This window comes from Lysinibacillus parviboronicapiens (assembly GCF_003049605.2).
GTDB classification, from domain to species: Bacteria; Bacillota; Bacilli; order Bacillales_A; family Planococcaceae; genus Lysinibacillus; species Lysinibacillus parviboronicapiens.
This window is the reverse complement of sequence record NZ_CP073713.1, coordinates 4,645,073-4,760,415: the sequence shown is the minus strand read 5'-3', so window position 1 is coordinate 4,760,415 and position 115,343 is coordinate 4,645,073. Positions and strand designations below refer to the sequence as shown.

At 39.3% G+C, this 115,343-nt stretch carries 119 protein-coding genes, 3 rRNA genes, 1 pseudogene and 3 other annotated features (1 of these 126 cut by a window edge); of the genes and pseudogenes, 107 read left to right on the top strand and 16 right to left on the bottom strand.

All coding sequences use genetic code 11. The annotated features are described in order from the left end of the window. Nucleotides 1-172: 172 nt before the first annotated feature. Nucleotides 173-1,906, bottom strand: coding sequence for a methyl-accepting chemotaxis protein (locus C9J31_RS23145; protein ID WP_193767115.1), 1,734 nt, complete (start codon nt 1,904-1,906; stop codon nt 173-175). A gap of 202 nt (nt 1,907-2,108) precedes the next feature. After that, nucleotides 2,109-3,092: a GMP reductase gene (guaC, locus tag C9J31_RS23140; protein WP_107925024.1), complete on the bottom strand. Its 984-nt coding sequence runs from the start codon at nt 3,090-3,092 to the stop codon at nt 2,109-2,111. A 308-nt stretch (nt 3,093-3,400) separates the two neighbouring features. Between guaC and C9J31_RS23135 the strand changes: the two genes are divergently transcribed. Next, the gene (locus C9J31_RS23135; RefSeq protein ID WP_107950552.1) at nt 3,401-3,820 is read left to right on the top strand and encodes a VOC family protein; all 420 of its coding nucleotides are present in this window, start codon (nt 3,401-3,403) and stop codon (nt 3,818-3,820) included. A 153-nt stretch (nt 3,821-3,973) separates the two neighbouring features. Here C9J31_RS23135 and C9J31_RS23130 read toward each other — a convergent pair whose 3' ends face one another. Next, a complete protein-coding gene (locus C9J31_RS23130; RefSeq protein WP_107950553.1) occupies nt 3,974-5,923 on the bottom strand; it encodes a methyl-accepting chemotaxis protein in 1,950 nt (649 codons plus the stop codon). A 323-nt stretch (nt 5,924-6,246) separates the two neighbouring features. On the opposite strand from C9J31_RS23130, the gene C9J31_RS23125 reads away from it, so the two are divergent. Continuing rightward, nucleotides 6,247-6,621 (top strand): VOC family protein, encoded by a 375-nt coding sequence (locus C9J31_RS23125; protein ID WP_054767883.1) that lies wholly within the window; start codon nt 6,247-6,249, stop codon nt 6,619-6,621. A gap of 234 nt (nt 6,622-6,855) precedes the next feature. Here the strand turns inward: C9J31_RS23125 and C9J31_RS23120 are convergent, their stop codons facing one another. Continuing rightward, nucleotides 6,856-7,602, bottom strand: coding sequence for a hypothetical protein (locus C9J31_RS23120; RefSeq protein WP_107950554.1), 747 nt, complete (start codon nt 7,600-7,602; stop codon nt 6,856-6,858). Nucleotides 7,603-7,971: 369 nt separating this feature from the next. Between C9J31_RS23120 and C9J31_RS23115 the strand changes: the two genes are divergently transcribed. The 7 genes from C9J31_RS23115 to C9J31_RS23085 all read left to right on the top strand — a co-directional run bounded on the left by C9J31_RS23115 (nt 7,972) and on the right by C9J31_RS23085 (nt 15,512). Further along, nucleotides 7,972-9,141, top strand: a complete 1,170-nt coding sequence (locus C9J31_RS23115) for an acyl-CoA dehydrogenase family protein (RefSeq protein WP_107950555.1) — start codon at nt 7,972-7,974, stop codon at nt 9,139-9,141. Nucleotides 9,142-9,170: 29 nt separating this feature from the next. Continuing rightward, complete coding sequence (locus C9J31_RS23110; RefSeq protein WP_107950556.1) at nt 9,171-10,040, top strand: transporter substrate-binding domain-containing protein; 870 nt, start codon at nt 9,171-9,173, stop codon at nt 10,038-10,040. 99 nt (nt 10,041-10,139) lie between these two features. Then, nucleotides 10,140-10,847: an amino acid ABC transporter permease gene (locus C9J31_RS23105; protein ID WP_107925031.1), complete on the top strand. Its 708-nt coding sequence runs from the start codon at nt 10,140-10,142 to the stop codon at nt 10,845-10,847. Nucleotides 10,848-10,859: 12 nt separating this feature from the next. Further along, the gene (locus tag C9J31_RS23100) at nt 10,860-11,561 is read left to right on the top strand and encodes an amino acid ABC transporter permease (protein WP_107950557.1); all 702 of its coding nucleotides are present in this window, start codon (nt 10,860-10,862) and stop codon (nt 11,559-11,561) included. Nucleotides 11,562-11,575: 14 nt separating this feature from the next. Next, entirely contained in the window at nt 11,576-12,331 is a 756-nt protein-coding gene (locus C9J31_RS23095; RefSeq protein ID WP_107925033.1) for an amino acid ABC transporter ATP-binding protein, read from the top strand. Between the two features lie 545 nt (nt 12,332-12,876). Continuing rightward, nucleotides 12,877-14,289 (top strand): YfcC family protein, encoded by a 1,413-nt coding sequence (locus tag C9J31_RS23090; protein WP_107950558.1) that lies wholly within the window; start codon nt 12,877-12,879, stop codon nt 14,287-14,289. Between the two features lie 53 nt (nt 14,290-14,342). Further along, entirely contained in the window at nt 14,343-15,512 is a 1,170-nt protein-coding gene (locus C9J31_RS23085; protein ID WP_238602152.1) for a M20 metallopeptidase family protein, read from the top strand. A gap of 48 nt (nt 15,513-15,560) precedes the next feature. Here the strand turns inward: C9J31_RS23085 and C9J31_RS23080 are convergent, their stop codons facing one another. Then, nucleotides 15,561-16,751: a coenzyme F420-0:L-glutamate ligase gene (locus tag C9J31_RS23080; RefSeq protein WP_107950560.1), complete on the bottom strand. Its 1,191-nt coding sequence runs from the start codon at nt 16,749-16,751 to the stop codon at nt 15,561-15,563. A gap of 118 nt (nt 16,752-16,869) precedes the next feature. Here C9J31_RS23080 and C9J31_RS23075 point away from each other — a divergent pair, with 118 nt between their 5' ends. Then, entirely contained in the window at nt 16,870-17,784 is a 915-nt protein-coding gene (locus tag C9J31_RS23075; RefSeq protein WP_107950561.1) for a LysR family transcriptional regulator, read from the top strand. Nucleotides 17,785-17,829: 45 nt separating this feature from the next. On the opposite strand, the gene C9J31_RS23070 is transcribed toward C9J31_RS23075, so the two are convergent. After that, nucleotides 17,830-18,711, bottom strand: coding sequence for a LysR family transcriptional regulator (locus C9J31_RS23070; protein ID WP_054767885.1), 882 nt, complete (start codon nt 18,709-18,711; stop codon nt 17,830-17,832). Between the two features lie 116 nt (nt 18,712-18,827). On the opposite strand from C9J31_RS23070, the gene C9J31_RS23065 reads away from it, so the two are divergent. Beyond that, nucleotides 18,828-19,844, top strand: a complete 1,017-nt coding sequence (locus C9J31_RS23065; RefSeq protein ID WP_107950562.1) for a YeiH family protein — start codon at nt 18,828-18,830, stop codon at nt 19,842-19,844. 107 nt (nt 19,845-19,951) lie between these two features. Here C9J31_RS23065 and C9J31_RS23060 read toward each other — a convergent pair whose 3' ends face one another. After that, nucleotides 19,952-20,287 carry a heme oxygenase gene (locus C9J31_RS23060; protein WP_107950563.1) on the bottom strand — a complete coding sequence of 112 codons (336 nt, stop codon included), beginning with the start codon at nt 20,285-20,287 and terminating at the stop codon, nt 19,952-19,954. Between the two features lie 255 nt (nt 20,288-20,542). Here C9J31_RS23060 and C9J31_RS23055 point away from each other — a divergent pair, with 255 nt between their 5' ends. The 7 genes from C9J31_RS23055 (at nt 20,543) to C9J31_RS23025 (ending at nt 27,733) form a co-directional block, all read left to right on the top strand. Next, complete coding sequence (locus C9J31_RS23055; protein WP_107950564.1) at nt 20,543-21,229, top strand: response regulator transcription factor; 687 nt, start codon at nt 20,543-20,545, stop codon at nt 21,227-21,229. Further along, nucleotides 21,213-22,637 (top strand): sensor histidine kinase, encoded by a 1,425-nt coding sequence (locus tag C9J31_RS23050; protein WP_107950565.1) that lies wholly within the window; start codon nt 21,213-21,215, stop codon nt 22,635-22,637. The genes C9J31_RS23055 and C9J31_RS23050 overlap by 17 nt, the downstream gene beginning before the upstream one ends. Nucleotides 22,638-22,816: 179 nt before the next feature. After that, a complete protein-coding gene (locus tag C9J31_RS23045) occupies nt 22,817-23,701 on the top strand; it encodes a peptidyl-prolyl cis-trans isomerase (protein WP_107950566.1) in 885 nt (294 codons plus the stop codon). A 12-nt stretch (nt 23,702-23,713) separates the two neighbouring features. After that, a complete protein-coding gene (locus tag C9J31_RS23040) occupies nt 23,714-24,415 on the top strand; it encodes a polyphosphate polymerase domain-containing protein (RefSeq protein WP_107950567.1) in 702 nt (233 codons plus the stop codon). A 24-nt stretch (nt 24,416-24,439) separates the two neighbouring features. After that, on the top strand, nt 24,440-25,123 hold the full coding sequence (locus tag C9J31_RS23035; protein WP_010860660.1) for a DUF4956 domain-containing protein: 684 nt from the start codon (nt 24,440-24,442) through the stop codon (nt 25,121-25,123). 42 nt (nt 25,124-25,165) lie between these two features. After that, nucleotides 25,166-27,037 carry a CotH kinase family protein gene (locus C9J31_RS23885; protein WP_238602153.1) on the top strand — a complete coding sequence of 624 codons (1,872 nt, stop codon included), beginning with the start codon at nt 25,166-25,168 and terminating at the stop codon, nt 27,035-27,037. Nucleotides 27,038-27,130: 93 nt separating this feature from the next. Then, a complete protein-coding gene (locus C9J31_RS23025; RefSeq protein ID WP_107950568.1) occupies nt 27,131-27,733 on the top strand; it encodes a class I SAM-dependent methyltransferase in 603 nt (200 codons plus the stop codon). A 133-nt stretch (nt 27,734-27,866) separates the two neighbouring features. Here the strand turns inward: C9J31_RS23025 and proS are convergent, their stop codons facing one another. Then, entirely contained in the window at nt 27,867-29,303 is a 1,437-nt protein-coding gene (proS, locus tag C9J31_RS23020; RefSeq protein WP_107950569.1) for a proline--tRNA ligase, read from the bottom strand. A 58-nt stretch (nt 29,304-29,361) separates the two neighbouring features. Beyond that, nucleotides 29,362-29,579 (bottom strand) — a binding site (T-box leader). A gap of 491 nt (nt 29,580-30,070) precedes the next feature. On the opposite strand from proS, the gene C9J31_RS23015 reads away from it, so the two are divergent. From C9J31_RS23015 to C9J31_RS22990, 6 genes are all read left to right on the top strand, one after another. Continuing rightward, nucleotides 30,071-31,294 (top strand): ABC transporter substrate-binding protein, encoded by a 1,224-nt coding sequence (locus tag C9J31_RS23015; RefSeq protein WP_107950570.1) that lies wholly within the window; start codon nt 30,071-30,073, stop codon nt 31,292-31,294. Between the two features lie 205 nt (nt 31,295-31,499). Further along, nucleotides 31,500-32,375, top strand: coding sequence for a branched-chain amino acid ABC transporter permease (locus tag C9J31_RS23010; protein WP_054767888.1), 876 nt, complete (start codon nt 31,500-31,502; stop codon nt 32,373-32,375). Nucleotides 32,376-32,388: 13 nt separating this feature from the next. Next, entirely contained in the window at nt 32,389-33,324 is a 936-nt protein-coding gene (locus C9J31_RS23005; RefSeq protein ID WP_107950571.1) for a branched-chain amino acid ABC transporter permease, read from the top strand. Then, nucleotides 33,324-34,103 carry an ABC transporter ATP-binding protein gene (locus tag C9J31_RS23000; protein WP_107950572.1) on the top strand — a complete coding sequence of 260 codons (780 nt, stop codon included), beginning with the start codon at nt 33,324-33,326 and terminating at the stop codon, nt 34,101-34,103. Before C9J31_RS23005 ends, C9J31_RS23000 begins: the two co-directional genes overlap by 1 nt. Then, nucleotides 34,103-34,810: an ABC transporter ATP-binding protein gene (locus C9J31_RS22995; protein ID WP_107925050.1), complete on the top strand. Its 708-nt coding sequence runs from the start codon at nt 34,103-34,105 to the stop codon at nt 34,808-34,810. Before C9J31_RS23000 ends, C9J31_RS22995 begins: the two co-directional genes overlap by 1 nt. Nucleotides 34,811-34,977: 167 nt before the next feature. Then, entirely contained in the window at nt 34,978-35,475 is a 498-nt protein-coding gene (locus C9J31_RS22990; protein ID WP_107950573.1) for a cupin domain-containing protein, read from the top strand. A 112-nt stretch (nt 35,476-35,587) separates the two neighbouring features. On the opposite strand, the gene C9J31_RS22985 is transcribed toward C9J31_RS22990, so the two are convergent. Together C9J31_RS22985 and rluF are read right to left on the bottom strand one after the other, a co-directional pair. Further along, on the bottom strand, nt 35,588-36,307 hold the full coding sequence (locus C9J31_RS22985; RefSeq protein WP_107950574.1) for a DUF6904 family protein: 720 nt from the start codon (nt 36,305-36,307) through the stop codon (nt 35,588-35,590). A 22-nt stretch (nt 36,308-36,329) separates the two neighbouring features. After that, on the bottom strand, nt 36,330-37,031 hold the full coding sequence (rluF, locus tag C9J31_RS22980) for a 23S rRNA pseudouridine(2604) synthase RluF (RefSeq protein ID WP_107925054.1): 702 nt from the start codon (nt 37,029-37,031) through the stop codon (nt 36,330-36,332). A 243-nt stretch (nt 37,032-37,274) separates the two neighbouring features. On the opposite strand from rluF, the gene adh reads away from it, so the two are divergent. The 5 genes from adh to C9J31_RS22955 all read left to right on the top strand — a co-directional run bounded on the left by adh (nt 37,275) and on the right by C9J31_RS22955 (nt 42,554). Then, on the top strand, nt 37,275-38,795 hold the full coding sequence (gene adh, locus C9J31_RS22975) for an aldehyde dehydrogenase (protein ID WP_107950575.1): 1,521 nt from the start codon (nt 37,275-37,277) through the stop codon (nt 38,793-38,795). A gap of 21 nt (nt 38,796-38,816) precedes the next feature. After that, a complete protein-coding gene (locus tag C9J31_RS22970; protein WP_107950576.1) occupies nt 38,817-39,179 on the top strand; it encodes a DUF779 domain-containing protein in 363 nt (120 codons plus the stop codon). Between the two features lie 389 nt (nt 39,180-39,568). Continuing rightward, the gene (locus C9J31_RS22965) at nt 39,569-40,537 is read left to right on the top strand and encodes a DUF4003 family protein (RefSeq protein WP_107950577.1); all 969 of its coding nucleotides are present in this window, start codon (nt 39,569-39,571) and stop codon (nt 40,535-40,537) included. 42 nt (nt 40,538-40,579) lie between these two features. Beyond that, nucleotides 40,580-42,007 carry an aldehyde dehydrogenase family protein gene (locus C9J31_RS22960; RefSeq protein WP_107925057.1) on the top strand — a complete coding sequence of 476 codons (1,428 nt, stop codon included), beginning with the start codon at nt 40,580-40,582 and terminating at the stop codon, nt 42,005-42,007. A gap of 67 nt (nt 42,008-42,074) precedes the next feature. After that, nucleotides 42,075-42,554 (top strand): acyl-CoA thioesterase, encoded by a 480-nt coding sequence (locus C9J31_RS22955; RefSeq protein ID WP_107925058.1) that lies wholly within the window; start codon nt 42,075-42,077, stop codon nt 42,552-42,554. A 74-nt stretch (nt 42,555-42,628) separates the two neighbouring features. On the opposite strand, the gene C9J31_RS22950 is transcribed toward C9J31_RS22955, so the two are convergent. Beyond that, nucleotides 42,629-43,939, bottom strand: coding sequence for a globin-coupled sensor protein (locus C9J31_RS22950; RefSeq protein WP_107950578.1), 1,311 nt, complete (start codon nt 43,937-43,939; stop codon nt 42,629-42,631). Nucleotides 43,940-44,262: 323 nt separating this feature from the next. Between C9J31_RS22950 and C9J31_RS22945 the strand changes: the two genes are divergently transcribed. After that, entirely contained in the window at nt 44,263-44,472 is a 210-nt protein-coding gene (locus C9J31_RS22945; protein ID WP_054767892.1) for a hypothetical protein, read from the top strand. Nucleotides 44,473-44,508: 36 nt separating this feature from the next. On the opposite strand, the gene corA is transcribed toward C9J31_RS22945, so the two are convergent. Together corA and C9J31_RS22935 are read right to left on the bottom strand one after the other, a co-directional pair. Next, on the bottom strand, nt 44,509-45,474 hold the full coding sequence (gene corA, locus C9J31_RS22940) for a magnesium/cobalt transporter CorA (protein WP_107925060.1): 966 nt from the start codon (nt 45,472-45,474) through the stop codon (nt 44,509-44,511). Nucleotides 45,475-45,686: 212 nt separating this feature from the next. Next, nucleotides 45,687-46,370 (bottom strand): class I SAM-dependent methyltransferase, encoded by a 684-nt coding sequence (locus C9J31_RS22935; RefSeq protein ID WP_107950579.1) that lies wholly within the window; start codon nt 46,368-46,370, stop codon nt 45,687-45,689. 127 nt (nt 46,371-46,497) lie between these two features. Here C9J31_RS22935 and C9J31_RS22930 point away from each other — a divergent pair, with 127 nt between their 5' ends. The 73 genes and pseudogenes from C9J31_RS22930 to C9J31_RS22570 all read left to right on the top strand — a co-directional run bounded on the left by C9J31_RS22930 (nt 46,498) and on the right by C9J31_RS22570 (nt 106,099). Further along, the gene (locus tag C9J31_RS22930; protein WP_107925062.1) at nt 46,498-46,803 is read left to right on the top strand and encodes a DUF4870 domain-containing protein; all 306 of its coding nucleotides are present in this window, start codon (nt 46,498-46,500) and stop codon (nt 46,801-46,803) included. A 273-nt stretch (nt 46,804-47,076) separates the two neighbouring features. Continuing rightward, nucleotides 47,077-47,547 carry a CtsR family transcriptional regulator gene (locus tag C9J31_RS22925; protein WP_054767893.1) on the top strand — a complete coding sequence of 157 codons (471 nt, stop codon included), beginning with the start codon at nt 47,077-47,079 and terminating at the stop codon, nt 47,545-47,547. 13 nt (nt 47,548-47,560) lie between these two features. Further along, nucleotides 47,561-48,106 (top strand): UvrB/UvrC motif-containing protein, encoded by a 546-nt coding sequence (locus C9J31_RS22920; RefSeq protein ID WP_107925063.1) that lies wholly within the window; start codon nt 47,561-47,563, stop codon nt 48,104-48,106. Further along, nucleotides 48,103-49,212 (top strand): protein-arginine kinase McsB, encoded by a 1,110-nt coding sequence (mcsB, locus tag C9J31_RS22915; RefSeq protein ID WP_107925064.1) that lies wholly within the window; start codon nt 48,103-48,105, stop codon nt 49,210-49,212. Before C9J31_RS22920 ends, mcsB begins: the two co-directional genes overlap by 4 nt. Next, on the top strand, nt 49,202-51,646 hold the full coding sequence (locus C9J31_RS22910; RefSeq protein WP_107925065.1) for an ATP-dependent Clp protease ATP-binding subunit: 2,445 nt from the start codon (nt 49,202-49,204) through the stop codon (nt 51,644-51,646). The genes mcsB and C9J31_RS22910 overlap by 11 nt, the downstream gene beginning before the upstream one ends. Before the next feature lie 137 nt (nt 51,647-51,783). Beyond that, entirely contained in the window at nt 51,784-53,160 is a 1,377-nt protein-coding gene (radA, locus tag C9J31_RS22905; protein ID WP_107950580.1) for a DNA repair protein RadA, read from the top strand. A gap of 237 nt (nt 53,161-53,397) precedes the next feature. Next, nucleotides 53,398-54,483, top strand: a complete 1,086-nt coding sequence (locus tag C9J31_RS22900) for a PIN/TRAM domain-containing protein (protein ID WP_107950581.1) — start codon at nt 53,398-53,400, stop codon at nt 54,481-54,483. A 12-nt stretch (nt 54,484-54,495) separates the two neighbouring features. Continuing rightward, nucleotides 54,496-55,188, top strand: coding sequence for a 2-C-methyl-D-erythritol 4-phosphate cytidylyltransferase (ispD, locus tag C9J31_RS22895; RefSeq protein ID WP_107925068.1), 693 nt, complete (start codon nt 54,496-54,498; stop codon nt 55,186-55,188). 227 nt (nt 55,189-55,415) lie between these two features. After that, nucleotides 55,416-55,892, top strand: coding sequence for a 2-C-methyl-D-erythritol 2,4-cyclodiphosphate synthase (gene ispF / locus C9J31_RS22890; RefSeq protein ID WP_107950582.1), 477 nt, complete (start codon nt 55,416-55,418; stop codon nt 55,890-55,892). Nucleotides 55,893-56,015: 123 nt separating this feature from the next. Next, a complete protein-coding gene (gene gltX, locus C9J31_RS22885) occupies nt 56,016-57,479 on the top strand; it encodes a glutamate--tRNA ligase (protein WP_107950583.1) in 1,464 nt (487 codons plus the stop codon). Between the two features lie 88 nt (nt 57,480-57,567). Then, nucleotides 57,568-57,786: a binding site (T-box leader), on the top strand. Between the two features lie 211 nt (nt 57,787-57,997). Next, nucleotides 57,998-58,648: a serine O-acetyltransferase gene (epsC, locus tag C9J31_RS22880; RefSeq protein ID WP_107925072.1), complete on the top strand. Its 651-nt coding sequence runs from the start codon at nt 57,998-58,000 to the stop codon at nt 58,646-58,648. After that, nucleotides 58,645-60,045, top strand: coding sequence for a cysteine--tRNA ligase (gene cysS / locus C9J31_RS22875; protein WP_107950584.1), 1,401 nt, complete (start codon nt 58,645-58,647; stop codon nt 60,043-60,045). Before epsC ends, cysS begins: the two co-directional genes overlap by 4 nt. 5 nt (nt 60,046-60,050) lie before the next feature. Continuing rightward, nucleotides 60,051-60,470 carry a Mini-ribonuclease 3 gene (locus tag C9J31_RS22870; protein ID WP_107925074.1) on the top strand — a complete coding sequence of 140 codons (420 nt, stop codon included), beginning with the start codon at nt 60,051-60,053 and terminating at the stop codon, nt 60,468-60,470. Further along, the gene (gene rlmB / locus C9J31_RS22865) at nt 60,470-61,222 is read left to right on the top strand and encodes a 23S rRNA (guanosine(2251)-2'-O)-methyltransferase RlmB (RefSeq protein WP_107925075.1); all 753 of its coding nucleotides are present in this window, start codon (nt 60,470-60,472) and stop codon (nt 61,220-61,222) included. The genes C9J31_RS22870 and rlmB overlap by 1 nt, the downstream gene beginning before the upstream one ends. A 2-nt stretch (nt 61,223-61,224) precedes the next feature. Continuing rightward, nucleotides 61,225-61,737, top strand: coding sequence for an NYN domain-containing protein (locus C9J31_RS22860; RefSeq protein ID WP_107925076.1), 513 nt, complete (start codon nt 61,225-61,227; stop codon nt 61,735-61,737). Between the two features lie 68 nt (nt 61,738-61,805). Beyond that, the gene (gene sigH, locus C9J31_RS22855; protein WP_107925077.1) at nt 61,806-62,453 is read left to right on the top strand and encodes an RNA polymerase sporulation sigma factor SigH; all 648 of its coding nucleotides are present in this window, start codon (nt 61,806-61,808) and stop codon (nt 62,451-62,453) included. Between the two features lie 76 nt (nt 62,454-62,529). Further along, a complete protein-coding gene (gene rpmG, locus C9J31_RS22850; protein WP_010860623.1) occupies nt 62,530-62,676 on the top strand; it encodes a 50S ribosomal protein L33 in 147 nt (48 codons plus the stop codon). A 47-nt stretch (nt 62,677-62,723) separates the two neighbouring features. Beyond that, nucleotides 62,724-62,909 (top strand): preprotein translocase subunit SecE, encoded by a 186-nt coding sequence (gene secE / locus C9J31_RS22845; protein ID WP_010860622.1) that lies wholly within the window; start codon nt 62,724-62,726, stop codon nt 62,907-62,909. 309 nt (nt 62,910-63,218) lie between these two features. Then, nucleotides 63,219-63,752 carry a transcription termination/antitermination protein NusG gene (nusG, locus tag C9J31_RS22840; RefSeq protein ID WP_054767894.1) on the top strand — a complete coding sequence of 178 codons (534 nt, stop codon included), beginning with the start codon at nt 63,219-63,221 and terminating at the stop codon, nt 63,750-63,752. A 234-nt stretch (nt 63,753-63,986) separates the two neighbouring features. After that, nucleotides 63,987-64,412 carry a 50S ribosomal protein L11 gene (gene rplK / locus C9J31_RS22835; protein ID WP_004233593.1) on the top strand — a complete coding sequence of 142 codons (426 nt, stop codon included), beginning with the start codon at nt 63,987-63,989 and terminating at the stop codon, nt 64,410-64,412. A 119-nt stretch (nt 64,413-64,531) separates the two neighbouring features. After that, the gene (gene rplA / locus C9J31_RS22830; protein ID WP_107925078.1) at nt 64,532-65,230 is read left to right on the top strand and encodes a 50S ribosomal protein L1; all 699 of its coding nucleotides are present in this window, start codon (nt 64,532-64,534) and stop codon (nt 65,228-65,230) included. Between the two features lie 106 nt (nt 65,231-65,336). Beyond that, nucleotides 65,337-65,483: a sequence feature (ribosomal protein L10 leader region), on the top strand. A 32-nt stretch (nt 65,484-65,515) separates the two neighbouring features. Further along, a complete protein-coding gene (gene rplJ, locus C9J31_RS22825) occupies nt 65,516-66,016 on the top strand; it encodes a 50S ribosomal protein L10 (protein ID WP_054767897.1) in 501 nt (166 codons plus the stop codon). A gap of 73 nt (nt 66,017-66,089) precedes the next feature. After that, the gene (gene rplL / locus C9J31_RS22820; RefSeq protein WP_010860618.1) at nt 66,090-66,449 is read left to right on the top strand and encodes a 50S ribosomal protein L7/L12; all 360 of its coding nucleotides are present in this window, start codon (nt 66,090-66,092) and stop codon (nt 66,447-66,449) included. Nucleotides 66,450-66,525: 76 nt separating this feature from the next. Then, nucleotides 66,526-67,128, top strand: a complete 603-nt coding sequence (locus C9J31_RS22815) for a class I SAM-dependent methyltransferase (RefSeq protein WP_107950586.1) — start codon at nt 66,526-66,528, stop codon at nt 67,126-67,128. A gap of 241 nt (nt 67,129-67,369) precedes the next feature. Continuing rightward, nucleotides 67,370-70,945 (top strand): DNA-directed RNA polymerase subunit beta, encoded by a 3,576-nt coding sequence (rpoB, locus tag C9J31_RS22810; protein ID WP_193767116.1) that lies wholly within the window; start codon nt 67,370-67,372, stop codon nt 70,943-70,945. A gap of 168 nt (nt 70,946-71,113) precedes the next feature. Further along, nucleotides 71,114-74,800, top strand: coding sequence for a DNA-directed RNA polymerase subunit beta' (gene rpoC / locus C9J31_RS22805; protein ID WP_107925081.1), 3,687 nt, complete (start codon nt 71,114-71,116; stop codon nt 74,798-74,800). Between the two features lie 138 nt (nt 74,801-74,938). Then, entirely contained in the window at nt 74,939-75,187 is a 249-nt protein-coding gene (locus tag C9J31_RS22800; protein WP_054767898.1) for a ribosomal L7Ae/L30e/S12e/Gadd45 family protein, read from the top strand. 98 nt (nt 75,188-75,285) lie between these two features. Then, complete coding sequence (gene rpsL, locus C9J31_RS22795) at nt 75,286-75,705, top strand: 30S ribosomal protein S12 (protein WP_010860613.1); 420 nt, start codon at nt 75,286-75,288, stop codon at nt 75,703-75,705. Between the two features lie 149 nt (nt 75,706-75,854). After that, complete coding sequence (gene rpsG, locus C9J31_RS22790) at nt 75,855-76,325, top strand: 30S ribosomal protein S7 (protein WP_010860612.1); 471 nt, start codon at nt 75,855-75,857, stop codon at nt 76,323-76,325. An 80-nt stretch (nt 76,326-76,405) separates the two neighbouring features. After that, the gene (fusA, locus tag C9J31_RS22785; protein WP_054767901.1) at nt 76,406-78,484 is read left to right on the top strand and encodes an elongation factor G; all 2,079 of its coding nucleotides are present in this window, start codon (nt 76,406-76,408) and stop codon (nt 78,482-78,484) included. A 135-nt stretch (nt 78,485-78,619) separates the two neighbouring features. Beyond that, nucleotides 78,620-79,807, top strand: coding sequence for an elongation factor Tu (tuf, locus tag C9J31_RS22780; protein ID WP_107925082.1), 1,188 nt, complete (start codon nt 78,620-78,622; stop codon nt 79,805-79,807). Between the two features lie 101 nt (nt 79,808-79,908). Beyond that, nucleotides 79,909-80,592 (top strand): response regulator transcription factor, encoded by a 684-nt coding sequence (locus tag C9J31_RS22775; protein WP_193767117.1) that lies wholly within the window; start codon nt 79,909-79,911, stop codon nt 80,590-80,592. 6 nt (nt 80,593-80,598) lie between these two features. Further along, nucleotides 80,599-81,615 (top strand): sensor histidine kinase, encoded by a 1,017-nt coding sequence (locus tag C9J31_RS22770; protein ID WP_107950599.1) that lies wholly within the window; start codon nt 80,599-80,601, stop codon nt 81,613-81,615. A 96-nt stretch (nt 81,616-81,711) separates the two neighbouring features. Further along, nucleotides 81,712-82,473: an ABC transporter ATP-binding protein gene (locus C9J31_RS22765; RefSeq protein WP_107925084.1), complete on the top strand. Its 762-nt coding sequence runs from the start codon at nt 81,712-81,714 to the stop codon at nt 82,471-82,473. Further along, complete coding sequence (locus C9J31_RS22760; RefSeq protein WP_107950588.1) at nt 82,463-84,442, top strand: FtsX-like permease family protein; 1,980 nt, start codon at nt 82,463-82,465, stop codon at nt 84,440-84,442. The genes C9J31_RS22765 and C9J31_RS22760 overlap by 11 nt, the downstream gene beginning before the upstream one ends. A 521-nt stretch (nt 84,443-84,963) precedes the next feature. Beyond that, nucleotides 84,964-85,272, top strand: coding sequence for a 30S ribosomal protein S10 (gene rpsJ, locus C9J31_RS22755; RefSeq protein WP_004233624.1), 309 nt, complete (start codon nt 84,964-84,966; stop codon nt 85,270-85,272). 46 nt (nt 85,273-85,318) lie between these two features. Beyond that, complete coding sequence (gene rplC / locus C9J31_RS22750; protein WP_010860605.1) at nt 85,319-85,948, top strand: 50S ribosomal protein L3; 630 nt, start codon at nt 85,319-85,321, stop codon at nt 85,946-85,948. Between the two features lie 26 nt (nt 85,949-85,974). Then, entirely contained in the window at nt 85,975-86,598 is a 624-nt protein-coding gene (rplD, locus tag C9J31_RS22745) for a 50S ribosomal protein L4 (protein WP_010860604.1), read from the top strand. After that, entirely contained in the window at nt 86,598-86,882 is a 285-nt protein-coding gene (gene rplW / locus C9J31_RS22740) for a 50S ribosomal protein L23 (protein ID WP_054767903.1), read from the top strand. The genes rplD and rplW overlap by 1 nt, the downstream gene beginning before the upstream one ends. Before the next feature lie 47 nt (nt 86,883-86,929). Further along, entirely contained in the window at nt 86,930-87,760 is an 831-nt protein-coding gene (rplB, locus tag C9J31_RS22735; RefSeq protein ID WP_054767904.1) for a 50S ribosomal protein L2, read from the top strand. Between the two features lie 60 nt (nt 87,761-87,820). Next, entirely contained in the window at nt 87,821-88,099 is a 279-nt protein-coding gene (gene rpsS / locus C9J31_RS22730) for a 30S ribosomal protein S19 (protein ID WP_010860601.1), read from the top strand. Between the two features lie 22 nt (nt 88,100-88,121). Further along, a complete protein-coding gene (rplV, locus tag C9J31_RS22725; protein WP_004233639.1) occupies nt 88,122-88,466 on the top strand; it encodes a 50S ribosomal protein L22 in 345 nt (114 codons plus the stop codon). Nucleotides 88,467-88,469: 3 nt separating this feature from the next. Next, entirely contained in the window at nt 88,470-89,123 is a 654-nt protein-coding gene (gene rpsC / locus C9J31_RS22720) for a 30S ribosomal protein S3 (protein WP_054767905.1), read from the top strand. Nucleotide 89,124: 1 nt separating this feature from the next. Continuing rightward, the gene (gene rplP / locus C9J31_RS22715; RefSeq protein ID WP_054767906.1) at nt 89,125-89,559 is read left to right on the top strand and encodes a 50S ribosomal protein L16; all 435 of its coding nucleotides are present in this window, start codon (nt 89,125-89,127) and stop codon (nt 89,557-89,559) included. Further along, nucleotides 89,549-89,749, top strand: a complete 201-nt coding sequence (gene rpmC / locus C9J31_RS22710) for a 50S ribosomal protein L29 (protein ID WP_010860598.1) — start codon at nt 89,549-89,551, stop codon at nt 89,747-89,749. The genes rplP and rpmC overlap by 11 nt, the downstream gene beginning before the upstream one ends. An 18-nt stretch (nt 89,750-89,767) precedes the next feature. Further along, nucleotides 89,768-90,031 (top strand): 30S ribosomal protein S17, encoded by a 264-nt coding sequence (gene rpsQ, locus C9J31_RS22705; RefSeq protein WP_054767907.1) that lies wholly within the window; start codon nt 89,768-89,770, stop codon nt 90,029-90,031. A 43-nt stretch (nt 90,032-90,074) separates the two neighbouring features. After that, nucleotides 90,075-90,443 (top strand): 50S ribosomal protein L14, encoded by a 369-nt coding sequence (gene rplN / locus C9J31_RS22700; RefSeq protein ID WP_004233650.1) that lies wholly within the window; start codon nt 90,075-90,077, stop codon nt 90,441-90,443. 35 nt (nt 90,444-90,478) lie between these two features. Beyond that, a complete protein-coding gene (gene rplX / locus C9J31_RS22695; protein WP_107925086.1) occupies nt 90,479-90,787 on the top strand; it encodes a 50S ribosomal protein L24 in 309 nt (102 codons plus the stop codon). A 29-nt stretch (nt 90,788-90,816) separates the two neighbouring features. Next, the gene (gene rplE, locus C9J31_RS22690; RefSeq protein WP_008181719.1) at nt 90,817-91,356 is read left to right on the top strand and encodes a 50S ribosomal protein L5; all 540 of its coding nucleotides are present in this window, start codon (nt 90,817-90,819) and stop codon (nt 91,354-91,356) included. A gap of 21 nt (nt 91,357-91,377) precedes the next feature. After that, on the top strand, nt 91,378-91,563 hold the full coding sequence (locus C9J31_RS22685) for a type Z 30S ribosomal protein S14 (protein ID WP_004233656.1): 186 nt from the start codon (nt 91,378-91,380) through the stop codon (nt 91,561-91,563). A 29-nt stretch (nt 91,564-91,592) separates the two neighbouring features. Next, nucleotides 91,593-91,991: a 30S ribosomal protein S8 gene (gene rpsH / locus C9J31_RS22680; RefSeq protein ID WP_008181717.1), complete on the top strand. Its 399-nt coding sequence runs from the start codon at nt 91,593-91,595 to the stop codon at nt 91,989-91,991. A 30-nt stretch (nt 91,992-92,021) separates the two neighbouring features. After that, nucleotides 92,022-92,561 (top strand): 50S ribosomal protein L6, encoded by a 540-nt coding sequence (gene rplF / locus C9J31_RS22675; RefSeq protein WP_054767909.1) that lies wholly within the window; start codon nt 92,022-92,024, stop codon nt 92,559-92,561. A 32-nt stretch (nt 92,562-92,593) separates the two neighbouring features. After that, a complete protein-coding gene (gene rplR / locus C9J31_RS22670) occupies nt 92,594-92,953 on the top strand; it encodes a 50S ribosomal protein L18 (protein ID WP_107925087.1) in 360 nt (119 codons plus the stop codon). A 21-nt stretch (nt 92,954-92,974) separates the two neighbouring features. Beyond that, nucleotides 92,975-93,478, top strand: coding sequence for a 30S ribosomal protein S5 (rpsE, locus tag C9J31_RS22665; protein WP_008181711.1), 504 nt, complete (start codon nt 92,975-92,977; stop codon nt 93,476-93,478). A 13-nt stretch (nt 93,479-93,491) separates the two neighbouring features. Next, entirely contained in the window at nt 93,492-93,674 is a 183-nt protein-coding gene (rpmD, locus tag C9J31_RS22660; protein WP_010860593.1) for a 50S ribosomal protein L30, read from the top strand. 34 nt (nt 93,675-93,708) lie between these two features. Beyond that, nucleotides 93,709-94,149 (top strand): 50S ribosomal protein L15, encoded by a 441-nt coding sequence (gene rplO / locus C9J31_RS22655; protein ID WP_010860592.1) that lies wholly within the window; start codon nt 93,709-93,711, stop codon nt 94,147-94,149. Further along, nucleotides 94,149-95,444 (top strand): preprotein translocase subunit SecY, encoded by a 1,296-nt coding sequence (gene secY, locus C9J31_RS22650; RefSeq protein WP_107950589.1) that lies wholly within the window; start codon nt 94,149-94,151, stop codon nt 95,442-95,444. Before rplO ends, secY begins: the two co-directional genes overlap by 1 nt. A gap of 68 nt (nt 95,445-95,512) precedes the next feature. After that, on the top strand, nt 95,513-96,166 hold the full coding sequence (locus C9J31_RS22645) for an adenylate kinase (RefSeq protein ID WP_054767911.1): 654 nt from the start codon (nt 95,513-95,515) through the stop codon (nt 96,164-96,166). A 249-nt stretch (nt 96,167-96,415) separates the two neighbouring features. Beyond that, nucleotides 96,416-96,493 (top strand): annotated as a pseudogene (locus tag C9J31_RS22640) (type I methionyl aminopeptidase); the annotation flags it as partial. An 88-nt stretch (nt 96,494-96,581) separates the two neighbouring features. Next, nucleotides 96,582-96,800: a translation initiation factor IF-1 gene (infA, locus tag C9J31_RS22635; protein ID WP_004233690.1), complete on the top strand. Its 219-nt coding sequence runs from the start codon at nt 96,582-96,584 to the stop codon at nt 96,798-96,800. A 37-nt stretch (nt 96,801-96,837) separates the two neighbouring features. Further along, nucleotides 96,838-96,951, top strand: a complete 114-nt coding sequence (gene rpmJ, locus C9J31_RS22630) for a 50S ribosomal protein L36 (protein ID WP_000868344.1) — start codon at nt 96,838-96,840, stop codon at nt 96,949-96,951. Nucleotides 96,952-96,975: 24 nt separating this feature from the next. Next, complete coding sequence (gene rpsM / locus C9J31_RS22625) at nt 96,976-97,341, top strand: 30S ribosomal protein S13 (protein ID WP_049662875.1); 366 nt, start codon at nt 96,976-96,978, stop codon at nt 97,339-97,341. A gap of 25 nt (nt 97,342-97,366) precedes the next feature. Beyond that, complete coding sequence (rpsK, locus tag C9J31_RS22620; RefSeq protein ID WP_004233731.1) at nt 97,367-97,756, top strand: 30S ribosomal protein S11; 390 nt, start codon at nt 97,367-97,369, stop codon at nt 97,754-97,756. Nucleotides 97,757-97,895: 139 nt separating this feature from the next. Next, nucleotides 97,896-98,840 (top strand): DNA-directed RNA polymerase subunit alpha, encoded by a 945-nt coding sequence (locus C9J31_RS22615; RefSeq protein WP_004233733.1) that lies wholly within the window; start codon nt 97,896-97,898, stop codon nt 98,838-98,840. Between the two features lie 55 nt (nt 98,841-98,895). Continuing rightward, on the top strand, nt 98,896-99,276 hold the full coding sequence (rplQ, locus tag C9J31_RS22610) for a 50S ribosomal protein L17 (RefSeq protein WP_010860588.1): 381 nt from the start codon (nt 98,896-98,898) through the stop codon (nt 99,274-99,276). Nucleotides 99,277-99,787: 511 nt separating this feature from the next. After that, complete coding sequence (locus C9J31_RS22605) at nt 99,788-100,633, top strand: energy-coupling factor ABC transporter ATP-binding protein (RefSeq protein WP_107950591.1); 846 nt, start codon at nt 99,788-99,790, stop codon at nt 100,631-100,633. Next, complete coding sequence (locus C9J31_RS22600; RefSeq protein WP_107950592.1) at nt 100,609-101,481, top strand: energy-coupling factor ABC transporter ATP-binding protein; 873 nt, start codon at nt 100,609-100,611, stop codon at nt 101,479-101,481. The genes C9J31_RS22605 and C9J31_RS22600 overlap by 25 nt, the downstream gene beginning before the upstream one ends. After that, complete coding sequence (locus C9J31_RS22595; RefSeq protein ID WP_107950593.1) at nt 101,478-102,275, top strand: energy-coupling factor transporter transmembrane component T family protein; 798 nt, start codon at nt 101,478-101,480, stop codon at nt 102,273-102,275. The genes C9J31_RS22600 and C9J31_RS22595 overlap by 4 nt, the downstream gene beginning before the upstream one ends. Before the next feature lie 13 nt (nt 102,276-102,288). Continuing rightward, entirely contained in the window at nt 102,289-103,029 is a 741-nt protein-coding gene (gene truA / locus C9J31_RS22590) for a tRNA pseudouridine(38-40) synthase TruA (RefSeq protein WP_054767913.1), read from the top strand. Nucleotides 103,030-103,286: 257 nt separating this feature from the next. Then, the gene (rplM, locus tag C9J31_RS22585) at nt 103,287-103,724 is read left to right on the top strand and encodes a 50S ribosomal protein L13 (protein ID WP_010860583.1); all 438 of its coding nucleotides are present in this window, start codon (nt 103,287-103,289) and stop codon (nt 103,722-103,724) included. Between the two features lie 25 nt (nt 103,725-103,749). Then, nucleotides 103,750-104,142, top strand: a complete 393-nt coding sequence (gene rpsI / locus C9J31_RS22580; protein ID WP_004233744.1) for a 30S ribosomal protein S9 — start codon at nt 103,750-103,752, stop codon at nt 104,140-104,142. A gap of 115 nt (nt 104,143-104,257) precedes the next feature. After that, nucleotides 104,258-104,971, top strand: coding sequence for an N-acetylmuramoyl-L-alanine amidase (locus C9J31_RS22575; RefSeq protein ID WP_107950594.1), 714 nt, complete (start codon nt 104,258-104,260; stop codon nt 104,969-104,971). A 72-nt stretch (nt 104,972-105,043) separates the two neighbouring features. Next, nucleotides 105,044-106,099, top strand: a complete 1,056-nt coding sequence (locus tag C9J31_RS22570; protein WP_107925093.1) for a P-loop NTPase — start codon at nt 105,044-105,046, stop codon at nt 106,097-106,099. A gap of 55 nt (nt 106,100-106,154) precedes the next feature. Here C9J31_RS22570 and gerD read toward each other — a convergent pair whose 3' ends face one another. Beyond that, nucleotides 106,155-106,766 carry a spore germination lipoprotein GerD gene (gene gerD, locus C9J31_RS22565; RefSeq protein WP_107950595.1) on the bottom strand — a complete coding sequence of 204 codons (612 nt, stop codon included), beginning with the start codon at nt 106,764-106,766 and terminating at the stop codon, nt 106,155-106,157. Between the two features lie 150 nt (nt 106,767-106,916). Here gerD and C9J31_RS22560 point away from each other — a divergent pair, with 150 nt between their 5' ends. Then, nucleotides 106,917-107,591, top strand: a complete 675-nt coding sequence (locus tag C9J31_RS22560) for a KinB-signaling pathway activation protein (protein ID WP_107950596.1) — start codon at nt 106,917-106,919, stop codon at nt 107,589-107,591. Nucleotides 107,592-107,631: 40 nt separating this feature from the next. On the opposite strand, the gene C9J31_RS22555 is transcribed toward C9J31_RS22560, so the two are convergent. After that, the gene (locus C9J31_RS22555; protein WP_238602156.1) at nt 107,632-108,321 is read right to left on the bottom strand and encodes a hypothetical protein; all 690 of its coding nucleotides are present in this window, start codon (nt 108,319-108,321) and stop codon (nt 107,632-107,634) included. Nucleotides 108,322-108,560: 239 nt separating this feature from the next. On the opposite strand from C9J31_RS22555, the gene C9J31_RS22550 reads away from it, so the two are divergent. From C9J31_RS22550 to rrf, 3 genes are all read left to right on the top strand, one after another. Then, nucleotides 108,561-110,112 (top strand): 16S ribosomal RNA (locus C9J31_RS22550). 309 nt (nt 110,113-110,421) lie between these two features. Further along, nucleotides 110,422-113,350: ribosomal RNA gene (locus tag C9J31_RS22545) — 23S ribosomal RNA — on the top strand. A 188-nt stretch (nt 113,351-113,538) separates the two neighbouring features. Beyond that, a 5S ribosomal RNA gene (gene rrf / locus C9J31_RS22540) occupies nt 113,539-113,654 on the top strand. The 16S, 23S and 5S rRNA genes sit together here, the layout of an rRNA operon. Before the next feature lie 159 nt (nt 113,655-113,813). Here rrf and mbcS read toward each other — a convergent pair. Next, nucleotides 113,814-115,343: the 3' portion of an acyl-CoA synthetase MbcS gene (mbcS, locus tag C9J31_RS22535; protein ID WP_054768621.1), read on the bottom strand. The gene runs 45 nt beyond the window's last position; 1,530 of the gene's 1,575 nt are visible here — the last part of the coding sequence; the start codon falls outside the window, past its right edge; it ends in the stop codon at nt 113,814-113,816.

The following is a 115,343-nucleotide window of genomic DNA, read 5'->3' as shown; positions in this document are numbered from 1 at the left end:
GTGCATAAAGAAATGCTACGAATCTTTCGTGGCATTTTTTTACATTCTGAATAAGTATCCCACTTTAGATAAGATAAAGTAAAGCGGTCTCAATACACATCGATCCCCTATAAGAAAGACACTTCAAAGCGCCTTTCTTATAGGGAATAATTTTTGAATAATGTACAGGTTATTAACTAAAACGATCCACTAATTCATGCATTCGTTCTGCTTCTGTATGAAGTTCCACAGAGGAGTGCATAATCGCTGTGATAGCAGATTTTTGTTCATCAATCGAAGCATCAACCTGTTCAGTGGCTGCTGCTGATTGAGTAGCTACACTAGCAATGCCATTAATAGCGTTAACAACGATAAGTCGATTTTCTGCCATTTCATTCATGCCCTGATCGAGGGAAACAAGGTGAGCAGTAATCCCCTCAATGGAATCTGATAAAAAAGTAAAAGCATTTTGCACTTCGCTTATGGATGTAACCTGTCCTTCCGAAAGCTGTAGCGTATGCATCATCTTGGCATCGGAATTTGCTGTATCTAATTCAATGCGAGTCAATAAATTTTTCACACGGTTAGTCGCTTCGTTTGTATCTTCGGATAGATTACGTACCTCTGCAGCTACTACTGCAAACCCTTTACCATGGTCACCTGCACGCGCAGCTTCAATACTTGCATTTAACGCTAATAGATTAGTTTGTTCAGAAATCGACGTGATTGTTTGCACAACATTATGGATTTCCTGCATTTGCCCCATCAAACTAGAAAAGTTTTCTCTTAGTTCTTCAATAACTTGTGTAAATTCTTGTGAATTTTGCTGTAGCAAGTCTACTTTCTGTCGTCCATTTTCCTGTGATTTGTTAATGATGTTCGTTTTTTGTGTGATTTCAGCGTATTTGTCTGTTGCAGTAGAAATAAGGTAGGATAATTTCTCAACTTTACTAATGGCCATTTCTGCTTCCTCAGCCTGAAAAACGGTCCCTTTAGAAATTTCTGTAATGGCTTGGTGAATTTCATCGGCTGAAGCAGTTGTTTCTTCTGTGATAGCACTGAGCATTTCAGAGGAAATTCTCATTTGTTTAGAGCTATCTTTTGTATTGCTCACCATTTCATTCAAACTATGCTTCATATCATTCACGTTTTTTGCAAGAATCCCCAATTCGTCATTTGTAATTATGGGTATATCTTCGCCAGTCAATTTACCTCTAGCAATATCTGAGGTCATCACCATAATACGTTGTATGTATGAAGTCATTCTACCCGAGAAGAACCAATAAAGAGTAACCCCAATAATTGTTGCGAGTAAAGTCATACCAAGTGTGTAATAGAGAACCTTTGTAGCGCCCGCATTGAAATCCATTTCATAGGTACCCGCAGCAATAATCCAACCCCAATGCTCGTCCTTCGCTACATATGTAATCTTAGGTGCAATTACATCAGGGTTTGACGGTAATGCCCAATCATAACGTACGTACCCACCACCTTTGTTTGCCTCAGCTATCTGTTCACGTACAAAATAGCGTCCATCTTTTGTTTGGAGGTCATTAACATTTTCACCTTCAAGTGAAGGGTGCGCTTCCATCATCCCGTCATCTTTTAAGACATAAAAGTAAAAGTTTTCACCGTATTTCACAGGGTTATCAATGGATCTTTTATTATCCTCTGTTTTTTCACCAACAATTTGTGTCCTTGCTCGTTCCTGGGCTTGTTCTAATGTTAAACTACCCTGTTGAACTTGTTCATCTAACGTTGCAATTACTTCCATTAGCCCTAAAGTTCCGTTTTTAAGACTAAGCCGCCCGATGTTATCAATTTCATTTTTCGCTACGAAGTAATTGACAGTGCCTACAAGTACAGTAGGAATTAATATAACAATTATCGCCAAACCGACAAGTTTATTTCGTACTGATTTTATCATGGACATACCCCCTGTTCTTTTTAAAAGAGCCAAAGTATGTATTTATACTTTCATTTCATTATAGTATAAAATATTTTAATAAAAAATAATTTATTGAAAATTCTGAAAAATAAATATATGAAACATTTCTTTTTTGTCATTTAGTATAAAATAAGCCCAAACAAGAGCTAAAAATCTTGTTTGGGCTCATCTTAAATTTTTGTTAGTATACTTTATCACCGTTAAAAATTGAGTTTTTCACAATTACATAATCTACATTTCGAATAGCATCTAGCTTATTGCCGCCTGCATAGGAAATAGATGATTGAAGGTCTTGTTGCATTTCAATTAACGTATCTTTTAGACTACCTTTATGTTCTACGTACATTTTTTTTCCTTCAACGTTTTTCTTTTCACCTTTTTGGAATTCTGAAGCAGAGCCAAAGTATTCTTTCACTAATTTACCATCAATTTCAATTGTTTCACCTGGGGATTCCTCATGACCTGCAAATAGGGAACCGATCATCACCATTGAAGCACCAAAACGCACTGACTTTGCAATATCGCCATTTGTCCGAATACCACCGTCAGCGATGATTGGTTTTGTCGCTGCTTTTGCACACCAACGTAGTGCTGCTAGTTGCCAACCACCTGTACCGAATCCAGTTTTAATTTTTGTAATACATACTTTACCAGGTCCGATGCCCACTTTCGTAGCATCTGCACCAGCGTTTTCAAGTTCTCTTACAGCTTCAGGAGTACCAACGTTCCCTGCGATGACAAAGCTATTCGGTAAAAACTTTTTAATATGCTGGATCATTCGAATAACAGCATTTGAGTGACCATGTGCAATATCGATTGTTATAAATTCAGGTACTAAACCAGCAGATGCTAGCTCTTCAACAAATGTATATTCTTCTTCTTTTACACCAACACTAATAGAAGCGATTAAACCACGGCTTTGTAAATCTTTAATAAAATCTGTGCGCTTTTCTGGGTTGAAGCGATGCATAATATAAAAGTAACCGTTTTCAGCAAGTTTCACAGCAATATTTTCGTCGATGATTGTTTGCATGTTTGCAGGTACAACAGGAAGCTTAAATGTATGGCCACCAAGCGTGACAGATGTATCACATTGTGAACGGCTCTCTACGATACATTTTGCGGGAATTAGTTGAATATCTTCATAGTCAAATACGTTATCCATTATATACACTCCTAAAATACGAATATTTTTAAAGAATTAATTTAAATCGTTCGTCATTTGGTAATTTACATCATTTTTAAGGAAATGTCAAAGTTTTTAACAAAATAACTTAAAAATCTACTTTAGGTACATGAAAAGAACGGTTTACAGTTTATTAAAAAGGCTTTTTATAATAGCAAAATTGAAGATTTATCATAATCAACTCCATTTTTAGAAAGCAATTTAAATGTATATACGTAGGATTTGGCTTATCATTCATCTTCCATGTACAATAGAATTGTTTCTAAAATGACAAAGGAGTGTTGGAAATGGCAGTAGAGGTGTATTTAGTTTTTAATGGAAATTGTCGAGAAGCTGTATCGTTTTATGAGAAAGTTTTTAATACGGACAAGGCAGAAATTATGACATTCGGTGATTCACCGCAGAATCCAAATTATAAATTGCCAGAGGAAGCTATGGATCTTGTTATGCATACGCGACTTTCGATTTTGGGTAGCAATGTTATGTTTTCGGATACTTTCCCAGGCTCGCCGTTTACAGTGGGCAACAATGTAACATTAGCGATTGTCTTGGATGATGAAGCTCAGTTACGATCAGCTTATGAGGGGCTTAAAGAGGGCGGCAAGGTCAATATGGAGCTACAAGAAACTTTTTGGAGTAAATGCTACGGCTCATTGACTGATAAGTTTGGCATTGAATGGCAACTTAGTTACGAAGAAAGAAATTAATCATAATATAAAAAGCACGATGTAGCGGGGAAAGACCCTGAACATCGTGCTTTCTTTAGGTTAAGGAAACGATTTTTGCAAAGATAACATAGGAACAATGTTTAATGTTTGCAAGTAGTTAGTTAGATTTATATTTATATTGTGCATTTGTTTTTAGTATTTAAAGCGTTTTACAAAAGTTTGTAATTCATCGGACATATCTAGAAGTGATTTTGCAGCCATAGCCATTTCTTGCATAGAGGACAATGTTTGCTCAGTGGAAGCAGCAACCTCCTCTGAAGCAGCAGCATTAAGTTTAGCATGGTCTGTTAGCTCTACAGCAGTTGCAGTTACTTCTTCGACTACAGCTGACATTTCCTGTGCAGAAGCAGATATGTCCTCCATTTTCGGTGCAATATTACGTAGACTTTCTAGGATGTTCGCGAATTTTTCGCTCGTATCTTGAGAGAGTTGTAAACCGTCCTGAACATCTGTAGAGGCCTTTATCATTGTTTGCACAGATTTCGCAGTATCTTGCTGAATCCCGGTAATCAATGAAGAAATTTGTTCAGCAGATTGATGTGATTGTTCAGCTAATTTTCGTACTTCATCTGCAACTACAGCAAAGCCTTTACCATGTTCACCTGCTCGAGCGGCTTCAATAGCTGCGTTTAGTGCAAGTAAGTTTGTTTGGTCTGAAATAGCACTAATAATCTCTAAAATAGAACCAATTTCTTTTGTTCTATCGTAGAGAGATTTGATCATGTAGTCGGACTGGGTAACAGATTCATTAATAGAAATCATCTGGTTTACGGTACGTTCTACTGATCTACCACCTTCATCTGCCTGTTGAATGGCATGATTAGAAAGATCGGATACTTGCATAGAACTATCTGCTACTTCAACGATTCCTTTTGCGATTTCTTCAATTGAAATAGCATTTTGATCAATACCCGTTGTTTGCTTTTCTGCACTTATAGCCACTTGTTGCATGGCTTGCGTAACTTGTTCTGAAGAAGCAATATTTTGCTCCGCATTTGCCGATAATCCTTGTGCAGAGATTTGTACATGATTGGCGCTTTGATCAACGTTACGAATGAGTTTTTTTAGGCTAACTTTCATCGCAATAAATGCTTGACTAAGCTGTCCAATTTCATCTTTCGAATGGACATCAATGAACTCGGTGAGATCGCCTTCACTAATTTTTAAGGCACTTTCTTTTAGTCGATTAATTGGTTTGACAATGCTTTGGATCATGTAAAGCATAAAAACAACACCAACAATAATTGAAACGACGATGATGATTAAGTTGATATTAAAGGTTGTAGCTGCAGCCTTCGTCGCCTCTGCAGAAAACATTGTTCCAACAACCTTCCAACCGGTTAGCTTATTAGTCATAAATTGTAGCTGACGATCATTTTCAATGATAGTACCGCTCTCTTTCTCATAAATCTTTGCTATATAGGTTTCGGTTGCCTCCATACCACTTTCTTTATCGGGCTGGGCAATATAAATTTTGTTGCTATCTAAAAGAGATGCAAAACCAGTTTCTCCAATGCGTATATCATTCGTGATGTTGCTCAATGTAGAAATATTGAGATCTAACCCGATTACACCTGAACCGTCCTGTAAAGCCTGTGTAATGGTAATAACAATATCACCTGAAGTCTGTGTGACATAGGGCGCAGTGATAGTGACTTGGCCTTTGTTCTCTAATGCTTGCTTATACCAAGGTCTTGTTCGAGGGTCAAAATCACTAGGGTACTCTTGCGCTGGCTCGTCCAATAGTTTTCCATCAGCTGTGCCTATATAGATGAGTTCAACCTCTGGATGCATATTGGTATATTCGTGTAATAGCGATTTAAGCTCGGACATCCTATTTTCTTGTAAATAAGATTGATTGAGCTTTTTTGTAAAATATTGAACGTCTTCAACTTTCGGTTCAATGGTGTTTGTAATATTCGTGTTGAGCATGCGAATGCTTTCAGCGGTGCTTGCTTGCTGTTCCTTCAAAATTTGCTTTCCAGCACTATGATAAGAAACGATGCCTACAAGTAATGTTGGAATAATAAGCATAGCCAAAAATGAAAAAATGAGCTTTTTCCTTAAACTTAGAAGTTTCACTTGTTTGTTCCTCACTATTATTATGATGTATTGTTCTATACTTTTCCTTAGAAGGAAATAAATATGACTAACTTATTTTATCAAAAATTAATAGAGTAGATACACATTTTGAGAAAGAGCTACATAAATGACAGAAGTCATCCAAAAAACAAGCGGAAATGGTTTTAAAATGATTATTTTAGAAAGAGTGATTCTAAAAGAATGAACATGAAGTAGTGATAAAAAGAATAAATGATGAAAAAAACTGAATGATTTAGCCTTTTTGTGTGAAGGATAACTAGCAGATTGTTGTATACTAATGCTCAAAGGAGGAGGAATTTATTATGATTCAACAAATCGGACAAGTTATGTTATATGTGAATGATCAAGATGCCGCTGTAAAGTTTTGGACAGAGAAAATTGGATTTATCGTAGTAGCTGAACAGGAAGAGGCGGGGATGCGATGGATTGAAATTGCGCCATCTAAGAAAGCGCAAACGAGCTTCGTTCTTCACAATAAAGAAGCCATTGCAAAAATGCAGCCAGAATTAAATTTAGAGACACCTTCTATTATGTTTTACGCAGAGAATCTAACAGAGCTATATCAGGATTTTCAAACAAAGGGAATAATAGTTGGCGATTTAGTAACGATGCCAATGGGTAGAGTTTTTAATTTTGCTGATCACGAAAATAATTATTTTGCATTAGTTGAAAAATAATACGTAAAGGCTGATTTAAAAAGGCCTTCAAATAATAACGACTTTTGCCTATATAGTAAAAATCCGCATCGCTTTCCGCGGGCAAGGCATGAGCCGCATCGCGCGTTAACGCTCCCTGCTGGGACTCATGCTCTTGCTTTTCCGGCAGGAGTCTACGCGGATTTTACCTTTAAATCAAAAAATAACATAACTGAAAAACATCAGCATATTGTTTTTACTTTTGGGACAGTCCATTTACGATAAATCCTCCCCATAAATTGCGGCTGTTTGTCGTTCAACGACAAATTGTTGGCCATTCCATTTTAGAACATTTTCAATATAGCCTAAACCGTCGGCGTGGTATCTGCCTGCTATTGCTTGAAATGCTAAAATCTCGTATGTCCCGTCACGGTCAAAATCAATTGGGTATAATCCGCTAATTGGATCGACCCATCCTTCAATCGGTTGTTTCAATATCCCATCTTTATGATAAATTTCAGCTAAATAATCTTGCCCTTTATAGTGTAAATCGAGAATGTATAGTTTTTTTGGATTCATGCTTCTGACAGAGGCTTTATAGTTATTTTCATAGTTTACAGTATACTTTAGCGTATTATTAAAAGCTTCTGTATCAAAAATAGAGCGTACTTTTCCATTTTGCGATGAAAAAATTTCCCCATTGATAATACCTCCACTACCGCCAGTATCAGATACAACTAAAATATCTTCGATATGATCACCCGTAAAATCACCTAGAAAAATAGTTGGATTATAGCCTACATTCTCTTTCAGCATTATTTGTTCAAATTGTCGTGTTTGGCCGTAAAAAATAGCGAGTGTTAAATTTCGCCAAAGTGGACTATCAGGCGATTTAGTGCCCATTAAAAATATCGTTTCAAAAAACCCATCTCCATTTATATCGCCAAATTTTGTTTGAATAATTTGAGGGGACATCTGTGGAATAGAGGTAATACTTGCTGAGGGATTAATATTATTGGTCATACATACACCTCTTTCTTTAGTTTTAGCATATGTTGTAAATACAGCTTGGTGCATAAAATAGCTAACAAATAATTATTGCGCGGGAAATTGTGTCTGGATTTCGAATTGTAAAAAATCAAGCTTTGCATACTGTTGTCCCGCGGATTCTTTGAAAAGAACGACAGGCCAATTTAAAACCTATAAAACTTACAAAAAAACTTGTAATTAATTATTGACAACTTAACATGTTGAAAGTATTATAATGTCAATGAATCAGAAAATTCAGTACCACACATAATCTCACTATCAAATGTAGTTAGAGGTTTTTTTTACATCATTAATTCTTAGTAAATATATATGTTTTATATATTTTAGGAAGAAGGAGATTTTTTGAAGGATTTATTTATTAAAACAAAGCAACAGCATCATTGGATGGGACAGCTAACATCGATTGCAGAGCAGATTAAAGCTCAGGCTGTAGAGGTCGATGAACAATCTCGTTTTCCTTTTGAAGCACATAAACTGCTTTTGCAAATTGGTTATCCTAAATTGACATTACCGAAAGAATATGGCGGTGAAGGATTATCCGTTTACGATATGGTACTCATTCAAGAAACATTGGCTAGTTATGACGAAAATGCATCACTTTCTTTGGGCTGGACATTAGGTGTTGTTGGTGAAATATATGAAAAGAAATTATGGTCAGATAATTTACTGGAGACGTTCGCGTTGGAAGTAAAAAAAGGTGCCATTGTGAATAGAGCAGTAAGTGAAGCAGCTACTGGCAGTCCAACACGTGGTGGTCGTCCAGGCACAAATGCTGTGGCGACATCAGATGGCTGGCTTTTAAATGGACGTAAAATATTTACGACGGCATCACCGGTACTTGATTACTTCTTAACCTCTGCTTGGATTGAGGAAAAAGAGCAAATAGGTTTCTTCCTCATTCATAAAGATGTGCAAGGAGTTTCTATTGAAGAAAATTGGGAAATGTCTGCAATGCGTGGCACCAGTAGTCATGATTTAGTGTTAAAGGATGTCATTGTTTCTAAGGATTATTTAGTTGAACTGCCGAATCATCCAAGTGGTGGCACAATAAACGGCTGGATTTTACACATTCCTGCAACTTACTTAGGCATTGCGCAAGCGGCTAGGGACTATGCTCTGCATTTTGCAAATCATCATCAACCAAATAGTTTAAATGCGCCAATTAGTACTTTACCAAATGTGCAACAACTGTTAGGTGATATAGAGTTGAAACTCCATCAAGCCCGCTTTGTACTGTATGGAGTGGCAGAAGCTTATGATGATGCTGTTAGACGGAATACTTTAACGAATGAAATGGCTGTTGCAAAGCACACGGTAACGAATTTAGCTATAGATATCGTAGATAAGGCGATGCGTGTTGTAGGTGCAAAAAGCTTACAACTTACTAATCCACTACAACGCTATTATCGAAATGTGCGTGCGGGATTACATAATCCACCGATGGATGACATGACAATTATCAAATTAGCAACAGCTGCTATTGAGCAACAGAAATTAAATGAAAATAAATGATCAAACATTGACAATAAGGGGAAATGCATATGTTTAAGCGAAAGAAAAAAGTACTTCAATTTGCAGCTATCGGGTTAGCATCAATTGCTATTTTAGCAGGATGTAATTCAGGAGAAACTTCGAATAAAGACACAGAAGATGGCGATAAAGTTCGTACAGTTAAGGTTGCGTATGATCAAGCATCCAAGCCTATTAGTTATATTGACGATAATGGCAATCCAACTGGCTATGATGTAGAAGTAATGAAGCTTGTAGATGAGCTATTACCAGAATACGAGTTTGAATATGTAGGGACAACAAGTGATGATTTACTGATTGGTGTCGAGCAAGGCAAATATCAAGTTGGGGTAAAAAATGCATTCTTTACACAAGAGCGCACAGAAAAGTTTATTTTCCCAAAAGAGTTTTTAGGGTTAAGTAGTGCAGGCTTAGTGTTACGTAAAGAAGATGAAGGCCTAAAAACATTGGCAGACTTTGCAACAAAGGGCTATTCATTAGCACCAATCGCTGCAAACAATGCACAGTATACAATTATTGATGAGTACAATAAAGCAAATCCGAATAATGAAGTGAAATTACAAGCTGGAGATGCGTTCACTGTGGATGTCGTGCAGTGGGTAAATGAAGGCCGTGTTGACGGTGGTGTGATGATTGAAGGTCCGTTCAAACAACAAGTATTAGCAGAAGAGGGCCCCTATTATAATTTAAAAGATGAAGTAGTGTACAACGAATTCGCAGTGATTAAAACATGGCCTTTGTTCAATAAAAAAGAACAAGAATTTGCAGATGCATATGATAAAGCTATAGCACAAGTTAAAGAGCAAAAGAAAACAAGTGACTTAAGCACAAAGTTTTATGGCCGTGATTTATTTGAAGTGTTAGAAAACGTAAATCGATAATGATTTAAAGGCTGTTGAGTCAGTGAACTCAGCAGTCTTTCTTAATAACAGGAGCACTTAGGCAATATTGAATAAACATTTATAAAAGTTGGTGAGGAAATGGATAAATACTTTGATGCTTCGTATATATGGAATGCTATTCCCGTATTACTGCCGTTTTTAAAAGTTACCTTTTTAGTTGCAGGGTCCTCCATAGTACTAGGCACACTGTTCGGCTTGCTATTAGCGGCTGCAAAGTTAAGTTCATTAAAAGTACTACAAAAATCAGCAAATTTCTATACAACTATTATGCGGTGTACGCCATCTATCGTCCTATTATTCCTCGTGTATTATGGCGTACCCGCATTAGCAGAAAACTTCGGCCTAAATCTACATTCGATTGAAACAGCCTTCTTTGTCGTAGTTACTTTCACATTGCAGTTCGCAGCCATCATGTCCGAGGTTATTCGCTCTTCCTATTTGGCGATTAATAAAGGGCAATTTGAGGCTGCTGTCAGTGTAGGATTAACACCATTTCAGGCATATCGTCGTATTATCTTTCCGCAGGCTCTTGTTATCGCATTGCCGAACTTTGGAAATGGCATGATCGCATTGCTACAGGAGGGTGCACTTGCTTACACAATTGGTTTAATTGATATTGTAGGGAAGGCAAATTTAATTATTGCCAGCAATATTAATGCACATGCGCTTGAAATATATATCGCACTTGCAATTGTTTATTGGGTGCTATCTATTATTATTGAAAAATTCTTTGCTATGTTAGAAAAGTTTTTCAGCAAGGGTAAAAAAACATTAGAAACAACGTAAGGAGGCGTAATCATGAATTATCAATTTTTGATTGAAACATTTTTTGTAGCATTATCGGGTGTCCCTATCGCGCTCCTTGTGATGATTGTTGCTTTACTCATTGCTATACCACTAGGATTTTTACTAGCCTTAACACGCATTAATAAAATTCCTATTATCCATCATTTTGCGAAAATTTATGTATCCTTTGTACGAGGTACACCAATCATTATTCAGATTTTCATTATTTACAGCAGCGTTCCATTATTGTTGAAAATTATATTTGAAAAATATAATATCGCCTATGATATCTATAAAATCAACCCTATTTGGTATGCTTTTATCGTCTTTGCTTTTAGTACAACAGCGATCTTAATCGAGGTATTCCGTTCTGCATTGGGTACCATTGAAAAAGGCCAATTAGAGGCAGCACATGCAGTTGGTTTAACAACATTCCAAGCATATCGCCGTATCATTATTCCACAAGCGTTAGTAGTGGCTATGCCGAATATTTGTACTGCAACAGTCAATCTCATAAAAGCAACCTCACTAGGTTATGCAATGTCTTTACCAGAGATTACATTGAAGGCCAAAGTTGCAGCGAATGTTGGCTACAATTACGTAGAAGCATACATTGATATTTTTATAGTGTACCTAATTTTGTGTAGTACAGTTGAATACATTTTTAAACGATATGAAAAACATTTAAGTAAATTTAAAATGGCGAGTGCCTAAGGGGTGAATTCAGCATGTTAGAGATAAAAAATATTCACAAATCATTTGGCGACAATGAAATTTTAAAGGGTGTCGACCTATCAATTGATAAGGGCGATGTGGTTGTTATTCTAGGCCCCAGTGGCTCAGGAAAAACAACTTTGCTTCGTTGCATTAACTTTTTAGAAAAAGCCGACCAAGGGCATGCGACGTTTGGTGATATCGATGTAGATTTTCAAAATGTAAAAAAGAAGGATGTACATGCGATTCGTCAACGTGTAGCTTTTGTATTCCAAAATTATAATCTGTTCACCAATAAAACAGCGTTAGAAAACGTCACTGAAGGGCTTATTATCGGCCGTAAGGTAGCAAAGGCTGAAGCTATTGATATTGGGAAAAAGGCGCTAGATAAAGTGGGACTATCAGAAAAATATAATGCTTACCCGAGTCAGCTATCAGGTGGACAGCAACAACGTGTAGGTATTGCACGTGCCGTTGCATTGAACCCAGATATTATTTTATTTGATGAGCCGACTTCTGCCCTTGATCCTGAGCTAGTAGGAGAAGTGCTAACTGTTATGAAAAACATTGCCACAGAAGGGACGACTATGCTTGTGGTCACGCATGAGATGAGCTTTGCTAAAGATGTGGCAAATCGCGTTATCTTTATGGATGGTGGCGTAGTTGTGGAGGAAGGAAGTCCACATGATATATTTGTCAGTCCAAAAGAGGAGCGTACAAAGAAGTTTTTAAAACGTGTTATTCCAGAGGATTATACATTTTATATTTAAAAAAGGGGGTTTAAAACCCCAGCCAAACTGTAGACAAACTCAAACATTGAGTGTGTTTACAGTTTTTTTCTTTTTAAATTAGAAGTATCTAGGGACCGTTGATGTCCGCTATGGCGGACTTTACGGGCATGGCTTCAGGTTACCTCGTACGGTGCCTTCAACTCATGCTAGACCCGCACGAAGTGTAGCAAAGGAGCGAGCAGATGGACGGTCATCGGATAGTGAATTTTGCTGCCCTAGTAGGAGTTTAATAATTTAATTATACAGAATTATCGAAAAATATTGACATATTAGTTTTGTTTTTTTATATTTTTACATATAGTATTTCCGTTTATCGGAATATATTTCCGTCATACGGAAAAACAAGGGGTGTATAAAGTACTCAACAATGAAAGATACTGTTTAGTTGTTAAATAGCAATAGTCAGTTTTTAGGGGTTATGTGAATAGCGAAATTCTACTTGTGAAGAGCATTGAATAAATACTAGATTATTTGAAACAGAGTCACGAGGATACTTTTATTACTACTTGTTAGGGGGAAAGTACATGACAAATCTGCAGAACAATCAAGAAGTAGAAGAGCCAAAAATTAAGGGAATCAATGCATTTGTATTAATGTTTATCATCATTTTGTTAATGACAATATTTACATACATTATTCCAGCTGGTCAGTATGATCGAGTGGAGAGTAATGGACGCATGGTAGTGGACCCAGAATCATTCCACTATATCGATTCAAATCCTGTTGGCTTCCTTGATATGTTTAAAAGTGTTCATTTAGGTATGCTTGAAGGCGCTTCCATTATTCTATTTGTCTTTTTATTTGGTGGAGCACTGGGTGTCATGCAAAAAACAGGAGCCATTGATTCATTTATTAAAGTAATGGCTTCTAAATTTGGGAAACAGGAGTATGTGTTAATTCCTATTCTCATATTAATCTTTGCTAGTTTAGGTACTTTAATTGGTTCAGCCGAGGACACATTGGTGTATATTGCCATCATCATTCCGTTAACGATGGCACTTAGAATGGATGCAATTACCGGTTTTGCAATAGTTATGCTAGGCACATTAGCCACTGGCTTTACATCAGGGATTACAAATCCGTTTAATATCGGGGTCGCTCAAACGATAGCAGAATTACCAATGTATTCAGGCATGTCTTATAGAATTATCGTATTCTTTGTGTTTTATATTCTAACGGTCATATATATATCCAGACACGCTAAAAGAGTAAAAAATGATCCTTCTAAAGGTATATACGGAAAATACAAGCGAGAAGAAATTATTGAAATTGATTTGGATTTTAAAATGAGTGGGCGTCATTTATTAGCGTTGTTTGTCTTATTAGCAAATTTTGTGGCATTAATTGTCGGTGTTATAAAATTCCAGTGGTATATCAGTGAAATTGGTGGGATTTTTCTTTTAAGCAGTATTATTATGTCGGTAATTTGTAAACTTAGCCCGAATAAAATGGCAGAAGGTTTTATTACTGGTGCAAGAGATATGGTAGAGGGTGCTTTAATCATAGGCTTTGCTCAAACAATTTTAGTGATTACTACTACAGGTGGGCTCATTGATACAATCTTGCATTTTGTAGCAAACGCAGTCAGCGTTTTACCGGCTTCAATTAATGCGGTGGGCATGTTTTTATTACAGCTTTGTTTGAATTTCTTAGTGCCATCTGGAAGCGGTCAAGCAGCTTTAACGATGCCAATTATGACACCTTTAGCAGATTTAATTGGTGTGACAAGGCAGACTGCGGTACTGGCTTTCCAATTCGGAGACGGTATTTCAAATATGATTATTCCTACAAGCGGTGTTTTGTTGGCAGGCTTAGCCATAGCGGGTATTCCATTTTCAAAATGGGTTAAATGGGTTTTTCCATACTTCCTTATTCAAACAGGCCTAGCGATTATTTTATTAGTAATTGCACATGTCATGAATTACGGACCATTTTAACTTGATACAGTAGTACAGATAATGTACCCAAGAAGTGATAGGAGGAATTACTGATGAGAGCAATTAATACGTTGGAACAACAGGTGATCGCATGGCGACAACATTTGCATATGCATCCAGAGTTGTCACATCAAGAACATCAAACAGCACAATACATTTATAATCAATTATTAACATTTCCACATTTAGAGGTGAAGCGTTTAACTGAAACGAGTGTCTGTGCATTTTTAAGAGGTACGAAAACGGAGGGGAAAGGTCATACGATTTTATTGCGAGCGGACATCGATGCATTACCGATTGAGGAGGAAACTGAGTTACCCTTTAAATCAAAAAATCAAGGCGTGATGCATGCGTGTGGACATGATGCGCATCCAGCTATGTTACTTGGTGCAGCAAAGGCATTAGCAGAGCGGGGAACAGATTTCACCGGTGAAATACGTTTTGTTTTCCAACATGCTGAGGAGGTAACACCTGGTGGGGCTGCGCAACTTGTTGGTTTAGGTATAGTGGACAATGTAGATTACGCATTTGCACTCCATGTAAGCCCAGATTATGAAGTCGGTCAGTTTGCGATGAAGGATGGAAAGTTTACAGCGGCAGCAGATGATTTTGAGATTAAGATTTTCGGGCGAGGTGGGCATGCCTCGACTCCTGAGGTTGCGATTGATCCGTTATTAATTGGCTCAGAGATTGTCATGGCATTGCAAACAATTGTCTCACGTAAAGTGCCAAGCATCCATGCACCGGTCTTAACAGTAGCAAAATTCCATTGTGGCACGGCTTTAAATATTATTGCTGAAACAGCGGAACTTGGTGGAACAATTCGATCATTAGATGCGAAGGTACGTGTAGATGCTCGCAAACATTTAGAGAAGATTGTTAATGGCATTGCCTCAATGCATGGGGCGACGGCGGACATCAAATGGGAGCTTGGCTGTCCTTCTGTAACAAATGATAAGGAGCTTACGGCGTTATCACGTCGAGTAGCTGGTGACATTGTAGGAGAAGATGGCGTAAGAGAGTTACCTGAGCCGATGTTTGGGACAGAAGATTTTGCAGACTTTTCAGAGGCTGTACCTGCATCGATGCAATTCATAGGCGTGCATAATGTAGATTTTGGTGAGGCTTATCCGTTGCATCATCCACGTTTTAAAATTGATGAGGACGCACTTATCTACGGTGTGCGCTATTTTGAAAATATTGCTCGTACATTATGTCCATAAAAAAAGAACTCTCGCGACCATTGCGAGAGTTCTTTTTGTTATAGGATATTATTTTGTATAGTTATCAAAGTAACCTTGAATATAGATCATTGGTGTACCTTTGTCCCCTGAACCAGAAGTTAAGTCAGATAAAGAACCAATAAGGTCTGTTAGTTTACGAGGTGTTGTACCTTGAGCGGCCATTTGACCAGTTAAATCTTCATCTTTGTTTTGGATATACGCAGAGATAGCTGCCTTTAATTCCTCACCGCGAAGACCAGCAAAATCGTTATCTGCTAAGTATTTAAGTTTTACTTCGTTTGGTGTACCGTCTAAACCCGCTGTGAAGGCAGGAGAGACAACAGGGTCTGCCAGCTCCCAAATCTTCCCTACAGGATCTTTGAATGCACCATCGCCATACACCATTACTTCAACAGTTTTTCCAGTCGCTTCTTTAATTTTTGCTTGGATGCCATCAACGATAGGTTGGCAAGTATGTGGGAATAATTTTACGCTTTCTTCTGTCGCTTTGTTAGAGCCAAGTAAGCCGTATTCGGCATTGAAGCCAGAACCATTGTTTGAAACAGATAAAATATTGTCAAGACTATAAACTTTTTCAGCACCATTTGCCGCTAAAATTCGTTTTGTACGGAAGCGTGTGTGAATATCACAAGCCAATACGCTCTTCGTATAATTTAATATAGTTTTTGGGTTATTCGAAAAGATAACTTCACAAGCAGCGCCTTCAGCTTCAATTAATTCTTTATAGTATTCAATATAATCTACACCAGTAAATGTGTGTTTTTTATAGCCGAAGTGTTCACGAAACTCAGCCTCTGTTAAAGTATCTGTCCAAGGGTTAATGCCTTTTACATCTAGTTCGTCAATATCAACTAGGTGATTACCGACTTCATCAGATGGATAGCTTAGCATTAACACTACTTTTTTAACACCTTTTGCGATACCACGTAGACAGTTAGCAAAACGGTTACGGCTAAGAATTGGGAAGATTACACCGACAGTGTCATCACCAAATTTAGCAGCTACGTCCGCTGCGATGTCTTCAATCGATGCATAGTTACCTTGTGCACGAGCTACAACAGATTCTGTTACTGTTACGATATCACGATCTTCAATTGAATAGCCTTCGATTTTTGCTGCATTCAACACAGTATCAACAACGATTTGTTCAATATTGTCACCTTCGTTAATGATTGGACCACGAAGACCTCTTACGACTGTACCAACTACACGTTCCAAAATAATCTCTCCTCTAAATATATAGGTTTATATAAAAATCAACATGATTTTACTATACGCCCGTTTAATGATATAAGTAAAATTAATAGTTCATATAATAGCTATAAGGAGTGCTTATATGATTGGGAAATTAGATTTATACCGTGTTTTTAGTGTTGTCGCTAAAAATAGTAGCTTTTCTAGGGCTGCCAAGGATTTATATATGACACAGCCAGCAGTTAGCCAGGCAATGATGCAGTTAGAGAAAGAGCTTGGCACACGTCTCTTTAATCGCACGCCTAAAGGTGTCACTCTAACTACAGAAGGAAGTCTTCTTTATGAGTATACGAATTCGGCTTTAGGTCTTTTAGTTGCTGGAGAAGAAAAGCTTTTTGAATTTAAAAATTTAACAACAGGGCAACTGAAGATAGGTGTAGGAGATACTATTTCTCGTTTCTTTTTAATGCCCTATCTTGAGGCATTCCACACAATGTATCCAAATATAAAATTGCAAATGTTTAATGGTACGACTTCAGAAATTTGCAATTTTATTAAATCAGGAGAGGCGGATGTAGGGTTTTGTAATTTTCCAGTAGAAGATCTGACATTACAGTTAACCGTCTGCACAGAGGTCCAAGATATTTTCGTGTGTGGGGAGAAGTACAGAACACTTGAGACAAAGAGCTTAAGTTACGAAGATTTATCAAAGTTTCCGCTTATTTTTCTTGAAAAGAAATCGAATTCACGAAAATATGTGGAAAATTATTTGTTTGCTAAAGGGATTCAAATCGCCCCTGAATTTGAACTCGGCTCACATGATCTTGTCCTTGAATTTGCACGCAGTAATTTAGGGATAGCTTGTGTAACGAAAGAATTTTCAAAGGATTACTTACAGAGAGGATTACTTTATGAACTTACATTACTAGAAAGTATTCCGAAGCGTAGTATTGGTATGTGTTATTTGAAAAGTGTGCCATTATCTCGTGCGGCTACAAAATTTGTAGAGATAATTGAAAATAAGGATGAACGTAAAAGAATCAATCGAAGAACTTAAGAAAAGCCTAGCGACTAGAAATAGCCAGCTAAGCTTTTTTAATGGTCAGCTTTTCTTTGTTATAAATTCAATGAGTGTTTCGACATTCCGATTATTTTTCATGGTAGGTGAGTACAGATAAGAGAAAGTTCGCATAAAATGTTGCCCATCAAATGGCAAAATGGCAATGTCGCCATTTTTAAGTTCACGCTCAATAACACAGCGCGATAGTAAGGATAGACCCAACCCCTGCATAACACTTTCTTTTACGCCTTGATTGCTGCTGATTGTCAGTAAAGAGCGCACTTGGAGGCCATTTGTTCTAAATAGATGGTCTAAATAATTGCGCGTGCCAGAACCCGCCTCACGCGCGACCCAATTTTGCTGCTGTAAATCTGAAACAGTAATGTTAGATTGCTTCATAAGTGTGTGATTTTGTGCACCAACAATAAATAATTCATCTTGCATAAACGGCTCGATGATAAGCTCGTTGTCTAGTGCTTGTCCCTCTATGAGGCCAATATCGACTTGTAATAACTTTGCCAATTGAATGATTTCATTAGTATTGCCAATAATAACTTGTAGTTCAAGTTGGGGGAATTGTTGCTGTAGGCTGGCTAAAATTGGCGGTAGAATATATTCCCCAATGGTGAAACTAGCACCGATTACGAGCGTTCCTTGAATCGCATGGTGAAAGGTTAAAATATCATTCTTTGCTGCTTCTGCAAGTGCCATAATTTGCTTTGCTCGTTTATATAAAATTTCACCAGTAGGTGTTATTTGTACAAACTTTGGTGAACGAATAAATAAAGTCGTTTGAAATTCTTGTTCTAAATTCTTGATGTGTAAACTGACACTTGGCTGAGATATGTGTAGAATTTCTGAGGCTTTCGTAAAATTATTTACTTCCACTAGTGTCATAAATGTTTTTAACGCATCATACTGCATAGTACTTCACCCCTTATAATTAGAAATATTAATGATTGCGATTATATATATGTATTTTACTGATGATTAACTTTTTAATAAAGTAATAATCATAAAGGACGAAAGAAGTGAACAGCATGGACAGACAACAGGGGATTAAGAAGTTTCTAGCACCACCCTTTATTAAAGGCGTATTATTGACTTTCGGTATGGCCTTAAACGCAAAATATATTTCGACCTTTCCTTTCTTTTCTATTTTAGGGCAACTTGTTATTGCGATTATTATCGGTATGGCTTGGAAAGCAACTTTCAATGTAGCAGAGTCATGGCAACCAGGCATTGCCTTCTCAAGTAAAAAGTTATTGCGCTTTGGTATTATCTTGCTGGGGATGCGTTTGAATTTAGCTGATATTTATCATGCTGGGGCAAGTGTCTTTGTCATTGCATTTATAGATTTATTGTTTGCATTAATGGTTGTATATGGGTTAACCAAGATATTTCATGTAGAAAAAAAGCTCGGTATTTTAACAGCGTGTGGAACAGCCATTTGTGGTGCTGCAGCAGTTGTTGCCATCGCACCACAAATTAAAGCAAATGAAAAAGAAACGGCGGTAGGTGCTGCGATTGTAGCATTACTTGGAACAGTATTTACACTTGTTTACACCATGCTGTATTCGTTATTTGGGTTATCACCGACGCAATATGGTATTTTTGCAGGTGGCACATTGCATGAAATTGCCCATGTCATAGCCGCAGCAGCAGCTGGTGGAAATGAAGCCGTTGATATAGCGGTAATTGTTAAGCTTACTCGTGTAGCATTGCTTGTACCAGTTGCAATAATAATTGGTATTTGGTATCAAAGAAGTGAGAACGGACAAGAGAAAAAGGCTTTTTCCCTGTCCATTATTCCATGGTTTATCCTAGGGTTTTTAGCGATGAGTGCCCTTAATTCGCTTGGTATTGTACCACCTGCTATTGCTCAGTCTATCGTGAACTGCGCATATATTTTAATTGCTATGGCGATGGCTGGTTTGGGCTTGAACGTAGAAATAAAAACATTTAAACAATTAGGTCTTAAAGCCTTTATTGCAGGATTGATAGGTTCGGTTTGTTTATCCGTTCTTGGTTATGTATTGGTTATTTTATTTCAATAAGGGAACAATTTTACATTCCCCAATAAAAAGCCTTGCATATTTAGACAAATATGCAAGGCTTTTTTAGATAGAATCAGAAGATGATTTAACAGGATTCGAATAGGTGATTAGTGTGAAGCTTCAATGGAAGATGCAAGCTCAGCAACAACTATTTTACTGCCAATGAGCGGACTATTTTCAGGCTTTGCGCCTTCAGATCCTGGTTCAGGACGATGGTGTGCTGCTGCAAAGGCATCACTATTTCTCCAAGCTTGGAAATGTTCCTTTGTTTCCCAATACATATTGACGCTCATTTCGTCATATGTAGGATCATCTGTCGAAATTAACACCTCTACTTTATGGAAACCTTCGAACTTTTGAAGAGGACCTGGTTTTGTAAAGTTAGGTGCCATTTTCGCTGCAAAGCCGGGTTTTACTTGAATACGATTTGTAACAATAATCATGTTATTACCCCCCTAATCATTTTCTTAAAAGTAGAAAAAATCTACTGATTGAATGAATTATCAGTGATTATCATTCGCAATCAATGATAAGTGGCACAGGAAGTCATTGTCAATAGATAGCCTATAAATTTGAGATATTCTTTATAAGGCGAAAGGGTTCAGCGTTAACCATTATGTCGCTTGACATGGACCTGACATAATTGAATGCTATAATCAACAAAAACTAGAACGAGCTATGAACAAGGTGGAGAATGAATGGCGAAAATTTTAGTAATTGAAGATGAGTTTGCAATTAGCCAAGTACTAAAGGCGTATTTGAAGAAGGTTGGCTATGATGTTGAGCAGTGTTTTAATGGTAGGCAAGCGATGGAATTATATAAGGAGTATCAGCCCGATTTAGTATTATTAGACATTATGTTACCGGAGAAAAATGGCTGGCTTATTTTAAAGGAAATTAGAGCGGTTAGCGCTTGTCCAGTGATTATGTTAACAGCGTTAAGTGATGTGAATTACCGTTTAGATGGTTTTCATCAAGGGGCAGACGATTATATTGCAAAACCTTTTATAGCAGATGAAGTAGTGGCCCGAATTAAAGCTGTACTAAGGAGATCTGAAAGTAAAAATGAAACTACTGTAAAGAAGCAATTTGGACAGCTTGAAATAGATATGCAGGCGCATCAGGTTGTCCTTAATGGGCAAGAAATTGTGTTAACACCGAGGGATTTATCGGTGCTTCTATTTTTAGCAGAGCATCCGAATCAAACATTCACACGTGATCAGCTTATTGAACAAATATGGGGCTGGGAATATGAAGGAAGCGATAGAGCTGTTGATTTAGCAGTAAAACGACTACGTAAAGCACTTGTAAACTGGGATGAATCAGAGGGCGAAATTAAAACATTGCGTGGATTGGGGTATCAATTAAGTGTTCACAAAAAATAAACGAATCTCTTTACTTAACTATTGGACAAGTCGCTATTTACTAACACTCTTTGTTGGTTTGGCTATTATTTCACTTATCTTTGCCTTTTGGATTCGCCATACAGCATTGGAAACACGATTAGAAATGATGGAGTTTCTTGCAGATGAATACGTTTATAGGTTGACTGATACAAGTAGACAAATTGGTTGGGCAGGAGGGCCGACTAATCCGGATTTTATAGGTGATCGTGAGCGTTTCAACATGAGTGATATTGATCCCATACTGTATATCTTAGACACAGAGGGAAACATTATAACGAGCAATCGATTGATTCCCCCAGGAAGTAGTAAAAATATAGGGGACGTACTAGATGGACAAGAAGGTGTGAAAAAGTTTACAGCGGGTGAAGGGAAAGGTGCAACCGTTCAATATGTAGTGCGCAAGAAAATTGAGCAGAATGAACGTGTTGTCGGCTGGGTACTTGTGTTAGAGAAAAAAAATAATCTGACGAAGGTTAATCAAGCGTATGGACAATTAGCTATTTTAATAGTGGGTATGGCTCTGCTTGGCTGGCTGGCGATATATTTTTTAACAAGAAGATTGGCTCGTCCAATTAAGAAAGTCGCAGTTGCAGCAAGGCAAGTCCAAGAAGGTAATTATAAAATTGATTTGCCAATTCATATTAAGGAAGAAGAAGTATATGAACTGGTTGCTTCTTTTAAGGAGATGGCAACAAAACTTGAACAATTAGAAAAAACGCGCACAGAGCTCCTTGCGGGAGTCACGCATGAGCTAAAAACACCTGTTACATCTATTAGTGGCTTGCTGCAAGCTGTTAAGGATGGCATTATCACAGGGAAGGATGCAGATGAGTTTATTAAAATGGCGCTCATAGAGACGACGAAGATGAAAACTATGGTAGGGGATTTACTTGCCTTTAATACTTTTGCAGTTGACGCAATTCCTGTGAAGTTGGTGAAGGCTGATATTAATCGTTTAGTGAAGGATGCTGTAACACAATGGGAAGTGATGCAGGAGGAAGACACTGTACAAGTAGATGCTATATTACTTGATAAGCCTATTTACGTGCATGTAGATATTGTGCGTTTTCAACAAATTTTAACGAATCTTTTGACAAATGCGATACAGGCAATGCAAGAAGGGGTCATTATGATTAGGCTGCAGGAAACAGATTCAGCAGTGAAGGTAACAGTACAGGATACAGGTGTAGGCATTCCGAAAGAGGATCAGGCCTTCATTTTTGAGCGTTTTTACAGAGGGGAAAATAAAAAATATACGGTACGAGGTTTAGGTCTAGGCCTGCCTCTAAGTAAAATGATGGCGCAGTCTGTTGATGGTGACCTGCGTTTAATTGAGAGCAGCGATAATGGTACAACCTTTGAAATAACACTGATGAAAGTACGATAAACGTTATTTGTGGAATCATGATAAGTGAATCTGCAAATAACTTTTTTATTGTAAACCAAAATAGAAAAATCAAAAATTGTAAACAAATTTAAGAAAAGATCGTTTTGACATCTTGCTGACACATTGGCTCCCTATAGTGGGAAATATAAGAAATAGCAATATAAGTGAAGGAGGATGGCATGGAAAACTCAACCATGAAAAGGAAATTCCTAATGTTGGCTCTAGTAGCATTAACCATATTGTCAACAGGCTGTTCAGATAGTAAAAGCGGTAGTAACTATGTTGCAAAAGTGGATGGAATCAAGATTTCACAAAAGGATTTAGATCAGGAGCTACGTATTCAATATGGAGCGGAAGTACTCGAAACTTTAATATCACATAAAATCATTGAACTTGAAGCAGCAAAGCAAAATATAACGGTACCAGATGAAGTGATTCAAAGTGAGTATGAAGAGCTTATTCAATCCTATGGTGATGAAGATACATTTAAAGAAGTATTAAAGTCAAATGGTTTAACAGAGGCCGCTGTAAAAGATAATATCCGCACATATCAGTTGGGAAAAAGGGTTATTTCAGCAAGTATAGAAATTACTGATGAAGAGGTAGAGCAATATTTCAAAGACAACAAGGATAGTTATGGTCAGGAAGAGCAAGTTGAGGTGCGTCATATTTTATTGGAGGATGAGGTCACAGCTCAAGAGGTACTGAAAAAAGTACAAGCCGGCGAGGATTTCACAACACTTGCTAAAGACTATTCTATAGATACTGTAACAAGTGAAGATGGTGGAAATTTAGGCTATATAAGCAAAGGTCAAATGGATGAGGCTTTTGAGGAAGCGGCATTTGTACTTGAAGTGAATGGTGTTAGCGATATTGTGCAATCTGCAGAGGGCTATCACGTGATAAAGGTGACAGCTAAGGTGCCTGCTGAAGAAGCAATATTTGAAAACGTGAAGGATGAAATATTTGCAACCGTGCTTGAATCACGTATTGATGAACAATATTCAACATGGATTGCAGAAAAATTAGAGCAGTATGATATCGAAAACAAATTATTAATGTAAGGAGTGTTAAGCATGTCGGAACAAACTTCCTTTAACCCCAATGGCCGTAAAGAAATTAAGCATGCCATTTCTTATACAGATTACGCAATTTTAAAAAGCAAACTAAAACATGTCATGAAGTTAGATGTCAATGCGGATTTAAATGGTAAATATTTTATTAGGAGTACGTATTTTGATAACTTCATGAACAAAGTCCTTATTGAAAAGAAGGAGGGGTTTTTAAATCGTGATAAATACCGAGTACGTATTTATGGCAAATCATTAGATATAGTGAATCTAGAACGTAAAAGTAAACGCAATAATTTAACATATAAATCGAAATGCTCGGTGACAAGAAATGAGTTTGAAAAAATACGTGTAAATGATGTTGAATGGATGGAAACAGATAATCGAGTTTTAATCCGTGACCTATTCTATGAAATAAAATATAACCATTTAAAGCCCATGACCGTTGTCGATTATGAGCGTGAAGCATATACATTCCCGTATGGCAATGTACGAGTGACATTTGATAGTAAAGTACAGTCGAGCATGCGCAATACAGATATGTTTAATCAAAACCTCCCTATGGTGGATGTACTTGAACCAAACCTCGTTATTTTAGAGGTGAAGTATGATGAATATTTGCCTGACATTATTAAATTTATGCTGCAAGCCGTTGATACACGTGCTGAAGCATATTCAAAATATCAACTTAGCCGTATGTTTGGCTAATTACTGAAAAAGGAGCAAGTGACAATGGACAAAGTAAATTTTAGCGACATATTTAAATCTAGCTTTTTAGAAAAGACCACGTCGTTCTCTTTAACGGATTCTATTATTGGATTAGTGGTAGCTTTCTTTGTAGGATTATTTATTTATGCTGTATACAAAAAAACATTCAATGGGGTTATATATTCTCATTCTTTTAATATCTCACTGTTAATTATGACCATGGCAACTTCACTGGTCATTATGGGAATAAGCTCGAATGTTTTATTATCTCTAGGTATGGTCGGTGCATTATCCATTGTGCGTTTCCGTACACCCATTAAAGATCCTATGGATTTAGTGTATATTTTCTGGGCAATAGTTTCAGGTATTTTATGCGGTGCTGGCTTCATTCCACTTGTTATTGTGGGTGCTATTTTAATCGGTCTAGTATTACTAGTGTTCGTAAACAAAATTACTATTGAAAATCCCTACTTATTAGTTGTGAAATTTGAAGAAGACATTGCTTGTGAAGAAGTAGAACATATTATTTCAACGGAATCTAAAAAATATGCATTAAAATCAAAATCGATTATTCAAGATTATGAAATTGAAACAACATATGAGGTTCGCGTTAAACAAAACGATGCCCAAATGATGGCATTAATTACTAAAGTGCCTGGTGTTAAATCAGCAGTAATGCTTAGCTATGATGGCAACTTTACAGCTTAGTAAGTAAAGTATGTTTAAATAAAGAGAAAGGGGTAACACATTATGATTAAAAACCGAGTTGTTTATTCATGTATGGCAATTCTACTCGCGCTCTTTATCGTGATGTTAGCAATACTCCCGAATATAGGAATAAAAACAAAAAGCAATGAATTTTCCTATGAAACACTTGTTTTTAATAAGAATAAAGTTACAACAGTAGACATTGAAATCGCTGAAGAAGATTGGGAAGATATGCTTGAAAATGCTGAGGAAGAGGAATTTAAGCAAGCAAATATCACTGTGAATGGGAAAAGAGTTGAAAACGTAGCTATTCGTACAAAAGGCAATATCTCACTGAGTTCAGTAGTTAATAGCGATTCAAATCGTTATAGTTTAAAAATTGACTTTGACTACTATGATCATACAAAGAGCCTATTGGGCCTAAAAAAAATGAATTTAAACAATAACTATAGTGATTCAACATTAATGCGTGAATACATTTCATATGAATTAATGGAAAAAATGGGGCTACCAACTCCGGCACATTCGTATATGTACATTACAGTTAATGGTGAGGAACGTGGTTTATATTTAGGTGTAGAAGCAGTGGATGAAACTTTTCTCGCAAATAACTACGGTTCAAATAGTGGTTTCCTCTTCAAGCCAGACGGTGTAGGCAGTGATTTGCAATATATTAGTGACAATATCTCAGATTATAAGGGAATAAACTTAAAAACAAATGAGGGAAATATTGACAAGTCAAAATTAGTTGAAATGCTAGATGCTATTAATAATGACGGTGAAATTGAGAAATATATCGATGTCGATGAAATGCTTCGATATTTTGCTGTCAACACTGCTATTGTAAATTTAGATAGCTATCAAGGGAGATTGAAGCACAATTACTATTTGTATGAGGATAAGGGTGTATTCTCAATTATTCCATGGGATTATAATATGTCATTTGGAGGTCTTGGTGGAGATATAAAAACGGCTGGTGGGGTAAAAATCTCAAACGAATCAATTGATAGTAGTGAAACATTTGAAATGCAGAATATGGATCCAGCTAATTCTATTGTCAACAAGGATACTATTCAACAAAAACAACAATTTCCAGCTAGCGATACACCACCGCCGATAAATGATCAAGACGGTTGGAATATTGGTCAAGATAATCTTAATCAAGATGATGGCACGCCACAGGATGGTTCACAACAAAATGGAGGTCTTCCACAAGGTACTATGAACATGGATATGTCATCCAACTTAATGTCGGATAGTGCTATTAACTTTAGCATAAAGGATCCAGTGTTTGGTGTGACGTTAGAAGAGCGTCCTTTATTAAACGTGCTTCTTTCAAATGACGAATATCGTAAGGTCTATGAAAACTATTTGGAAGAACTAGCGAAAAAGTATTTAACAGAGGAATATTTCCAGAATATAACGAATGGATTATCTGCTTTGCTGACAACGTATGTAGAAGCGGATCCAACTAAGTTTTCAACAACAGCACAATTTCTAGAGGGTGTACAAGGAGAGAATAGCCTACCTGAATTTGCTAAACAACGGTCAGCGTCTATTTTAAAGCAACTCTCAGGTGAATTAGTCATAGAAGCGAACCCAGGCAACGATATGCAGGGGGGAGAACCATTTCCGGAGGATTTTGCGTTTAAATTTGACTCTCAATTACCAGAAGACTTTGATCCATCACAAATGCCCCAAGGACCCCCGCAAATGAATGTGGAGGGTAATCAAGATGGAGACATTCATAAGCAAGGGCAAGTAGGTGGCAAGATAGGTCCCAACAAAGGTAATGAACAAGTGGTACAACCATCAGGGATTGATAAGAATACAACCATTATGTCAGGTGTTTTATGTATTGTATTACTTCTAGCACTTACATTTGTTTTCCGTTTCAATCGAAGAGGCATATAAAAAATAAACCATATCCGAAACTTTAGGGTATGGTTTTTAGCGCTTCACATGCTAAAATAAAGCATTCATTTTTCGAGGGAGTCCTACAAAGTTATGAATGATCAACAATTTGATAAATATTTGCATATTAATACGGTAGGCGATCAATATGGTTTTCCAAAACTTGCCCATTACCATCGCTATGAACCTACCCCATATACAGGACTTGACCAACTATTTCAGCAGTATGAGTTACCTAAAAATCCGGTATTTGTCGATATAGGATGTGGAAAAGGGCGTGTCCCAATTTATATAAACGATAAGTTCCATATTCCAACGGTAGGTATCGAAATGGACGCAGGTTTCTATGCAGAGGCGGAGCACAATAAGGAAAGCTACCGCAAAAGAAAGGGTTCACGAGCTTCAATTTCCTTTGTTCATTCAATTGCAGAGGCATACCCTATTAAACCAAAAGACAATGTGTTTTTCTTTTTTAACCCGTTTTCCATCAATATTTTTCGGACAGTCATTCACAATATATGGGAATCATATGAGCGGAATAGGCGTGAAGTTCATATTATTTTATATTATCCACCGTATGATTACTTACAATTTTTACATCAGGGTACCCCTTTTGAATTACTCCACGAGGTCTATCTAGAAAATGAAACAAATGTCAATGAACGACTTTGCGTTTTTGCCTTAAAAAAAGCTTAGCATGTGACTACAATCCCATCCCTAAGCTTTTGGAGTGTGTGTTCATAGAGCACAATTTCACTAATTTTTATCCCTCCAGCTACAAGCTTAGCTAGAGGGATTTTTTATATAAGAAGTAAGGGTGCCAATGTATTTAGTATGCGCGAGCAAACCAAACTGTGTGTTTTGCCTCGTTCCCGCAATAAATACAATTCGATTTTTTTATTGGTGGATTAAATGGAATATTTCGCGATGTAAATTTTGTTTCATCTTTTACTTTTTGCTCACAAATATTGCTGCCACACCATCCAGCCAAAATCCACCCAGGAATATTTTTATTGGCTTTGCTCTGTGTAATATGATCTTGTAACTGTTGTAGCGAATCAATTGTTACATGTGAGTTGGCATCTCGAAATTGTCGAGCTTTTTCAAGTAGACGCTTTTGCATTACATTTAATTCTTCCTCAATGACATCCGTGAATCGATCAAGCGCAACTGTTATTTTTTCTTCTTCATCGCGTAGCTTTATTACTACTTGGTTGTTTTGAAAATCACGAGGACCAAATTCTACACGAAGTGATGCCCCTTTTTGTTCCCACTTATTAAACTTGAACCCCGGTGTTAAATCGGAATCATCTAATTTCACACGAATTCCTTTAGCTTTTAATACCTTATATAGGTCATCTAACTTCTCTAGGATCTCAGGATGCTTTTTAAATGGCCCAACTGGAATTAATACGACTTGGGTTGGTGCAATTTTTGGTGGTAAAACCAATCCTCGCGCATCCCCATGTACCATAATAACAGAACCTATTAAGCGAGTAGATGTGCCCCAAGAAGTAGTGTGAACATAGTCATGTTGGTTGTTTTTATTTAAATATTTTATATTAAATGCCTCTGCAAATTTTGTGCCAAGATAATGAGATGTCCCTGCTTGTACAGCTTTTCCATCTTTCATCATCGCTTCAATTGAAAATGTATCGATTGCGCCTGCAAAACGCTCTGATTCGGTTTTTGTGCCATCAAATACAGGAATTGCTAGCAAATTTTCTACTACTTTCTTATAAATATCTAGCATTTGTAATGTTTCATGCCGTGCTTCTTCTTCATCAGCATGAGCTGTATGGCCTTCTTGCCATAAAAATTCTGAAGTGCGTATAAAAGGTAAGGTTTTCTTTTCCCAGCGGAAAACGTTCGCCCATTGATTCAGTAATAATGGTAAATCGCGATAACTTTTAATCCAATTTGAATACAAATAACCTATCATTGTTTCAGATGTTGGACGCAACGCTAAGCGCTCTTCTAATTGTTCTCCAGCAACTTCAGTAACCCACGGTAATTCAGGTGAAAAACCTTCTATATGATCCTTTTCTTTTTGAAAAAATGATTCAGGAATTAGCATTGGAAAATACGCATTGCGATGTCCGGTTTCTTTAAAATGATAATCCATTTCGGCTTGAATATGCTCCCATATCTCATAGCCGTCAGGTTTAAATGCTATACAACCTCTCACAGGTGTATAGTCCATTAAATCTGCATTTTGAATTGTTTCAATATACCATTTTGTAAACTCATTTTGCTGAATCGTCATAATTGCTCCTCCTTGCTTACTAATAATGTAAATAAAAAAGCACAAAGCTATCCTTCTAACTAAGGACGTCTTTGTGCTTTAACAAACGTGGTACCACCTATTTTTAGTTTTATAAATATATAAAACTCTCTAGCGTTTTATAACGGAAACGAACCGGTTATGTTTTCATAACTTCTCCGTGGTAGGTTTCAGTAAAGAATAATGGCATAGCTCTCAGCAATTACTATACTCTCTGTAACACTTCTTTTACTTACTTGGTCACATCATTGAAATATATTTTTGATAGCTTAACAAATGATACAAAATAATACAAGTATTTCATAGAGCAAGCCCTTATTATTTTCCCGGAAATAAAATACATAAGCCATTTTTAATTATAAATTGACTGTTAATATTTCCTGCACGAGGGGTATTTTAGATTGTTTTTTTAGAGTCTTTTATATGTAGATGAATCAATTTTCAAAAAAAGGGTGGGTTTTTTATGTCACTAACGATTATTTATACGAAATTTAACAAATTTAAATGATCGTTTTGTACTAACTATCGCTATTAATTAATAGATAATTCTTAAAAAACTAATTATACTGAAAAATCACTCTAGACTAAATTTAAAGAATGTTTTACAATGTAAAAGGCTTAAATGAATAATATTTAGTTTCAAAATTAGATAGTTATAAATAATTATTTTTGCTATTGAGGAAATGCATTTAATTGTTTATAATTATCTGAAATATCTAATATTTGAGAATTTTCAGGGGGAATTAATTATGAAAGAGAACAAAAAGCTTAAAAAGTTCGGTTCACTTCTAGTCGCTTCTTCACTTCTTGCTGGCGTACTTGCTGGTTGCGGTGCAGGCGACGATTCGACAAGTTCAGGAGGCGGATCATCATCAGGTGGTGGGTCATCTGACGGTGATACTATTAAAATAGGTGCTAACTTAGAGCTTTCAGGAAACGTAGCATCATATGGATCTTCAATTGGTGTGGGTGCAGAGCTGGCGGTTAAAGAAATTAATGATGCTGGCGGTATTGATGGTAAGAAAATCGAGCTTATTAAAGTAGATAACAAATCAGAGAACTCCGAGGCAACTGCTGCTGCTATTAAATTAGCAACACAAGATAAAGTAGTAGCAATGCTAGCGCCAGCTACTTCTGGTAACACAGTAGCAACAGTACAAATTGCGAATAACAACAAAATTCCAATCGTTACTGGGTCAGGTACGGCACCAAATATCACAGTGAATGATGATGGTAGTGTCAATGAATATGCATTCCGTACATGCTTCATCGACCCGTTCCAAGGGATCGTAGCAGCAAACTTTGCGGCTGGAGAACTTGATGCGAAAAATGTAGCTATTTTTGCAGATAATGCTTCTGACTATGCAAAAGGTTTAGCAAAGTCATTTAAAGAAACGATTACTAAAAATGGCGGTACCGTTGTTAAAGAGGAAGCTTATGTGGCAAAAGATACAGACTTCCGTACACAATTAACGAATATTAAAGCAGCCAACCCTGACTTCATCTTTATCCCTGGATACTATGAAGAGGTTGGATTGATTGTAAAACAAGCACGTGAAATGGGTATTACAGTACCGCTTATGGGGGCTGATGGTTGGGATTCTCCAACTTTAGTAGAGTTAGCTGGGGCAGATGCGCTTAATAATACGTTTATCACCAACCACTATTCTGCAGAAGATCCTGATCAAAAAATCCAAGATTTTGTAACAGCATTTAAAGCAGCTAACAGTGACAAAGCACCAGATGCATTCAATGCACTTGGCTATGACACTATTTACTATATTGCAGATGCTATCAAGCGCGCAGGTTCTACTGATGGCGAAGCAATTAAAAATCAATTAGCGGAAACAAAAGACCTGTCATTAGTAACAGGTACATTCTCAGTTGACGAAAACCATAACCCAATTAAAACAGCAACAGTTCTTGAATTTAAAGACGGTAAACAAGTGTTCAACTCTAAAGTAAATCCTTAACTTTTGGCAAGGGGGGAGGCGGGCAAACTCGCCTTCCCTTTTTATGCTTCATAGACAACTAGACTGATAAAAAAGCATAGATTCTAGCATAAGGAATCGGAAATAACTGTTTACGAGGGACACGAGTTTTTCTGCATTCACTAAATTATGTAGAAATACGTCCCGTTTTTGCATTCCTCAAAAAATTTAAAAGGAGTGAACGCTCATGGAATGGATACAGCAGCTTGTGAATGGTATTTCACTCGGTAGTATATACGCGTTAATAGCGTTAGGGTATACGATGGTATACGGTATTATAAAGCTAATTAACTTTGCCCACGGTGATGTTTTTATGATTGGGGCATTTATTGGCTTCTATGCAATTGCTAAATGGGAGCTTGGTTTTTTCCCAGCTTTATTATTGGCAATGGCAATTTGCGCAATCTTTGGTGTGTTAATTGAACGGATTGCATATAAGCGTTTACGAAATGCAACGCGTATTGCTGCATTAATTACAGCGATTGGTGTATCGCTATTAATCGAATATACGACTATTTTCTTTAGAGGTGCGCAACCGGCGGCATATCCTGAAGTATTTAAAAATAGAACATTTGATATCTTTGGGGTTCAAATTAGCAGTACCTCGATTTTAATATTATCTGTCGCTGTCGTACTGATGATTCTTTTACAATTCATCGTACATAAAACAAAAATCGGCAAGGCAATGCGTGCAGTATCACATGATGCAGATGCAGCTCGTCTGATGGGTATTAATGTGGATAATACAATTTCAGCGACATTCGCAATTGGTTCTGCTTTAGCAGGTGCTGCTGGTGTTATCTTCGGCGTGTACTATACAAAAATTGATCCATTAATGGGTGTTATTCCTGGGGTTAAGGCGTTCATCGCTGCGGTTCTTGGTGGTATCGGTATTATTCCAGGAGCAATGGTAGGTGGCATGTTATTAGGTGTCGTGGAATCCATGGTAAGTGCACTTGGTTACTCTCTATGGCGCGATGCAGCGGCATTCGTTATTTTAATTTTAATCTTAATCTTCAGACCATCGGGTATCTTTGGTAAAAACGCCCGCGAGAAAGTGTAGGTGAGCGGTAATTATGAAGAAGTCTAAAGTTTTCTGGGGCTATGCTGTATTAGCGCTAGTCATCTATGCAATTATACAGGTGCTTATTACAACCGGCACTATTGATATTTACTATCAAAATATGTTAATCACAATGTGTATTAACATCATGCTTGCAGTCAGCTTGCACATTGTAATTGGGGTTACTGGTCAATTTTCTATAGGGCATGCAGGTTTCTTAGCGGTGGGTGCGTATATCTCAGCTATTATTACAACAAAGCTCATGCTGCCATTTCCATTAGCTATTTTCTTAGGGGCGCTTGCAGCAGCAGTAGCTGGTTTAATCGTAGGTATTCCAACGCTACGCTTAAAAGGGGACTATTTAGCAATCGCAACGCTCGGCTTCGCAGAAATTATTCGTATAGTATTTTTAAATACGGATTATGTAGGTGGCGCAGCGGGCATGCAGGTTAAGTACTTATCGACTTGGACTTATGCATTTGTAGGCGTGGTGTTAACAATTTTAGTGATTACAAACTTTACAAAATCGCGTCATGGTCGTGCATGTATTTCAATACGTGAAGATGAGATTGCGGCGGACGCAATGGGTATTAACACAACCTACTATAAAGTTGTAGCATTTGCGATTGGTTCATTCTTCGCAGGTCTTGCAGGGGCCATTTTTGCACATAACTTCTACATTATTCAACCAACAACGTTTGGTTTCTTAAAATCATTTGATATTTTAATTTACGTGGTACTTGGTGGTTTAGGCAGTCTTTCTGGTTCTGTTATTGCGGCGATTTTCTTAACGTTCGTTTCAACATACCTGGCGAACTTCCCAGAAACACGCATGATTATTTACAGTTTGGTTTTAATCATTGTCATGCTATACCGTCCTAAAGGATTAATGGGGACAAAAGAAATTACAGACTTATTCAAGTTTGGTAAAAAAGGAGGTACAAAATAATGACTGGAAACCTTCTTATCAAAGTTGAAAACATGGGCATTCAATTCGGTGGTTTAAAGGCTGTACAGGGCGTTAATATGTACCTGAATCACGGTGAATTGGTCGGCCTTATAGGGCCAAATGGTGCTGGTAAAACGACAAGCTTTAATATGCTGACAGGGGTGTATACGCCTACAGAAGGTACCATAACATTTGATGGAAAAATAATTAACGGACTTGCACCTTACCAAGTTACACAAAAAGGAATTAGCCGGACGTTCCAAAATATCCGTCTATTTAAAGAGTTATCAGTTTTAGATAATGTAAAAGTAGCAAACCATTCGCTTGCGAAACACTCCATGTGGGCATCAATTTTCCGTTTGCCAAGTCACTTTAAAGGGGAAGTGGAGATGGAACAGCAATCCTTTGAGTTCTTAAAGATCTTTGGTTTAGACATTTATAAAGATGAGCTTGCGAAAAACTTACCATATGGCATGCAACGTCGACTAGAAATTGCACGTGCATTAGCGGCAAATCCGAAGTTACTATTACTGGATGAGCCAGCGGCAGGGATGAACCCACAAGAAACACACGATCTAATGGAGTTAATTGCATTCATTCGTAAAGAGTTCGGTTTAACCATACTGCTAATCGAACATGATATGAGCTTAGTAATGGGGATTTGCGAACGTATTTACGTACTCGATCACGGTCAATTAATTGCAGATGGGACACCAGAGGAAATTCGCAACAATCCAAAGGTAATTGAAGCTTACCTAGGTGAGGAGGTTATCAGCTAATGCTAAAAGTACAAAATATTGATGTATTCTACGGAAACATCCAAGCATTAAAGGGCCTCTCTTTAGAAGTAAACGAGGGTGAGATTGTAACGTTAATCGGTGCAAACGGTGCTGGTAAAAGTACATTATTAAAAACATTGTCAGGCCTACTAAAACCAAAGGGCGGAATTATCGAATATGAAGGCTTCTCGATTGCGGGGAAGGCTGCACAAACGATTGTAAAATCAGGTATTTCACATGTACCAGAAGGCCGTCGCGTATTCGCCAATATGTCAGTAGAGGAAAATCTAGAGCTTGGCGCATACCTTCGTAATGATAAAGCGGGTATTAAAAAGGATATGAATCATGTATTTGAGCTATTTCCTCGTCTTGAAGAACGTCGTAAGCAGCAATCAGGTACATTATCCGGTGGAGAGCAACAGATGCTTGCGATGGGCCGAGCTTTAATGGCAAAGCCGAAGTTACTTTTAATGGATGAGCCTTCGATGGGTCTGGCACCATTAATGGTGAAGAACATCTTCAATATTATTGAAAAGGTCAATAAAGAAGGTACAACAGTACTTCTTGTGGAGCAGAATGCAAATATGGCGCTATCAGTAGCGGACCGTGCATATGTACTTGAAACAGGTCGAATTGTTCTATCTGGTACAGCAAAAGAACTACAAGAAAGTGAGCAAGTAAAAGCAGCATATTTGGGTGGTCTGTAATAGAAAAGGAGGTGTCTCGAATTCATTTGAGATACCTCCTTTCGTTTTTTGAAATGGCAACGTGACGGATAGAACGGCGAAAATGATGAATAGAGTAGCTAAAACAACGGATAGCGCTAGCGCCTGACCTAAATTTTTTGGTAAGGTGGGAGAAAGGAGTGAGGTATATGCAGTATTCAGCACAATATTTTATTGATAAATTAAATTTAGCAGAGCATCCAGAGGGAGGTTACTATATTTCTTCATTTAGATCTGCTGAAGAAATGGCTGTAAGGGATGTAAAAAGACCAATTTATACGAGCATTTATTTTTTACTACGTTCACAGGATATATCCCATTTACATCGATTAAAATCAGATGAGCTTTGGTATTACCATGCTGGAAGTCCATTAACTGTCCATATGGTATACCCTGATGGTTCATATGAAGCCAAAAAGCTAGGATTAAATATGGAGGCAGGGGAGGTACCGCAAGTGGCTGTACCAAAAAACACAATTTTTGGCTCGTCTGTAGAGGATGCTAATACATTTAGTTTAGTAGGTTGTATGGTGGCTCCGGGCTTTGATTTTACAGATTTTGAATTGTTTACACAAGATGAGCTCCTTGCAGATTATCCGCAGCATGAAGCTGTCATTCGCAAAATGGCTTACAAGGCAATTAAATAACAAAAAGCCGACTCGAAGTACTTTGAGTTGGCTTTTTGTTGCGCGTTAAACAAACTTAGCGTGAAAGAATGTTGAAATTAACTGCTTTTTACTGATTGAACGACCTTATGAATTACCACAAAATTTCTTCTGGGTAGTTTGCATTAATTTGAATCTCGTGTAGTGCTTTTTTGGTCGTTTTCGCAGCTTCCATCAGCTGCGATTTGAGCGCTATATATTCATCGTCTTCAAGCATTAATCGAAGAGCGAAGGCTGCTAAATGAGCCTTGCGTTCCTCGGTATTCAAATCTATGTATTCTAAATTCAGTATGTCTACATATTGTGTAGCGTAACGGAAAGTTAAAGGGCTTTTCGTATGAAGCATTCTTAAAAATACTAAATATTCATCATCCTCAAGCTCCTGCTCTAAGCACTCAGCAACGGTCGCTTGGAATTTACGAATAGTTGCAATATAAATATTCCACTCTGAAGAATCGATTAGCTCCTGGTGCAAGCGGATAAAATCATTTAAGGCAATGGCTGTAAAAATAAGCTCCGGCCAAAGCACCTCCGTTACATAATAGACATTTTTATTTGGAAAAATGATTTTATGGTGAGTAAGGACACTTTTCGTAAGTCCATTACTAACAAATTCAAGCTGATGGTCGCCTTGTGCCGCATGGCGAAGATTGTAGCAAATACCAAGGATTCGCTGCCGCGCACCTTGGTAATCGTAATATCTATTTTCATCTCCAGTTACTTTATAAATCGCATTTATGAGTTGATCTAAATCCCAAAAGTCCCCACTAATCCGTGCTCCTGTCAGTTGTTCGGTACTTTGAATGGAAAGCATGGCTCTATCCCCCTTAACTGCTTTATTTCGGTGTGTAATTAAGTAGTTTGAATAGTTCTGTTCGTTCTTTGTCAGTTAAATCACGCCACTGTCCAATCTTTAGATTACCGAGCTTAATATTCATAATACGAATACGTTGTAGCCTTTTGACAGAGTAGCCAAGTGTGGAACACATACGGCGAATTTGGCGATTTAAACCTTGCTCTAAAATAATTTTAAATACTTTATCGGAAATTTTTTCAACATCGCAAGGTAGAGTGGTTGTATCTAAAATATCAACACCTGCCCCCATTTTTGTGATAAATTGCTCTGTAATCGGCTTATCGACTTGAACAATATATTCTTTTTCGTGATGGTTTTCTGCACGTAATATTTTGTTTACAACATCACCATCATTTGTCAGCAATAATAATCCCTCGGATTCTTTATCGAGACGCCCAATATGAAAAATGCGCAAAGGGTGATTAACAAAGTCAACGACATTTCCTTTTATATGTTGCTCAGTTGTACTTGTAATGCCCACTGGTTTGTTTAACACAATATATACCAGTTGTTCTTCTTTCTTTACCTCTTTGCCGTCTACACAAACTAGATCACCTGCTTCGACTTGACTTCCTACTGTTGCAAGCTCCCCGTTAATGGTTACCTTACCTTCCTCTACCCATTTATCAGCACCGCGTCGTGATACAATACCAGTTTCACTCAAATATTTATTAATACGCATACAGTTCTCCTATACATTAATATTACTTTAAGTATACATTATCGTTAGATACACCGTGAATTCTAGATGCTTTTCTAGCAAAAATAATTTCATTGGAAAATATTTTATAAAAAGTTGAAATTATTTTTCTTTTCTGACAGTATATTGTGTAAGAGGGTTTCTATGAAAATATCGTTATTTCGATATAAAATAGCGATTTTTATAGATATTTTCTCATTATTTTGTGTAAAGGGGAGAAGTAAAATGGTTTATGCATTTCCAAACACTGAAGGATCGGTAGTTCAATTCAAGGAAAAATATGATAATTACATTGGTGGAGAATGGACACCCCCGGTGAAAGGCCAATACTTTGATAATGTTACTCCTGTTACTGGACAAGTTTTTACACAAGCAGCGCGTTCAACTGCTGAGGATATTGAACATGCACTTGATGCAGCACATGCGGCAAAAGATGCATGGGGCCAAACATCTGCAACAGAGCGTGCAAACATTTTACTTAAAATAGCAGACCGTATTGAACAAAACTTAGAAAAATTAGCCGTTGCCGAAACATGGGATAACGGAAAAGCGGTACGTGAAACATTGAATGCAGATATCCCTCTAGCAATTGATCATTTCCGTTATTTCGCGGGAGCTTTACGGGCACAAGAAGGCTCGTTAAGTCAAATTGATAATGATACAGTTGCTTATCACTTCCATGAGCCAATTGGGGTAGTCGGTCAAATTATCCCTTGGAACTTCCCGTTACTAATGGCTGTGTGGAAGCTAGCACCAGCACTTGCTGCCGGAAACTGTGTAGTGTTAAAGCCAGCTGAGCAAACACCAGCTTCTATTATGGTATTAGTTGAACTAATTGGTGATTTATTGCCACCAGGTGTACTAAATGTTGTGAATGGTTTTGGTTTAGAAGCAGGGAAACCACTTGCATCCAATCCACGTATTGGCAAAATTGCCTTTACAGGTGAAACAACAACAGGTCGTTTAATTATGCAATATGCTTCACAAAACCTTATTCCCGTTACGTTAGAATTGGGCGGAAAATCACCAAATATTTTCTTCGAAGATATTATGGATGAAGATGATGCCTTTTTAGATAAAGCAGTGGAAGGCTTTGTATTATTTGCTCTTAACCAAGGAGAAGTATGTACATGTCCTTCCCGTGCATTAATTCAAGAATCAATTTACGATAAGTTTATGGAACGTGTACTACACCGCGTAGAAGCCATTAAAGTTGGAAACCCACTGGACCCGAATACGATGATGGGTGCACAGGCTTCAAGTGAGCAAATGGAAAAAATCCTTTCTTATTTAGATATTGGTAAACAGGAGGGCGCTGAGTGTCTGATTGGCGGTGAGAAAAATAATGTAGGTGAAGGCTTTGAAAACGGCTACTACGTTAAGCCAACTGTCTTCAAAGGACATAACAAAATGCGTATTTTCCAAGAGGAGATCTTTGGGCCAGTTGTTGCAGTAACAACATTTAAAACCAAAGAAGAAGCGTTAGAAATTGCAAACGACACATTATACGGTTTAGGGTCTGGTATTTGGACACGTGATATGAATACTGCATATCGTTTCGGTCGAGGTATTCAAGCAGGACGTGTTTGGACAAACTGCTACCATGCCTACCCAGCACATGCTGCATTCGGTGGCTACAAAATGTCAGGCATCGGTCGTGAAACACATAAGATGATGCTATCACATTACCAACAAACGAAAAACTTATTAGTTAGCTACAGCGAAAACAAACTAGGTTTCTTCTAATCAGTAAGGAGGTGCGAAGGCGTGGTTGAACGTGTATTGGCAACAGAAGAAGCGCTAGCACTAATCGAATTATTGACAGAAAAACATGGACCGGTTATGTTTCATCAGTCAGGTGGCTGCTGTGATGGGTCCTCTCCAATGTGTTATCCGGAGGGAGACCTAATACTGGGTGACCAAGATGTATGTCTCGGTGAGATTGGTGGTGCGCCATTTTATATGCATAAGAACCAATATGATTATTGGAAGCACACACAAATTATTTTAGACGTTGTAGACGGTAGAGGTGGTATGTTCTCACTTGAAGGCGTTGAAGGTAAACGGTTTTTAACAAGATCAAGGGCTTTTTCCACAGCAGAGTTAAAAGAATTGGGCTTGATTCAGTAATGTTTCACAAACGTTTTATTGTACAGGAAGTAGTACGTTAAGGTGTAATAGTCTGAAAATTAAAAAACAGCGAAAAAACCATTGAAGTTTTTCGCTGTTTTTCTATGCTAATTTTTCTGAAAGAGTTTATGTAAATTAATATTATTTTGAGAGTTACGTAATAGTAAAAAAAGCTGTATTCGATCTTGTAAGGTTTCAGTGAATAACGATTTTTTAGTCGTCCGTTCAATCATCATAATCCCCCATTAAATATTGATTTATTTTTATTAAACCATATAAAACCTAGTCACATACATTAATTTAAGTTTACTTTTTATGTTAATTGTTACAAAATGATTGAATCTTTTCGACAAAATATTACGTAAATAGTAAAAAGGAGCGTGTGAAAGATGGATATTGTTATAATTGAAAACCAATTTACACAAACGGTGGAGGACATAGCGAAGGTTGCTGGCTGGTCAGTTGATCGAAAAATCGTATTAGCTATTGCCAGTACATATGTAGCGACAGGCAAAACCTTTGACGCGCTAAAATATAAAGAAGTGTTACAAGAGATAAAGAAGCAAACGTCTTGGATGTCTCCACTAAGAACGACCATAGGGTACAGTATAGCTGCTAACATAATGGAACAGGATGATATCGAGCAAGCGGTAAAAAATATACTTGTAAACGAAAAAATATTAAAAGAAGCAAAATTTAAAAGCGGGAATTTTAATTTTATAGGTGCTCAGTTTCTAACAAAAATCGAAAGTGAGAAAAAAGCCCACGCACAAACAGCACGTGCATTGTATGAAGCGATTCGCAAACATCATCGATTTTTAACCTCTTTTGATGATATTCCCTATGCAGTATTATTAAGTAACCCAACAGATGACGTTGTCCTACGTGCTGAAACAATGAATCGTTATTATAAAGAGTTACGTTCGTATTATTTCAATGCAGGCAATGAATTACAATGGCTATCACAGGTACTGACGTTTTTATCTCCACAATATGATAATAACCTTGTGCCAAGTGTTGGTACTATTCGTGACACATTAAAAAAACAAGATGTAAAAGTAAAAACAATGCACTATCCATTATTGGGATTCTTAGCAATTCTTCAAGTGAATAATGCGCAAATACTGCAAATTACGGATTTGTACCATGAATTAAAGGGTATGAAATTATTAAAATGGCATCGTGAATTTGTGCTGTTTATGGCAATACAAATTGCTATTTTTGATATGGCGAAGGTGCAACAATCATTATCAATGTCCATCATGGCATCTATCGAGTTATTAATACAAGCGCAGCAGGCTGCAATGATGGCGGCAGTTACGGCTGCTGCTGTGGCATCAAATTCGGGCTCTTCGTGATAAACTAATGAAGAAAATTATTTTTCGGAGGTGCTTTTGAAGATGAAGGAAACAATGCTTTGGATAAATGGCCAGTGGCAAGACACAAAGGAATCATATGATTTAAAATCACCCTATAGCGGTGAGGTGATTGCAAAGATTGCAAAGGCATCCGTTCAAGATGTTGAACGAGCAATAGAAGGTGCACAGGACGCATTTCTATCGTTCAGGAAAACAACAGCCTATGAACGTGCCGAAATTTTATATAAAGTGGTCGACATTATGCGACATCGTCAAGAAGAATTAGCGGAGATTTTAGCGCAAGAGGCGGGAAAACCTTTATCGGCAAGCTCAGCTGAAATTGACCGTACAATAGCGACATATCAATTCGCCGCTGAGGGAGCAAAGCAAACAATGGGTGAAACTGTGCCTATGGATGCTGCACCAGGGGCTGGAGACCGCATTGGCTGGACTAAGCGTGAGCCACTTGGTGTGATTTCTGCTATTACACCTTTTAATTTTCCATTTAACTTAGTAGCACATAAATTAGGTCCAGCTTTTGCAGTAGGTAATACAGTGGTGTTAAAGCCCGCAACCCAAACGCCGTTAAGTGCAATCGTGATGGCGGAAATTTTTCAAGAAGCAGGTCTACCAGCGGGTGCATTACAAATTGTTACTGGTAGTGGAGGAGAGTTAAGTGATACCCTCGTGACACATCCGTTTGTTAAGAAGGTGACATTCACTGGAAGTGGCAAGGTTGGACTGAGCATAAAAGAAAAAGTAGGATTGCGCAAAGTAACATTAGAGCTTGGCTCCAATGCTGCAGTTATTGTCGAGCCGTCGACACCAATAGATAAAATTATAAAGCGGTGTGTCAGCGGCGCGTTTAGCTTTGCTGGACAGGTTTGTATTTCATTGCAGCGCATATATGTTCATGCCTCGATTATTGATGAATTTACGACTGCATTTGTAAAAGAAACTGAAAAATTAATCGTAGGTGATCCACTCAATAAAAATACAGATGTCAGTGCCATGATAAATCCTGGTGAGGTACAACGTATTCGAGAGTGGATTGAGGAAGCAAAGGCGCAAGGAGCTATCATAGCCACAGGTGGAACATTCACAGAACGCACATTAACACCAACCGTTATGACGCATGTGACCGCTGATATGAAGATAGTTTGCCAGGAAACATTCGCACCAATCGTCTCAATTGTTTCATATGAAACATTAGACGACGCTATTCGACTAGTGAATGAGTCGGAACTTGGCTTAAATGCAGGAATATATACGAATGTACTGCCCGATGCATTACGTGCAGCGGATGAATTACAAGCAGGAGCTATTATTATTAACGATATTCCAACTTTCAGAGTTGATAATATGCCATATGGCGGCGTGAAAATGAGTGGTTATGGCCGCGAAGGTATTAAATGGGCAATTGAAGAAATGACAGATATGAAGTTTATTGCCATGAAAAAATCATTCTAGTTTGCATCAAATCTTGTTGTACGATACGATGACGGAAGAACATACATGAAGGGAAGTTACTAGAACTATGACAAACAACGCTGTTCCGATGAGCCAATCACGTACGGTTCAAACGCGTCTCGTATTACCGCCTGATACAAATAATCACAATTCCATTTTTGGTGGGAGAGTGTTAGCTTATATTGATGAAATTGCTGCAATTACAGCGATGAAACATGCAAAAGGGCATGTTGTAACAGCCTCTATTGATTCGGTTGATTTTTTATCTTCAGCTCATGTAGGTGATATTTTAGAAATTGAAAGCATTGTTTCTTCTACGGGGCGTTCTTCCATGGAGGTTTATGTGCGGGTGATTTCACGTAATATTGAAACAGGTGAAGAGAAGCTAACGACGGAATCTTTCGTGACAATGGTAGCAGTAGATGAAAAAGGTAAACCCAAGGCTATTCCGGCCATTATTCCAGAAACTGATGCAGAAAAACGTCTGTTTGAAACAGGCCCTGCACGACGGGAACACCGTAAGCAAAAGCGTGCTTTAGCACATTAAAACAAGAGGGAAATTGACACATGGAGGTCAATTTCCCTTTATTTTTGTAGTAGAGCATTTTAGTTTAGAAGGGGTTAGATATTTAATTCATTCACTACATTAATTAATGAGTCAGATGATGAGGAAACAAGTGTGGCACCTTGTGACAGCTCTGTAATTAAGTTTGAAATGGCAGAAATATCACGAGCGGTATTGACATATTGTTGCTGAATACCTGTAACAGCATCTGCAATATCATTAAATGACTTTGATAAACTCGTTTGTGTATCTACACTATGTTGAATCTTTTGGTCGACATTGATAACAGAACTCGCCATTGTTGTAATATTGCTTTCGGTTTCTTTAATAAGATGCGAAACGTTTTGTACGGCATTTTTTGTTTCCTCAGCAAGTTTACGAACTTCCTCTGCTACGACAGCGAAGCCTTTACCATGCTCACCAGCACGAGCAGCCTCAATGGAAGCATTTAATGCTAATAGATTTGTTTGATCTGCAATACCTGTAACAAGCCCTACAATTTCAGAAATCTTTTGTGAAGATGTACGTAATTGGTTCATCGTCACCTCAAGGCTATTTACACTTTGTAAAATGACATGTATTAAATCATTTTGCTCTTGTAGTTGTTGTTGGCCTCGACTAGATTTTTCCTTCGTATCTTCAACAAAGCTCAAACCTTGCTTTGTTGCTACAGCAATATCATCTGTTTGTGCAGAAATAACCATTAAAGAGGCAGCTGTTTCCTCACTAATAGCATTTAACTCTTCTGCTGTACTTTGAATGGTTGTAACAAGTGAATGTTTTGTTGCATCTGCTGCTGTACGAATGCGTTCTTCTTCTTTTTCGTATGCTTCAATAACAAGCTGCTGCTCAAAGTTAATGATTTTACAGAAAGCATTAATAGCGCGTAGCGCATCATGCTTAGATATATCTAATTCATTGGCAAAGTTTCCAAATGTCGAAGTTAATGATTGAAATGAAGCTATATACCATTTAGATTGTAAACCAATCCGCACATGTGTCTCGGCTATTGACTTTCTTTCGTTAATGTAAGAATCATTAATATGACTTTCGAAAATATCACTTAAATGTTTATGTAATGTAACTTTTAAACGGTCAATTTGTGAAGTTTTATGGATAATATCTAATAAATCCTGGCTTAAACTAATAGCTGCATAAAATTGATCGACCATTTTAGGAATTAAGTCCTTAGCTAAAGGCTGAAGTTGCTTAATTATCGCTAAATCTTCAATTGTTAAATCTAATAACTGCAATTGCTTTTGAAGGTTTGGGTGGCTAGCAATATCTAATTGTACATTATGCTTATAATCTTCGGGTGATAATAAAATTGAGTAGCTAGAATTGTTCTTTTTTGTAAACCAACTCATGGTTGTCTGCTCCATTCTTAATAAATCCATAATAAATATTCATTAAAGTGTCTTCGTATTGCTAGGAATGTAAAGTTGCGAAATATCTGGTATTTACTCTATTCTACTATTTTTAGTGGCAAATATGGTTAAAATTTTAGTTTATTTCTATTTTTTTTGCATTAATTTCAAGGGATTGTCGTTTAAAAGTCATGAAATATTTTTTTCTAGAATAAAAAAGCAATTTGAATTCCACAGGACAAACCTGTAAAATACGAACTGTTTAGTTTAATTAATAATTGTACGTGGAAATATCAACATAATTTGCTAAAAGGAGACATTACATGGAGAAGAAGCGTTTTAAGTTTGTCATCCCTGTCATGGTGGTTGTCGCTATCGGTTCAGTTTATATGTTAAACAATTATTATGCCGAAGTACCGGATTTAGATCAACTTTTAATTACGATTGGCGCAACATTAGTTTCTGGTGTGCTTGCATACTTTTTATTTCCACAGCAAGGGGAAAATAAAATCGATGATCGAGGGCCGTATTAATCATAAAGGGCATCTAGGAAGTTTCTAGATGCCTCTTTATTTGGGTTTAAATAGTTTGAACCAACCTTTGTATTTAAAAAACGACAGCATAAAGATTACGATTAATAGCATAATAGCTAGAACGATAAAGTAGCTATATTGACCATGGAGTTCTGGCATAATATCAAAATTCATTCCGTAAACACCTGCAATAAATGTTAACGGTATAAAGATCGTAGACACAATAGTTAATGTCATCATAATGCCATTCATGCGGCTAGAACTCATCGCCATATAGCTATCCCGCATGTCTGCTGTAAGCTCACGATTAGATTCAACCATCTCTGTAAGTTTGACTAAATGGTCGTGAATATCACCGAAATAGGCTCGTTCGGATTTTTTTAATGCGAAGCGGTAAGAACTTAGGATACGATATAAAAGATCCCGCATTGGTAATATGGTTCTTCGTAAATGCAGTAAGTCACTACGAAATTCAAATACTATCTGCATCGCATTTAAACTGTTTTGATATGTCAGTTCATCTTCAAGTGCATTAAGATGATCTTCGATTGTATAGACAAGTGGGAAATAGCTATCGACAATCTTATCAATTGTCTGATAGGTTAGAAATACAGTGCCACGTTCCCAATTCTTTGGTTGATCTTCTAAAAGCTTTTGCACCTTATCTATTTCAGGCGCCTGGTTTTTATGGAAAGTAACGATAAACTTATCAGAGACAAAGATATTTATTTCCTCAGCTATTAGTGTTTCCTCATTAAGTCTATGAATAACGAAAAAATGATAATCATCATAAAAATCGAGCTTTGGCCGTTGTAAACGCATTAAACAATCTTCAATGGCTAGTGGATGAAAATGAAAAAACGTATCGAGTAATAATTCTTCTGCAGTAGTTGGGCAATTAAAATCAACCCAAAACCATTCAAAATTATTATTTTTAATATCTTCAAGCGGAAATCCTTTTAATAATTGCTGATCTTTCGAAATGCCCATTGTGCGAATCACGGCATTCACCTCAATTCTATTTCTCCTATATAAATGGATGTTAAATCCGCTGCTTCAAACATCCGCAAACGGGGCATTTATGGAAATGTGGTTGTATTTATTCAGTCGATTGTAACCAATTAAATTTATTAATTAAAAGTCGCTATCGGTCGCTAGTTCCTACTGATGGGGATTTCGTTAGGTTTTACTCCGCGAATTTTTATCCCCAACTATTAAGGTTTCTCTTTATAGCATACCCAACCAGCAAATAATGTTGTAGCAAAAAATCTGGACGGCTGTGTGAAGCCTGCTTGTTGTAGCAAAGATAAAATTTCCTCTTCCTGCATAAACGACAGAGCGCGAATGGATTGCTCCATATTAGCCACTTCTACGGCTGAAAGTTTTGTGTGTTGTAGCCAATAGGCACGCCATAAGTCAAACTGTAACTCGGTTTCAGTTGAGTTAAGCAACCCATATTTAGATACAAGGACAAATGGAGCTCCAGGTTTTAAATGCTTCACAATTTCTTTTAATGTCGCAAGTTTCTCTTCATATGTTTCGATAAAATGAAGAACTAGTATACAACTTGCAGCATCAAACTTTGTTGATGGTAGCGATGTTTCAAGTATAGTACCGTGACAAAAGGAAATATTATTAGGTAATGATTTTAAGCGTTCTTCAGCAATCTGTAGCATTGCTTGTGCAGGATCTATCCCCACAAAGGACCAGCGAGGTCTTTGTTCAGCGAACTGTAAGATTTCATTACCGCTTCCTGAGCCAAGTACTAAAAACGTAGCTTCCTCAGGCAAGTTCGCTCGATAAAAGGTTTGTGTTAAACGTAACATTGCATCATAGCTAGGCAATGTACGTCGAATACCTTTTTCATATTCGTTTGCGAGTATGTTATTAAATTCCATCGTGTTATCACATGCCTTTCAAAAAAAATTAGAAAAATTTATATGTGTATGAAACTATTTCGGGTATAGGTCCGTAAATAGTAGTACAAATAGCAAAAGACATTAAAAAGGAAGGTTGATGATATATATGGAAACAAAATGGTCTAAGGTAATCATACATGCTAGTGCGTTTTTTGCACCATTTTTAGTACCGATTTTATTTTTCTTAATTAGTACTGATGAAGAAGTAAAGGGAATCTCTATTCAGGCATTGCTGTTCCAAATTGTAATGTGGGTATTAATTGCAATTGCCGGTATTTTAAGCTTTGTGTTAATCGGTTTACCGTTCTTACTAATTTTCGGTATTATGACTTTTATCGTCCCAATTATCGGTATTGTGAAGGCTATATCTGACGAGCCTTGGCGTTATCCAATTGTTGGTCGCTGGGTATAATTTTTATAGACGCAAGTATATGCTAGGTGCATATGCTTGCGTTTTTTCTATAGGTGGAAAGGGTAGATATAAACATGAATTCTGTAGCACAACTCCCATCCGTGAAGTGTCGTGCCACGATTGCTGATGATAAAACGTACTTTAGGGCATAATGACACTTAATCCTTTTCAATGTGCGTATTAATTGCAATTATTTTCAAGCGTTCTGTATAATATACTCAAAGATAGTCAAAGATAGTCAAAGTCAGTGTAGTTAGCGAGGTGTATTCCTAAATGCGTAATATTTCAGACATCATAGAAGGCTACTTAAAGCAAGTACTTGAATTAGGTGGAGAAGGGCATATTGAAATTAAACGGAGTGAAATTGCTGATAAATTTCAATGTGTACCGTCACAAATAAATTATGTAATTAATACAAGATTTACAGCTGAACGTGGTTACCTTGTTGAAAGTAAACGTGGTGGAGGTGGATACATTCGAATTTTACGTGTCCGTGCAAACTCACAAATTGATTTGATTGATGATGTACTCTTGCAAATTGAAAGTGGGGCATCGCAAACAGTAGCAGAAGATTTAGTTTATCGTTTAATTGACGAGCAGGTAATTTCAAAACGAGAAGCGAAATTAATGTTAGCGGCAGTTGATCGCTCAACATTAGATTTACAACTACCTTTACGGGATAACATTCGTGCGAGAATTCTACGTGCGATGTTAACGACCATTAAATACGAAAAGCAAAAGTAAAGAGGTGATGGAAATGATATGCGAACATTGCAAGCAGCGCAATGCGACAGTAACAGTAACACAAGTTCAAAATAGTCAGAAGGTGGAACATCATTATTGTGACGTCTGCGCTTCGCAGTTCCATCCATTTCATGCGGAGTTTAAGCAAGAACCGGTTTCAATTCAACAACTACTTTCCAATTGGTTCGGCTCACCGACATGGCAACAAAAAGTTGGTGAAAAGCAACAAGCACCAACCCAACAACAAACGTGTCCACACTGTGGATTTACGTATAAGCGCTTTTTAAAAGAGGGCAAATTCGGATGCCCAGGCTGTTATGATTCTTTTGCCGAGCATTTGCCAAAGCTCTTTAACCGTATTCAGGCTGGCCCTCAACATATTGGCAAAATGCCAGGCGCTCATAGCAATGTCTATGTTATAAAAAAACAAATAGAAGATATTCGTAAACGGATGAAAGATGCCGTAGACGAAGAACAGTTTGAAGAGGCAGCGAAGCTTCGTGATGAGGCAAAGGAACTTGAGAGTCAGCTACAATTCGAAGGTGGTGATGTGTCGTGATGATTGAGCCTTTTTTAGAGCGGGCTACGCCTGTATGGATGCAAGTAGAAGATGATTATTCTGATATTGTCATTAGTACACGAATACGCCTTGCTCGGAATTTAGATGGATATCGTTTCCCACTAGTTTTCTCAGAAGATGAAGCACTACAAGTAGAGCAAGCAGTGACACACGCCATTCAGGACAGTCCTAAACTCCATGAAAGGTACTCTTATTTTGCCATAAAAGATTTAACACCATTACAACGACAAATCCTAGTTGAAAAACATTTAATTAGTCCACAGTTAGCGAAAAAAGAGCTAGTCGGCTCCATGCTGCTATCTGAGGATGAATCCATTAGCATTATGGTGAATGAAGAAGACCATTTACGCATTCAATGTATGACAGCAAGTTTTCAACTTCAAAAGGCATACGAACAGGCCAATAAAATTGATCGTGCCTTAGAAGGGGTACTCCCCTATGCATTTCGAGATAATTTTGGCTATTTAACAAGTTGCCCAACGAATATTGGAACAGGATTACGGGCTTCTGTCATGATGCATCTCCCAGTCCTAACATTAACTGGTCAGATGAATCAAATAATAAATGCCATGACACGATTAGGAATGACAGTTAGGGGAATATATGGAGAAGGTAGTGAAAACTTAGGGAATGTTTATCAAGTTTCAAATCAGATTACCTTAGGAAAAACAGAAGATGATATTTTAGCAGACATTCAAAGCGTTGCTGAAAAAATTATTCAAAAAGAGCGGCACGCAAGAGGTAAGTTGATGGATAAGGCGGAACTTGCCTTAGAAGATCGCATTTACCGAGCTTTAGGTACGCTGACGCATGCGCGTATTTTAACGAGTGAGGAAGCGGCAACTTGCTTATCCAATGTACGCCTTGGGGTAGATTTACAATTGATTGACGGCATAAAGGCCGCAACGTTAAATGAATGTATAGTCTGTATGCAACCTGGATTTTTACAGCATTATGCAGGTGAAGCACTGCCACCGTCCGAACGTGATCGGGTACGAGCAAAGATGCTTCGTGAGGCATTATTTCAAGAAAATTTGAGTAAGCCTACTATAGGGGGAAAAGGAGAGGATTCATATGATGTTTAATCGTTTTACACAACGCGCACAAAAAGTATTACAGCTTGCACAGGAAGAGGCTATTCGTTGGAAACACGAATCAATAGGAACTGAGCATATTCTTTTAGGACTTATTCGTGAAGGCGGGGGTATTGCAGCGAAGGCATTAGAAGCCATTGATATTAGCCCTCAAATGATTGAAGCAGGTATTGAAGAACTGGTTGGTAAAGGTACAGAGGATGTTGGGCCAATCGTGCATTATACACCTCGTGCGAAAAAAGTAATTGAACTATCAGTCGATGAATCACGTAAATTAGGTCATTCGTATATCGGTACCGAGCATTTACTATTAGCGTTAATTCGTGAGGGCGAAGGTGTGGCAGCTCGCGTCTTAAACAATGCGGGTGTCGGTTTAAATAAAGCACGTCAGCAAGTATTATTGTTACTTGGTAACAATGACAATGCACAATCTGGACAGCAAGCAGCACAGGCTGCCAATACACCAACACTAGATAGCCTAGCGCGTGATTTAACACAAATTGCACGTGAAGGCTCATTAGACCCGGTAATTGGTCGTAGTAAAGAAATAACGCGTGTTATCGAAGTATTATCGCGCCGTACAAAAAACAACCCTGTTTTAATTGGTGAACCAGGGGTAGGTAAAACGGCGATTGCAGAAGGTTTAGCACAGCAAATCATTAATAATGAAGTGCCAGAAATCCTTCGTGATAAACGAGTAATGACCCTTGATATGGGGACGGTTGTGGCAGGCACAAAATACCGTGGTGAATTTGAGGACCGTTTGAAAAAAGTAATGGATGAGATTCGCCAAGCAGGTAATGTTATCTTATTCATTGATGAATTGCATACATTAATCGGTGCGGGTGGTGCAGAGGGTGCAATTGACGCATCAAATATTTTAAAACCATCTTTAGCACGCGGTGAGCTACAATGTATCGGCGCAACAACATTAGATGAGTATCGTAAATACATTGAAAAGGATGCCGCTTTAGAGCGCCGCTTCCAGCCAATTCAAGTAGATGAGCCAACGGTTGAAGAAGCTATTCAAATTATCCATGGCTTGCGTGATCGTTATGAGGCGCATCATCGTGTAAAAATCACAGATGAAGCTATTGAGGCAGCAGCGAAAATGGGTGATCGCTATATTTCGGATCGCTTTTTACCAGATAAAGCAATTGATTTAATCGATGAAGCAGGTTCTAAAGTACGCTTACGTTCATTTGCAGTGCCACCGAACTTAAAGGCATTGGAAGATAAGCTTGAAAATGTTCGTTCCGAGAAAAATGCAGCTGTTTCTGGTCAAGAATTTGAAAAAGCAGCTTCTTTAAGAGATACAGAGCAAAAGTTAAAAGATGAAATTGAAACAACCCGCAAAACCTGGAAAGAAGAACAGGGTAAAGCTGAATCTAAGGTAACTGTGGATGATGTTGCAGCGGTTGTATCGATGTGGACGGGAATCCCGGTAGCGAAAATCGCACATGAAGAATCAGCAAAACTTTTACAGCTTGAAGAGGAGTTACACAAACGCGTTGTTGGTCAAGGCGAAGCAGTAGAAGCAATCTCTCGTGCAATTCGTCGTGCAAGAGCAGGCTTAAAAGACCCAAAACGACCAATTGGCTCATTCATTTTCCTTGGTCCTACAGGTGTCGGTAAAACAGAGCTAGCAAGAGCGCTTGCTGAGGTAATGTTCGGCGATGAAGATGCGATGATTCGTGTTGACATGTCTGAGTATATGGAGAAACATTCGACTTCACGTTTAGTCGGCTCACCTCCAGGCTATGTCGGCTTTGACGATGGTGGTCAGCTGACAGAGAAAGTTCGCCGTAAACCATATTCTGTCGTATTACTTGATGAAATAGAAAAAGCACATCCAGATGTCTTTAATATCTTATTACAAGTACTTGAAGATGGCCGTTTAACAGATTCTAAAGGTCGTGTGGTTGATTTCCGAAATACGGTTGTTATTATGACATCTAACGTTGGTGCGGATGCATTAAAATATCAAAAAAATCTAGGCTTTAGTTTAGGTGGTTCTGAGTCGAAACATAAAGATATGAAGGGCACTATGTTAGAAGAGTTGAAAAAAGCTTTCCGCCCAGAATTCTTAAATCGTATTGACGAAATGATTGTCTTCCACTCATTAGAAAAAGGACACTTAAAAGAAATCGTATCGATGATGTCAAACGCTTTAACAAAACGTCTAAAAGAACAAGACATTTCGCTTGAGTTAACTGATGCAGCGCTTGAGAAAATCGCGGATGAAGGGTATGATCCACAATATGGTGCCCGCCCAATTCGTCGTGCGCTACAAAAACAAGTGGAAGACCGTCTATCGGAAGAGCTTCTTAAAGGCAATGTTGAAAAAGGAAATCAAGTTATTATCGATTATGTGAACGATGAGTTTGTGGTGAAGAAAAAAGAGGGCGTTTCGATTTCTAAATAATGCCTCAACATATAGAAGTATGGAACTTAAGTACCCACTAAATTTTACTGTATGGAAAGGCAGCGAAGCCATAGTGCTAAGCTGTCTTTTTTTATGTAAAATAGAAATAAGAACAAATATTCGAGGTGATAGCAATTATGGCGAAGAAAAAAACAAAATTTGTATGCTCGGGTTGTGGCTATGAATCTGCAAAATGGATGGGAAGATGTCCAGGGTGTGGGGAATGGAACAAGATGGTGGAAGAGGTCGAGGTGGTAGCGAAGGGACCACGTGGAGCATTCCAGCATTCTGCAACAGTTACACAAAAGGCGCTACCAATTATGCAAATAGAGGCAGCAGAAGAGTCTCGCGTAGCAACAGAAATGGGCGAGTTGAATCGTGTTTTGGGTGGTGGTATTGTGCCTGGTTCTCTCGTATTAATCGGTGGAGACCCAGGGATTGGGAAGTCAACATTACTTTTACAGGTGTCAGCATTGTTGTCGAACAAAGGGCATCGAGTGCTTTATATTTCTGGTGAGGAATCGATTCGTCAAACGAAGCTACGTGCTGAGCGTTTAGGCGTGATGTCACAGGAACTTTATATTTATTCGGAAACGAATTTAGAGTTGCTAAACCAAACAATTGACGATGTCCAGCCAAAGTTTGTTATCGTGGATTCTATTCAAACCGTATTCCATCCAGAAGTGACGAGTGCGCCTGGTAGTGTGTCACAGGTACGTGAATGTACAGCGGAGCTGATGCGTATTGCGAAAACAAAAGGGATTGCCATTTTCTTGGTAGGACATGTGACGAAAGAGGGGCAAATTGCCGGTCCACGTATATTAGAGCATATGGTGGATACAGTGCTATATTTTGAGGGAGAACGTCATCATAATCATCGGATTTTAAGAAGTCAGAAAAATCGCTTTGGCTCTACAAATGAAATTGCTATTTTCGAAATGCTACAAGGGGGCTTAAAGGAGGTATTAAATCCATCTGAGCTGTTTTTACAGGAGCGTTCACAAGGTGCAGCAGGTTCAACAATTGTAGTCTCAATGGAAGGAACACGCCCAATTTTAGTAGAGATTCAATCCCTGGTGACACCAACAAGCTTTAATTACCCAAAACGCATGGCAACCGGAGTGGATCAGAATCGCGTGCAATTACTGATGGCTGTACTTGAGAAACGTATGGGGCTCATGCTGCAAGCGCAAGATGCATATATTAAGGTTGCTGGCGGTGTGAAGCTTGATGAACCAGCCATTGACCTTGCAGTGTTAACGAGCATTGTTTCAAGCTTTAAGGATCAGGCAGTAAGAGCTACAGATTGTTTTATTGGGGAAGTGGGATTAACCGGCGAGGTTCGCCGTGTCTCTCGTATCGAGCAACGTGTAATTGAAGCAGCAAAACTTGGTTTTAAACGTGCATTTATCCCTGCCTCTAATATCGGTGGCTGGGATTTCCCACAGGGTATTGAAATTGTTGGTGTTGAGACGATAAAAGATGCATTAAATGCTTCTTTTAGAGAGTTGTAAGAAATCGTGCATGTTGGACATAGCTCTGACATGCACTTTTACTTCATCTTTTATTACAAGTAGAGATAAATGTGCAATAAAAACCGATGAGAATTATCGGAGGACTTTGTATCTTTCATTAGACGAAGAAACTTCGCTGAAAGGGGAGGGGAAATTTAAGGTAATTTCATGGGTTCAAGAAAGATTTTCTAGAGGAAACTATGTATAATCGAATATAAGAATAGGAGGTGACGGCTTGTGAAAAAATTTATTCAAATTGCCTTTTTACTAATCGGAGGAGCTTTAGGCTTTGTTTTCTTACCGCCATTATACGAATTGCTTCATTTATCATCTAATCCTTGGCTTGATAATCCTTACGTATCAGTAGCTTTAGGGGCACTTTTACTGTTTACATTATCGTTTGCATTTTCTGATTATTTTGTAAAGCTGATTACCTGGATGGAAGAGGTGCTGTTTAAAGTACCGATTGGCGACTTATTATTTGGTACACTCGGACTAATTATTGGACTTATTGTCGCTTATTTTTTAGGCTTTGCAATTGATAGTATACAGCTACCGGTCATTACAGAAGTTTTACCAATTGTCCTGTCATTTGTCCTTGGATATTTAGGCTTTCGGGTTGGTTTTAAAAAACGTGATGAACTGCTACAGTTGTTTACGTTGCGCGGTCATAATGCCAAGAAAAAAGCAAATGAGGGGGCTGATGTGCCCGAAATTCGAGGTAGCTATAAGCTTTTAGATACAAGTGTTATTATTGACGGGCGTATTGCGGATATTTCTGAAACAGGCTTTATCGAAGGGATTTTAGTGGTACCACAGTTTGTGCTAACGGAGTTACAGCATATAGCAGATTCTTCGGACACTTTAAAACGCACAAGGGGTCGCCGTGGTTTAGATATTTTAAAAAAACTGCAAGATGAACGCATGACGAAAGTTGAGATTACAGAAGAAGATTTTGAAGATGTGCAGGAAGTAGACTTAAAGTTAGTGCGTCTTGCGAAAAAAATGGGGAATGATACACAAATCGTCACAAATGACTTTAACCTTAACAAAGTGTGTGAATTACACCAAGTGAAAGTTTTAAATATAAATGATTTAGCGAATGCGGTGAAGCCTGTTGTTATTCCTGGCGAGGATATGCAAGTAGTTGTTATTAAGGACGGCAAGGAGCATAACCAAGGCGTTGCTTACTTAGATGATGGAACGATGATTGTTGTAGAAGGTGGCCGAAGCTATATAGGACAGGCAATTACAGTAACAGTAACCAGTGTTCTACAAACATCAGCTGGTCGTATGATTTTTGCTAAACCAAAGGATGATTAGGAAGTGGGAAAGTTGCACTATGAAGTAGTATTACCTGCTGCTGGTAGCGGAAAGCGAATGGGTGCAGGACAAAATAAGTTATTTTTAACGCTCTTAGAGAAACCTATTTTAATACACACGCTTGAAGTATTTGAACAAGACGAACAGTGCACAGGCATTTGGCTTGCAGTGAAGCCAGAAGAACGTGTAATCATTCAAGAAATGCTGGCGATATATGGAATCACTAAGGTTAAAGGTTTACCTAATGGTGGGGCAGAGCGTCAACACTCGGTTCATTCCTGTATGAAGGAAATGGAGCAAGTGGATATAGTCCTTGTCCATGATGCGGCACGACCTTTTATTACCCATAATATTATTGCAAATCTTGTACGGAGTGCCCATGATTTTGGAGCTGCCATTGCGGGGGTGCGTGCAAAGGATACTATGAAAAAAGTACGTGAGGGAATCATTGAGGAGACGGTTGACCGTGAAAGTCTCTGGATGATTCAAACACCCCAAGCCTTCCAATTTGATTTAATCGTGCAGGCAGAGGATATCGCTGAAAAAATCGGCTTCCTTGGTACGGATGAAGCGATGTTAGTTGAACGTCTCGGCCACGCAGTGCATATCGTCGAAAGTAGCTATGAAAATGTGAAGATGACGACGAAGGAAGATTTAGTATTTGGCGAGGCCATTTTACGTAGACGTGCATTAGAAACGAAATAAAGAATAAACTATGAAATCTCGTTGGCTCTTGAGCTGATGGGGTTTTTTAGCATAAAAATGACATAAATTGAGGTCTGTTCTATAAATTCCTAATGCTATAGGCTGATAACAAAATTTCCTAGGAAATATGTTAAAATATGAAGGTATGGTCATTCAGATAAAACATAATATGGAAGTAGGTGAGTGCTGCTACAAGCTCTTTGTTGTAGTTTGTAGTAGCGAATTGTATGTTTCGAATAGGACAAGGATTTGATGTACATGCATTTGAAGAAGGGCGCCCTTTAATTATTGGTGGTATAACTATTCCACATGAAAAGGGATTAGTTGGTCATTCAGATGCAGACGTATTATTACACACGGTAACAGATGCAGCACTGGGGGCAATTGGTGAGGGAGACATTGGTCGTCATTTCCCAGATACTGATCCAGCATTTAAGGATGCAGACTCAGCAAAGTTGCTAGCGTATATTTGGAAAATGGTTGAGGATAGAGGCTATGTGTTAGGGAATGTAGACTGCACAATTATGGCACAGCGTCCGAAAATGGCACCATATATAGAACAAATGCAAAATCGTATTGCTGAATTACTTCATGCACAACCGTCGCAGGTGAATGTTAAGGCAACTACGACCGAACGATTAGGCTTTACTGGTCGTGAAGAAGGTATCGCCTCTATGGCAACTATTTTATTAATTAAAAAATAAATTGAAGGCGTGTGCTTTATTCCTAGACACGCGCTACTTTTATTTCCTATTCTACAGTGGTAAAATGAACAAAGTTAACAAGGTCGGAATTTTTTCAGACGAACATTTAGGAGGCTTTTAATTATGACGAAAGAAGTTCGCGTTCGTTATGCACCATCACCAACAGGTTTCTTACATATTGGTGGGGCGCGTACAGCGTTATTCAACTATTTATATGCAAGACATCACAACGGTAAGTTTATCGTACGTATTGAGGATACGGATATCGAGCGTAATGTAGAAGGCGGGGAAGCATCTCAGCTAGACAACTTAAAGTGGTTAGGCATTGAATATGATGAATCTATAGACATTGGTGGTCCCTATGCACCTTATCGTCAAATGGAGCGTCTAGATACTTATAAAGAACATGCAGAAAAGCTATTAGATAAAGGTGCAGCTTATAAATGTTTCTGTTCATCAGAAAAACTAGAAGCATCTCGAGAAGAACAAAAAGCGCGTGGCGTGGCGGCTCCGACTTATGATGGAACTTGCCGTCATTTATCGGCTGAAGAAGTAGCGGCAAAAGAAGCGGCTGGTGAACAATACACAATTCGCATGCGTGTTCCTGAAAACGTAACATATGAATTTGAAGATTTAGTACGTGGACAAGTCACATTCGAATCAAAAGATATCGGCGACTGGGTAATCGTAAAAGCAAATGGAATTCCAACATATAATTATGCAGTAGTATTAGATGATCACTTTATGGAAATTTCACATGTTTTCCGTGGTGAAGAGCATTTATCAAACACACCAAAGCAAATGATGATTTTCGATGCATTCGGCTGGGAATATCCGCGCTTCGGTCATATGACATTAATCATTAACGAAAATCGAAAAAAATTATCAAAACGTGATGAATCAATTATTCAATTCGTGACGCAATATAAAGATCTTGGCTACCTACCAGAAGCTATGTTTAACTTCTTTGCATTATTAGGCTGGTCTCCAGAAGGGGAAGAAGAAATCTTCTCGAAAGAACAATTTATCGAAATGTTTGATGAAAAGCGTTTGTCAAAATCGCCATCTATGTTCGATAAGCAAAAGCTTACTTGGATGAATAATCAGTACATCAAAAAATTATCATTAGAAGAAGTGGTAGCATTATCTTTACCACACTTACAAAAAGCAGGTTTATTACCAGAAGAATTAACAACAGAAGAGCGTGCTTGGGCAACGGATTTAATTGCACTTTACCATGAACAAATGAGCTTTGGTGCTGAAATTGTGGAACTATCTAGCCTATTCTTCAATGAACATATTGAATATGATGGAGAAGCGAATGAAGTCTTAGCTGGTGAGCAAGTTCCACAAGTAATGGCAGCATTCAAAGTCCAACTTGAAGGCTTAGAAGAGTTTTCACCAGAAACGGTCAAAGCTGCTATTAAAGCTGTGCAAAAAGAAACAGGCCATAAAGGCAAAAATTTATTCATGCCAATCCGTGTTGTCACTACAGGGGAAACACATGGTCCTGAATTACCAAATGCTATTTGCCTGATTGGTAAAGAAAAAACAATTGCTCGCGTAGATAAATACGCGCAGAAATAGAATTTTATTGACAATTTGCTTCTTCGATGTAAAATGGATTTAACTTTTAAAAAAACAGAATTTGCATGGACTAAGTTTAATATAATATTTTAAAGTGTTGATAAGGAGAAGTACGTAGCGCATGCTCTAAAGAGAGGACCATCACCGGCTGAAAGTGGTCTGAGCCAAGGCAAAACCGAAATGCACCTTTGAGCATAGAGCTGAACATTAAGTAGGCTTTATCGGTTCGTTCCCGTTAAAGAACGTCCAGAGTGGAGGGCATTTGCCTTCAATCAGAGTGGAACCGCGCAAATTTAGCGTCTCTGTCATTCCTTACAAGGAATGATGGGGACGTTTTTTCGTTATTCGGTAGCTGGGGAAATAGCGACTGAAAAGGGACCCTCAAACTTTATAGTTGCTTCCTTCGGCAAGTTATCTGTAGGAGAGGGCGGCTGGAGTAATTCCAAAGGGCGCAATGGAGAGCAATATTATTTGCTGGAGAAGCTAGACAGATCAAAATTGAAAAGGGGGAGTTTTTTATGTTTAAAAGAATGAAGGAAGATGTAGAAACGATTTTTGAGAATGATCCAGCGGCGCGCAGTGTGCTGGAAGTTGTATTAACATATTCAGGTTTACATGCTACATGGGCGCATCGTATTGCACACTGGTTCTTTAAAAAGCGCTTTTATTTTATAGCACGTTCGATTTCACAAATAAGCCGCTTCTTTACGGGAATTGAAATTCATCCCGGTGCCAAAATTGGTCGTCGCTTCTTTATAGACCATGGTATGGGGGTTGTGATAGGTGAAACTTGTGAGATTGGTGATAATGTTACACTTTATCAAGGAGTCACACTAGGTGGTACAGGGAAGGAAAAAGGGAAACGTCATCCGACATTACAGGATAATGTGCTAGTGGCAACAGGTGCAAAGGTATTAGGTTCGATTACAATTGGTGAGAATAGTAAAATTGGTGCAGGATCAGTTGTCTTAAAAGAAGTACCGCCAAATGCTACGGTTGTCGGTATCCCTGGTAAAATTGTGATAAAAGATGGCGTTCGTTTAGAGAAAAAACTAGACCATCAAAATATTCCTGACCCTGTAGAGGAACGTTGTCAAGGTTTCGAGAAGCAAATAGCAGCTTTGCAAGAAGAAATCGGACACTTACAAAAGGAGAGAGAAATACAATGAGTATCCAAATTTTCAACTCATTAAAAAGACAAAAAGAAACTTTCGTACCGTTAGAAGAAGGTAAAGTTAAAATGTATGTTTGCGGTCCGACTGTTTATAACTATATTCATATTGGTAATTCCCGTCCGGTCATTGTTTATGATACTGTACGTCGATATTTTCAATACAAAGGTTATGAAGTGAAATTTGTGTCAAATTTCACAGATGTGGATGACAAAATTATTAAAGTTGCAAACGAACTTGGTGAGGAAGTACATGAACTAACAGAACGTTTTATTGCAGCATATTTTGAAGATGTTACAGCATTAGGCTGCAAAAAAGCAGATGTACATCCTCGTGTAACAGAACATATGGATGACATTATTGATTTTATTAAAGTTTTAATCGATAAGGGCTATGCTTATGAGTCAGCAGGAGATGTTTATTATCGTACACGTAAATTTGACGGTTACGGTAAGTTATCACATCAATCAGTGGATGATTTAAAGATTGGCGCTCGCATTGAAGCAGGTGAGAAGAAAGATGACGCGTTAGACTTTGCACTATGGAAGGCTGCTAAGCCAGATGAAATTTACTGGGAAAGTCCTTGGGGCAAAGGGCGTCCAGGTTGGCATATAGAGTGCTCGGTGATGGCACGTGAGCATCTAGGTGATACAATTGATATTCATGCAGGTGGTCAAGATTTAACATTCCCACACCATGAAAATGAAATTGCCCAATCAGAAGCACATAATGACAAAACGTTTGCGCGATACTGGATGCATAATGGGTATATTAATATTGATAATGAAAAAATGTCAAAATCTCTTGGCAATTTTGTACTTGTAAACGATATTCGTAAACAGATTGATCCGCAAGTGTTACGTTTCTTTATGCTATCTGTACACTACCGCCATCCTATTAACTTTGCGAAGGATTTAGTTGATGCAGCGGCTACTGGTCTAGAGCGTATACGTACAGCTTACAACAATGTGAAACACCGCTTAACGGCAACTGCTAGTCTTGGTGATAACTCAGTGGAATGGCTAGAGAAAATAGCTGCGCAAAAAGTTCAATTTGAAGAGGCAATGGATGATGATTTTAATACAGCCAATGCGATTTCAGTTTTATTTGAACTAGCACGTATCGCTAATATCTACTTGAATGAAACGAATACTGATGAGAAAGTATTGATAAGTTTTATGGAAACTTTTGAGGGCATAGGTGACGTCTTAGGTATTGAATTTGCAGTAGAATCTGAACTATTAGACGAAGAAATTGAAGCACTTTTACAAGAGCGCGTAGAAGCACGTAAAAACCGAGATTTTGCTCGTTCAGATGAAATCCGTGACCATTTGCAAGCGCAAGGTATCATCTTAGAAGATACTCGCCAAGGAACTAGATGGAAACGAGGGTAAGGAACTTGGATAAACTCCGAAATGAAGATGTGAAACAATTGAATGCATTAGCCCTAGCGTATATGGGTGATGCAGTTTTAGAACAGAAAATTCGTGAGCATTTGTTGCGTGCTGGACGTGTAAAACCAAATACGCTTCACAAAGAGGCGACGCACTATGTATCAGCGAAGGCACAGTCTAGTATTGTGCATCGTATGATAGACGAAAACTTTTTATCAGAGCAGGAATTAGCTGTGTTCCGTCGAGGGCGCAATGCTAAATCCGGCTCTGTGCCAAAGAATACGGATGTACAAACATACCGTAATAGCTCAGGCTTTGAGGCTGTGCTCGGTAGTCTATATTTATTAAATGAATTAGAACGCGTTTATGAAATCATTGCATACGCTATTCAAATAATCGAGGAATCAAAAGGAGTGTCAAAATAATGGCAGAACAAAATGGTGAAATTATTGCCGGTAAAAACCCAGTGTTAGAAGCACTTCGTTCAGGCCGCGATATGAATAAGGTATGGATTGCAGAAGGTGTTAAAAAATCAGGAGTAGGCGAACTACTTGATTTAGCACGTGAACGTGGAATCATTGTTCAATTTGTACCGAAAAAAAAGGTAGATCAATTAACAGATGCAAATCACCAAGGAATTGTTGCTTCTGTTGCGGCATATAGTTATGCTGAACTAGACGACTTATTTTTAGCAGCAGAAAAAAAACAAGAAGATCCATTTTTCTTAATCTTAGATGAGTTAGAAGATCCGCATAATTTAGGTTCTATTATGCGAACTGCAGATGCAATTGGTGTACACGGTATCATTATTCCGAAGCGTCGCTCAGTTAGTTTGACTGCTGTCGTAGCCAAAGCTTCAACGGGTGCTATTGAACACGTACCTGTTGTGCGAGTTAGCAACCTAGCACAAACAGTGGATGAGTTAAAAGATCGAGGCGTATGGATTGCAGGGACAGACGCAAAGGGCTCTGTAGATTATCGTAAAATGGATGCGACATTACCTCTTGCTATCATTATTGGTAGTGAAGGGAAAGGAATGGGTCGCCTGTTAAAAGAAAAATGTGACTTTTTATATCATTTGCCAATGATAGGGCATGTCACATCATTAAATGCTTCTGTAGCTGCTGCGCTTTTAATGTACGAAGTGTATCGTAAACGTCAAGAAGCGAATGACTAACGATGAAAAACATTTTGCTTGTCGACGGTTATAATATGATTGGAGCCTGGAAAGAGCTACGTCCTTTACGTGATACAAATTTTGAGGATGCACGCAAGCGCTTGATTGAACTCATGGCTGAATATAAAGCAGCTATGGGATGGCGAGTAATTATCGTGTTTGACGCGCATCTTGTGCCAGGTGTGGAACAATCGTATTTAGAGAACGATGTCGAAATCATTTATACTCGAAAAAATGAAACAGCAGATGAGCGCATTGAAAAGATGACACAGGAATTAAAAGCAAGACATGTACAGATTCACGTAGCAACCTCCGATATGACAGAGCAAAACGTGATTTTTGGTAACGGTGCTCTTCGTAAATCGGCGAGGGAGCTCGAGATTGATATGGGGATTATTCAACATAAAATTTCTCATGATGTAAAACACAAACAAGATAGCAAGCCGCCTTCTCGTATAGAATTAAAGCCAGATGTTGCATTGGCCTTCGAAAAATGGCGTCGCGGTTTAAAATGATTGATTGACGTGTATTTTCCAATTCCGTTATACTGTTCCTAATTATCTGTTGTAGCTGAGGTGATACCATGTTTAAAAATAGTATTGTACAAGTGACACAAGATTTTGAACGATTCAATGACGAAGAACTTATTGAAATGGTGCATCAAGGTAATACAGATGCGTTGGATTTTTTGATTACGAAGTACCGTTTGTTAGTAAGGGCAAAGGCGAGATCTTATTTTTTGATTGGTGCGGATAAGGAAGATATTGTACAAGAAGGCATGATAGGCTTATATAAAGCAATTCGTGATTTTAAAGGGGATAAACTTGCTTCTTTTCGCGCTTTTGCAGAATTGTGTATTACAAGACAGATTATTACGGCGATTAAAACGGCCACAAGACAAAAGCACATTCCGCTCAATTCCTATGTATCTTTGGACAAGCCAATTTTTGATGAAGAATCGGACCGTACCCTGATGGATGTGTTAACAGGTGCTATTATGGATGATCCAGAAGAGTTAATGATTCATAGAGAAGAGTTTGGTTATTTGGAAGAAAAGATGAGTGAGATCTTAAGTGAGTTGGAGCTACAAGTGTTAGCTCTATACTTAGACGGACAATCCTACCATGAAATTTCTGCAAAATTGAATCGCCATGTGAAGTCCATAGACAATGCACTGCAACGAGTAAAGCGAAAATTAGAGCGACATTTAGTTCTTGAGGAAATGTTATAGAGGGTGCGCACCCTTGTTGACATTGACAAATATAGGTGTTAGTCTTTAAAAGACAAAGTGCCGAAAAGGTGATTAAATGGCAAAGAAAGTCGTGCTAAATTGTGATAAATGCGGCTCGAGAAATTACACACTTCCTGCGAAGGAAGGTTCAACTGTACGTCTCGAATTAAAGAAATTTTGCTCGCATTGCAATGAACATACAGTGCATAAACAAACGCTATAAATGATTTATAAATAGACAGATACGATTGATTCGGAGGTTAGGCTAGAATGGGCAAGATTAAAGGATTTTTCAGCGACGTAATGTCGGAAATGCGAAAAACAAGCTGGCCAAAAAGTAAAGAACTGACGAAATATACAGTAGTCGTAATTTCGACTGTAGTAATTATGGCTTTATTTTTTGTGTTAGTAGACTTAGGCATTTCATCATTATTCCGCTGGTACTTAGAGTTATAATTTAGTAAAGAGCATGTTAATACTTTTGAAAATAGCCCGTCCATTACAATAACGGGTTTTTTCGTTTGTTTTATGAAGTGAACAGCAGTAAAATGTTCTCATTATGATAAGTGTGCTACCGGGCAAGAAATGGGGTAGCGTTAGATGACTACGCTAATAGTGTATATATCATCGAGCTTTCGCTTGCTATTAGCGAAAGCTATATTTTTCTAATGAGGGCATTGTGAAAAGAGTAATAATGCAATTAGCATAAACGATCATTTTCACTTTTATTTGTAAGGGAGGGACGGACGAGTAGTCCTAGTAGTTATGGAGAAAAATTGGTATGTTGTTCATACGTATTCAGGGTATGAGAACCGTGTAAAAGCAAACCTAGAGAAACGTGTTGAAACGATGGGAATGCAAGATAAAATCTTCCGTGTAATCGTTCCTGAACACGAAGAAACAGAAATGAAGGATGGCAAAAAGCGTACAATGATGCGCAAGGTTTTCCCAGGTTATGTCCTAGTAGAATTAATTATGACAGATGATTCTTGGTACGTTGTGCGTAATACGCCAGGCGTAACAGGCTTTATTGGTTCATCAGGTGGCGGTGCAAAACCAACACCTTTATTACCTGAGGAAGCGGATCGACTACTAGAACAAATGGGTATGACTGATAAAGTAGTAGAAGTGGATATTTCTATAGGTGAATCCGTTGAAGTATTAGAAGGACCTTTTGCGCATTTCCAAGGACGTGTTGAAGAAATCGACACAGAAAAAGGAAAAGTAAAAGTAACGGTTGATATGTTTGGTCGCGAAACAATAATGGAACTAGATTTTGAGCAAATTCAAAAATTATAACTACTAAGAAGTTAGTAATGGAAATACTGAAGCTGTGGCGTATGTCGCAGATTTTGTTAATTACTACTTGCTTAAAAAAATTAAAAGTGGTATTATTTCATAGGTCAGACTGTCATACTTTGGTTTGACGTCTGCAATGATAATTTTAATGTTATCGGCAATTAGCTGACAGACAGATATTGAGTGGGAGGGGCAACCCAATTACCACATCACGGACTTAAGGAGGTGTGTCTCGTGGCTAAAAAAGTTATTAAAGTTGTTAAACTTCAAATCCCTGCTGGTAAAGCAAACCCAGCTCCGCCGGTTGGTCCTGCATTAGGTCAAGCGGGTGTGAACATCATGGGATTCTGTAAAGAATTCAATGCGCGTACTGCCGATCAAGCTGGTCTTATTATTCCAGTAGAAATTTCAGTATTCGAAGACCGTTCATTTACTTTCATTACAAAAACTCCACCTGCAGCAGTTTTACTTAAAGTAGCAGCTGGTATCCAATCTGGATCAGGTGAACCAAACCGTAAAAAAGTAGCGACGGTTAAACGTGATAAAGTTCGCGAAATCGCTGAAACTAAAATGCCAGACCTTAACGCTGCTTCAGTAGAAGCTGCAATGTTAATGGTTGAAGGTACTGCACGAAGCATGGGTATTGTTATCGAAGACTAATCCCAGTTACTTGATGATGTATTTGTTTTTGGAAGGTTGCGGAGTTTCTTTGTGAACGCGCAACCTTTATTCGTGGGAGGTAAAATCCGCTATAACCACAATCAAGGAGGAATTATATAATGGCTAAAAAAGGTAAAAAACTGCAAGATGCAGCAAAATTAATCGACCGTAACGCAGTATACGGCGCACAAGAAGCAATTGAACTTGCTCAAAAAACTAGCACAGTAAACTTCGACGCTACTGTAGAAGTTGCTTTCCGTTTAGGAATCGATACTCGTAAAAATGACCAACAAATCCGTGGTGCAGTAGTGCTTCCAAACGGTACTGGTAAAACTCAACGTGTATTAGTATTTGCTAAAGGTGAAAAACTTAAAGAAGCAGAAGCAGCTGGTGCTGACTATGTAGGCGATGCAGAGTACATCCAAAAAATCCAACAAGGTTGGTTTGACTTCGATGTAATCGTAGCAACTCCTGACATGATGGGTGAAGTTGGTAAACTTGGCCGTGTATTAGGACCTAAAGGCTTAATGCCAAACCCTAAAACTGGTACAGTTACTTTCGATGTAACGAAAGCTATTGCTGAGATCAAAGCTGGTAAAGTTGAATACCGTGCTGACAAAGCGGGTATCATCCACGCACCAATCGGGAAAGCTTCTTTCTCTACAGAAAAACTTGTAGAAAATTTCTTAACTGTATTTGACGTTGTTCAAAAAGCGAAACCTGCTGCAGCTAAAGGTACTTACATGAAATCTGTAAATGTTACAACTACAATGGGTCCAGCTGTTAAAATCGACGCTGCTAGCGTAGTAGTAAAATAATATCTTTTATATTTATTCAGCCGTGCTTCTAACTAGTGCGTTTGAATAATATTTGATATAAAAACGGTTGACAGCAATCCGTATCTTTGGTAAGATGGGTGCTGTTGTGAATCATCCATTTGTACCGTAGACAGTAGGAGTGACTTGTCACTTAATGATCCTACCGAGGACATCGGAATTCGGATTCTTATTTTAAAGATGATGACTTTCAGCCTCTGTGTCTATATGACCCAGAGGCTTTTCTTTTGTCGGTATAAATGACCCATTCTAATAGGAGGTGTCATCATGAGCAAAGCAATCGAAAACAAACAATCACAAGTGCAAGAAATCACTGAAAAATTCCAAGGCGCTGCTTCTGTAGTAGTAGTGGATTACCGTGGTCTTAATGTTGCGCAAGTAACTGAGCTTCGTAAACAACTTCGTGAAGCTGGCGTTGAGTTCAAAGTTTACAAAAACACTTTAACTCGTCGTGCTGCTGAAGCTGCTGGCGTTGAAGGAATCAACGAAGTATTAACTGGTCCTAACGCAATCGCGTTCTCAACTGAAGATGTTGTAGCTCCTGCTAAAATCATCAACGATTTCGCTAAGAAAAATGAAGCTTTAGAAATTAAAGCGGGTATCATTGAAGGTACAATCTCTTCTGTTGAAGATGTTAAAGCACTTGCAGAACTTCCATCACGCGAAGGTCTTCTATCAATGCTTTTATCTGTACTTCAAGCTCCAGTGCGCAACTTCGCACTTGCAACAAAAGCTGTTGCAGAACAAAAAGAAGAACAAGGCGCGTAATTCTTTACGTTGCTTAGCTTCAGCGGCCTGACCGCAAAAAAATAAAACATTATCCAATTAGGAGGAAATTATAATGAACAAAGAGCAAATCTTAGAAGCTATCAAAGCTATGACAGTTCTTGAATTAAACGATTTAGTAAAAGCTATCGAAGAAGAATTCGGTGTAACAGCTGCTGCTCCAGTAGCAGTAGTTGCTGGCGGTGCTGCTGCAGCTGAAGAAAAAACTGAATTTGACGTAGTATTAGCATCTGCTGGTGCAGAAAAAATCAAAGTAATCAAAGTGGTTCGTGAAATCACTGGTTTAGGTCTTAAAGAAGCTAAAGAAGTTGTAGATAACGCTCCTAAAGCTCTTAAAGAAGGCGTTTCTAAAGATGAAGCTGAACAAATCAAAGCTAAACTTGAAGAAGTTGGCGCATCTGTAGAAGTTAAGTAATCTCGTATTACTTTTATACAAAAAGAAAGCTCGTCATTTGTGGCGAGCTTTTTCTTCATTCTGAGGAGGCATGAAAATGTCAGATCACTATTATACAAATAAACCTCAAACTGAGAGTAAACCTCGTCACTGGACATTTAAGTTACTTGGGCATTCGTTTTCTTTTGAAACGGATGCAGGTGTATTTAGTAAAAGCGAAGTAGATTTTGGATCCCGTGTATTAATAGATACGTTTAAAATGCCTGAAGTTGATGGTGCGATTTTTGATGTGGGTTGTGGATATGGACCGATTGGATTGTCTATTGCCAAAGCAAACCCTGAGCGTACTGTTTTTATGATGGATATTAATGAACGTGCAGTTGCACTTTCGCAAAAAAATGCGCAAGTAAACGGAGTTCAAAATGTACGAATATTTGTAAGTGACGGACTATCGATGGTGGATAATGACGCAAAGGCTGCGGCTATTTTAACCAACCCTCCAATTCGTGCAGGAAAAGATACAATTTTCCGTTTTTACGATGGTGCTTACGATAAGCTAGTGACATCTGGAGAGTTGTGGGTAGTGATTCAGAAAAAGCAGGGTGCACCTTCGACGGTAAGTTATTTAGAAGAGAAGTTTTTAGAAGTCGATGTTGTCGAGAAGAAAAAAGGATATTGGATTATACGTGCAAAAAAATAAATGAAATATGTATAAAATATTGACTTGACAAATCGGCTATGATAATATGATACAATGCAAAAATATTATTTTGAGGTCGTGTGCCCTTTTGTATATGATTAGTTTTATATGGGTATACTTGCCAAGATAAGTTTAGTTAACCGAAAATGAGATCTTTTTGAAGACTCGTTTTCTTTTTGTCTTTCGAAATCATACACTATTTGTATGATTTTGCAAAGACCTAATATCGCTTTATTGAGGGGTGAATGAGTTGACAGGTCAACTAGTTCAGTACGGACAACACCGCCAGCGTAGAAGCTTTGCGCGTATTAAAGAGGTGCTTGAGCTTCCAAATCTGATTGAGATTCAAACGGCGTCTTACGAGTGGTTCCTTGAAGAAGGTTTACGTGAAATGTTCCGTGACATTTCGCCGATCGAGGACTTTACAGGTAATCTTTCATTAGAATTCATCGATTATACATTGGGTGATCCTAAGTATGATGTGGATGAGTGTAAAGAGCGAGATGTTACTTACGCAGCTCCATTACGTGTGAAAGTACGTCTTTACAACAAAGAAACAGACGAAGTGAAAGAACAAGATGTATTCATGGGTGACTTCCCATTAATGACTGAAACAGGTACGTTCATCATCAATGGTGCAGAACGTGTTATCGTTTCACAATTAGTTCGATCACCAAGTGTGTATTTTCATGATAAAACTGATAAGAATGGTAAAAAAGGCTTCGGAGCAACGGTTATTCCGAACCGAGGCGCTTGGTTAGAATATGAAACTGACGCAAAAGACGTAGTATATGTGCGCATTGATCGTACGCGTAAGCTACCAGTAACAGTGTTACTTCGTGCTTTAGGTTTCGGTTCAGATCAAGAAATTATCGATATTATCGGTGACAACGAGTATTTACGTAATACGCTTGAAAAAGATAACTCTGAAAGTACAGAAAAAGCACTTTTAGAAATTTATGAGCGTTTACGTCCTGGTGAGCCACCAACAGTCGAAAGTGCTAAGAGCTTATTATACTCTCGTTTCTTCGATGCAAAACGCTATGATTTAGCGAATGTTGGTCGTTACAAAATGAATAAAAAGCTTCACATTAAAAATCGTTTATTCAACCAAACGATTGCAGAGACGCTTGTAGATCCAGAAACAGGCGAAATTTTAGTAGAAAAAGGTACAGTGCTTGATCGTCGTACATTAGATAAAATCTTACCGTACCTAGAAGATTCTTCAAAAGGTATTGGCTACCGTTCTTTATCACAAGTCGGTGGTGTACTTGAGGATGATGTAACAATCCAATCTATTAAAATTTATGCACCAAAAGATGAAGCACAAAAAGAAATCAATATAATTGGTAATGCGTATATTGATGAAGAAGTGAAAAATATTACACCTGCTGACGTGCTATCTTCAGTAAGTTACTTCTTCAACTTACTTTACCAAGTAGGGGCTACTGATGATATCGACCATTTAGGTAATCGTCGTCTACGCTCTGTTGGTGAGCTATTACAAAACCAATTCCGTATCGGTTTATCTCGTATGGAACGTGTAGTACGTGAGCGTATGTCTATTAACGACACAGCTGCTATCGTACCACAACAATTAATCAACATCCGTCCTGTTATTGCATCGATTAAAGAGTTCTTTGGTAGCTCTCAATTATCTCAATTCATGGACCAAACAAACCCATTAGCAGAGCTAACACATAAACGTCGTCTATCTGCATTAGGACCGGGTGGTTTAACGCGTGAGCGCGCTGGTTTCGAAGTACGTGACGTTCACTACTCTCACTATGGTCGTATGTGTCCAATCGAGACACCAGAGGGTCCAAACATTGGGTTAATCAACTCATTATCTTCATTTGCCAAAGTAAATAAATTTGGATTCATTGAAACACCTTACCGTCGTATTGATCATGAAACTGGTAAAGTAACGGACCAAATCGATTATTTAACAGCGGACGAAGAAGATAACTACTACGTTGCACAAGCAAACTCGTTATTAAATCCAGATGGTACATTTACAAATGACGAAGTAGTAGGTCGTTTCCGTGGGGATAACACTGTATTCAATAAGGCACAAATGGACTACATGGACGTATCTCCTAAACAAGTAGTTTCTGCTGCGACAGCATGTATTCCGTTCTTAGAAAACGATGACTCTAACCGTGCACTTATGGGTGCCAACATGCAACGTCAAGCGGTTCCACTATTAAATCCAGAAGCGCCATTCGTTGGTACTGGTATGGAACACGTAGATGCGCGTGACTCAGGTGCGGCAGTTGTAGCGAAGTATGATGGTATTGTAGAGCATGTTGAAGCTCGTTCAATCCACGTACGTCGCATTGAAACAGTTGACGGTAAAGAAGTTAAAGGCGATTTAACAAAATATAAATTACAAAAATTCATTCGTTCAAACCAAGGTACTTCATATAACCAACGTCCACTTGTAAAAGTTGGCGAACGTGTGAAACCTCGTGATATTTTAGCAGACGGTCCATCGATGGAAAAAGGTGAATTAGCTCTTGGTCGTAACGTTCTTGTTGCATTCATGACATGGAACGGCTTCAACTATGAGGATGCTGTTATCATGAGCGAACGCCTTGTAAAAGACGATGTTTATACTTCAGTTCATATTGAAGAATACGAATCAGAGTCTCGCGATACAAAATTAGGACCTGAAGAAATCACACGTGATATTCCAAACGTTGGGGAAGATGCACTTCGTAATTTAGACGAACGTGGAATCATCCGTATTGGTGCGGAAGTTCGTGACGGTGATATTCTTGTTGGTAAAGTAACGCCTAAAGGGGTTACAGAACTAACTGCTGAAGAGCGTTTATTACATGCAATCTTTGGTGAAAAAGCACGTGAAGTTCGTGATACTTCATTACGCGTACCACATGGTGCGGGCGGTATTATTCTTGACGTGAAAGTATTTAACCGTGAAGATGGCGATGAGTTACCACCAGGTGTTAACCAATTAGTTCGTGCATACATTGTTCAAAAACGTAAAATCCGCGTTGGGGACAAAATGGCCGGACGTCATGGTAACAAAGGGGTTATCTCTCGTATTTTACCGGAAGAGGATATGCCATTTATGCCAGACGGCACTCCTGTAGATATCATGTTAAACCCACTAGGTGTACCTTCTCGTATGAATATCGGACAAGTTTTAGAGCTACACTTAGGTATGGCTTCTCGTTACTTAGGTATCCATATGGCAACACCAGTATTTGATGGTGCCAACGAAGAAGATGTTTGGGAAACGATGGAAGAAGCAGGGATGAACCGTGATGGTAAAACAATCCTGTATGATGGACGTTCTGGTGAGCCATTTGATAACCGTGTATCTGTTGGGATCATGTACATGATCAAACTTGCGCACATGGTTGATGATAAACTTCATGCACGTTCAACTGGTCCTTACTCACTTGTTACACAACAACCACTTGGTGGTAAAGCACAGTTTGGTGGACAACGCTTTGGTGAGATGGAGGTATGGGCACTTGAAGCATATGGTGCTGCGTACACACTTCAAGAAATTTTAACAGTTAAATCCGATGACGTGGTTGGTCGTGTAAAAACTTACGAAGCCATCGTTAAAGGTGAAAGTGTACCAGAGCCGGGTGTTCCTGAATCGTTCAAAGTATTGATCAAAGAACTTCAATCTCTTGGTATGGATGTAAAAATGTTAACAATCAATGATGAAGAAGTAGAGCTTCGCGATTTAGATGAAGAAGAAGATCTTCAACCAGCTGATGCACTTAACATTGCACCACAGCCAGAAAAAGAAGAAGAGCCAGTGGAGTCATTTGAATAATTAACACTATTCAGAGCCGGGCAGGATTTGATGCCCTGTCCGGCTTTTCTTTACTTGTAAAACAATCTATTTTTAATCTTTTGTCAAAGAAGTACATTTTTTGCAAACGATTGTCGAGCTGCGTAAAAGAGTCTTTATAAAGACCTATACTAAAGGGAGGTAGGCTCCTTGATAGACGTTAATGAATTTGAATATATGAAAATTGGTTTAGCTTCTCCTGACAAGATTCGTTCTTGGTCATATGGTGAAGTCAAAAAACCTGAAACAATCAACTACCGAACATTAAAACCAGAAAAAGATGGTTTATTCTGTGAACGTATTTTCGGTCCAACTAAAGACTGGGAATGTCACTGTGGTAAATACAAACGTGTGCGCTACAAAGGCGTAGTTTGTGACCGTTGTGGTGTTGAAGTAACACGTGCAAAAGTTCGTCGTGAACGTATGGGTCACATCGAATTAGCAGCCCCAGTTTCTCACATTTGGTACTTCAAAGGTATTCCAAGCCGTATGGGTCTTATCTTAGATATGTCTCCACGTGCTTTAGAAGAAGTAATTTACTTCGCATCTTATGTTGTAATCGAACCGGGTGCTACTAACTTAGAAAGCAAGCAATTACTTTCTGAAAAAGAGTACCGTGCATACCGCGAAAAATTTGGGAACACATTCGAAGCAGCGATGGGTGCAGAAGCAATCAAAAAGCTTCTTGCTAAAATTGATCTTGAAGATGAAACATATTCTTTAAAAGAAGAGTTGAAATCTGCACAAGGCCAACGTCGTACACGTGCGATTAAACGTCTAGAGGTTGTTGAATCATTCCGTAATTCAGGTAACTCACCTGAATGGATGATTTTAGATGTACTACCTGTTATTCCACCAGAGCTTCGTCCAATGGTGCAATTAGATGGTGGTCGTTTCGCGACATCTGATTTAAATGACCTTTACCGTCGAGTTATCAACCGTAATAACCGTTTAAAACGCTTATTAGACCTTGGTGCACCAAGCATCATCGTTCAAAACGAAAAACGTATGTTACAAGAAGCTGTTGATGCATTAATCGATAATGGCCGCCGTGGTCGTCCGGTAACAGGTCCAGGTAACCGTCCGTTAAAATCACTTTCACACATGTTGAAAGGAAAACAAGGTCGTTTCCGTCAAAACTTACTTGGTAAACGTGTTGACTATTCAGGTCGTTCAGTTATCGTAGTAGGTCCAAACTTAAAAATGTACCAATGTGGTCTACCAAAAGAAATGGCAATTGAGCTATTTAAACCTTTCGTTATGAAAGAGTTAGTAGAACGTGGTCTTGCACATAATATTAAATCTGCTAAACGTAAAATTGAACGTTTAAACAACGATGTATGGGACGTTTTAGAAGACGTTATCCGTGAGCACCCGGTATTACTTAACCGTGCACCGACGCTTCACCGTCTTGGTATCCAAGCATTCGAACCAACATTAGTTGAAGGGCGTGCTATTCGTCTTCACCCATTAGTATGTACAGCTTATAACGCTGACTTTGATGGTGACCAAATGGCGGTTCACGTTCCTTTATCAGCAGAAGCACAAGCAGAAGCTCGTCTTCTAATGCTTGCTGCACAAAACATCCTAAACCCGAAAGACGGTAAACCAGTTGTTACACCGTCTCAAGATATGGTATTAGGTAACTATTATTTAACATTAGAGCGTGAAGATGCTCGTGGTGAAGGTTCCATTTTCTATGGACCAAATGAAGTGCTAATCGCGTATGATACTGGTCATGTTCACTTGCATACACGTATTGCGATAAAAGCAAGTTCACTACACAATCCAACGTTTACTGAAGAGCAAAATAATATGTTCTTAATCACAACTGTTGGTAAAGTAATCTTTAACGAAATCTTGCCTGAATCATTCCCGTTCATTAATGAACCGACTGAATTTAACTTAGAGCAAGAAACACCACAAAAATACTTTGTAAATTTAACAATTGACGAAGAAACTTTAAAAGAACTTGAAGCAGATGCTGCATACAAAGAACTTGATGAAAAAGGCAAAGTAGATGCACAACGTACAGCTGTACTTCGCAAACACTTTGTATCAGTTCCTGTTGTAAACCCATTCCGTAAGAAGTTCTTAGGAAATATCATCGCTGAAGTGTTTAAACGTTTCCACATTACAGAAACATCTAAAATGCTTGACCGTATGAAAAACCTTGGTTTCAAATATTCAACACGTGCTGGTATCACTGTTGGTGTATCTGACATCGTTGTATTACCAGATAAAGGCGAAATCTTAGCAGTAGCACAAGAAAAAGTAGATAAAGTACAGGCGCAATTCCGTCGTGGTTTCATCACTGAAGATGAGCGTTATGATCGCGTTATCTCTAGTTGGAGTGCAGCGAAAGATGAAATTCAATCGAAGCTGATGAAATCGCTTGAGAAAACAAACCCAATCTTCATGATGTCTGACTCAGGTGCCCGTGGTAACGCATCTAACTTTACACAGTTAGCTGGTATGCGTGGTCTGATGGCCAACCCGGCTGGTCGTATCATTGAACTTCCAATCAAATCGTCATTCCGTGAAGGTTTAACGGTATTGGAATACTTCATCTCTACGCATGGTGCTCGTAAAGGTCTTGCCGATACAGCCTTGAAAACAGCCGATTCAGGTTACTTAACTCGTCGTCTTGTAGACGTTGCACAAGATGTTATCGTTCGTGAAGATGACTGTGGAACTGACCGTGGTTTAACAATTGGTGCGTTAATGGAAGGTACAGAGTTAATCGAAGCGTTAGACGAACGTATTGTTGGTCGTCATGCAAAGAAAACTATCTATCATCCAGAAACAGGCGAAGTGATTTTAGCGAAAGATGGTTTAATCGACCAAGATATCGCTCGCGTCATTACTGAATTAGGTATTGAAGAGGTAACAATTCGTTCTGCATTTACATGTAATACAAAACATGGCGTATGTAAAAAATGTTACGGCATGAACTTAGCAACAGGTGAAAAGGTTGAAGTTGGGGAAGCAGTTGGTATTATTGCGGCTCAATCAATCGGTGAACCAGGTACACAGTTAACAATGCGTACTTTCCATACAGGTGGGGTTGCCGGAGATGATATTACACAAGGTCTTCCACGTATCCAAGAGATTTTTGAAGCTCGTAATCCTAAAGGTCAATCAGTTATCACTGATATCGCAGGTACGGTTTCAGACGTCACTGAAATTCGTGAAGGTCTAAAAGAAATTACAATTGAAGGTGAAGTAGAAACACGTAAATACCAAGCACCATACAATGCTCGTCTGAAAGTACAAGAAGGCGACTTCGTAGAACGCGGCCAAGTATTAACAGAAGGTTCTATTGATCCAAAACAATTATTAAAAGTTAAAGACGTTTCAACAGTACAAGAGTATCTGTTAAAAGAAGTACAAAAAGTATACCGTATGCAAGGGGTAGAAATTGGAGACAAACATATCGAAGTAATGGTACGTCAAATGCTTCGTAAAGTACGTGTCATTGAAGCTGGTGATACAGAGTTACTACCAGGTTCATTACTAGATATCCACCAATTCTCAGAAGCAAATGCAGATGCTGTGATGAACGGCAAAAACCCTGCAACTTGCCGTCCTGTAATTTTAGGTATTACAAAAGCTTCTCTTGAAACAGAATCATTCTTATCTGCCGCATCATTCCAAGAAACAACTCGTGTATTAACAGATGCTGCCATTAAAGGTAAGCGTGACGAACTTCTAGGATTAAAAGAGAACGTAATTATTGGTAAACTTGTTCCTGCAGGTACTGGTATGCAACGTTACCGTCAAATCCGTATTGAAAAAGATGAGCTTGATTTAGAAGAAACAGTTTCTGCTGAATAACTCGTAACATGAGCTCCGAAGAGATGGATTGTTGCCATCTCTTCGGACTTTTTAAAGATATTAGTTGACAGTGGGAATAGGTAATGTTAATATATTGAAGGTTGATAGTTAACTGTCTATACTTCGGAGGATATGAAAATGTCTTATGATAAAGTAAGGGCTAGTAAAACAATCATAGGTACAAAGCAAGCAGTAAAAGCAATGCGCGATGGTTCAGTAAAAGAACTTTTTGTGGCACTTGATGCAGACAATTGGGTAACCGATTTGGCCATTACTTTCGCGAGAGAAATCGGTGTGCCAATTATTCTTGTTGAGTCCAAAAAGGAACTGGGCAAGGCCTGTGGAATCCACGTTGGAGCAGCGGTTGTTGCTATTGCTGTAGAGTAGTTTTTGTGTATAAAACACAAAGACTTTGTTTTTACCCAAAAAATGAACCACCTGGATGTGTGGTATTAACAAGGAATAAATGAAGGGAGGAAATACCGATGCCTACAATTAACCAATTAGTACGTAAGCCTCGTCAATCTAAAATCACGAAATCAAAATCACCAGCGTTAAACAAAGGATATAACTCATTTAAAAAATCTTTAACTGATGTTAAATCTCCACAAAAACGCGGTGTTTGTACTCGTGTAGGTACAATGACACCTCGTAAACCAAACTCAGCGTTACGTAAATACGCTCGTGTGCGTTTAACTAACCAAATTGAGGTTACAGCTTATATCCCAGGTGAAGGCCACAACTTACAAGAGCACAGTGTTGTTCTTATCCGTGGCGGACGCGTAAAAGACTTAGCGGGTGTTCGTTACCATATCGTACGTGGAGCTCTTGATACAGCTGGTGTAAACGGTCGTTTACAATCACGTTCTAAATACGGAACAAAACGCCCTAAAGAAAAAAAATAATGTAACACGATAAGTGTTATTAAATATTGAGCCTCATGTAGATGTCACCAATTTCAAATCTTGCTAGCAGAGTTGAAATTCGTGTGGCAACTACGAACAAGGCAAAATTTATAAAATAAATCGATAACTATTCGAAAGGAGGAAAACACATGCCTCGTAAAGGTCCTGTTTCCAAACGTGACGTGTTACCAGATCCAATTTATAGTTCAAAACTAGTAACTCGTTTAATCAATAAAATGATGGTTGATGGTAAAAGAGGTACTTCTCAAAAGATTTTATACGGTGCGTTCGAAATTGTTAAAGAACGTTCTGGTGAAAATCCAATTGAAGTATTCGAAGCTGCTCTAAACAACGTAATGCCAGTTCTTGAAGTACGCGCTCGCCGTGTTGGTGGTTCTAACTACCAAGTACCGGTTGAAGTACGTCCAGAACGTCGTACAACTTTAGGTCTTCGTTACCTAGTTAACTATTCTCGTCTTCGTGGTGAAAAAACTATGGAAGAGCGTTTAGCTAACGAAATCCTAGATGCTTCAAACAACACTGGTGCATCAGTTAAGAAACGTGAAGATATGCACAAAATGGCAGAAGCGAACAAAGCATTCGCTCACTACCGTTGGTAATTTAACCTATGTGTTAGCTAATTGGCTAACACAAGGTCTTTTATACAGTCTTTACCCCAATATGGAAGGAGAAATTTCCTATGAAACGCGAATTCTCACTTGAGAATACTCGTAATATTGGGATCATGGCTCACATTGATGCTGGTAAAACAACAACAACTGAGCGTATCCTTTATTACACTGGTAAGATTCACAAAATCGGTGAAACTCATGAAGGCGCTTCTCAAATGGACTGGATGGAGCAAGAGCAAGAACGTGGTATTACAATCACTTCTGCTGCAACAACAGCCCAATGGGCAGGCCACCGTGTAAACATCATCGATACTCCTGGACACGTAGACTTCACTGTAGAAGTAGAACGTTCATTACGCGTACTTGACGGTGCTGTAACAGTACTAGATGCTCAATCTGGTGTTGAGCCTCAAACTGAAACTGTATGGCGTCAAGCTACAACATACGGTGTTCCACGTATTGTATTCATTAACAAAATGGATAAAACAGGAGCAGATTTCTTATATTCTGTAGGAACTCTACATGATCGTTTACAAGCAAACGCTCACCCTGTCCAATTACCTATCGGAGCTGAAGATCAGTTCTCTGCAATCATTGACTTAGTTGAAATGAAAGCAACTTTCTACGGCGACGAAAAAGGTACTGCAGTAACTGAAGGTGAAATCCCTGAAGAATACCGCGAACAAGCTGAAGAATACCGTGAAAAACTAATCGACGCTGTTGCAAGTGTTGATGAAGAAATCATGGAGAAATATTTAGAAGGCGAAGAAATTACTGTTGCTGAACTTAAAGCGGCTATCCGTCGTGCTACGATCGCAGTAGAATTCTACCCAGTAATCTGTGGTACAGCATTCAAACACAAAGGCGTACGCCCAATGTTAAATGCAGTTATCGATTATTTACCATCTCCAGTTGATGTACCAGCAATCAAAGGTACTTCAGTTGATGGTGACGAAGAGTTAGAACGTAAATCTTCTGATGAAGAGCCATTCTCAGCTCTTGCATTCAAAGTTATGACTGACCCATTCGTAGGTAAATTAACTTTCTTCCGTGTGTACTCTGGAACATTAGATTCAGGTTCATACGTACAAAACTCTTCTAAAGGTAAACGTGAACGTGTAGGTCGTATCCTACAAATGCACGCTAACTCTCGTGAAGAGATTTCTAAAGTATTCGCTGGGGACATCGCAGCAGCAGTAGGTCTTAAAGATACTACTACTGGTGATACTCTATGTGACGAGAAAAACCTAGTTATTCTTGAATCAATGGAATTCCCTGAGCCAGTAATTTCTCTTTCTGTAGAACCAAAATCAAAAGCTGACCAAGATAAAATGGGTCAAGCTTTACAAAAACTTCAAGAAGAGGATCCAACTTTCCGTGCACACACTGACACAGAAACTGGACAAACAATCATCTCAGGTATGGGTGAGCTTCACCTTGATATCTTAGTTGACCGTATGCGCCGTGAATTTAAAGTAGAAGCTAACGTAGGTGCTCCAATGGTATCTTACCGTGAGACATTCCGTGGCTCTGCAAAAGTTCAAGGTAAATTCACTCGCCAATCTGGTGGTCGTGGACAATACGGAGACGTAACGATTGAGTTCTCTCCAAATGAAGAAGGTAAAGGCTTTGAATTCGAAAACGCTATCGTTGGTGGTGTAATACCTCGTGAATACATCCCTGCAGTTGAAGCAGGTCTTCGTGACTCTCTTGACCGCGGTGTAGTAGCTGGTTACCCTCTAATCGACATTAAAGCGAAATTAGTATTCGGTTCTTACCATGACGTTGACTCGAATGAGATGGCGTTCAAAATTGCTGCATCTATGGCTCTTAAAGAAGCATCGAAACAATGTGACGCTGTTATTTTAGAACCAATGATGAAAGTTGAAGTTGTAATTCCAGAAGAGTACCTTGGTGATATCATGGGTAACATTACTTCTCGTCGCGGACGCGTTGAGGGTATGGATGCTCGCGGTAACTCTCAAGTTGTTCGTGCAATGGTTCCGTTAGCGGAAATGTTTGGTTACGCAACAACTCTTCGTTCTGCAACGCAAGGTCGCGGTGTATTCTCAATGACATTTGATCATTATGAAGAAGTACCAAAATCAATCGCTGCTGAAATCATCAAAAAAAATAAAGGTGAATAATTGAATTTTCATCTTGCATAAAGTATAACTAATTTGTAAGCTATGATTGCAGGATAGGGGATGGGCCCGTTCTCTATCAGCATTCATTCTATAAATTTCAAAAAAAAACATATAATTTTGAGGAGGCAATCTCTAATGGCTAAAGAAAAATTTGACCGTTCAAAAACGCATGCTAACATTGGTACAATCGGACACGTTGACCATGGTAAAACTACTTTAACTGCTGCAATCGCTACAGTACTTTCTAAAAAAATGGGTGGTACAGCTAAATCTTACGCTGACATCGATAACGCACCTGAAGAAAAAGAACGTGGTATCACAATCAATACTTCTCACGTAGAATACGAAACAGAATCTCGTCACTATGCACACGTTGACTGCCCAGGACACGCTGACTATGTTAAAAACATGATCACTGGTGCTGCACAAATGGACGGCGGTATCTTAGTAGTATCTGCTGCTGATGGCCCAATGCCACAAACTCGTGAACACATCCTTTTATCTCGTCAAGTAGGTGTTCCATACTTAGTAGTATTCATGAACAAATGTGATATGGTTGACGACGAAGAATTATTAGAATTAGTAGAAATGGAAATCCGTGACCTACTATCTGAATATGAATTCCCAGGCGACGATATCCCTGTAATTAAAGGTTCTGCTCTTAAAGCTCTTGAAGGCGAAGCAGAATGGGAAGAAAAAATCGTTGAATTAATGGACGCTGTAGACTCTTACATCCCAACTCCAGAACGTCAAACTGACAAACCATTCATGATGCCTGTTGAGGACGTATTCTCAATCACTGGTCGTGGTACAGTTGCAACTGGCCGTGTTGAACGTGGTCAAGTTAAAGTTGGTGACGTAGTTGAAATCGTAGGTATTACTGAAGAAGCTAAATCTACAACTGTAACTGGCGTTGAAATGTTCCGTAAATTATTAGACTACGCTGAAGCTGGTGACAACATCGGTGCTTTACTTCGTGGTGTAGCTCGTGAAGAAATCCAACGTGGTCAAGTATTAGCTAAACCAGGCTCAATCACTCCACACACAAACTTCAAAGCTGAAGTTTACGTTTTATCTAAAGAAGAGGGTGGCCGTCATACTCCATTCTTCTCTAACTACCGTCCTCAGTTCTACTTCCGTACAACTGACGTAACAGGTATCTGTAACTTACCAGAAGGCGTTGAAATGGTAATGCCTGGTGATAACATCGAAATGACAGTAGAACTTATCGCTCCAATCGCTCTTGAAGAAGGTACTAAATTCTCTATCCGTGAGGGTGGCCGTACTGTAGGCGCTGGCGTAGTTGCTTCTATCCAAAAATAATTTTTAGCGCAAGCTAATTTTTCTAAACCAATCTGTAGGGACGCTTACAGATTGGTTTTTTATGTTAAAATTAGATGAGAAAGGGGTGCTTGTGCATGGAAATGAAAGTTTTATTGATAGAAGATGATCCATCAATTTTTGGAATGATTAAACAGCGTTTTGCGCAATGGTCACTGCAAGTTGTAGGTCCAAGAAATTTTCAAAAAGTGATGGATGATTTTATAGAAGAGAAACCACAACTAGTATTAATTGATATTCAACTACCTGCTTATGATGGTTTTCATTGGTGTCGAGAAATTAGACATATCTCGAAGGTACCAATTCTCTTTCTATCATCACGAGATCACCCTATGGATATGGTGATGGCCATGCAAATGGGTGCTGATGATTTTATACAAAAACCTTTTCATATGGAAGTATTAGTTGCAAAGGTACAGGCCCTTTTGCGGCGTACGTATGACTATGTAGAAGAAAAGATGGAAGTCACACGTTTTAATGGTGCTGTTATTGATTATGCAAGAAGCGAGATAATGTTTGAAGGACAATTGGTTTCTTTGACAAAAAATGAACTTTTTATCTTAAGGATTTTAGTGGAAAAGGCTAATCAAATTGTCTCAAGAGATGATCTAATGAGAAAATTATGGGACGATGAGCGCTTTGTTAATGATAATACATTGTCTGTAAATGTAAATCGTTTACGCACAAAGCTTGAAGATATAGGATTACAGGAAGTCATTTTAACAAAAAAAGGGCTAGGCTATATGGCGTTATCGCAAGGGATGTGATTGTGGGTGCTTCTATTATTCTTAAAAGAGCGACTAACATGGATAGGATTTCATTTATTTATAATAGTTGTTGTGAATGTACTATTTTCTTTAGATGTGGGTTTAATGAGCATTTCCATTACGTATGTTAATATTTGCATGGTAGTTAGCTTTACAGTCTTTTTGCTGTGGCGTTATATTGTTGAAGTAGGTCAATTGAAAGATTTCCTGGGAAATGTGGATGGGCAGTTAGATGACGTTCATAGTAAAAACTTAGACCTATCACCTTTTCAAGATGCTTATTTTGCGAAGATTGAAGATGTATTTTATGTAAAGGATATGGAATTGAACAAGGCGAAAGTCCAGTTACAAGAGTATACAGACGAGCTTCTGGCATGGGTACATGAAGTGAAGGCACCTTTAACATCTATTAACTTAATGTTATCCCAAATAGAGGATTTAGCATTACGTCGCAAACTAGAGCATGAGTGGCTCAGATTGCATTTATTAGTCGATCAGCAGCTGCATCAAACTCGTCTTGCTTCAATTGAAAAAGATAACTATATGACCGAAATGGAGCTGCGTACTGTTGTTTACAAGGAAATCCGTGCAATGCAGCCGTGGTGTTTGGAAAAGGGTATAGGTTTTGATGTAGCAGAATTATCGGAGATGGTAATGACGGATGGTAAATGGTTAGCTTTTATCGTACGGCAAATTCTATCAAATGCTATAAAATACAGTCCTACCAATACTGACATTGTAATCTTTACGGAAGTAGATGTCACTGGCGCAATATTGCTACATATACAAGATGAAGGTATTGGTATTCGAAAAGAGGATTTGCCACGTATCTTTCAAAAGTCGTATACGGGGACTGCTGGTAGGGAGTCGGCACAATCAACAGGTATGGGTTTATACCTAGCACATAATGTTGCACTGAAAATCGGCATTCGTATTAGCGTGCAATCGGAGGCTGGTGAAGGTTCCATTTTCACATTACGTTTCCCCTTGCAAAATGAATATGTCAAACTAACAGGTAGATGACGAAAATGTCACCTACCTTTTTATATTGTCATGTAAAACACACGAAATGATTTCACAGACAGGGTACACTTGGACTATAGAAAGGGGCGCGACTAAGTGGCAGTTTTAATTGGACGTAAAGTTAAAAAAGTTTATGGTAAAAAATCAACGGCTCAGGAAGTATTAAAGGGCATTGATGTAGAAGTTAATAAAGGTGAATTTGTAGGCATTATGGGTCCCTCTGGTTCAGGCAAGACCACATTATTAAATGTTTTGTGTTCGATTGACTTTGCGACTGAGGGCGTTATCGAAATAAATGGTCAAAGTTTACGTGGTATGAAGGAAAAGGCACTGGCTAATTTCCGCCGTGAACAGTTAGGTTTCATTTTCCAAGATTATAATCTACTTGATACTTTAACAGTGAAAGAAAATATTTTATTGCCTTTAGCGATTGGTAAATTACCAAAAGCTGTTGCGGAAAGCCGTGTTAAGGAGCTGACGCATTTATTAGGTATTACAGATATTTTACATAAATATCCGAATGAAATATCAGGAGGCCAAAAGCAACGCACATCTGCTGCGCGTGCCCTTATTACAAATCCATCACTTGTGTTTGCGGATGAACCTACAGGTGCGCTCGATTCCAAATCGGCTACTGCGCTTCTAAAAAACCTACAAAGTATCAATGAAGCAAAAGAGGCGACGATTATGATGGTTACGCACGATGCAGTGGCAGCAAGCTTCTGTACACGTGTTTTGTTTTTAAAGGATGGACTCATTTATAGTGAGCTATATAAAGGTGATAAGACAAGACAGGCATTTTTCCAAGAAATTATGCATACGCAAAGTGTGCTAGGTGGTGACGGTTATGAGTCTTAGTAAACTCGTGTTCCGCAGTATGAAGAAAAATATGAAGCATTATTACTTATATTTCTTCGCACTTATTTTTAGTGTTACACTCTATTTTTCTTTTGTGACATTGCAGAATAATGCTGAAGTGCTAGCTACTGTACAGAAGAGTGGTACAGCAACTGCAGGTTTTGAAGCTGCGACATATATCTTGTACTTTATCATTTTGTTCTTCGTGTTGTATGCTAACCATTTATTTATGAAGCGTCGCAGTAAGGAAGTTGGTTTGTATCAGTTAATAGGAATGACAAAGGGTCTTATTGTACGCTTGTTGGCGGTAGAAAATATTTTATTATTTGTTGGAGCTGTTATTCTAGGCATGACAGCAGGCTTTTTTAGCTCACGTTTCTTCGCGATGGTTTTACTTCGTGTACTAGAAAAAGAAGCACTTGTGACAATGACGTTCAGTACACAGGCTTTACAGCAGTCTATTGTAGTATTCGCGATTCTCTTGGTAATAGTGCTAGCGCAGATGGCATGGATGATTCAACGTGTATCTTTGCTATCGTTATTTAGTGCTTCTAAGCAGGCAGACGAGCGTGTAAAACGTTTCAGTCCACTACAAATGATGATTGGCTTCTTAGGGCTTGTATTAATTGCATATGGATACTATGCATCAACGAAACTATTCGATATTGAGTCCACTGGCAATCTGTTTGTCAATATGATAATTATTTTAGCGTCAACAATTGGTGGGACATTCCTTGTATTCCGCTTTTCAGTTGCGTTTATTATGAATTCAGTTCGCTTAAAGAAAAATGGGCATTTATCTGTGCATGATGTATTAGCATTAACACCGATTATGCACCGTATGAAAAGTAACGCAAAATCATTGACGCTTATTACTGTTTTAACGGGTGTATCACTTGGGGTTACAACATTATCTTATATTGCATATTATTCTTCTGAAGCATCGGCATACAGCCAAGTACCAGGAGATTATATATTACTTGAAGATAACGGGCAGGAATTCTTACAGATGCTAAAGCAAAATAACATTGCCTATAACAAGGTTGATTACAGATTACAGGCCGTAACAGCTTCAGTAGCGCAATTATTACCGAAGGATCAAAAAGATAGTCCCTTTTATAATATGAAAGGTACTATTTATACAGTTCCACTTTCTGATTATCGACAAAGTGTGCCCGAAGCTTCAATGTCAGGAGATGATGTCATCTTAACAAATTATGGTGGTTACATGGCTGAAATGTTCCCGTTGGAAAAGGATCATGATATGGTCGTAACTGTGGGCGAACATGAGGAAACATTTCATGTCATAGATGTGCAAGATAAAAGTATTATCAGTGGCATTGTGACTGCTGGTGGGGGCGGACCAATCTTTGTAGTAACAGACAAATTGTTTGAAAAGCTAGCTAAGTATTCAAATGAATCACAGTGGCATAAACAAACTTCCATTACATTAAAATCAAAAGAAGATTTAGCTTTAGCTGAAAAACTATATACACAATCGGGTGCAGGTGTTATCTCTTCTATAGATAGTGAAGGCGAAACAAAAAGCTACAAGCAAGCCTCTTTTGAGGGTAAGCGCAAAGAGAATATCGAAACCTTGGGAATAACGATATTCACGACGGCTTTCTTAGGCTTAGCCTTTTTAATGACAACAGGAAGTATTTTGTACTTTAAACAAATGTCCGAAGCTGAAGAGGAACGAGGTTCATATACAATTTTAAGAAAGATTGGTTTTGCAGAGCGAGATATAATGAAAGGAATCTATATGAAGCAAGCGTTTAACTTTGGTGTACCTTTGCTCATTGGATTACTTCATAGTTACTTTGCAGTTAAATCGGGTTGGTTTTTATTCGGCACAGAGCTAACGACGCCTCTGTGGATAGCTATGATTTGCTATATAGCACTATACGCTATTTTTGCAGTACTCTCTGTCGGCTATTATAAAAAAGTTATCCGAGAGTCTTTGTAAACAATAATTATATGAAGAAAGTCAAAAAACAGTATGGCAAGCAGATGAATGCTCCATACTGTTTTTTATTGTTGCCCAGGTAAAACACTGGCTCAACTGGACTGAATATTGATATGCCAGACAACTATATATCAAATGGGTGAGAGACTATGCTTGTCCTTATGAATTTTAGAAAAGCACGGTTAAGTATTTGAGAATTGACGGTGACTACGTTAATTGTGTGAAATGTCCGAAAACGTTGTGGTATAGCCTTTTGTGTTGCAATGTTCGTAGAAATTATATATACTAGTAAACGGCTTAAATAAGCGAGAAATATTAGTAGTTAAGAATATCTACAACATTTAAAAGAATTTAGCGAAAAGACTTGCTTATTCTTTTTTTATTGTATATAATGTTGAATGTTGGTCTTTGACTGCGATGAAACGAGAGGTTGCCGACACACCCGGCCGCTTTGCCATGGCGGTGTGTGGGAGAATTTTCGTGGAGAATGTCTAGAAAATAGGCGAGAAGGAGGGAAAATAATGGCAAAACAAAAGATTCGTATTCGTTTAAAAGCGTATGATCACCGTATTTTAGATCAGTCTGCTGAGAAAATTGTGGAAACTGCAAAACGTTCAGGTGCAAGTGTATCAGGTCCGATTCCACTTCCAACTGAGAAGTCTGTGTACACAATTCTTCGTGCTGTTCACAAGTACAAAGATTCTCGTGAGCAATTCGAAATGCGTACGCATAAACGTCTGATCGATATCGTTAACCCAACACCACAAACTGTTGATGCGTTAATGAAACTTGATTTACCATCTGGCGTTGATATCGAAATCAAACTTTAATGGTAAAAACAATATAACATTTTAAAACTTACAGGAGGTGTGACGAATGGCTAAAGGAATCTTAGGTAGAAAAATTGGTATGACTCAAGTTTTCGCTGAAAACGGCGATTTAATCCCGGTAACAGTGATTGAAGCTGCTCCAAACGTAGTTCTTCAAAAGAAAACTGTTGATACAGATGGCTACGAAGCAATCCAAGTTGGTTTCGAAGATAAGCGTGTTAAGCTTTCTAACAAACCAGAACAAGGTCACGTAGCAAAAGCGAATACTGCTCCTAAGCGCTTCATTCGTGAATTCCGCAACGTGAACGTTGAAGAATACGAAGTTGGTCAAGAAGTCAAAGTAGAAATTTTCGCAGAAGGCGATGTAATTGATGTAACAGGTGTTACTAAAGGTAAAGGTTTCCAAGGTGTTATCAAACGCCACGGACAATCTCGTGGTCCTATGGCCCACGGTTCTCGTTACCACCGTCGTCCTGGTTCAATGGGTCCAGTTGCTCCGAACCGCGTATTTAAACAAAAGAAATTACCTGGTCAAATGGGTGGCACTGTAGTTACAATCCAAAACTTAGAAATCGTGAAAGTTGATGCGGAACGTAACTTACTACTTGTTAAAGGTAATGTTCCTGGTTCTAAAAAAGCTCTAGTTACAGTTAAAACTGCAATTAAAGCTAACTAATCACTTCGAGAAAGGAGGAAACAGGAATGACAAAAGTATCTGTACTTAGTCAAACAGGTGCTTCAGTTGGTGAAATCGAGTTAAACGAAGCGATCTTCGGAATCGAGCCAAATGAAGCAGTATTATTCGACGCAGTAGTTGCACAACGCGCTTCTCTACGTCAAGGTAATCATAAGGTTAAAAACCGTTCTGAAGTTGCTGGTGGTGGTCGTAAACCATGGCGTCAAAAAGGAACTGGTCGTGCTCGTCAAGGTTCTATCCGTTCTCCACAATGGCGCGGCGGTGGTATCGTATTCGGTCCAACTCCACGTAGCTACTCTTATAAATTACCTAAAAAAGTTCGTCGTTTAGCTCTTAAATCAGCTTTATCAGCTAAAGTAGTAGAACAAAACTTCTTAGTTCTTGATGCTCTTACTCTAGCAGCACCAAAAACAAAAGAATTCACAAAAATCCTTAAAGATCTTTCTTTAGAGAAAAAATCTTTATTCGTTACTGCTGACCTAGATGAAAACGTAGCATTATCTGCTCGTAACATCCCTGGTGTAACAGTTTTAACTGCAAATGGAATCAACGTTCTTGATCTTTTAGGTCATGAAAAAGTTGTATTCACTAAAGCTGCAGTAGAAAAAGTTGAGGAGGTGCTTGGATAATGGAAGCACGTGATATTTTAAAACGTCCGGTCATTACTGAGCGTTCTTCAGAACTTATGGCAGAGAAAAAGTATACTTTCGAAGTAGACACTCGCGCTAACAAAACTCAAGTAAAAGACGCTGTAGAAGAAATCTTTGGTGTAGAAGTTGAGAAAGTAAACGTTCTTAACTACAAAGGTAAATTCAAACGCGTTGGCCGTTACGGTGGTTACACTAACAAACGTCGTAAAGCGATTGTTAAATTAACTGCGGACAGCAAAGACATCGAATTATTCGAAATGTAATCCTTTAGGGATTTATGATTTGAACAATCAAGAAGGAGGGAAAACACATGGCGATTAAAAAGTATAAACCTACCTCTAATGGTCGTCGTAATATGACGTCATTAGACTTTGCGGAAATTACAACTAACAAGCCTGAGAAATCATTGCTTGAACCAACAAAACGCAAAGCTGGTCGTAACAACCAAGGTAAAATCACTGTTCGTCATCATGGTGGTGGTCATAAGAAGCAATACCGTGTCATCGATTTCAAACGAATTAAAGATGGCATTCCGGCAAAAGTTGCTACTATCGAATATGATCCAAACCGTTCTGCGAATATCGCATTAATCAACTACGCTGATGGAGCAAAAGCTTACATCTTAGCACCAAAAGGTCTAGAGGTTGGTCAAACAATCGTATCTGGTCCAGATGCTGATATTAAAGCAGGTAATGCATTACCATTAGCAAACATTCCAATGGGTACTACAATCCATAACATCGAGTTAAAACCTGGTAAAGGTGGCCAATTAGTACGTTCAGCTGGTACTTCAGCTCAAGTACTTGGTCGTGAAGATAAATACGTTATCGTACGTCTTCAATCAGGTGAAGTACGTTTAGTTCTTGCTACTTGCCGCGCTACAATCGGTCAAGTTGGTAACGAACAACACGAACTTGTAAACATCGGTAAAGCTGGTCGTAGCCGTTGGTTAGGTAAACGCCCAGTAGTTCGTGGTTCTGTAATGAACCCTAACGATCACCCACACGGTGGTGGTGAAGGACGTTCTCCAATCGGACGTAAATCACCAATGACTCCTTGGGGTAAACCAGCTCTTGGTTACAAAACTCGCAAGAAGAAAAACAAATCGGATAAATTTATCATCCGTAGTCGTAAAAAATAAAGTGGTTAAACTACGGTTCTATGTGAGAGCCGTGGTGGAATCACAGAGGGAGGTTCCTACATGGGTCGCAGCTTGAAAAAAGGACCTTTTGTCGATGACCACTTAATGAAAAAAGTGGAAGCACAAGAGGCTTCTGAGAAAAAACAAGTTATTAAAACTTGGTCTCGCCGTTCTACAATTTTCCCGACTTTCATCGGTTTAACGATTGCTGTATATGATGGACGTAAACATGTTCCTGTATACGTTACTGAAGATATGGTAGGCCACAAACTTGGTGAGTTCGCGCCGACACGTACTTACAAAGGTCACGGTGCAGACGACAAGAAAACAAGACGCTAATTTTGAGAGGAGGTAAATCCTAATGACACAAGCTAAAGCTATCGCTCGCACAGTACGCATTGCCCCTCGTAAAGTACGTCTAGTTGTAGACTTAATCCGAGGTAAGCAAGTTGGTGAAGCAGTTGCAATTTTACGTCATACTCCAAAAGCGGCGTCTCCAGTCGTTGAGAAAGTATTAAAATCTGCAGTTGCTAACGCTGAGCACAACTACGATCTTGACATCAACTCTTTAGTAGTTTCTGAAGTATTTGTTGATGAAGGTCCAACATTAAAACGTTTCCGTCCACGTGCACAAGGACGTGCAAGCGCAATTAACAAACGCACAAGCCACATTACTCTAGTGGTATCTGAGAAGAAGGAGGGTTAATCCGTGGGTCAAAAAGTACATCCAATAGGACTGCGCGTTGGTATTATTCGTGACTGGGAGTCAAAATGGTACGCTGAAAAAGACTATGCAACTCTACTTCACGAAGACATCAAAGTGCGTAAATATATTGAAACGGCTCTTAAAGACGCATCAGTTTCTAAAGTTGAAATTGAACGTGCTACAAACCGTGTAAACATTACAATTCACACTGCGAAACCAGGTATGGTAATCGGTAAAGGTGGTACTGAAGTTGAAAACCTTCGTAAATACCTTGGCGATTTAACTGGTAAACGTGTACACATCAACATCATCGAAATCAAACGTGCTGATCTTGACGCTCGTCTAGTAGCCGAAAACATCGCTCGTCAATTAGAAAACCGTGTATCATTCCGTCGTGCGCAAAAGCAAGCGATCCAACGCACAATCCGTGCTGGTGCAAAAGGAATTAAAACACAAGTATCTGGTCGTTTAGGTGGCGCTGATATCGCGCGTGCTGAACACTATAGTGAAGGAACTGTTCCACTTCATACTCTACGTGCTGACATCGACTATGCACACGCAGAAGCTGACACTACTTACGGTAAATTAGGCGTTAAAGTATGGATCTACCGTGGTGAAGTTCTTCCTACGAAGAAATCTGTGGAAGGAGGCAAATAATATGTTATTGCCTAAACGCGTAAAATACCGTCGTGAACACCGCGGAAACATGCGTGGCGAAGCGAAAGGCGGTAAAGAAGTTTCATTCGGCGAGTGGGGCTTACAAGCTCAAACTGCTAGCTGGATTACAAACCGTCAAATCGAATCTGCTCGTATCGCGATGACTCGTTACATGAAACGTGGCGGTAAAGTTTGGATTAAAATCTTCCCACATAAACCTTACACGAAAAAACCTCTAGAAGTCCGCATGGGTTCTGGTAAAGGTTCTCCTGAAGGTTGGGTAGCAGTAGTAAAACCAGGAAAAGTAATGTTCGAAATTGCTGGTGTATCTGAAGAGGTAGCACGCGAAGCACTTCGTTTAGCATCACATAAGCTTCCTGTTAAATGTAAGATCGTAAAACGTCAAGAAACTGGTGGTGAATCTAATGAAAGCTAATGAAATCCGTGACCTTGCCACTTCTGAAATTGAATTAAAAGTGAAATCACTGAAAGAAGAGCTTTTCAACCTTCGCTTCCAATTGGCGACTGGTCAATTAGAAAACACAGCTCGTATTCGCGAAGTGCGTAAAGCAATCGCGCGTATGAAAACTGTTATTCGTGAAAGAGAAATCAGTGAAAATAACTGATAAAGGAGGTTTTCAAGTATGACTGAGCGTAATCAACGCAAAGTTTACACGGGCCGCGTTGTTTCAGATAAAATGGACAAAACTATTACTGTTTTAGTTGAAACTCACAAAAAGCACAAGCTTTACGGTAAACGTGTAAAATACTCTAAAAAGTTTAAGGCTCATGATGAGCAAAACCAAGCGAAAATCGGTGATATCGTACGTATCATGGAAACTCGCCCGCTATCAGCTACTAAACGATTCCGTCTAGTTGAAGTTGTAGAAAAAGCGGTTATTATTTAATAACTATTTCGGAACAACCAATTTCCGAAGGGAGGTAACCTAAGTGATCCAACAAGAAAGTCGTATGAAAGTTGCTGACAACTCAGGTGCACGTGAAGTTCTTACAATTAAAGTGCTTGGTGGCTCTGGCCGTAAAACTGCTAACATCGGTGATATCGTTGTATGTACAGTTAAGAAAGCAACACCAGGTGGCGTTGTCAAGAAGGGTGACGTTGTTAAAGCTGTTATCGTTCGTACTAAATCAGGCGTTCGTCGTAAAGACGGTACGTACATCAAATTTGATGAAAATGCTTGTGTAATTATTCGTGATGACAAATCACCACGCGGAACTCGTATTTTCGGACCTGTTGCACGTGAATTACGTGACAGCAACTTCATGAAAATCGTTTCTCTAGCTCCAGAAGTTCTTTAATTTCATGACAGTGCCAATCAAGGAGGTGCGACAGCATGCATGTAAAAAAAGGTGACAAGGTTAAGGTTATCACTGGTAAAGACAAAGGCAAAGAAGGAGTAATCCTTGCTTCTTTCCCTAAACAAGATCGCGTTCTTGTTGAAGGTGTTAATATCGTGAAAAAACACGTTAAACCTAACCAATTGAATCCACAAGGTGGGATTGTAAGCCAAGAGGCTGCAATTCACGTTTCGAACGTAATGCTAATCGATCCTAAATCTGGCGAGCCGACTCGTGTAGGTTATAAAATCGAAAACGGTAAAAAAGTTCGTGTTGCAAAAAAATCAGGTGCAGTAATCGACTAATTAGTAAATAAAAGAAGGGAGGTACACACATGAGCCGCCTAAAAGAAAAATATTTAAATGAAGTTTCACCTGCTCTTATGAGCAAGTTTGGATATAAATCAGTTATGCAATTGCCGAAAGTTGACAAAATCGTTATCAACATGGGTGTTGGTGATGCTGTTCAAAACTCTAAAGCATTAGATGCAGCTGTAGAAGAATTAACAATTATCACTGGTCAAAAACCAGTTGTAACTAAAGCGAAAAAATCGATCGCTGGTTTCCGTTTACGTGAAGGTATGCCTATCGGTGCTAAAGTTACATTACGCGGTGAGCGTATGTATGAATTCTTGGACAAATTAATTTCAATTTCACTTCCTCGTGTACGTGACTTCCGTGGTGTTTCTAAAAAAGCATTCGATGGTCGCGGTAACTACACTCTAGGTGTTAAAGAGCAATTAATTTTCCCAGAAATCGATTACGATAAAGTTTCAAAAGTACGCGGTATGGACATCGTGATCGTAACGACAGCGAACTCTGACGAAGAAGCTCGCGAGTTATTGACACAATTCGGTATGCCGTTCCAAAAGTAATTAAACAAGGAGGGCGAAAACGTGGCTAAAAAATCTATGATCGTTAAACAACAACGTAAGCAAAAGTTTAAAGTGCAAGAATATACACGTTGTGAACGCTGTGGCCGTCCACACTCTGTATATCGCAAATTTAAACTTTGCCGTATTTGTTTCCGAGAACTTGCATATAAGGGACAAATTCCTGGCGTGAAAAAAGCCAGCTGGTAATCCCCTAATTTGGGAAGGAGGTAAATGTAATGACAATGACTGATCCGATTGCAGATATGCTTACTCGCATTCGTAATGCGAACATGGTTCGTCACGAGAAGTTAGAAGTACCGGCTTCCAACGTGAAAAAAGAAATCGCTGAAATTTTAAAGCGTGAAGGTTTCGTACGTGACGTAGAATACGTGGAAGACAACAAGCAAGGTATTATCCGTATCTTCTTAAAATACGGTAAAGATAACGAGCGTGTTATCACTGGCTTAAAACGTATTTCTAAACCTGGTCTACGTGTATATGCTAAAACAAATGAAGTTCCTAAAGTACTGAACGGTCTTGGTATCGCTTTAGTGTCAACTTCACAAGGTTTATTAACAGATAAAGAAGCTCGCGCTAAACAAGTTGGCGGCGAAGTTCTAGCATACGTTTGGTAATTAGCAATAAATGAATGGAGGTGCAACTAAATGTCTCGTGTAGGTAAAAAAATTATCGAGGTACCAGCTAACGTAACTGTTACTGTTGCAGCTGACAACACTGTTACTGTTAAAGGTCCTAAAGGCGAACTTGTTCGTTCTTTCCACCAAGATATGAAAATTGAGCAAGAAGGTAATGCGATCTCTGTATCTCGTCCTTCTGACTCAAAAGAACACCGCACAAACCACGGTACAACTCGTGCGCTTTTAGCGAACATGGTTACTGGTGTTTCTGCAGGTTTCGAAAAATCATTAGAACTAATCGGTGTCGGTTACCGTGCGCAATTACAAGGAAAAAAACTTGTTCTTAACGTAGGTTACTCTCACCCAGTTGAGTTCACGCCTGAAGATGGTCTAGAAGTAGAAGTTCCTTCTAATACTAAAATCATCGTTAAAGGTATTAGCAAAGAACGCGTTGGCGCTCTTGCATCTAACATCCGTGACGTTCGTCCACCAGAGCCGTACAAAGGTAAAGGTATCCGTTACGAAGGCGAATACGTTCGTCGTAAAGAAGGTAAAACAGGTAAATAATGCTGCGTAAGCATTAGAAAGGAGTGACCCTTGTGATTACGAAACAGGATAAAAATCAAGTTCGTAAAAAACGTCATGCGCGAGTTCGTTCTAAAATTTCGGGTACAGCTGAGCGTCCACGCTTAAACGTATTCCGTTCTAACAAGAACATCTACGCTCAACTTATCGATGACGTAGCAGGCGTAACTATTGTTAGCGCATCTTCTCAAGAAAATGGTTTTGAAGGTGCTGGTAGCAACGTTGAAGCTGCATCAAAAATCGGTGAAACAATCGCGAAACGCGCTGCGGAAAAAAATATTACTGCTATAGTTTTTGACCGTGGTGGTTACTTATATCATGGACGTGTGAAAGCTTTAGCTGAAGCTGCACGTGAGAACGGTTTAGAATTTTAATAAGAAGGAGGGACACATTTCATGAGTCGAATTGACGCAAACAAACTTGGAGAACTTGAAGAACGCGTAGTTACTATTAACCGTGTTGCTAAAGTTGTTAAAGGTGGACGTCGCTTCCGCTTCACAGCACTAGTTGTTGTTGGCGATAGAAACGGTCATGTAGGTTTTGGTACTGGTAAAGCTCAAGAGGTTCCAGATGCTATCCGTAAAGCTGTTGAAGATGCGAAGAAAAACTTAGTAGAAGTGCCACGTGTTGGTGGAACAACTCCACACTTAGTGCTTGGTCGCTTCGGTGCAGGAGAAATCCTAATCAAACCTGCTGCTCCTGGTACAGGGGTTATCGCTGGTGGTCCAGTACGTGCCGTACTAGAACTAGCTGGTATTACTGATATTCTTTCAAAATCACTTGGATCAAACACACCAATCAATATGGTTCGTGCTACTGTTCAAGGTTTAACTGAATTAAAACGCGTAGAGGACGTAGCGAAATTACGTGGTAAATCAGTGGAAGAAATATTAGGATAAGGGGGGAATAATAATGGCTAATAAATTAGAAATCACCCTTACAAAATCTGTGATTGGTTCAAAACCAGCACAACGCAAAACTATTGAAGCTTTAGGTTTACGTAAATTAAACCAAACTGTAGAGAAAGCTGATAATGCAGCAACTCGCGGTATGCTTGATGTAGTAGCTCACTTAGTTACTGTAAAAGAAAACTAATTTTTAATTAACGAACAAGGAGGTGCCATCCAATATGAAACTTCATGAGTTAAAACCAGCAGAAGGTTCCCGTAAAGTACGTAACCGCGTAGGTCGCGGTATCGGTTCTGGTAACGGTAAAACTGCAGGTAGAGGTCATAAAGGTCAAAACTCTCGTTCTGGCGGCGGTGTACGCCCAGGATTCGAAGGTGGTCAAAACCCTTTATTCCGTCGTTTACCGAAACGCGGCTTTACTAACATTAACCGTAAAGAGTACGCGATCGTTAATCTTGACACATTAAACCGTTTCGAAGATGGTGCAGAAGTAACAACTGCATTATTACTTGAAACAGGTCTAGTGAGCAATGAAAAAGCTGGAATTAAAGTTCTTGGAAACGGAACTCTTAACAAAAAGCTTACAGTAAAAGCTCATAAATTCTCAGCTTCGGCTAAAGAAGCAATTGAAAATGCCGGCGGAACTACTGAGGTGATTTAATGTTTCAGACAATCTCTAACTTTATGCGTGTTCGAGATATAAGAAATAAAATCATTTTCACTCTTTTAATGTTAATCGTTTTCCGTATTGGCACATTTATACCAGTACCGAACGTTGACGCTAATGTATTAAAGGCAACTGATGAGTTTAACCTCGTTGGTTTCCTCAATACTTTTGGCGGTGGTGCACTGAGTAACTTCTCTATCTTTGCGATGGGAATTATGCCTTACATCACAGCCTCAATCATTGTTCAGCTTTTGCAAATGGACGTAGTACCGAAATTTGCTGAGTGGGCAAAGCAAGGTGAAGTCGGAAGACGTAAACTTGCACAATTTACTCGTTACTTTACTATTATTCTTGCTTTTATCCAATCATTCGCGATGTCATTTGGTTTTAATAAAATGTATGGTGGATCTTTGATTAAAGAAGAAGGAATTTTAACATATGTTACAATTTCTATTGTATTAACGGCGGGTACAGCATTCCTTGTATGGCTTGCTGAACAAATTACTGCTCATGGTGTTGGTAATGGTATTTCCGTTGTTATCTTCGCAGGTATCGTTGCCGCATTACCTACAGCAGCAAACCAAATTTACGCACAACAAATCGAGGATGCAGGTGATGAACTGTTTGTTAACATCATTGTCCTTGCATTACTTGCTTTAATCTTACTTGCTATTGTAGTTGGTGTTATCTATGTGCAACAAGCACTACGTAAAATTCCAATTCAATATGCTAAACGAGTTACTGGACGTAACCAACAAACAGGTGGTCAACAAACGCACTTACCGTTAAAAGTAAATGCTGCAGGGGTTATTCCGGTAATCTTCTCAGTCGCGTTCATTGTGACACCTCGAACACTAGCTACGTTCTTTGGTCAGAATAATGTAACGTCTTTCATTGAAAACACGTTTGATTATACTAAACCTGTTGGAATGATTATTTACATTGCACTGATCGTCGCGTTCACATATTTCTATGCGTTCGTACAAGTGAACCCAGAGAATGTGGCAGACAACTTAAAAAAACAGGGTGCTTACATTCCAGGTATTCGCCCGGGTGAAAACACTCAAACGTATTTAACAAGCGTGTTATATCGTTTGACATTTGTCGGAGCGATTTTCTTGACTGTTATTGCTGTAATGCCGATTTTATTCATTAATTTGATGAATTTACCTGCCTCGGTGCAGATCGGTGGTACTAGTATTATTATCGTAGTCGGCGTAGCGCTAGAAACGATGAAACAGCTAGAGTCTCAACTTGTTAAACGTCACTACAAAGGCTTTATGAAATAATGTTGGTTTTTAGGGAACGCTCGCTCGTTTCCTGAAATCAGCAAACTTTGTGGGAGGAATATTTCCGTATGAATATCATTTTAATGGGTTTGCCAGGTGCTGGTAAAGGTACACAGGCAGATAAAATTGTTGAGAAGTACGCGATTCCTCATATTTCTACAGGCGATATGTTCCGTGCCGCTATTAAAGACGGTACAGAACTAGGCTTACAGGCTAAATCGTTTATGGATCAAGGTGCTCTAGTACCTGATGAAGTGACGATTGGTATTGTTCGTGAGCGACTTGCAAAACCTGATTGTGAAAAGGGATTCTTATTAGACGGTTTCCCGCGTACTGTTCCTCAAGCTGAAGCTTTAGATGGCATTCTTGCTGATCTTGGCAAAGCGATTGAGCATACGTTAAACATCCAAGTTGAAAAAGAAGAGCTAATTGCTCGTTTAACAGGTCGTCGTATTTGTAAAACTTGCGGAACTTCTTATCACCTAGTTTTCAATCCTCCTGCTGAGGAAGGAAAATGTGATAAAGATGGTGGCGAGCTTTATACACGTGCGGATGATAATCCTGAAACGGTTACAAACCGTCTGGAAGTAAATATGAATCAAGCACAACCTTTACTTGACTTCTATAAAGCTAAAGGTGTGTTAACTAATATAGATGGACAGCAAGATATTAATAAAGTGTTTGCTGATCTTGATGCTCTATTACAGAGCAGCCGCAGCTGATACCCGGCTCCGGGCGCAGAGTACTGCTTCCGCGGGAGGCATGCGGAAGCAACAACGAAACATAATTTTTTTGAGAGTTGCAAAAGCATATTGTGCCCGGTATATATTTCTTTTAAAAAGTGCAACATTACTTTTGAGAGAGTATAATGGGTTTCGTGGAAGCATCTGTGTAACGGGTATGAATATCTCATCCAAGACATTCCGGTATTCGTGTAAACATGGGAGATTCAGTGCCCTTACTGGTTCTGTCTATTCCGTGGATTGTGTGAAGCGAAACCAGACGAGCGTCTTTCTAACATCTCTCATACAATCCAAACATATGTTGAAACGAGGTTGCTTCTATAGTTGCAGCAGATATATCCGTTTGATGTAACGATGAGAACTTTAATTTGCATATAGAGAGGAGACAGAGTAGATGGCGAAAGATGATGTAATTGAAGTCGAAGGGACAGTTGTTGAGACTTTGCCAAACGCGATGTTTAAGGTAGAATTAGAAAATGGACATGTGATTTTAGCACACGTATCTGGTAAGATTCGTATGCACTTTATCCGCATTCTACCTGGAGATAAGGTTACTATTGAGTTATCTCCTTATGATTTAACTCGCGGTCGTATCACATACCGTTTTAAATAATCTTTTGCGCTCCGGACTACTAAGGAGGTTAGGTTAGATGAAAGTGAGACCATCTGTGAAACCGATCTGCGAAAAATGTAAAGTAATTCGCCGACGCGGTAAAGTAATGGTAATCTGTGAAAATCCTAAACACAAACAAAAACAAGGTTGATTCTAAAGGAGGTGCACAACGTACATGGCACGTATTGCTGGTGTTGACATTCCTCGCGACAAACGCGTGGTAATTTCATTAACTTACATTTACGGTATTGGTAAAACTACAGCTCAGAAAGTATTAGCTGATGCAGGTATCTCTGAAGATACACGCGTACGCGACTTAACTGAAGATGAGTTAAACAAAATCCGTGAACAACTTGACTCTTACAAACTTGAAGGTGACTTACGTCGCGAAACTTCATTAAATATTAAACGTCTGATGGAAATCGGTTCATTCCGTGGTATCCGTCACCGTCGTGGTTTACCTGTTCGTGGTCAAAATACGAAGAACAACGCGCGTACGCGTAAAGGTCCTCGTAAAACAGTTGCGAACAAGAAAAAATAATCGGTAAAGGAGGTTCCTTCTTAACATGGCTCGTAAACAACAAACTCGTAAACGTCGTGTGAAAAAGAATATCGAATCTGGTATTGCACACATTCGTTCTACATTTAACAATACAATCGTAACGATTACAGATATGCAAGGTAACGCTGTATCTTGGTCAAGTGCTGGTGCTCTTGGTTTCCGTGGTTCACGTAAATCTACACCATTCGCTGCTCAAATGGCTGCAGAAACTGCTGCTAAAACATCCCTTGAACATGGTCTGAAAACGTTGGAAGTAACTGTTAAAGGTCCTGGTGCTGGTCGTGAAGCTGCAATCCGTGCACTTCAAGCTGCTGGTTTAGAAGTAACTGCTATTAAAGACGTTACTCCAGTTCCTCACAATGGTTGCCGTCCGCCAAAACGTCGTCGCGTGTAATGGGTGCGTCTCATATTGTATGAGAACATCATTTTTTGTACAGACTGTCTTGTGCAGATAAATAACGATACGTCAATGACGATCGAATCTATGATGGAAAGAACCTATACATTCGATGTTTTGAGGGAGGGTAAATGAAATGATCGAAATTGAAAAACCAAAGATTGAAACGGTGGAGATCAGCGAAGATTCCAAATATGGAAAGTTTGTTGTAGAACCGCTTGAACGCGGATATGGAAACACTTTGGGTAATTCTTTACGTCGTATCCTTCTGTCTTCATTACCAGGGGCTGCTGTCACTTCCATTCAGATTGATGGCGTTCTTCACGAATTCTCAACTGTGGAAGGCGTAGTAGAAGATGTGGCTTCAATTATTTTGAACGTAAAAAAACTTGCTCTTAAAATCTACTCTGACGAAGAAAAAGTTATTGAGATTGATGTAAAGGGCGATGGTACAGTTACGGCTGCTGACATTACACATGACAGTGACGTAGAAATTTTAAACCCAGATCTATATATTGCAACAATCGCTAAAAACGGTCATTTACGTATGCGTATGTACGCTCAACGCGGCCGTGGTTACACTCCTGCTGATCAAAACAAACGTGAGGATCTTCCTATCGGCGTGATCCCGATCGACTCTATTTACACTCCAGTATCACGCGTCAATTTCCAAGTGGAAAATACTCGTGTAGGTCAGTCTTCTGACTACGACAAACTTTCTCTTGATGTGTGGACAGATGGTAGCATCGGTCCGAAAGAGGCGATTTCGCTCGGAGCAAAAATTTTAACCGAGCATCTAAACATCTTCGTTGGCATGACAGATGAGGCACAAACTGCTGAAATCATGGTCGAAAAAGAAGAAGATCAAAAAGAAAAAGTTTTAGAGATGACTATTGAAGAACTTGATCTTTCTGTTCGTTCTTATAACTGCTTAAAACGCGCTGGTATTAATACAGTACTAGAACTAGCGAATAAGTCAGAAGACGATATGATGAAAGTCCGTAACCTTGGACGTAAGTCACTTGAAGAAGTAAAAGCGAAGTTAGAAGAGCTTGGTTTAGGATTACGCAAAGAAGACTAAGCGATTTAAACAAACTAACAAGATCAGATATTTTCTATAAAGGAGGGAAACATCCATGGGTTACAGAAAACTTGGTCGTACAAGTTCTCAACGTAAAGCGATGTTACGTGACTTAGCTACTGATTTAATCATCAACGAGCGTATCGAAACTACTGAGGCTCGCGCTAAAGAAGTACGTAAAGCTGTTGAAAAAATGATTACTTTAGGTAAACGCGGAGATTTACATGCACGCCGTCAAGCTGCTGCATTCATCCGTCGTGAACTAGTAACAACTACTGACGAAGAAGGTAACGAAACAACTTCATTTGCGCTTCAAAAGCTATTTGATGATGTTGCACCACGTTATGCAGAACGTCAAGGTGGTTACACTCGTATTCTTAAAGTAGGTCCTCGTCGTGGAGACGGTGCACCTGTTGTTGTGATTGAACTAGTTTAATCATAAGAGAAAACAAGTGGTGAAGAGGGTGGACCACCACCCTCTTTCTTTATAAACGATTTATACGACAAATAATTAAGCTGAGCGTTATGATGAGCGGACACTTTTGTGTAGCGTCTCGTTTAGCTCTCCGCACCTCATTCAAAAAAGATCAAGGGCTTGAGCACCCGTGTTTCTTGTAAATGTAACGACTAGCGCATTTCTATTGAATGAGGTGCGCGCTTTTTTATTATTTTAGGGAAGTATAGGACAGCGCCAATTGATGGTGCTTTTTTTTATCTTCATTCAGCCGAGCAGTCCCATCTATCGATAAGGAGATAAATGTGGATTCGGCCCTTTTTCAGTTGGAGTATAAATGTTACAGATATTGAATTGTGCAAGCCCAATTCAAATGCTGGACGCAAATATACTAAGGTGAATTTGATGGAGACATATGTATTGTGGTGGAATTCATACATAAAACAGTGTAAGTTAGTTAGTAGAGCTGAGCATGTAGAGAGGAGTACTAGAAATGCCCGAAATCTTATCGTTAAATAATGTAACGTTTTCATATACACCTGATGACACAGAAAGTCGCAATGCAGTAGAAGATGTGAGCTTCGCTGTTCAGGAAGGTGAATGGATTGCCATTGTCGGTCATAATGGCTCTGGTAAATCAACAATTGCAAAACTAATGAATGGTTTATTATTCCCGCAACAAGGGGATGTTCGTATATTACGACAAATACTGAGTGAAGATAATTTATGCGAAAGCCGTTCACAAATGGGTATGGTGTTTCAAAACCCTGATAATCAGTTTGTCGGTGCTACGGTGCAAGATGATGTTGCCTTTGCGCTTGAAAATAACGGTGTACCATTTGAAGACATGGTAAAACGTGTACATGCAGCGCTAGAGCAAGTTAAGATGGGTAGTTTTTTAGACCATGAGCCACACCATTTATCGGGTGGGCAAAAGCAACGTGTGGCCATTGCAGGTGCACTCGCGTTAAAACCAAAGTTGTTAATCTTAGATGAAGCTACATCCATGTTAGACCCTCAAGGTCGTGCGGAGGTATTACAAACCGTTCAAACATTACGTGCAGAAACAGGTTTAACAGTTTTATCTATTACGCATGATTTAGAAGAAGCTATGCTTGCGGATCGTGTCCTTTTTATGAATGATGGTAAAAAGTTTGCAGAGGGGACACCAACCGAAATTTTTGCACTTGGGGACAAGCTTGTCGAGTTAGGACTTGACTTACCGTTTGCCATGAAGTTATCAAAGTTATTGCAAAAGGAAGGTGTTCCATTAATGGGACAACATATGACAGAAGAAGAGTTGGTGAATGATTTATGGACATCAAACTTCAACAAGTAAGCTATGCTTATGCACAAGGTACACCCTTCGAAAAACGTGCTTTGTTTGATGTGAATTTTGCTATTCCATCACATACCTATCAAGCGATTATTGGCCATACTGGCTCTGGTAAATCAACAATTCTTCAGCATTTTAATGCACTGTTAAAGCCAACATCCGGTGAAGTACATATCGGAGATCGGGTTGTTGTAGCTGGGAAAAAAGCGAAAGCTTTAAAAGCTGTACGTCAAAAGGTTGGCATTGTTTTTCAATTTCCAGAGCATCAGCTTTTTGAAGAAACAGTATTGAAGGATATTATGTTTGGTCCCATGAATTTTGGGGTGCCAGAGAAGGAGGCTGAAATTCGCGCAAGAGAGCTTGTACGTTTAGTAGGTCTGCCGGAAAACGTTCTTGAAAAGTCACCTTTCGATTTATCAGGTGGGCAAATGCGTCGTGTAGCAATTGCTGGCGTCCTGGCAATAGAGCCAGAAGTCATTGTTTTAGACGAACCAACGGCTGGGCTTGATCCACGTGGACAAAAAGAGATTATGGATATGTTTTATTCGTTGCATCAGGAACGAGGCTTAACGACAATTCTTGTTACTCATAGTATGGAAGATGCTGCGCGCTATGCAGACAATATTGTCATAATGCATGAGGGCAAAAATGTGTTGAGTGGAACCCCACGTGAAATTTTTAAGGATGTTCAGACATTGAAGGAGCTTCGTTTAGAACCGCCTCGTATTGTGCGCTTTCAACATAAAATTGAAAAGATGATGAATTCATCACTATCAAAGGTATGTTTAACAGAAGAGGAGCTAGCAAATGAAATTGCCGGGTTGTTAAGAAAGGAGCGTGCGGAGTCATGATGGAAAAAATGATTTTCGGGCGCTTCCTACCTGGAAATTCCCCTGTGCATAAGCTTGACCCACGATCAAAACTTATATTCGTGTTCGCATTTATCATTATCGTTTTTTTAGCAAATAATACGATAACATATGCAATGTTACTTGCCTTTACTTTATTTATTGTTTTAGTGTCACGTATTCGCTTGTATTTTTTAATAAATGGTTTGAAGCCTGTGCTCTTTTTAATGGCTTTTACGTTCTTACTTCATATTTTTATGACGAAAGAAGGCGATCTATTATTTCACTGGAAGTTTATCTCCGTTTATGAAGAAGGTGTTCGCCAAGGGATATTTATTTCAGTAAGATTCCTTGTTTTAGTGTTTATGACATCGATTTTAACATTAACAACGTCACCAATTTCAATTACAGATGGTATTGAAGTGCTACTAAACCCATTAAAAAAAGTGAAGGTACCTGTACATGAGCTAGCCCTTATGATGTCAATCTCTCTGCGCTTTATTCCGACTTTAATGGATGAGACAGATAAAATTATGAAGGCGCAAATGGCACGTGGTTCGGATTTGTCTTCCGGGCCTATCAAGGATCGTATTAAAGCCGTCGTGCCTCTACTAGTACCACTCTTTGTAAGTGCTTTTAAACGTGCTGAGGATTTGGCAACTGCAATGGAAGTACGAGGTTACCGTGGGGGCGAAGGGCGTACCCGTTATCGTCAGCTGAAGTGGGATATGGGCGATACATTTGCTCTTGTATTATTAGTAGCAATGGCTGTATTACTATTCTTTTATAGAAGTTAAAAGGAGTAACTTTATGCGACGATTAAAAGCAATAATTAGTTATGATGGAACGCAATTTTCTGGCTACCAAGTGCAACCCGGGGAACGTACGGTACAAGCAGAACTTGAGCGAGTACTTGCCATCATGCATAAAGGGGAAAAGGTCAAAGTGACCGCGAGTGGTCGTACGGATGCAAGAGTACATGCTACAGGGCAAGTACTGCATTTTGATACGCCGCTGACTATCCCGGTAGAAAAGTATATGAAAGCACTAAATGTTCAGTTACCAAAGGATATCCGGGTATTAGCAATGGAAGAAGTGGCTGCTGATTTTCATGCGCGCTATAGTGTGGTAGGAAAGCGCTATCGTTATATTTGGTCATGTGAGACTGTTCAAAGTCCATTCCGCAGACATTACACGGTAGAGACAAATGGTCTGAAGCCAGATGTGGCAGCAATGCAGGAGGCGGCAAAGGCGATAATTGGTACGCATGATTTCTCATGCTTCTGTGCGGCCAATACAAGTGTGCAAGATAAGGTGAGAACAGTGAATACACTTCGGTTTGAATGGCATGGAGAAGAGCTACATATGATTATCGAAGGTAGTGGCTTCCTATATAACATGGTGCGCATTATTGCAGGTACTTTATGGGAAGTTGGTATCGGGCGTCGCGATATTATCAATGTGGAAAAGGTTGTAGCATCCATGAATCGCGATAAAGCTGGTAAAACTGCACCAGCACAAGGCTTATATCTTGAAAAAGTCTTCTATTAATGATGTACGTACATGAATTTTATTTAGAGGTAAATAGGAAAATTATTATCCAAAAATGGGTGTAAATACGCCAAGGTAAACCTGGTGATTTCCCCTATACAACATCACCAGGTGTTTAATGAAATTACTTGACTTTAAAAGTCATTCATTATATGATAACAGATGGTATTTTCATTACCACCACAAATAAGCCCCGAAACTTATAGTGTAGTCTAATGAAAAATAACGGTAATCGAATTGATTAGGAGGATATATACATGCGTACAACATTCATGGCTAAAGGTCACGAAGTAGACCGTAAATGGTTAGTAGTTGATGCAGAAGGCCAAACTCTTGGACGTTTAGCTTCTGAAGTAGCTGCAATCTTACGTGGTAAACATAAACCAACATTCACACCAAACGTTGACACAGGTGATCACGTAATCATCATCAACGCTGACAAAATCCATTTAACTGGTAACAAATTAGAGGGTAAACTTTACCGTCACCATACTCAATTTGCGGGTGGTTTAAAAACTCGTACTGCTGGTGAAATGTTAGAAAAGTACCCAACAAAAATGATCGAATTAGCAATCAAAGGGATGCTTCCTAAAAACTCTTTAGGTCGTAAAATGTTTGGTAAACTTAACGTTTACACTGGAACAGAGCACCCACATGCTGCACAAAAACCAGAAGCATATGAGCTTCGCGGATAATATAAATTAAGAGGAGGATATTACTTTGGCACAAGTTCAATACATCGGCACTGGTCGCCGTAAAAGCTCTGTAGCTCGTGTACGTTTAGTACCAGGTACAGGTAAAATTGTTATCAACAAGCGTGAAATCGAAGAATACGTACCATTCGCTGCATTACGTGAAGTAATTAAACAACCATTAGTAGCTACTGAAACTACAGGAAGCTATGATATCCACGTAAACGTTAACGGTGGTGGATACACTGGTCAAGCTGGTGCTGTTCGTCACGGTATCGCTCGTGCTCTACTTCAAGTAGACCCTGATTTCCGTGCTGCACTAAAATCTGCTGGATTACTTACTCGTGATTCACGTATGAAAGAGCGTAAAAAACCAGGTCTACGCGGCGCTCGTCGTGCACCTCAGTTCTCAAAACGTTAATCTACGGATTATTCTTATCAAACTCTCAAGCTTATGCTTGGGAGTTTTTTTTTACTTTGTAGCATAGTTCCATCACTATTTTCGTACACTATATGTAAAAGGGTGGTGGATATGGGTGAAGCGCTGGCTTGCACTAGGAGTGATTATGCTAATGAGTATAGTATTCGTGGCATATGAGACAAATGCTTCGGACCGTAACTTCTTCTTACCAGACCCACTTGGTGGCATGAAAATTGTCATTGATGCGGGGCATGGTGGTGAGGATGGAGGTGCTTCAAAGGGCGAAGTAATTGAAAAGGAAATCACACTTGCTATTGCGCAGCAAGTAGAGAAGCGATTAAAGAAGAAGGGCGCAACGGTCGTGATGACACGAACGAAAAATGGTGATGTGATTGATGAGCACGCGTCATCAGAGCAGTATAGTACATTAAGAGAACGAAAAAAACAGGACATCTTTTTACGCAAGGATATTGTTGAAAAAGAACAACCCAATGTTTTTATTACAATTCACGCGAATGCAATTCCAGAAACAAAATGGCGAGGAGCACAAGTGTTTTATCATAAAGGCGGACATGCTGACGGAGAATTGCTAGCAAAGAGCATTCAACAATCAATCCGTACGAACTTACAAAATACAGATCGAGAAGCACTGTCGATTAAGCAGATTTATTTATTGAAGAAAGTGGAGGTTCCTGCAGCATTAGTTGAGACTGGCTTTATCAGTAATGACGAGGAACGTGCATTACTAGTTGATAAGAAATATCAAGAAAAGATGGCAGATGCCATCGTAGAAGGTATAGAAGATTATCTATTAGCAAAGATTGAATAGAGCACCTGCAACCACGTAAATCAAATCATTATGATATACTAACATTGAGATAATATAAGGGGAGTGTTCGTCGTGATAACAGAACAACAAGTGCGAGAAATATTAGGACAACTACAAGATCCATTTTTACATAAATCATTAGCAGAAACAGATGGAATTACAAATGTTGCAATTAAAGAAGAAAAAAATCATGTCAGTGTGAAAATTGCTATTGCTAAAACAAATACGCCTGAGCAGATGCAACTGCAAATGAAAATTGTTGATGTATTAAAAGAAGCGGGCGCTAACACAGTCGGAATTCGCTTTGAAGAATTACCGACAGAGAAATTACAAAGCTTCCGTGGAACAGCAACAGAGGCAGAAGCTCAAGATATATTATCACCACTTAGCACAGTGCAAGTTATTTCAATTGCTTCTGGTAAGGGTGGTGTAGGGAAATCTACCGTATCAGTTAACTTAGCTGTTGCTTTGGCACGTCTAGGAAAAAAAGTTGGTTTAATTGATGCTGATATATATGGCTTCAGTGTACCAGATATGATGGGTGTTACGGACATGCCGAAAGTAGTCGACAACCGGATATTCCCGGTGGACCGTTTAGGCGTTAAGGTAATCTCAATGGGCTTCTTCGTTGAAAATAATGCACCAATTGTATGGCGTGGACCAATGTTAGGGAAAGTATTAGATCAATTCTTCCGAGATGTAGAGTGGGGAGAGCTTGATTACTTACTATTAGATTTACCTCCAGGTACAGGTGATGTCGCTTTAGATATTCACCAAATGCTACCGTCATCAAAAGAAATTGTAGTGACGACACCACATCCGACAGCAGCTTTCGTAGCAGCGCGTGCGGGGGCTATGGCTTTACAAACAGATCATGAAATTTTAGGTGTGATTGAAAATATGGCGTGGTTCGAGTCGAAATCAGGCGAGCGTGAATTTGTATTCGGACAAGGTGGTGGACCAAAATTAGCAGACGAGTTACGTACAGAGTTACTTGGGCAAATTCCACTGGGTCAACCAGACTGGACAGATGAGGACTTCGCGCCTTCTGTTTATGCAGAGAAGCACAATACTGGACAAATCTATTTAGATATAGCCGCCGAAGTAATAAAAAAATTAAATAAATAAACAAAAACGGATTTCCTCAAAATGCTGGAAATCCGTTTTTCTATAATGTAGAGGATTATTGCTTATTTTTTTGGTCATTTTGAGAACTTCCGCCACTTTCACCGCTTGTCTCTTTCTTCTCTCCACCATCAGCAGATGAACTTCCCTCACCGCTGTTTTTAATGAGCTCCTGCCATTTCGATTGCATAAGGGGACTTTCAATCGTTTCTTTTACGACTTCCTCCATTTGTTTCCGAAGATTGGCGGATTTTAAAATCGTCTCCAACTGCTTTTGCATATCAGGCTGACCAAAGAAAGCCTCCATATCCTTTTGGAAAGTAGGGTCTTTTATAAGTTCCTTCATAATATCCTGCTGTTGCTTTTGCATACTCTTAGCTACAGTCTCTTTAAATTTTGGATCTTCAAAAGTCTTTTTCCAAAAATCCTCTGCTTCTTTTGAAAGTAAAGTTTCCTCTGTTGCCTTCTTTACTTCCTCATGTTCTAATATCAATAATTCACGAAAACTTGGCTCCTCTAAAAGCTGTCGCAATGCCTTTTTACCATCCTCTGTTTGAAGAGAGTCAATCATAATTTTTTTTATTTCATCATAGGACATGGTAGAGGTTTTATCTTGTGCACAGGCAGTAAGGATAAGCATCAGAATTAGTAATAAGGTGAATTTTCGCATTAACATCAGTCCTTTCTATAGATAGACTCTTTCAATTATTGTTCACATTTATGATGACTTTATGTATTGGATGGAATGAGAAATGGCTTTTTTAACAATGCATTGTTAAAATGAGTACAGATATATTGAGAAATTGGGGGATTTTTTGTTGTGACGATACGAAATTGGGCAAAGTTTTTCTTCTTTGCAATGCTCGTTGGTGGTGTAGTCAACGGAGTTTTTAGCTTATTTATTCGTTGGGATTTCTTCCAACCTTATGTAACAAATGGTCAATGGGGAGAATTCTTTGCCGGACTTTTATGGATGGTATTTTTAGGATTCACAATGAGTGTTATTGCGCAAGCGGGATTTTTCGCCTATTTAACTTTACACCAAGTCGGAGTTAATATATTCAGAACGCTAACATTATGGAATTGGGTACAGCTTCTGCTAATTGCCGTAACTATTTTTGATATTGTGTTTTTCCGTTTTATACCGGGTGTAAAAGATGGGCAAAGCTGGTTATTTTATATTGGTTTATTAGTTGTATTAATTTTTGGTTCTATAGCAACAGCCATGCAAAAAGTAAAGATGACAGGGAAGAAACATGTATTAATTTCGGCTTTATTCTTTATGATTGTCATCACAACATTAGAATGGACAATTGCTTTAATGGGGCGAGATGAAAATATTAATGAGTATGTCGCATTGTTGCTATTTCCATTATTAGCTGTGAACGCGTATCAATTGTTAGTATTACCGAAATACAATGCAAAATCCGATGAAGATCGTCAAAAATTAGAAGCACGTCGTAAAGCGCGACGTGAACAAGCTAAAAATGCATGACAAACAGAAGTTGCCTCAAAATATATTGAGGCAACTTTTTTTATGGAGATTTCTTTGATTGAATGGAATAACCGAATATATTTTCTTCAATTGACATAAATTTATTTTGTTGTAATAAGGTATTAAACTCTTTAAATGAAATGTTGCTATTTTGGTGTAACGGAATAAAGAGAAAATCTCCTTTTTGTAATTTGGGTGTATTCTCTCCTTGCCAAATTAGCGAAGGCGAAAGGATATTTACCTGTTGTTGAAACAAAGTTTTTTGTAAATCTTGCGAATATTGATGATTCCTTGTGGCAAACCAAAGGGGTGCAGTTTTCAAATGCTTTTCATAAATATTAATATCTTTTTGCACCAATGCAAAATCAATGGGCTCGTCTACGGAATCTTCTGGACCTAATAAACCTGTGGGCAGCTTTCTTTCTTCAATGATTTTCATATGTTCAGGCGACCGTTCAATCCAAGCAGCATCTAAAAGAAGAAGCGGGTAGGGTTCTTTTATAGTCTTTAGCCATTCTAAAAGTGATTCATCAGAAAAAGAAATTTCGACAATTAGTGATGTACCATAGTGTCCTTTAGTTACTACAGCTGGAGCATTTGCGATATTAAATACAGAAACCATAGTAGAATTTAGAGGCTTTATGAAGACAAATAATATTACGATCAAACACAATGATATCAACGTTTTCCGAAACATATTAACACCCTCATCTCTTTTGAATTTAAGCAAAAAAAATAACTCCTTAAAAAAACTTATGATTTAGTGTTGACTTTCATGATTAATCGATGTTATTATGTATAAGTCGCCAAGAGGTGACGCACTAAACGAAACAACATGAACCTTGAAAACTGAACAAGCAAAACGTAATCAATAACGTTTTTAGTAACGAACTTTCAGTTAGTGAACGAAACAAAATTTTGGACATCAAAATTGATGCCAGCAAAACAATTTGAGCTAATCAAATTTCTTTTATGGAGAGTTTGATCCTGGCTCAGGACGAACGCTGGCGGCGTGCCTAATACATGCAAGTCGAGCGAATGATGAGGAAGCTTGCTTCCTCTGATTTAGCGGCGGACGGGTGAGTAACACGTGGGCAACCTACCTTATAGTTTGGGATAACTCCGGGAAACCGGGGCTAATACCAAATAATCTCTTTTACTTCATGGTGAAAGACTAAAAGACGGTTTCGGCTGTCGCTATAGGATGGGCCCGCGGCGCATTAGCTAGTTGGTGAGGTAACGGCTCACCAAGGCAACGATGCGTAGCCGACCTGAGAGGGTGATCGGCCACACTGGGACTGAGACACGGCCCAGACTCCTACGGGAGGCAGCAGTAGGGAATCTTCCACAATGGGCGAAAGCCTGATGGAGCAACGCCGCGTGAGTGAAGAAGGATTTCGGTTCGTAAAACTCTGTTGTAAGGGAAGAACAAGTACAGTAGTAACTGGCTGTACCTTGACGGTACCTTATTAGAAAGCCACGGCTAACTACGTGCCAGCAGCCGCGGTAATACGTAGGTGGCAAGCGTTGTCCGGAATTATTGGGCGTAAAGCGCGCGCAGGTGGTTTCTTAAGTCTGATGTGAAAGCCCACGGCTCAACCGTGGAGGGTCATTGGAAACTGGGAGACTTGAGTGCAGAAGAGGATAGTGGAATTCCAAGTGTAGCGGTGAAATGCGTAGAGATTTGGAGGAACACCAGTGGCGAAGGCGACTATCTGGTCTGTAACTGACACTGAGGCGCGAAAGCGTGGGGAGCAAACAGGATTAGATACCCTGGTAGTCCACGCCGTAAACGATGAGTGCTAAGTGTTAGGGGGTTTCCGCCCCTTAGTGCTGCAGCTAACGCATTAAGCACTCCGCCTGGGGAGTACGGTCGCAAGACTGAAACTCAAAGGAATTGACGGGGGCCCGCACAAGCGGTGGAGCATGTGGTTTAATTCGAAGCAACGCGAAGAACCTTACCAGGTCTTGACATCCCATTGACCACTGTAGAGATACAGTTTTCCCTTCGGGGACAACGGTGACAGGTGGTGCATGGTTGTCGTCAGCTCGTGTCGTGAGATGTTGGGTTAAGTCCCGCAACGAGCGCAACCCTTGATCTTAGTTGCCATCATTTAGTTGGGCACTCTAAGGTGACTGCCGGTGACAAACCGGAGGAAGGTGGGGATGACGTCAAATCATCATGCCCCTTATGACCTGGGCTACACACGTGCTACAATGGACGATACAAACGGTTGCCAACTCGCGAGAGGGAGCTAATCCGATAAAGTCGTTCTCAGTTCGGATTGTAGGCTGCAACTCGCCTACATGAAGCCGGAATCGCTAGTAATCGCGGATCAGCATGCCGCGGTGAATACGTTCCCGGGCCTTGTACACACCGCCCGTCACACCACGAGAGTTTGTAACACCCGAAGTCGGTGAGGTAACCTTTTGGAGCCAGCCGCCGAAGGTGGGATAGATGATTGGGGTGAAGTCGTAACAAGGTAGCCGTATCGGAAGGTGCGGCTGGATCACCTCCTTTCTAAGGATATTTTCGGAATACAAACCTTGGGTTTGTAAGATTACGTTTTGCGTTCAGTTTTGAAGGTTCATTCTTCTGAATGAATAACTTCAAAACTTGTTCTTTGAAAACTGGATAAAACGACATTGAAATAGTAACAAACACATTTATTTTTTAAGTTTTTTAGGCTTAATAACAGATAATGTAGGGTTTCAAGACACAAGTAGTTCTAGGAAGCAAGCGAGAGAGGAAAGGAGCGTACCTTAGTACGTGACTGACTGAACGAGTGAAGCTGACAACGAAATACGCAGTGTATTGGAAGCCGACGTAGGTTAAGTTATTAAGGGCGCACGGCGAATGCCTTGGCACTAGGAGCCGAAGAAGGACGGCACTAACACCGATATGCTTCGGGGAGCTGTAAGTGAGCTTTGATCCGGAGATTTCCGAATGGGGGAACCCACTACGTTTAATCGCGTAGTATCTTGACGTGAATACATAGCGTCTTGAAGGCAGACCCAGGGAACTGAAACATCTAAGTACCTGGAGGAAGAGAAAGAAAAATCGATTCCCTGAGTAGCGGCGAGCGAAACGGGAAGAGCCCAAACCAAGAGGCTTGCCTCTTGGGGTTGTAGGACACTCAATACGGAGTTACAAAAGAATGAGTTAGATGAAGCGACTTGGAAAGGTCCGCCAGAGCAGGTAAAAGCCCTGTAGTCGAAAGTTCATTCCCTCCTGAGTGGATCCTGAGTACGGCGGAACACGTGAAATTCCGTCGGAATCTGGGAGGACCATCTCCCAAGGCTAAATACTACCTAGTGACCGATAGTGAACCAGTACCGTGAGGGAAAGGTGAAAAGCACCCCGGAAGGGGAGTGAAAGAGATCCTGAAACCGTGTGCCTACAAGTAGTTAGAGCCCGTTAATGGGTGATAGCGTGCCTTTTGTAGAATGAACCGGCGAGTTACGATTACGTGCGAGGTTAAGTTTTAGAAGACGGAGCCGCAGCGAAAGCGAGTCTGAATAGGGCGAATTAGTACGTGGTCGTAGACCCGAAACCAGGTGATCTACCCATGTCCAGGGTGAAGGTAAGGTAACACTTACTGGAGGCCCGAACCCACGCACGTTGAAAAGTGCGGGGATGAGGTGTGGGTAGCGGAGAAATTCCAATCGAACCTGGAGATAGCTGGTTCTCTCCGAAATAGCTTTAGGGCTAGCCTCGTGATGAGAATACTGGAGGTAGAGCACTGTTTGGACTAGGGGGCCATCCCGGTTTACCGAATTCAGACAAACTCCGAATGCCAGATATTTATACACGGGAGTCAGACTGCGAGTGATAAGATCCGTAGTCAAAAGGGAAACAGCCCAGACCACCAGCTAAGGTCCCAAAGTAATCGTTAAGTGGAAAAGGATGTGGCGTTGCATAGACAACCAGGATGTTGGCTTAGAAGCAGCCATCATTTAAAGAGTGCGTAATAGCTCACTGGTCGAGTGACGCTGCGCCGAAAATGTATCGGGGCTAAACGATTCACCGAAGCTGTGGATTGACATCTACGATGTCAGTGGTAGGAGAGCGTTCTAAGTGCGTTGAAGTCAGACCGGAAGGACTGGTGGAGCGCTTAGAAGTGAGAATGCCGGTATGAGTAGCGAAAGACGGGTGAGAATCCCGTCCACCGTATGACTAAGGTTTCCTGAGGAAGGCTCGTCCGCTCAGGGTTAGTCGGGACCTAAGCCGAGGCCGATAGGCGTAGGCGATGGACAACAGGTTGATATTCCTGTACCACCTCCTCACCGTTTGAGAAATGGGGGGACGCAGTAGGATAGGGTAAGCGCGCCGTTGGTTGTGCGCGTCCAAGCAGTAAGGCGTGTGTGTAGGCAAATCCGCACACTGTAACGTTGAGCTGTGATGGCGAGTCCTTTAAGGACGAAGTTCCTGATTTCACACTGCCAAGAAAAGCCTCTATCGAGGTGAGAGGTGCCCGTACCGCAAACCGACACAGGTAGTCGAGGAGAGAATCCTAAGGTGTGCGAGAGAACTCTCGTTAAGGAACTCGGCAAAATGACCCCGTAACTTCGGGAGAAGGGGTGCTCTTGAGCGTGCAAGCGCATGAGAGCCGCAGTGAATAGGCCCAGGCGACTGTTTAGCAAAAACACAGGTCTCTGCAAAACCGTAAGGTGACGTATAGGGGCTGACGCCTGCCCGGTGCTGGAAGGTTAAGAGGAGTGGTTAGCGCAAGCGAAGCTGCGAATTGAAGCCCCAGTAAACGGCGGCCGTAACTATAACGGTCCTAAGGTAGCGAAATTCCTTGTCGGGTAAGTTCCGACCCGCACGAAAGGCGTAACGATCTGGGCACTGTCTCAACGAGAGACTCGGTGAAATTATAGTACCTGTGAAGATGCAGGTTACCCGCGACAGGACGGAAAGACCCCGTGGAGCTTTACTGTAGCCTGATATTGAATTTTGGTACAACTTGTACAGGATAGGTAGGAGCCAGAGATCTCGGAGCGCCAGCTTCGAAGGAGGCGTCGGTGGGATACTACCCTGGTTGTATTGAAATTCTAACCCATGCCCCTTAGCGGGGCAGGAGACAGTGTCAGGCGGACAGTTTGACTGGGGCGGTCGCCTCCTAAAAGGTAACGGAGGCGCCCAAAGGTTCCCTCAGAATGGTTGGAAATCATTCGTAGAGTGTAAAGGCACAAGGGAGCTTGACTGCGAGACCTACAAGTCGAGCAGGGTCGAAAGACGGGCTTAGTGATCCGGTGGTTCCGCATGGAAGGGCCATCGCTCAACGGATAAAAGCTACCCCGGGGATAACAGGCTTATCTCCCCCAAGAGTCCACATCGACGGGGAGGTTTGGCACCTCGATGTCGGCTCATCGCATCCTGGGGCTGTAGTCGGTCCCAAGGGTTGGGCTGTTCGCCCATTAAAGCGGTACGCGAGCTGGGTTCAGAACGTCGTGAGACAGTTCGGTCCCTATCCGTCGTGGGCGTAGGAAATTTGAGAGGAGCTGTCCTTAGTACGAGAGGACCGGGATGGACACACCGCTGGTGTACCAGTTGTCTTGCCAAAGGCATCGCTGGGTAGCTATGTGTGGACGGGATAAGTGCTGAAAGCATCTAAGCATGAAGCCCCCCTCAAGATGAGATTTCCCATTACGCAAGTAAGTAAGATCCCTCAAAGACGATGAGGTAGATAGGTTCGAGGTGGAAGTGTGGTGACACATGGAGCTGACGAATACTAATCGATCGAGGACTTAACCAAAATGTTTGAAACATTCAATGCACCGTTTATCCAGTTTTGAAAGAACAACATCTTTCTAAAAGAGGGTTTCAAGATACGAGTAGTTCAAGGAAGCAATTGAGAGAAGGAAGGAGCGTACCTAAGTACGTGACTGACTGAACGAATGAAGCTGACAAAGAAAGACGACGTATATTGAAAGCCAACAATAGTCTAGTGATGATGGCAAAGAGGTCACACCCGTTCCCATACCGAACACGGAAGTTAAGCTCTTTAGCGCCGATGGTAGTTGGGGGCTTCCCCCTGTGAGAGTAGGACATCGCTAGGCGCAAAAAGTCGCTGCTGATACACTCAGTAGTGGCTTTTTTTATTTTTGGGGAATTTTTATATTAGGACTTTTCTATTACAATAAGGTTGAATTTTAGCCATAACCTTTAAAAAGGAGACATCTCAACTTGGATTTTGTTGAGATGTCTCCTTAATTATTTTAAACAGTTGCTCGTAGTTCAACACGTCGAATTTTGCCGGACGTTGTTTTTGGAAGTTCGTCTAAAAAGACAATACTACGAGGGTATTTATAAGGCGCTGTTAACGTTTTAACATGCTCTTGTAGCTCTTTCGTTAACTCATCCTCGTCGCGGTTTCGGAACCCTTCACGTAAGATTACAAAGGCTTTGACAATATGCCCTCTAATTTCATCTGGTGCTGCAACAACAGCACATTCCTGGACAGCCTCATGTTTATTTAAAGCATCTTCTACTTCAAATGGACCAATTGTATAACCTGAAGATATAATAATATCATCACCACGACCTTCAAACCAAAAGTAACCGTCCTCATCGCATTTTGCTTGGTCACCTGTAATATACCAATCACCACGAAAGGCTGCATGTGTACGTTCAGGCTCACGATAATATTCTTTAAATAACGCGGGAGAAGATTTATGCACAGCAATATCTCCAACTTCCCCTACGGGCGCCTCATTACCTTCTTGGTCAACAATACGCACAAGATTACCAGGTGTTGGAACACCCATTGAACCTGGTCGTAACTCGGTATTTTCGAGGGTGCCAATTAGTAGCGTGTTTTCTGTTTGACCATAGCCATCACGTACTTTAAGCCCAAAGTTTTGCATAAATGTTTCAATTACAGGACGATTTAATGGTTCCCCTGCAGAAACTGCACTTCGTAAAGCAGATAAGTCATAATCTTTCAGACTATCAATCTTGGCCATTATGCGATATTCAGTTGGAGTACAGCAAAGGACATTAACCTTTTCATCTTGTATGAGTTGAAGATACGTTTTTGGATCAAAACCACCGTGATAGACGAAGGCGGTCGCACCAAGCATAATTGTCGATAAGAACGGGCTCCAAATCCACTTTTGCCAGCCTGGTGCCGCAGTGGCCCATACTAAGTCGCCTTCGCGTACACAAAGCCATTTAGAAGCTGCTGTTCTAATATGTGCATATCCCCACCCGTGTGAGTGAACTACGCCTTTTGGCTTCCCTGTTGTACCTGAAGTATAAGAAAGAAATGCCATATCGTCACGTTTTGTTGCAACTGCTGTAAATGTTACAGGTTGTGTGCTAGCTAATTCATCTAAAGAAGTCCAATTACCATTAGCATTGCCAATGACTAACTTGTTATTTAACGCATCCACTGTTGAAGTAATACGGTCTACCTCACTAGTAAATGCTTCATAGGCAATAACTGCTCTTGCAGAAGAGTGCTCCATACGATATTCTAAATCACTTGCACGTAACATCTCTGAACACGAAATAGGAACAATTCCCGCTTTTAAACAACCAAGAAACACAAAATATGCTTCTGGTAGACGTGGAATAATAACCAATGCGCGATCGCCTTTTTGAAGCCCCTTCTTCGTGAAAGCATTTGCGTATTGATTCATTTTTTGGATAAGTTCAGCATAAGAAATTCCGCGGCGTTGTTGTTGTGCATCTAGCCAGCGTATTGCTTGGCGGTCACTATCTTGGGAAAATTTTTCTAATTCCTC

Coding starts and splice junctions, on each gene's coding strand:
- rpmJ (WP_000868344.1), top strand. CDS start 96,838: ATGAAAGTGAGACCATCTGTGAAACCGATCTGCGAAAAATGTAAAGTA.
- fusA (WP_054767901.1), top strand. CDS start 76,406: ATGAAACGCGAATTCTCACTTGAGAATACTCGTAATATTGGGATCATG.
- C9J31_RS22935 (WP_107950579.1), bottom strand. CDS start 46,370: ATGGAATTTAATAACATACTCGCAAACGAATATGAAAAAGGTATTCGA.
- C9J31_RS23005 (WP_107950571.1), top strand. CDS start 32,389: ATGAAGAAGTCTAAAGTTTTCTGGGGCTATGCTGTATTAGCGCTAGTC.
- rplC (WP_010860605.1), top strand. CDS start 85,319: ATGGCTAAAGGAATCTTAGGTAGAAAAATTGGTATGACTCAAGTTTTC.
- rpsH (WP_008181717.1), top strand. CDS start 91,593: ATGACAATGACTGATCCGATTGCAGATATGCTTACTCGCATTCGTAAT.
- rpmG (WP_010860623.1), top strand. CDS start 62,530: ATGGCAAAGAAAGTCGTGCTAAATTGTGATAAATGCGGCTCGAGAAAT.
- C9J31_RS23105 (WP_107925031.1), top strand. CDS start 10,140: ATGGATAAATACTTTGATGCTTCGTATATATGGAATGCTATTCCCGTA.
- C9J31_RS22815 (WP_107950586.1), top strand. CDS start 66,526: ATGTCAGATCACTATTATACAAATAAACCTCAAACTGAGAGTAAACCT.
- infA (WP_004233690.1), top strand. CDS start 96,582: ATGGCGAAAGATGATGTAATTGAAGTCGAAGGGACAGTTGTTGAGACT.
- C9J31_RS23010 (WP_054767888.1), top strand. CDS start 31,500: ATGGAATGGATACAGCAGCTTGTGAATGGTATTTCACTCGGTAGTATA.
- rplM (WP_010860583.1), top strand. CDS start 103,287: ATGCGTACAACATTCATGGCTAAAGGTCACGAAGTAGACCGTAAATGG.
- nusG (WP_054767894.1), top strand. CDS start 63,219: ATGGAGAAAAATTGGTATGTTGTTCATACGTATTCAGGGTATGAGAAC.
- tuf (WP_107925082.1), top strand. CDS start 78,620: ATGGCTAAAGAAAAATTTGACCGTTCAAAAACGCATGCTAACATTGGT.
- C9J31_RS23000 (WP_107950572.1), top strand. CDS start 33,324: ATGACTGGAAACCTTCTTATCAAAGTTGAAAACATGGGCATTCAATTC.
- C9J31_RS23025 (WP_107950568.1), top strand. CDS start 27,131: ATGAATGATCAACAATTTGATAAATATTTGCATATTAATACGGTAGGC.
- C9J31_RS23065 (WP_107950562.1), top strand. CDS start 18,828: ATGGACAGACAACAGGGGATTAAGAAGTTTCTAGCACCACCCTTTATT.
- C9J31_RS22985 (WP_107950574.1), bottom strand. CDS start 36,307: ATGCTTTCCATTCAAAGTACCGAACAACTGACAGGAGCACGGATTAGT.
- rpsQ (WP_054767907.1), top strand. CDS start 89,768: ATGACTGAGCGTAATCAACGCAAAGTTTACACGGGCCGCGTTGTTTCA.
- rpsS (WP_010860601.1), top strand. CDS start 87,821: ATGGGTCGCAGCTTGAAAAAAGGACCTTTTGTCGATGACCACTTAATG.
- C9J31_RS22595 (WP_107950593.1), top strand. CDS start 101,478: ATGATGGAAAAAATGATTTTCGGGCGCTTCCTACCTGGAAATTCCCCT.
- C9J31_RS22645 (WP_054767911.1), top strand. CDS start 95,513: ATGAATATCATTTTAATGGGTTTGCCAGGTGCTGGTAAAGGTACACAG.
- C9J31_RS23085 (WP_238602152.1), top strand. CDS start 14,343: ATGAGAGCAATTAATACGTTGGAACAACAGGTGATCGCATGGCGACAA.
- C9J31_RS22950 (WP_107950578.1), bottom strand. CDS start 43,939: ATGAGTTGGTTTACAAAAAAGAACAATTCTAGCTACTCAATTTTATTA.
- rpsL (WP_010860613.1), top strand. CDS start 75,286: ATGCCTACAATTAACCAATTAGTACGTAAGCCTCGTCAATCTAAAATC.
- sigH (WP_107925077.1), top strand. CDS start 61,806: ATGTTTAAAAATAGTATTGTACAAGTGACACAAGATTTTGAACGATTC.
- C9J31_RS23885 (WP_238602153.1), top strand. CDS start 25,166: ATGATTAAAAACCGAGTTGTTTATTCATGTATGGCAATTCTACTCGCG.
- rplO (WP_010860592.1), top strand. CDS start 93,709: ATGAAACTTCATGAGTTAAAACCAGCAGAAGGTTCCCGTAAAGTACGT.
- adh (WP_107950575.1), top strand. CDS start 37,275: ATGGTTTATGCATTTCCAAACACTGAAGGATCGGTAGTTCAATTCAAG.
- C9J31_RS23015 (WP_107950570.1), top strand. CDS start 30,071: ATGAAAGAGAACAAAAAGCTTAAAAAGTTCGGTTCACTTCTAGTCGCT.
- C9J31_RS22760 (WP_107950588.1), top strand. CDS start 82,463: ATGAGTCTTAGTAAACTCGTGTTCCGCAGTATGAAGAAAAATATGAAG.
- C9J31_RS22930 (WP_107925062.1), top strand. CDS start 46,498: ATGGAAACAAAATGGTCTAAGGTAATCATACATGCTAGTGCGTTTTTT.
- rplV (WP_004233639.1), top strand. CDS start 88,122: ATGACACAAGCTAAAGCTATCGCTCGCACAGTACGCATTGCCCCTCGT.
- rplW (WP_054767903.1), top strand. CDS start 86,598: ATGGAAGCACGTGATATTTTAAAACGTCCGGTCATTACTGAGCGTTCT.
- rplJ (WP_054767897.1), top strand. CDS start 65,516: ATGAGCAAAGCAATCGAAAACAAACAATCACAAGTGCAAGAAATCACT.
- C9J31_RS23060 (WP_107950563.1), bottom strand. CDS start 20,287: ATGATTATTGTTACAAATCGTATTCAAGTAAAACCCGGCTTTGCAGCG.
- rplQ (WP_010860588.1), top strand. CDS start 98,896: ATGGGTTACAGAAAACTTGGTCGTACAAGTTCTCAACGTAAAGCGATG.
- rpsE (WP_008181711.1), top strand. CDS start 92,975: ATGAGTCGAATTGACGCAAACAAACTTGGAGAACTTGAAGAACGCGTA.
- ispF (WP_107950582.1), top strand. CDS start 55,416: ATGTTTCGAATAGGACAAGGATTTGATGTACATGCATTTGAAGAAGGG.
- rluF (WP_107925054.1), bottom strand. CDS start 37,031: ATGCGTATTAATAAATATTTGAGTGAAACTGGTATTGTATCACGACGC.
- truA (WP_054767913.1), top strand. CDS start 102,289: ATGCGACGATTAAAAGCAATAATTAGTTATGATGGAACGCAATTTTCT.
- cysS (WP_107950584.1), top strand. CDS start 58,645: ATGAGTATCCAAATTTTCAACTCATTAAAAAGACAAAAAGAAACTTTC.
- rplD (WP_010860604.1), top strand. CDS start 85,975: ATGACAAAAGTATCTGTACTTAGTCAAACAGGTGCTTCAGTTGGTGAA.
- C9J31_RS23075 (WP_107950561.1), top strand. CDS start 16,870: ATGATTGGGAAATTAGATTTATACCGTGTTTTTAGTGTTGTCGCTAAA.
- rlmB (WP_107925075.1), top strand. CDS start 60,470: ATGGCAGAACAAAATGGTGAAATTATTGCCGGTAAAAACCCAGTGTTA.
- C9J31_RS22860 (WP_107925076.1), top strand. CDS start 61,225: ATGAAAAACATTTTGCTTGTCGACGGTTATAATATGATTGGAGCCTGG.
- rpsJ (WP_004233624.1), top strand. CDS start 84,964: ATGGCAAAACAAAAGATTCGTATTCGTTTAAAAGCGTATGATCACCGT.
- epsC (WP_107925072.1), top strand. CDS start 57,998: ATGTTTAAAAGAATGAAGGAAGATGTAGAAACGATTTTTGAGAATGAT.
- gltX (WP_107950583.1), top strand. CDS start 56,016: ATGACGAAAGAAGTTCGCGTTCGTTATGCACCATCACCAACAGGTTTC.
- radA (WP_107950580.1), top strand. CDS start 51,784: ATGGCGAAGAAAAAAACAAAATTTGTATGCTCGGGTTGTGGCTATGAA.
- rplE (WP_008181719.1), top strand. CDS start 90,817: ATGAGCCGCCTAAAAGAAAAATATTTAAATGAAGTTTCACCTGCTCTT.
- rplP (WP_054767906.1), top strand. CDS start 89,125: ATGTTATTGCCTAAACGCGTAAAATACCGTCGTGAACACCGCGGAAAC.
- rplA (WP_107925078.1), top strand. CDS start 64,532: ATGGCTAAAAAAGGTAAAAAACTGCAAGATGCAGCAAAATTAATCGAC.
- C9J31_RS23035 (WP_010860660.1), top strand. CDS start 24,440: ATGGACAAAGTAAATTTTAGCGACATATTTAAATCTAGCTTTTTAGAA.
- rplF (WP_054767909.1), top strand. CDS start 92,022: ATGTCTCGTGTAGGTAAAAAAATTATCGAGGTACCAGCTAACGTAACT.
- C9J31_RS22990 (WP_107950573.1), top strand. CDS start 34,978: ATGCAGTATTCAGCACAATATTTTATTGATAAATTAAATTTAGCAGAG.
- rplL (WP_010860618.1), top strand. CDS start 66,090: ATGAACAAAGAGCAAATCTTAGAAGCTATCAAAGCTATGACAGTTCTT.
- C9J31_RS23125 (WP_054767883.1), top strand. CDS start 6,247: ATGATTCAACAAATCGGACAAGTTATGTTATATGTGAATGATCAAGAT.
- C9J31_RS22945 (WP_054767892.1), top strand. CDS start 44,263: ATGGAGAAGAAGCGTTTTAAGTTTGTCATCCCTGTCATGGTGGTTGTC.
- rplX (WP_107925086.1), top strand. CDS start 90,479: ATGCATGTAAAAAAAGGTGACAAGGTTAAGGTTATCACTGGTAAAGAC.
- C9J31_RS22920 (WP_107925063.1), top strand. CDS start 47,561: ATGATATGCGAACATTGCAAGCAGCGCAATGCGACAGTAACAGTAACA.
- C9J31_RS22925 (WP_054767893.1), top strand. CDS start 47,077: ATGCGTAATATTTCAGACATCATAGAAGGCTACTTAAAGCAAGTACTT.
- C9J31_RS23110 (WP_107950556.1), top strand. CDS start 9,171: ATGTTTAAGCGAAAGAAAAAAGTACTTCAATTTGCAGCTATCGGGTTA.
- C9J31_RS22960 (WP_107925057.1), top strand. CDS start 40,580: ATGAAGGAAACAATGCTTTGGATAAATGGCCAGTGGCAAGACACAAAG.
- C9J31_RS23100 (WP_107950557.1), top strand. CDS start 10,860: ATGAATTATCAATTTTTGATTGAAACATTTTTTGTAGCATTATCGGGT.
- C9J31_RS23055 (WP_107950564.1), top strand. CDS start 20,543: ATGGCGAAAATTTTAGTAATTGAAGATGAGTTTGCAATTAGCCAAGTA.
- rpsG (WP_010860612.1), top strand. CDS start 75,855: ATGCCTCGTAAAGGTCCTGTTTCCAAACGTGACGTGTTACCAGATCCA.
- guaC (WP_107925024.1), bottom strand. CDS start 3,092: ATGGATAACGTATTTGACTATGAAGATATTCAACTAATTCCCGCAAAA.
- C9J31_RS23090 (WP_107950558.1), top strand. CDS start 12,877: ATGACAAATCTGCAGAACAATCAAGAAGTAGAAGAGCCAAAAATTAAG.
- C9J31_RS22775 (WP_193767117.1), top strand. CDS start 79,909: ATGAAAGTTTTATTGATAGAAGATGATCCATCAATTTTTGGAATGATT.
- C9J31_RS22605 (WP_107950591.1), top strand. CDS start 99,788: ATGCCCGAAATCTTATCGTTAAATAATGTAACGTTTTCATATACACCT.
- rpmC (WP_010860598.1), top strand. CDS start 89,549: ATGAAAGCTAATGAAATCCGTGACCTTGCCACTTCTGAAATTGAATTA.
- rpsK (WP_004233731.1), top strand. CDS start 97,367: ATGGCTCGTAAACAACAAACTCGTAAACGTCGTGTGAAAAAGAATATC.
- C9J31_RS23120 (WP_107950554.1), bottom strand. CDS start 7,602: ATGACCAATAATATTAATCCCTCAGCAAGTATTACCTCTATTCCACAG.
- rpmD (WP_010860593.1), top strand. CDS start 93,492: ATGGCTAATAAATTAGAAATCACCCTTACAAAATCTGTGATTGGTTCA.
- C9J31_RS23095 (WP_107925033.1), top strand. CDS start 11,576: ATGTTAGAGATAAAAAATATTCACAAATCATTTGGCGACAATGAAATT.
- rpsM (WP_049662875.1), top strand. CDS start 96,976: ATGGCACGTATTGCTGGTGTTGACATTCCTCGCGACAAACGCGTGGTA.
- secE (WP_010860622.1), top strand. CDS start 62,724: ATGGGCAAGATTAAAGGATTTTTCAGCGACGTAATGTCGGAAATGCGA.
- C9J31_RS22600 (WP_107950592.1), top strand. CDS start 100,609: ATGGACATCAAACTTCAACAAGTAAGCTATGCTTATGCACAAGGTACA.
- C9J31_RS22910 (WP_107925065.1), top strand. CDS start 49,202: ATGATGTTTAATCGTTTTACACAACGCGCACAAAAAGTATTACAGCTT.
- C9J31_RS22965 (WP_107950577.1), top strand. CDS start 39,569: ATGGATATTGTTATAATTGAAAACCAATTTACACAAACGGTGGAGGAC.
- C9J31_RS22995 (WP_107925050.1), top strand. CDS start 34,103: ATGCTAAAAGTACAAAATATTGATGTATTCTACGGAAACATCCAAGCA.
- rplB (WP_054767904.1), top strand. CDS start 86,930: ATGGCGATTAAAAAGTATAAACCTACCTCTAATGGTCGTCGTAATATG.
- C9J31_RS22955 (WP_107925058.1), top strand. CDS start 42,075: ATGACAAACAACGCTGTTCCGATGAGCCAATCACGTACGGTTCAAACG.
- C9J31_RS23145 (WP_193767115.1), bottom strand. CDS start 1,906: ATGATAAAATCAGTACGAAATAAACTTGTCGGTTTGGCGATAATTGTT.
- C9J31_RS23045 (WP_107950566.1), top strand. CDS start 22,817: ATGGAAAACTCAACCATGAAAAGGAAATTCCTAATGTTGGCTCTAGTA.
- C9J31_RS23135 (WP_107950552.1), top strand. CDS start 3,401: ATGGCAGTAGAGGTGTATTTAGTTTTTAATGGAAATTGTCGAGAAGCT.
- proS (WP_107950569.1), bottom strand. CDS start 29,303: ATGACGATTCAGCAAAATGAGTTTACAAAATGGTATATTGAAACAATT.
- C9J31_RS22800 (WP_054767898.1), top strand. CDS start 74,939: ATGTCTTATGATAAAGTAAGGGCTAGTAAAACAATCATAGGTACAAAG.
- gerD (WP_107950595.1), bottom strand. CDS start 106,766: ATGCGAAAATTCACCTTATTACTAATTCTGATGCTTATCCTTACTGCC.
- C9J31_RS23040 (WP_107950567.1), top strand. CDS start 23,714: ATGTCGGAACAAACTTCCTTTAACCCCAATGGCCGTAAAGAAATTAAG.
- C9J31_RS22615 (WP_004233733.1), top strand. CDS start 97,896: ATGATCGAAATTGAAAAACCAAAGATTGAAACGGTGGAGATCAGCGAA.
- secY (WP_107950589.1), top strand. CDS start 94,149: ATGTTTCAGACAATCTCTAACTTTATGCGTGTTCGAGATATAAGAAAT.
- C9J31_RS23070 (WP_054767885.1), bottom strand. CDS start 18,711: ATGCAGTATGATGCGTTAAAAACATTTATGACACTAGTGGAAGTAAAT.